Raw genomic sequence first — 115,343 nt, 5'->3', positions numbered from 1 at the left:
ATGGCCCGACGGTATTGGTAGGCCACTCTTATGGTGGTACGGTAATTACCGAAGCCGGGAATAATTCAAAAGTAGTAGCGTTGGTTTATATAGCCGCTTTTATGCCCGATAAAGGGGAAAATACGATAAAATGGGTACAGTCGGCTCCTCCGGCTCCCGAAAACGGTATTTTGCCGCCGGATGATAAAGGTTTTGTTTACTATGATAAAGCCAAATTTCATGGCGGTTTTGCCGGCGACCTAAGTAAAGCCGAAGCCGACTTCATGTTTGCATCGCAGGGGCCAACTTCGGTTCAATGTTTTGTTACGCCTGTTGCCGAAGCGGCATGGAAAACCAAACCAAGCTATGCTATAGTGGCCACCGAAGATAAAAGCATTGTGCCCGATGTTGAGCGTACCATGTACAAACGTGCCGGTGCAAAAGTAACAGAGGTAAAAGGCAGCCACGTGATCTTCATTTCGCAGCCTGAGGCCGTTGCCAAAGTCATCATGGACGCGGCAAATGGCGTTAAATAATCAGATAGTTTTTGTTACAGTTTTAAGCGGAATTGGTCGTGATTGACTGTTCCGCTTTTTTATTGGTTTGCCGGAAAAGTGTTGTCACAAGGGCAAAGATGTTATTTGATTTTCCCAGTGCGCCGGATTCATTTTTAGTAACGGCAACGCTATATACTGTATGAGTAAATTAAACGTTTTACCACCCCAAAACAGCCAATCCGTTTTGTAAAGCTTATTTTATATTGTTAAAAGAACACTAATTATTGCCGGGCTGAATAGACGTACCGGCGATTTTTTCGACAGGTACTTGAACTATGTAATGACTTTTTTACAGGCCAAAAGGTTCCTTTAAGTAAATAATGCATTTTATCTGAATAAAATTTTAAATAAAATTTTTCTTTGTCAAAAATTAAGTGTTATTTCGACAATAATTATAAATCTTTATATGAGCAATAACCAATTAGTGATCGGGGTTGATTACGGGTCTGACTCCGTGCGCTCCGTGATAGTAAACGCGGCCAACGGAGAAGAAATAGCATCATCAGTATTTAATTACCCCCGTTGGCGCGATGGCAAGTATTGTGTACCTGCCGAAAACCAGTTCCGCCAGCATCCGCAGGATTATATCGACGGACTTAAAGCCACTATTAAAGATTGTATTGCACAGGCCGGCGGTGAAGCCATCGCAAAAAATATAAAAGGCATTTCTGTTGATACCACCGGCTCAACCCCCGTTGCGGTTGATGCTGCCGGTACTCCGCTTGCCTTAACCCCCGGTTTTGAAACTAACCCCAATGCCATGTTTGTATTGTGGAAAGATCATACTTCGGTTAAAGAAGCAGCGCAGATCAATGAACATGCTGCAAAATTTGATACCAATTATTTGAAATATGTTGGCGGTATCTACTCGTCAGAGTGGTTTTGGGCTAAACTGCTGCATGTACTAAGGGTTGATAAAAGTGTACGTGATGCTGCTGCCTCATGGGTCGAGCATTGCGACTGGGTCCCCTTCCTGTTAACCGGTGGTACCGATGTTAAGGCCATTAAACGCGGCCGTTGCTCTGCTGGTCACAAAGCCCTTTGGGCCGAAGAATTTAATGGCCTGCCTCCTGAAGAATTTTTTGTTTCTCTTGATCCGGTGCTGGCTGGTTTCAGGGATAAATTATATGAAGATACATACACGGCCGATGAAGCAGCCGGAAACCTTAGCGCGGAGTGGGCGGAGATATTGGGACTCTCAACCGATGTGATTGTAGGTACCGGCGCTTTTGACGCGCACATGGGCGCTGTTGGCGGCCAGATTGAGCCTTATCACCTGAGCAAGGTAATGGGCACATCAACCTGCGATATCCTGGTTGCCCCAACATCAGAGATGGAAGGCAAACTGGTACGCGGTATCTGCGGACAGGTGAATGGCTCGGTTATTCCGGGAATGGCAGGTTTAGAGGCTGGTCAATCGGCTTTTGGTGATACTTATGCCTGGTTCAAAAACATCCTGGCCTGGCCATTAAATAACCTGCTTTCACAATCGCAGGTAATTGACGCGGCCACTGCCGAAGCGTTGAAAGAGGAGATTTCAGAAATGATCATCCCTGAGCTAAGCAGGCAGGCAGCTTTATTACCAATTGAAGAAAGCAATGAGCTGGCTATCGACTGGTTTAACGGCCGTCGCACACCGGATGCTAACCAGGAATTGAAGGGCGCTATTACCGGTTTAGGTTTGGGCAGTGATGCACCACGGGTATTCCGTGCGTTGGCCGAGGCTACCTGCTTTGGTGCCAAGAGCATTGTTGATCGTTTTATCAGCGAGGGTATCCCGGTTAAAGGAATCATCGGTATCGGCGGCGTAGCAAAAAAATCACCTTTCGTGATGCAAATGATGGCCGATGTTTTGGGCATGCCTATCCGTATTCACCAGTTTAAACATACCTGTGCTTTGGGCGCTGCGATGTTTGCTGCGGTGGTTGCCGGTATCTACCCAACTATCGAAGAGGCTATGACAGCCATGGGCCGCGGCTTTGACGTGGTTTATGAGCCAAACATCGCGTTGAAGGAAGTTTATCAGCAACGCTATAACCAATACAGCATATTGGGCAAGTTTGTAGCTGCCGAAGTTGCTTTGAAAAATAATCCTGAACTGCAAAACGCTTAATAAAGACATGAGTAAATATGATCATATAAGGCTTAGTGCCTATAATGCCAATATGCAGCTGCCCAAATTGGGCCTGGTGCTGTTCACTTTTGGTAACGTAAGCGCCGCCGACAGGGAATTAGGTGTATTTGCGATAAAACCAAGCGGCGTGCCTTATGAAGACTTGTCACCGGAAAAAATGGTAATCGTTGATTTTGATGGCAACACCGTTGAAGGTGACCTTCGCCCGTCAAGTGACACCAAAACACACGCCGTACTTTATAAACACTGGGAAGGCATCAACGGTATTGTGCATACGCACTCTACCTACGGAACAGCCTGGGCACAGTCGCAACGTGATATCCCGATCTTCGGTACTACCCATGCAGATCATTTAACGGTTGATATCCCTTGCGCCCCACCCATGAATGACGAAATGATTAAAGGTAACTACGAGTATCAAACCGGTTTCCAGATCATGGAATGCTTTGAAGAAAAAGGCCTGGATTATAAAGAGGTTGAAATGGTGCTGGTGGGCAACCATGCCCCGTTTACCTGGGGTAAAACTGCCGAAAAAGCGGTTTACAACAGCGCTGTGCTGGAAGCTGTAGCCCAAATGGCCTACCTTACCGAACAAATTGATAAAAGTGCCCCCCGCTTAAAGGATGCACTAATTAAAAAGCATTACGAACGTAAACACGGACCCGATTCATATTACGGACAATAAGCATGAAAAGAATATCAATACTTCCAACTCCCCTCTTGAGAGGGGGCGCGATGGATAAGAGCGGGAGCAGGGGTGTGTTATGCGCCCGGAATAACAAAAGCGATGAACACACCCCTACCCCCCTCTCAAGAGGGGAATCGCACGGTCCCCGTTTTTTAAAATTTGCTTTTTTTATGCTGATTTGCCTGTTTTTGGGCACCCGTTTATCGGCTCAGGTAGCAGCTACACCGCCAATGGGCTGGAACAGTTATAACTGTTTTGGTTCGGCAGTACATGAAGATGAAGTTAAGGCCAATGCCGATTACATGGCAGAGCATCTGAAACAGCATGGCTGGGAGTATGTGGTAGTCGACTTTTTATGGTCGTACGATAACCCTCCGGGCAGCAATATTGGCAACCCCTTCCAATTGCGTTTACAGGATGGTTCATATGTTCCATGGTTAACTATGGATAAATGGGGAAGGTTAACTCCGCAACCCACTAAATTTCCATCAGCGTTTGGCGGTAACGGTTTTAAACCGCTGGGCGATTATATCCACAGCAAAGGCTTAAAATTCGGCATCCACGTTATGCGCGGGATCCCGAGACAAGCTGTTTGGTCAAAATCGCCGGTTAAAGGCACCAATGGCATTACTGCCGATATGGTGGCCGATACAAACTCAAAATGCCCTTGGATGAACCATATGTATGGTTTGGATATGAAAAAGCCCGGTGCACAGGAATACCTGAATTCGCTGCTGGAGCTTTACGCTTCATGGGGAGTTGATTTTATTAAGGTAGATGACCTTTCACGCCCATATAGTAATGTCGAGGTTGAAGGTTATCAGAAAGCCATCCAACAATGCGGAAGGCCGGTTGTATTAAGCTTATCGCCCGGCGAAACGCCGGTTGCACAGGCTGCTCATGCTACTAAATATGCCAATATGTGGCGTATGGCTGATGACTTTTGGGATAACTGGAAAGAGATCCTGCACATGTTTGAATATGCCAAAAGCTGGGAAGGCATTGGCGGCCCCGGCCACTGGCCCGATTGTGATATGATCCAGATTGGCAAGCTGAGTAAACGTGGACCTGTAGGCCAGGAGCGCTTTAGCCGTTTTACTGAAGATGAGGAATATACCCATATGACGTTTTGGAGTATCTTCCGTTCACCACTGATGATAGGAGGCAACCTGCCCGAGAACCGCGATTTTGAGTTGAAGCTTTTTACCAATGATGAGGTAATTGCGGTAAACCAAAAAGGATCGAACCCCAAGCAGTTATACAAAAAAGATGGCGCCATGATCTGGTATTCGCAGATCCCTGGCAACAGGGATATTTATGCCGCCTTTTTCAATATCGGCGATGATGATAAATCCGTATCCCTGAACTTCAAAGACCTGGGCCTGAAAGGCAAGGTAACCGTACGTGACCTGTGGAAAAAACAGGATGTTGGCCAGTACAAAACAAGCTATCAGCAAAAAATAAACAAACACGGCGCAGCATTATTCAGGCTGTCGCCAAAAAACTAAACCAATTCACTAAATCACTCATTCGCTAAATCAATAATTAATTATAATGATCGATCTGAAAACATTTGAAGTATGGTTCATTACCGGGAGCCAGAATTTATACGGAGAAGAAACACTGAAAAAAGTTGCCGAGCACTCGCAGGAAATTGCTAAAGGTATTGATGGCGCTGCCAATATTCCTGTGCGGGTAGTGTACAAACCAGTTGTTAAATCAACCGAAGAAATCTATAACACTTTACAGCAGGCTAACGTTGCCGAAAACTGTATCGGTGTTATTGCCTGGATGCATACTTTTTCGCCTGCCAAAATGTGGATCAGGGGCTTAAGTATCCTTAAAAAACCGATGCTGCACCTGCATACCCAATATAACCGCGATATTCCATGGAGCTCAATTGATATGGACTTCATGAACCTGAACCAAAGCGCCCATGGCGACAGGGAATTCGGTTTCATGGTATCACGCATGCGCATGAACCGTAAAGTGGTTGTTGGCCACTGGCAGGATGGCGAAGTGTTGAAAGACATTGAAAGCTGGAGCCGCGCGGCTGCCGGCTGGTACGATTGGCAAGGCGCTAAGTTTGTTCGCTTTGGCGATAACATGCGCTTTGTAGCTGTTACCGATGGTGATAAAGTTGAGGCCGAATTGAAATTTGGTTTCGCTGTAAATACTTATGGTATTGGTGATTTAGTAGCCGTAGTTGACAGTATCAATGATGCTGAGGTTAAATCCCTTACAGATGAGTACGAAGCTACTTACACTATGGCCGATGACCTTAAGCAAGGCGGCGCAAGGTATCAGTCGGTTTATGACGCTGCTAAAATTGAACTTGGCTTACGTAAATTTTTACAAGATGGCGGCTTCAAAGGTTTCAGCGATACGTTTGAAGACCTGCATGGCATGATCCAGTTACCGGGTATTGCCTCACAGCGCTTAATGGCCGATGGCTACGGTTTTGCCGGCGAAGGCGACTGGAAAACCGCTGCCCTGGTACGTGCATTCAAAATAATGGGTGCTGGTTTACCAGGCGGTAACGCTTTCATGGAAGATTATACTTATCACTTCGATCCGAACAATGCTTTGGTTTTAGGCTCACACATGCTTGAAGTTGATAGCAGCTTAGCCAACGGTAAAGCAGCATTAGAAGTACATGCCTTAGGTATTGGTGGCAAGGCGGATCCTGCACGTTTGGTATTTAATGTAGCCGGTGGTGCTGCGCTCAATGCTTCAATTGTGGATATGGGCAACCGTTTCCGTTTAATTGTTAACGAGGTTGAAGCCATCGAGCCGGTTGAAGATCTACCGAAATTGCCAGTTGCAAGGGTGCTTTGGAAACCACTGCCCGATATGAAAACCGGTTGCGCAGCCTGGATCTACGCCGGTGGTGCACACCATACCGCATACAGCCAAAACCTGTCGGCCGAGTTGATCAATGATTTCGCTGATATGGCTGGTATTGAGTTTTTGCGTATAGGCAAAGACACCAAGCTTGATCAGTTCAGGAACGAGATCAGGTGGAATGACGCGGCGTATAAATAGCCCCAGCCCCCTCTAAATCTCCCCCAGAAGGGGAGACTTGGAAAAAAATATAAGATAGCCGCCGCTCGGCTCTGGCCGAGTGGCAACTATTAAGCGGCCTCTGGCCGCTGGGATTGGAGTAGCAGGCCAGCGGCCTGGGGATAATAGCCACTCGGCTGGAGCCGAGCGGCGGCGTTTTTTTTAAAGACTTACGAAGTTTTTAAAACTTCGTAAGTCTTAAGTTCTGCGCTGTTTCGCGTTAGGGATAGAAGCGGATACCGGCCACGTGGCTAAGGCCTTGTGCAGTATGAGCGGATAGCCCGGCCGCAGGCAACGCCATTGCGAATTTTCGATTTCGGAATTGTCTGAACTCGAATTCATGGAATTAAGGAATTTATTTAGTATGATATTAATTTCTTTATTCCACAGGTTTCGGTTCAAAAAAAATGAGAAGAGTATAAACTTAACCAATGCTTTAAAAAGCCCTCACCCTTAGGGGAGGGTTGGGAGGGGCAACTAATTTAAACCAAATAATGAACAAATTTTCCACTATCGATTACGTGATCTTCGTAATCTATTTTATTGTAGTTACGAGCTACGGGTACTGGGTATACAGCCGTAAAAAGATCAAAGGCGTATCTGATAGTCACGACTTTTTCCTGGCCGAGGGGTCGCTTACATGGTGGGCCATTGGTGCTTCGCTAATCGCGTCGAATATATCTGCCGAGCAATTTATAGGCACCAGCGGACAGGGTTTTGCCGTGGGTTTGGCCGTTGCAGCTTACGAATGGGTTGCTGCCATAGCGCTGATTATTGTGGCTGTATGGTTTATACCGGTATACCTCAAAAATAAGATTTTCACCATGCCGCAATTTCTGCATACGCGGTATAATGAAACGGTAAGTTTTATCATGGCCATTTTCTGGCTATTGTTGTATGTGTTAGTTAACCTAACTTCTATACTTTACCTGGGTGCATTGGCCATTAACAACTTAATGGGTGGCGGATACCTGCACGAGATCATTATCGCGCTGTCTATTTTTGCCTTGTTCATTACCCTTGGCGGTATGAAGGTGATCGGTTTTACCGATGTTATACAGGTATTGGTGCTGGTTGTTGGCGGTTTGGCTACCACTTATATAGCGCTTACTTTGGTAAGCGAGCATTTTGGTTTGGGCAAAGACGCTATGGCAGGCTTAAATAAAATGATGAGCGATGCACCAGATCACTTTAAAATGATGATGGCTAAACCTAAGCCGGGCGCTCCGCAGGCAGAGATCAACAAATACCTTGCGCTGCCTGGTATTGCTATGTATTTTGCCGGTCAGTGGATCGTGAACCTGAACTACTGGGGCTGTAACCAATACATCACACAAAGGGCTTTGGGTGCTAATCTGAAAACTGCCCGTACAGGGATCCTTTTTGCAGGTTTAATGAAACTGGCTATGCCTGTTATAGTGGTATTACCGGGTATTGCTGCTTACGTATTGTACAAAAACGGTGGCTTGCAACAAGAAATGGCATCGGGTGGGCACTTCAACTCAGATAATGCTTACTCGGCTATATTGGGCTTTTTACCAACCGGCTTAAAAGGTCTTTCGGTTGCAGCTTTAACTGCTGCTATAGTGGCTTCATTAGCAGGTAAGGCAAATAGTATCAGTACCATCTTTACGCTTGATATCTACAAAAAACATATCAGCAAAGAAGCCAGTGAAAAGAGTATGGTTAATGTAGGCAGGCTTACTATTTTGGCTGCATTAGTGTTCTCTATCATGCTTACCTGGAAAGATCTTTTAGGCATAGGCGGCGAAGGCGGCTTTACCTTTATCCAGAAATACACCGGCTTTATCAGTCCGGGGATCTTCGCCATTTTTATTTTAGGTTTCTTTTGGAAACGTACCACAGGCGCAGCCGCTATTGCGGGCATCTTGACAGGTTTTGGCATGTCGGTATTGTTCAATAACTATGCACCAAAATTGTTTGGTAACGAAACCCTGCTTTATACAGCTTTCCCTAATGGAAAAGGCGGCTATGAAATTCCGTTCCTGATTTGTATGGGGCTGTCATTCATGTTCACCATTATTGTGATGGTGGCCATCAGCCTTGCCGGACCGAAAGTTAATCCGAAAGCATTTGAAATTCCGCGTAGTATGTTCAAGGTTGAGAAATCAACCATGGCATTAATTGTAGTTACACTTATCCTGCTTACCATGCTTTATGCTAAATTCTGGTAAGTACAATAATTTATAAAATGAAGTTTTTTATTGACACAGCCAACCTGGCACAAATTAAAGAAGCCCACGACCTGGGCGTATTAGACGGCGTTACCACCAACCCATCTTTGATGGCTAAAGAAGGTATTACCGGCCATGAAAATATCATTAACCACTACAAAGCCATTTGCGAAATTACCGATGGCGATGTGAGCGCCGAAGTAATATCAACCACCTTTGATGAGATGGTTGCCGAAGGCGAAGCGCTGGCAGCTCTTCACGAGCGCATTGTGGTAAAGCTGCCCATGATAAAAGATGGCGTAAAAGCTTTAAAGTATTTTAAGCAAAAAGGAATTAAAACCAATTGTACGCTGGTGTTTTCGGCAGGCCAAGCCCTGTTGGCGGCTAAGGCTGGTGCTACTTACGTATCGCCGTTTATTGGTCGTTTAGATGATATCTCAACTGATGGTTTGCAACTGATTGAAGATATCAGGCTGATTTATGATAACTACGGTTATGAAACACAGATCCTGGCAGCTTCGGTACGCCACGCTATGCACATTGTTAACTGTGCTAAGCTTGGGGCCGATGTGATAACCGGTCCGCTGAGTGCTATTACCGCTTTGCTAAAACATCCGCTTACAGATAACGGACTTGCGCAGTTCCTGGCCGACCATGCCAAGGCTGCAGGTGTTTAGTTGAAATATTTGATTTTTGAATAAGAAAGTCCCGCGCGAGGCGGGCTTTTTTAAATTAAATATTTTAAGTGTTTTTTTAACAATTATAAATTAATTTTTATACATTGGTCTCACTGATTCCCAAACCATTAGTTAAACCAATTTATTTGTTCCGGAAATTATAATAGTTAAACGGCAAATGCTTTAAAAAGCAAGCTAACAACCTCAAATTATGAAGAATAACAAGAATTTATTAATGATGTTAAGCTGTTCGGCAGCGCTTTTTGCGGCTTGTAACGGTAATCCAAAAGCAACTGATTCAACCGTGAAAGATTCAACCTCGGTAACTACCCAGTCAATACCCGATTCGGCCAATTTTGAGGCCGATGTACAGGGGCAAAAAGTTAAACTCTTTACCCTGAAAAATAACAGCGGCGCAACAGTGGCCGTTACCAATTATGGCGGCAGGCTGGTAAGCTTACTGGTACCTGATAAAGACGGTAAAGCTACCGATGTTATTTTAGGTTACGATTCATTGAAAAGCTATCAAAAACCAAAGGAGCCGTATTTCGGCGCCATTATAGGCCGCTATGGTAACCGCATTGCCAAAGGTAAATTTACTCTTGATGGCAAAGCTTACCAATTGGATATTAACGATGGTGTAAACACCCTGCATGGCGGCTTCAACGGCTTTTACGGAAAAGTGTTTGCTGCTAAACAACTGAGCGCATCACAACTGGAACTTACCTATGTTTCAAAAGACGACGAAGGCGGTTATCCGGGCAATTTAACTGCAACGGTGGTTTATACCCTGGGCGATGATAACGCGCTTAAGATTGAATACAAAGCTACTACCGATAAAACTACCATCGTTAATTTAACCAATCACGCATACTTTAACCTGAATGGCGCGGGCAACCCAACTATTACCGACAATGTACTGCAGATAAATGCGGATGCATTTTTGCCGGTAGATACCACGTTGATCCCGACAGGCAAGCTGCAGCCGGTTAAAGGTACCCCATTTGATTTTACCACTTCAAAAACCATTGGTAAAGACATTAGCATTGCCGATGAGCAACTGAAAAACGGTAAAGGTTATGATCATAACTTTGTGTTGAACAAGCATGACCTTAGCACCCCAATCGCTACTGTTAAGAGTACAGTTACCGGCATTACTATGGAGGTATTCACCGAAGAGCCCGGCTTGCAATTTTACTCAGGCAATTTTTTAACCGGCGAAACCAAAGATGGCAAAGGCGACAAAGCTTATCCTTACCGTTCGGCGTTTTGTTTGGAAACCCAGCATTTTCCTGATGCGCCAAATCAGCCGGCGTTTGCTTCAACCGTGTTAAAGCCTGGTCAAACTTACCATACGGTCACCATTTACAAATTCTCCAAATAAATAAGTGATGCTAAAAAGAGCTTTTTTAATGCTGTGTGCTGCCGGTACTTTTACCGCGCTGCATGCGCAAACACAATATACCATAACGGTTGATAAGGTAAAGGCACACATTCAGCCTACCATGTATGGGATATTTTTTGAGGATATTAACCTTGCTGCCGATGGCGGTGTTTATGCCGAGTTGGTAAAAAACCGTTCGTTTGAGTTTAACATGCCTTTGATGGGATGGAAAGAGCAAAAAAAGGATGGAGGTGATGGCCGCACTGAAGTGATCAACCGTGCTGTTGAACGTCCGGAGAATGCGCACTTTATAAAAAGCTACATCACAAGTGATGCGGGTTTCTATGGTTTCTCTAACGAGGGTTTCCGCGGGATGGGTGTTAAGGAAGGCGAGGAATACAGCTTTTCGGTAATGGCAAAACAAGACGGCGATACCAACGTAAAGCTGAACATTGAACTGCACGGCGACAATGATGCCATTATAGGTAAGGCAGAGCTTACACCAACTGATAAAGAATGGAACCGTTATAGCGTGAAATTTAAATCGGACGCTACAACGCAGAAAGCACAGTTGTATGTTTGGATGAGCGGTAAGGGCGTAATCGACCTGGATATGATCTCCCTATTCCCCGAGCACACCTGGAAAAACCGCCCGGGTGGCCTGCGTGCCGACCTCGTACAGCGATTGGCTGATCTTAAGCCTGGCTTTTTACGTTTCCCCGGTGGATGTATTGTTGAAGGCCGCGAGTTGAGCAACCGCTATCAGTGGAAAAAAACTATCGGCGCGGTTGATAAACGCGAGAATATCATTAACCGCTGGAATACCGAGTTTAAACACCGTCCAACGCCTGATTATTACCAAACTTTCGGTCTGGGCTTTATGGAGTATTTCATGACTGCCGAGGATATTGGCGCTTCGCCTCTGCCTATCCTGAATTGCGGTATGGCCTGCGAATTCAACACCGGTGAGCTGGTGCCTTTGGATAAACTTGATCCTTACGTACAGGACGCGCTCGACCTGATTGAGTTTGCTAATGGCGATGCCAGCACCAAATGGGGTAAGCTGCGTACCGATCTCGGTCACCCGGCACCGTTTAATTTAAAAATGATCGGTGTAGGTAACGAGCAATGGGGCCCGCAATATATCGACCGTTGGAAAATCTTTACCAAAGCCATCAAAACTAAATACCCGGATATCAAGATCGTATCGGCTTTAGGCCCATCACCTGATGGTAAAGAGTTTGAACTGTTAAATAAAACCTTCCGCGGTTTAGGTGCCGATATTTTGGATGAGCATTATTATGCGCCTGCAAAATGGTTTAGGGATAATGCCCGCCGTTATGATAACTACGACCGTAAAGGCCCTAAGATCTTCGCCGGTGAATATGCTGCGCAAAGCAAATCAACCGTAAACCCCGATAACAAAAACAATTGGGAATGTGCATTGTCTGAAGCGGCCTTCATGACCGGTTTGGAGCGTAATGCCGATGTAGTGAACATGGCTTCATACGCCCCTCTTTTCGCACACGTAGAAGGCTGGCAGTGGACACCAAACCTGATCTGGTTTGATAACCTGAAAAGTTATGCTACGCCGAATTATTATGTGCAGCAACTGTTTTCCATTAATAAAGGAACAGATGTAGTGCCGCTTACGTTAAACAACGAAGCCGTAGCCGGCCAAAATGATAGCTATGCTACTGCCAGTTTAGATAAGAATACCAATGAACTGGTGATCAAATTTGTGAATACCAGCACTTCGGCACAAAATGTAAGCTTTAAGATTACCGGCTCAAAAGGTTATCAAAAACAGGCCACGGTTACTACACTGAAAGCCGATGACAAGGATGCCGAAAATTCATTAGCCACGCCCACAGCAGTTAGCCCTGTTGAAAGCACTATTGACATTTCAGGCAATACCTTAAAGCTGGCAGTTGAGCCGTACTCATTCAAAGTAGTAAGGCTTAAAAACAAATAATCGTTGAAAAAGATCCTTCTGATCATATCCTTATTGTTCCCGGGCATTTTCTGCAATGCCCAGGAATTAAGGACTGATATATCGGTACACGACCCGGTAATGATCCGGCAGGATAGCACTTACTACATCTTCTGTACAGGTAATGGCATTGCTATGTGGTCGTCAGGCGATAGGGTATATTGGAAGGCTGAGAAACCTGTATTTGCAACGCCCCCGCAATGGGCAGTTGATGCTATCCCCGGTTTTAAAGGGCATATTTGGGCACCGGATATTTCGCTTTACAACGGGCTGTACTACTTGTTTTATTCTGTATCGGCCTTTGGCAAAAATACTTCGGCCATAGGTGTGGCGACCAATGCCACGTTGCATACCAATGATCCAAACTATAAATGGATTGATCATGGCAAGGTAACTCAATCTATCCCCGGTAAAACCAACTGGAACGCCATCGACCCTAATTTAATTACCGATAAAGACGGTACACCATATTTGGTTTTCGGCTCGTTTTGGGATGGATTAAAATTGGTGAAGCTGAATAAAGACAGGTTAAGCGTTGCGGAAAATATTGATAACATTCCAACCATTGCAACACGCCGAAAAATAGCAACGGAAAATCTACCCGCTGTTGACGGTAATCCTGTTGATGCAGGAGGCAATGCCATTGAAGCGCCCTTTATATTTAAGCACGATAAATATTTCTACCTATTTGCCTCGATAGATTATTGCTGTAAAGGGCCGAAGAGCACTTACAAAATGATTATCGGTCGTTCAAAAAAATTGAAGGGACCATACCTGGATAAAGAGGGCGTGTCAATGAACAAAGGCGGTGGCAGTATCCTGTTGGCAGGTGACACTAACTGGTATGGCGTGGGCCATAATGGCGTAAGTACTTTTGACGGGGTAGATTATATCATCTTCCATGGCTATGATGCGGCGGATAGGGGGATCTCGAAACTGAGGGTAGAGAAGCTGGATTGGGTTGATGGATGGCCGGTGATAGGGAAATAACTTCTGGATGATGTTACCTGTGAGGACACGGGACGGGGGAAGAATAGAAATAAGAGGGCCGGGAAGTGCGATTCCCTCCCTTGGGAGGGTGTAGGGAGGGGTTTCTTCGCCGCGCAAATTCCATGGTAAAGCGTACAAACCCCTCCCAACTACCACACTCACCAATCGCACCCCTCCCGAGGGAGGGAATTGAAAAGACTCGTAGGCTTAATGCCCATGATTTAAAATTGACTAATATGAAAATATCACAATACCTGATCGCATTAGGCCTGGCATTTGGCAGCCTGACATACGCCAATGCCACAACCCGCGATACCACTTTCCATTCGGATGGTAATCCCGTCATCAGGCACAAGTATACCGCCGATCCGGCGGCTATGGTTTATAAGGATAAGGTATACCTGTACACCGGCCATGATGAAGCTGCTACCGGCCATAACGGCTATACTATGCACGACTGGACCTGCTTCACTACAACCGATATGGTGAACTGGACAGAGCATCCTTCGCCTATGAATGTTAAGGAGTTTAAATGGGCTAAGGATGATGCATGGGCTTCGCAGGTGATTGAACGGAACGGCAAGTTTTACTGGTATGTGGCTGTTGAACATGGCACTATTCATGGCAAAGCTATTGGCGTGGCGGTATCTGACAGTCCGTTGGGGCCGTTTAAGGATGCGCGCGGCAGTGCTTTGGTTACCAATGATATGACCAAAGCCGTTAAGCATTCCTGGGATGATATTGACCCAACAGTTATTATTGATAAAGACGGGCAGGCCTACCTGTTTTGGGGAAATGGCATTTGCTATTATGCTAAGCTAAAAAGCAACATGACCGAACTTGACGGCGAGATTAAAACCATCACCCTGCCGCATTACACCGAAGCGCCGTGGATCCACGAGCGTAACGGCTGGTATTATTTATCTTATGCTTATGAGTTTCCCGAAAAAATAGCGTATGTTATGAGCCGGAATATCAATGGCCCGTGGGAATATAAGGGGATCATTAACGAAATAGCTGGAAATTCTAATACCAATCACCAGGCTATTATTGAGTTTAAAGGCAAATGGTATTTTATATATCATAACGGGGCGTTAGTGCCTGACGCTGGCAGTTTCCACCGTTCCGTTTGCATCGATTATTTGTATTACAATAAAGATGGGAGCATAAAGCGGGTGATAATGACCAGCGAAGGGGTTAAGCCAGCCAAATAATTAGTCCCACTCAAGCCTTCCCCGGGTAGGTAGGGCTTTAAGGTTGTCCTGACATGATAGTCCAAAGGGCGAATTATTCCGGTTGATAAATACATAATTTGATGAAAAGTAATTTTACCAATTATTTTACTGATATTGCATTGCTGAAGCAATATGGCCTGTAACCAGTTGGCTATGATTGCTTTGGTAAGAAACCAATTATAACAAAATATGATCATTAAAAATGTTTACTTATTACTTGCCGGACTTTTATTGGCCGGTTTTACTTCATGCAAAAAGAAAGAAGTTTTGCCGGGTAATTCCGGGAACGTTCCCGGAATTACGGTGGTAAACACCGGAAAGGCGTTGCCGGCGGGTGCAAAAGACGGGGTTACCTTTATCAATTCGGGTAAATCGGTAATTTTTAACCTGTATGCGCCGGGCAAAAAATCCGTATCAGTAACAGGTGATTTTAACGGTTGGGATGTAAATGACACCAAGGCCGTGATGAACAACACACCCGATGGCAAACGCTGGTGGGTACAAATAGATAACATCGATCCCGCTGCTGAATATGGTTATCAGTTTTATATTGATAAATCATTGAAGGTAGCTGATCCATATACCGAAAAGGTGCTTGACCCTGATAACGATTCATACATTTCTTCAGATACCTATCCCAACTTAAAAAAGTATCCAACCGGGAAAACTACCGGTAATGTAAGCGTTTTTCAGGCCAATCAGCCTGCGTATAGCTGGAAAAACACCAGCTTTACCCGCCCCGATAAAAAGAACCTGGTTATTTATGAATTATTATTACGAGATTTTATTGATGCCCATAACTATCAAACCCTTACAGATACTTTGAAGTATCTCTCAAACCTGGGAGTTAATGCTATTGAACTGATGCCTTTTAATGAGTTTGAAGGTAATCTTTCATGGGGGTATAATCCGTCTTTTTATTTTGCGCCTGATAAATACTACGGTACCAAAAACGCCTTGAAAGCTTTTATTGATGAGTGCCACTCGCGGGGTATAGCGGTGATCCAGGATATGGTGCTTAATCATTCCTTTGGCCAATCACCAATGGTACAGATGTATTTTAATACAACAGCAGGTAAACCTGCGGCCAACAACCCCTGGTATAATGTGGATCCAACGCATCCTTACAATGTCGGCTACCAGTTTAACCATGAAAGCGCCGACACTAAATATTTTGTAAAAAACGTGCTCAAATTCTGGATGACGGAGTATAAGATAGATGGTTTCCGCTTTGACCTTTCAAAAGGTTTTACCCAGGTTAACTATGGCACGTCTGATGCAGCCGTGAACGCATGGAGCCAATATGATGCCAGTCGTGTAGCCATCTGGAAAGATTATAACAACTACATCAAAAGCATCGATAATAATAATTTCTACGTAATACTGGAACATTTTGCGGCTAACCAGGAAGAAAAAGAACTGGCCGGCGAAGGCATGATGCTTTGGAACAACCTGAACTATAATGCCAACGAAGCTACTATGGGCTGGCTAACCAACTCCAATTTTCAGGGTTTGTTTTATGATCAGCATACGTTTACGCAGCCGTATAACCTGGTAGGCTATTTTGAAAGCCATGATGAGGAACGCCTGCAGTTTAAAAATGAAAGTTATGGCAATGCGGTTGGCAGCTACAATGTAAAAGATAAAAACACAGGTTTGGCGCGCGAAGAAATGGCAGCCGCGTTCCTGTTTTCGGTTCCGGGACCTAAGATGCTGTGGCAGTTTGGCGAGCTTGGTTACGATGTAAGTATTAACCAGGGAGACCGCACCAGCAATAAACCTATCTACTGGAACTATAACACTGATCCTAACAGGAGGCATTTATATGGTGTTTATGCAAAGATGATTAAGATGAAGGAAAAGAACGCTGTATTTGCCTCAACCAATTATACTTATGATCTTGCCGGTCCCATTAAAACAATCCAACTAAAAGATGCCGGCGCGAATGTTGAGGTGGTAGGCAATTTTGACGTGGTGCCGCAAACCGGCAATATCAGCTTCCCGGCTACCGGAATCTGGTACGATAACATTACCAAAACCAGTATAAGTGTAACATCATTGCAATATTCCATGACGCTGAAACCCGGCGAATATCATGTTTACAGCAGTGTTCCTTTACAGCAATAACGAGGTTAAAACACTAAGTGTTAAGGCTTCAGGGAGTTGATAAATGCTGTTTTTACGACGTAGTTTTCAACAGGGAATTACACTTCCGAAAACTTTAAACGTGTAATGGCCTTATTTTTAATTGATTGTTAATAATTAATGTTACCTTTGTAGTAATTAAATAAAAATATAATGCAAGGAACAGTAAAATTCTTTAATGAAACCAAAGGTTTCGGATTTATTACGCCAACTAATGGTGGTGCCGAAGTTTTTGTACACGTATCAGGCCTGATCGACACTATCCGTGAAAACGATAGCGTTACCTACGATGTAGAGCAAGGCAAAAAAGGCTTAAATGCGGTAAATGTAAAAGTAGGTTAAACTATCAATTATATAAAAATCGTACAGCATTTGTTTAGCAATGGGCAGATGCTTTTTTTATACAATAAAAAAAGCCTAACGTATGCTATAAAACAGCTCCGTTAGGCAATAATTATATTCAACAGGGGAGTTTTCCTAAAAAGGCTTTACCATCTGCACTAAGGCATCAATAAATTTAGGTGCATCATTCAAACTCTCAACCAGTTGCACATGCTCACCGCCGAGGGCTTTAAATTCGTCACCATATTCGGTAGTTACTTCATATACGGTTTCAAGGCAGTCGGCTACAAAGGCGGGACAAAATACCAGGAGACGTTTTTTACCTTCGCCGGCCAGTTTGGCTACAATTTCGCTGGTGTAAGGCTGCACCCATGGGTCGTTGCCCAGGCGCGATTGAAAGCAGATGGTATATTTCTCTTTCGGAATGCCCATTTTTTCAGCTATCAGTTTCGCGGTATGGTGCGATTGTGCCGAATAGCAAAACCTGTTGGCATCAGTAAGCGTTTCACAGCAGCCTGCAGATTTAAGGCAGGTATTATGAGTATGATCGGCTTTAATCAGTTGCCTTTGCGGCAGTCCGTGAAAGCTAAATAAAACATGATCGTACGTTTCAGGATTATATTTTTGAGCGTTATCAGCAAAAGTTTCAATCATCAGCTCATTATCATGGAAAGAGTTGATGAACGTAATATTTGGCGATGTTGGCCATTTGCCAACAATGTCCATCACCTTTTCATAAACAGACCCGGTACTGGCCGAGGCATATTGCGGAAACAAAGGGATTACCTGGATACTTTCAACGAGGGCTGCCTTCAGTTTCTCCAAAGCCGATTCGATAGAAGGGTTTTGGTAACGCATAGCCAGCTCAACCATATAGTCATCGCCAAGGCGCTGTTGCAAGGCCCGCTGTTGTAAAATGCTGTAGTGTAACAGCGGTGAGCCTGTTTTAGGATCCCAGATGGCCTGGTACAATTTGGCCGATTTAGGCGCCCTGAACGGAACAATAAGGCCTTTAACTAAAAGGGTACGTGAAATGGCCCCGATATCAATAACCCGCGGATCCATCAAAAATTCATTTAAATAACGCTTTACATCTGCTGTGCTGGGGCTATCCGGGGTGCCCAGGTTAATCAGTAAAATTCCTTTTTTAGCCATAACTGTAGGCGCAAAAATAGCAAAAAATGCCCCGTAAGTTATGACGGTGGTCACAATTTACAAATAAATGAGGTGTAAGGTTTATTTATTCCCTGTCACAGTATACTCCCGTTATTATAGGGGACGAAGCAATTTCCAGCTTTGCAGGGAGATTTGCACGATTACCTGTCTGTTTGTGGGGATTGTTTCGTTTTTTTATTATGATGTGATTGTAATGTGTTGATTATTAAGGCTTTTTTGAATGGGTTTCATGATATGGGCGTTGCCTGCGGCCCGGGCTTTACGCTGCAAATCCTCGCCTTGTCTGTACGCACTGAGGCTTGCACAAGGCTGTGGGTTTTCCGCTGCAATCCCTAACGCTGCCCCGCGCAACATCCCTAAATATATTTTATGTGTCATTACGATTTTTTCCGAGCTTAATAGTGGATACGATGACGAGCAGCGGATTATGGATTGGTTAATCTCTGCTTTTCGGCAACGGAGCTTTCCACAATCTCCACCACGGTACACCAGGCGATTCATGGTGCTCATAATGATAACCAAAAAAATAGCAGCTAAAAAATGCAGCCAAATGATTACGGCGTTGGCTCCGGGCAAAGTGCCGGTTATCGTGTTCGCCTTTATGCGGTTGGTACGTACCAAAGTAAAATAACTGTAATGTGCTCAGTAATGATGGTACAACCCAAAACACGATCAGGTTTGGCTGTGGTATCCAAACCTTCAGGATATTGAATACAACAGCCATCACCACAATTTGCCATATGGACAGGTAATTGCGGATAAATTGTACATACCACGCAAAAAAGCTGCCCTGATGATAGTCCGGATCTTCATGTGTATGTACATGGTTGTGGTGCCTGTGGTGTTTGGTGTACAATTGCGGGTACCAGAACGAGGCATATAGGAACGTGCTGAGGTAACCCACAAAGTTATTTAAGCCCTTATCAGGCGAAACTGTACCATGCATAGCATCATGTGCGGTGATGAACAGCCCGGTATAAAGGTGCATTTGCACCAGCATCAGTACATAAACAAGAGGATTGCCGAAGCTGAAATGCCATTGCATCAGCAATGTAATGCTTGTTGCCCAGCAGCCAATTACCAGCGCGGCCACAAATAAACCAATATTTGACGGACTTTTTTGCATGTTACCTATTACAGCAAAAAGCGTGCTGTTAAAAGCTTTCTATAGCGGCTTTTACTTTCTGCATCAGCCACATGGGGGTTGACGTTGCACCGGCAATACCAATGGTATCATTTGGCGCAAACATGTTTTTATCCAGTTCGTCGGTTGAGGATATGAAGTAAGTATTGCGGTTGTGCTTGCGGCATACTTCATACAATACCTTACCGTTTGAAGATTTCTTGCCCGATACAAAAACAATCTTATCAAAGCGCGTTGCAAATTTGGGCAGGTCTTTATCCCGGTTACTTACCTGGCGGCAAATAGTATCATTAGCCTTAAGGGCGTAGCCGCGTGAAATAAGCTCATCTTTAACCGAGTAGAATTTATCCATACTCTTGGTGGTTTGGCTATACAACGTAATGTTGTGCGGCAGTTCTACATTGTCAAGCTCGGCAATATCCTGGAAAACTATCGCTTCATCATTGGTTTGTCCCTGCAGGCCAACCACTTCTGCGTGACCGTGCTTGCCAAAAATCAGGATCTTCTCGTTCGAGTCATATGAGGTTTTGATGCGGTTTTGTAGTTTAAGCACTACCGGACATGAGGCATCAATAAGGGTGATGTTATTCTCTAAAGCCGTACGGTAGGTGTCGGGAGCTTCACCATGGGCACGGATGAGCACCTTTTCATTACGGAGATCTTTAAGCTGGTCGTGTTCAATGATACGCAGGCCTTTTGCTTTAAGGCGTTCAACTTCCTCGTCATTATGCACAATATCGCCAAGGCAGTACAGGTAGCCATCTTCTTCTAAAATCTCCTCAGCCATATCAATGGCATAAACCACCCCAAAGCAAAAGCCCGAATCCTGGTCAATAGTAACCTTTAACTGATAATCTCCCATGGTGCTGCTAATTTACGGCAAAAATAACCGTTGATTGTAATGATTGCGTTGATTTTGATGATTATTATATCACTAAATAGTTGATCCCTTAGCTCAATACATCAAATTCAAGACAGCAAAAAATACAAATTGTGCAATCAGTAATGCCGGACCAACAATAGCTTGCCGCTTAAATTTAAACTGCTCAAATATAAAAAGCAGCAATGCACTCAGCGCAAACCAGCAAACATAGTTTTTAAACGGAACGCCGGCATCCAGCCAATGCCAGTAATCAAAATGTATGGCAATAGGCTCAATCAGTACATCGAGCAAGGTAAGGACCATAGATCCCGTAAATATCCTTACCCAGGTATTTTGAAGCCTGCTTCGCTGCAGGATACCCCCCGCGGCATAGATCAGCAGGAACCAATTTACCCCGATCATTAGGGGGATTTCAAATAGTTTGATGCCAAGTGTGCTGCCATACTGATAATGCCCGAAGAGCCAACCGGTATGTACACCGATGTATTCGGCCAGGAAGCCGATGCCGAAGGTGGTCAATGCAAACAGCAGAAACCTGCTGTCAAAATTGTCATAACTATAAACGATAATCCCAAGCATCAATAGTAAATGCCATGGTACCAGGGTTATAAATAATACGGTTAATGAGGGGATAATAAAGCCTGTCAACCCTACCAAATGAAACAGGAAAATAACTATGATACAGATCCTGTTTTTTGCCGGGGCAGAATTATCGGATGCTATGGGCTTCAAATTTTTCGCCCTTTCCACATCGTGGTTTTGGTAAGATACCTTTGGATGGATAAAACAGCCACAATCAGCAGGCTAAACATTTGAGCAGGATGTAAAAGGATGTTATACTCCGTTTTTTGACCGGCCGAAAGGGAGATCATGATCCGCGTAAGAAAAATAAGGCCTGCGGTAAAAAGTATCAGCGGCATGTTCAGGGTTGTCAGGATAATCAGCGGACCGGCAATAGTGATGGTAATGTACACCAAAAAACCAATGATGCTGTAGTTAAACGCCGCCAGGAAATTTTTACTGAACCCGTTTATAGCTTCGCCATAGCCCCGGTACATGCGGCAGCTGATCATGCCGTTGGCCAGCAGTGCCTCACCATTATAACGCTCTGCTTTTATGAGGCGCATGATCTCCACGTCTTCCACCACCTTGTTTTTTACCGCTTTGTGCCATTGGTGTTTATGATAAATGGCAGCATCAAACAACATAAACTGCCCGCTGGCGGCTGCTACTGAGGCGTTTTTTAATATATATACCAGGCGTAAAGGCAGCAGGTTTAGCAATATGAAATGCATGAGAGGTACTACCAGGTTCTCGCCAAAGGTAAGCATGGTTTGATTGCTGAACAGGCTTAGTAAACCCAGCTGGTGCAAATGCATACGGTGTACCGCGCTGTTGATAAGGCGGTTACTAACTTGTTCGTCAGCATCCAAAAACAGCAGGTATTTACCATCGGCCTGTTTAGCCATTTGATGGCAGGCGTAATTTTTTCCCATCCAGCCATCCGGTAATTTACCTCCCTTTAACACCCTGAAATGAGGGTGACCGGCGGCAAATTCAGTACAAACCTGATAAGTATCATCGCTTGAATCATCGTCATAAATAATAACCTCGTAGTTGTTATAATCTTGCTGATGAATGGAATTTAACAGGGTTAATATGTTTTCGGCCTCGTTACGTGCAGGGATCAGGATAGAAACTTTATCCGAATAATACCGCCCTATATGGGGCAGCTTAGGGTTGGAGATATAATTGAATAGCGTTACCGCAAACCTGAGTATGATAAAAAAGAGGGTTATTAATATAGCTATGGTCACTTTTTATATATCAAATTCGGTTTGCAGCGCTTTAGAGGCTTCATAATGCCTTTGGTAAGCCTCTTGTAATTTACTTATGCTTTTACCGGTGTAATTTTCTGGTTCGTTTTTTAAATAAACGGTTGCCGTTGCCTTTTTATGTTTAAAGTATTGAATAAAAGTTGAAGCAAAAACGAGCTGGAAATTCCCGTTTGCTTTTTCAATGATCCTCATAACCCCCTTTTCAAAGTGTATGCCGGTAACAAAGTTAGCATACAGTTTGCCCTGCGGAAACATCAAAACCAAATTTACCGGATCGGTAAGCAATCCGGCAGCATAGTCAAGTGATTGGATGATACTTTTTGAATCTTTTTTTACCGAAAAAGCACCTACATATTTCAGGAAGCGCTCGTTACGGGCAGTCTCTTCCAGGATCATGACATGTAACTTTTTCTTCAGCAATTTATCGTTTACGCAATATAATATCAACCCATCCCAAAAACTAAAATGGTTGCCTATCAGCAGCACCGATTTGTTTTTATCAATCACAATATCGTTAAACAATAGTTCATGAAACGTTTTGCCAACTATCCATTTAATATAATAATGGACAATACGGTTCATGAAAAAGTTTTCTTTATTGCGGATCATATTTTACACGAATGTATTGCATGTCGGCTACAATTTTATCGAATTACACGAAATTTGCTGATGGCTTATCAAATGGAATTAGCACCAATTCGAAACAATTCAGGAAATTAGTGTCAATTAATTAGTGCTCCATATTGATCTGGTTCTTCAACGCTTGCTGATGCGCGTTATTAATGTTCTCCTTCAACTGCTCAAAACTAAGTTCGCCGGCAACACCTAAATCAAACAAATGAACATAGGCACGGGGCTTCAGGCTTTCAAAGTAATCGATCAGGGTACAATGATAAACCACCTGACAGGGGCCTTTTATCTGTCGCATCAGTTTATAAACACCGGTTTCAACACGGATATGCGTTTCATGGTTTGAATAGAGCTCGCCCTGTGGAAATATCACGATGAGGTTATCAGGATCATTTAATATCCCGGCCGAGTAACTGAGCGAGTCGAGTATTGCCCTTGACCCTTTTTGAATAGAGTAAGCACCAATGTATCGAAAATAACGATGCTGATCGAACTGGTCCTGCTGCATCATGATGTAGAATTGCTTTTTAAGATCATAAACAGCTGTCCGGTTAGCAATGAAACCATCCCACCAGCTAAAATGATTGGTCAAAAGCAATATTGAATGGCCGGAGCGTGGCTCAAAGGGCTGTACATTAACCTCTTTAAAATTACGACCGATCCACCATTTTACGCAACGGATGAATAGTTTACTCCAAAATTTCTTTTTACGCGAAGGTACCATGTTTATTTAACTAAATACTCGTCAAGTGCCTTTGTAACCAACCAGTGCCCAAGTTCAATTTCATGCACTTCGGCATTATGGAGCATTCCTAAAAATGGCATTGCCGCCGATTTAGGGAAAAGCTTATCGTGCCTGCCAAATATCAGCAAACATTTAATTTTATGCTGATTGATTAGTTGTGCTACTTTCTGCACATCAGGCTTTAACTGCCTGATCAAATTTAGGGTATAATAGGTGTCAAGCCGTTTTTGTTCGGTATCAATTTCATTATAAGCTATGCGGTAAAGGCTTTCGTCAATAGCGCCAACGGTTTTCATGCTTTTAACTAAAAAAGGCGCCAGCCATTTGCTTTTTGTGGCCGTACGGAAAATTGCGCGTCCAAGCTTATTATGCAATATAAAATGAAAGCCTTTAAATACAGCCAGGCCATCAGGAGCCATTAAAATGATGTCATCGATCATATCGGCATATTCCTCAACCAATATCAGGGCCAGGTTGGCGCCTATAGAATAACCCATTACCGAAAAACGTTGCCGGCCGTGAAGCTTAAACCATTCTTCCATGTAGCTGCGTACCATGGTTTTGGGCATCCCGGCCACGATCTGTTGTTCTGTCCAGCCATCCAGCCTGCTTTCGCCGTGAAAAAAGTGATCAAAACCATAGATGTGATATTGGGGTAGGATAGATTGATCAAGTACATGAAACTGTTTCCCGGTCATGCCATAGCCATGAAAGGCCAGCAGCGGCTTTTGACCGGTACCATATTCGTGAAAATGTGCTTTGCCCAGGCCGGGCAGATGTAAAAAACCCATTAAGGCAATATTAAGAATTTATGGCTTTTGTACAGTAAACAACCATGTTTTGTTTTGAATGATGGAATAGTCTTTTTATAAATTGTCATTTCGATGAACGGCGGAGGTGGCGAAGCGGGGCGCGAAGAGAAGTCTTCTGCTTCCTGCAAATCCACCATACATGGTTTACTTACCGGGTGTACAAGATTTCTCACCCGTTCCTCATATGATAAATGACATTTTTTTATTTATCGATATACTTCATGATCATGTCCGTAGCCCCTACGTTTTCTTTCACATAATTAAATACCTTTTTACGGGTAATATTATAAAACGCCTCGTCATTAACCAGTGTGCCAACAATATCTTTTAATTCTGTTTCATTGCTGATGCTAAAACCAGCTTTAATGGCTATAAGTTCCTTGGCTTCGTTAAATTTCTGATAATTAGGGCCAAAAATAACCGGCAGACCGAACGCGGCTGCCTCCAGGGTATTATGAATTCCCACACCAAAACCTCCGCCTATATAAGCAATATCGGCGTAGGCATAAAGCGACGAAAGCATGCCGATATTATCTATCACCAGCGATTGAAGATTGTTAGATGTAAGCGATTGGTTAATAAAATCTCCCGACTTCAGACCTTCGGCTTCGGTTTTTAGCTGTGAAAACGTGATGGCTTTTCCTTCCGGAAGCAACTCTATCAAGTTATTGATCTTTTCTTCCGGTATTTCATGCGGAGCGAAGATGAATTTCCAGTTGGGATATTGGATTACCAGTTTAGCCAGGAAGGCTTCATCTTGCGGCCAGGTGCTGCCCGCGATAAACAGTTTGTGCCCGTTTTTAAATTCTTCAATCAGGGGCAATTGTTTAGGATTTTGTGCATTGGCCCAAACGCGGTCAAAACGGGTATCACCACTCACCGATGTATTGGTAATGCCTATGTTTTCCAATAGCTGCTTAGAGCTGTTATCCTGTAAAAAAAAGTGGCTTACCAGGCTTAATATTTTGCGGTTAAAACCGCCATACCATTTAAAAAACACCTGTTCGGGTCTGAAGATGCCCGATACGATATACAGAGGGATGTTACGCTTGTTTGTTTCATTAAAGAAATGGAACCAGTACTCGTATTTAGTAAAAATGACAATTTCGGGGTTAATGGCATCAATAAACCTGCGGGCGTTTCGGGCGGTATCCAAAGGCAGGTAATAAACATAGTCGGCAAGCGGTGTGTTTTTCCTGATCTCATATCCCGAAGGAGAAAAAAAAGTGACTACTATTTTCTTTTTGGGGTGTAAATTTCTCATTGCTTCCAGTATAGGCCTTCCTTGCTCAAATTCGCCAAGTGAAGCAAAATGAAACCAAATACTGCTTTCTATACGTACAAAGACAGGATTTTTACGCCCTGCAACCCAAAGTTTTGCCTTGTTGTTAAACAATGCGGCAAAACGGATAAAAAGGGAATATAATTTGATACCTATATTATATAATAACATCAATTTTAATGCTGAATGATTATCTTAGCCGGGCATAAAAGTAATAACAATAATTACAATATTAGTTTATGGCCCGCCCGGTGCTATAATAAGTCGGTTATATGATTGATCATACAAATATTGCTTACTTAAAATTAAAACACATTTAACACTATGAAAATTGCAGTAATTGGTACTGGCTATGTAGGCTTGGTAACGGGAACTTGTTTAGCCGAAACGGGAAATGAAGTAACCTGTGTGGATATCGTGGAAGAAAAAGTAAACAAGATGCGGAATGGCGAGATGCCGATCTATGAACCGGGTCTTGATATTTTATTTCTGCGTAACATTAAACAGGAAAGACTAACCTTTACCACTAATCTTGCCGAAGCAATAGCCCCGGCCAAAGTGATCTTTTTGGCGTTACCAACGCCTCCGGGCGCCGATGGGGCAGCCGATTTGAGCTATGTACTTGGCGCGGCAAAAGATATAGCCAAACTGATCACCGAATATAAAGTGATCGTAACCAAATCAACGGTACCGGTAGGGACGGCGGATAAGGTAACCGCAGTGATGAAAGCCAATACCGATGTTCCGTTTGCGGTGGTATCCAACCCAGAGTTTTTACGCGAAGGTGTAGCCGTAGAAGACTTCATGAAACCGGATAGAGTAGTGATCGGTACAACGGATGAAAAAGCCCGCCAGGTAATGGGCGATTTATATGCACCCTATGTGCGCCAGGGCAACCCGATATTATACATGGACGAACGCTCATCCGAGCTAACCAAATATGCAGCCAACTCATTTTTAGCCACCAAGATCACGTTCATGAACGAGATTGCCAACATGTGCGAGCTGGTAGGGGCGGATGTAGATATGGTACGCAAGGGGGTAGGGGCAGATGGCCGCATTGGCAAACGCTTCCTGTTCCCGGGTGTTGGTTATGGGGGCAGCTGTTTTCCTAAAGATGTGCAGGCTTTGTCCAAAGCAGCCGAAGAAAATAAATACGACTTCAAGATCCTGAACTCGGTGATGGAAGTGAACGAAACTCAGAAGAAACGGCTGGTAGTTAAAATGCGTGAATATTATGGTGAAGGCGGACTGAAAGGAAAACATTTTGCCCTGTGGGGACTGGCTTTTAAACCGGAGACCGACGATATCCGCGAAGCACCGGCACTGTACATTATCGATGAGCTATTAGCAGCCGGGGCAACAGTAACCGCCTACGACCCGGAAGGCATGCCAAACGTTAAGAAACTACTTGGCGATAAGATAAGCTATGCCACCAATCGGTACAATGCCCTTGATGATGCAGATGCTCTGTTGATTGTGACCGAATGGCCGGTATTCCGTACGCCAGACTTTGACTTTATGAAGGAAAAGCTGAAGTCGCCGGTGATCTTTGACGGGCGTAACCTGTATGACCTGGACAGGATGAAGGAATATGGGTTTTATTATAACAGTATAGGCCGTAAAATAGTAGCAATATGACAGCAAGAAAAAGGATCCTGATTACAGGAGCGGCCGGTTTTTTAGGCTCGCACCTGTGCGATAGGTTTATTAAGGAAGATTATCATGTGATCGGGATGGATAACCTGATCACCGGCGATTTGAGGAATATAGAACATTTGTTCAAACTGGAGAACTTTGAGTTTTATAACCATGACGTATCCAAGTTTGTTTATGTACCGGGCGAACTACATTATATCCTGCATTTTGCCTCACCGGCCAGCCCGATAGATTATCTGAAAATTCCGATCCAGACATTGAAAGTAGGCTCACTGGGAACCCATAACCTGCTGGGACTGGCCCGGAACAAGAAGGCACGGATGCTGATCGCCTCCACCTCGGAAGTATACGGCGATCCGAACATCAACCCTCAGCCAGAGGAATATTGGGGTAATGTAAACCCGGTAGGCCCGAGAGGGGTGTATGATGAAGCCAAAAGATTCCAGGAAGCTATTACCATGGCTTACCATACCTTCCACGGGTTGGAAACCAGGATCGTTAGGATTTTCAATACTTATGGTCCAAGAATGCGACTGAACGACGGAAGGGTATTACCGGCTTTTATAGGGCAGGCACTGCGGGGCGAACCGCTGACGATGTTTGGCGACGGCTCACAAACGCGGTCGTTTTGCTATGTAGATGACCTGATAGAAGGGATCTACAGGTTGCTGCACAGCGATTACGCCCAGCCGGTGAACATCGGCAACCCGGACGAAATCACGATAAAACAATTTGGCGAGGAGATCATTAAGCTGACGGGCACCAACCAGGAGCTGATCAGCCTGCCTTTGCCAACGGACGATCCGAAGCAACGCCGCCCGGATATTACCAAGGCCAAAGCTATATTAGGCTGGGAGCCAAAAGTATCCAGGAGTGAAGGTTTGAAGATCACTTTAGAATACTTCAAGTCGTTGCCCGAACATGAAATAAACCATAAAGACTTTACCTATTACAATAAGTAAGGGTAACCAGGCCGGAAATTAATTTTTTTGGCCTTTTTTATAATATAAAAGCGGATGAATTGTCACAATCTGCTTACTTTGCCGAACATTCAAACATACTCTCTATTTAAACCATGAAAATATTAGTAACAGGCGGTTTGGGTTTTATTGGTTCGCACACCGTTGTTGAGCTGGTTAACGCGGGGTATGACCCCATTATCGTTGACGACCTGTCGAACTCGGATCCTAAAATATTAGATCAGCTTACAAAGATCTTAGGCTTTACCCCGGTATTTCATAAGCTTGATCTTTGCGATGAAGCCGCCGTTAGATCACTTGCACTCGCCGAACCCGAAATAAGTGGTATCATCCACTTTGCAGCCTTTAAAGCAGTGGGCGAATCGGTAAAAAAACCGATGAAATACTATCGGAATAATTTCTATTCGCTTATCAATCTGCTCGAAGCTTATTACGGTAAGGCTATCAATTTTGTATTTTCATCAAGCTGCACAGTTTACGGACAGCCCGAAAAATTACCCGTTACTGAGAATGCCCCGGTGCAGCCTGCACAATCTCCATATGGTAATACCAAGCAAATAGCCGAAGAAATTTTGGTTGATATGGTAAATTCCGGCAGCGATTATAAAGTGATTTCGTTGCGTTATTTTAACCCTGTGGGTGCCCATGAGTCTGCTTTGATTGGAGAGTTGCCAATAGGAGTGCCACAAAACCTGGTGCCTTTTATTACACAAACTGCCATCGGCAAACGCGAAAAAATAACCGTTTTTGGCAATGATTATAACACGCCTGATGGTAGCTGCATCCGCGATTATATTCACGTAGTTGATTTAGCTAAAGCCCACGTTGCCGCGTTAAGACTTGCCGAAAAAGACGAATTTAAAGGTTATGATGTATTTAACCTGGGCACAGGCAACGGCACTTCAGTGTTGGAAGTAATTCATGCTTTTGAAAGCACAACAGGCGAAAAACTGAACTATGAAATTGGTCCGCGCCGCGAAGGTGACGTAGAGCAGGTTTGGGGCGATGTTACTAAATCATCAACCAAACTTGGCTGGACGGCCGAACTGGGTATTGGCGAAATGATGTCATCGGCCTGGGAGTGGGAAAAATATATTGCTCAAAATCCTTTCAATTAATATCAACAGCAGGGAATGAAAAAGATCATTATAACAGGGGGCGCTGGTTTTATTGGTTCGCATGTAGTGCGCAGGTTTGTGAAAAACTATCCTGATTACAGCATTGTTAATTTAGATAAGCTTACTTATGCGGGTAACCTGGCCAATTTAAAGGATATTGAAAATGAACCTAATTATAAGTTCGTAAAGGGAGATATTGTTGATATTGCTTTTATTAATGAGCTTTTTGCGGCTGAAAATCCAGATGCGGTGATCCATCTTGCTGCCGAATCGCACGTAGACCGGTCGATCACTAACCCCCTTGATTTTGTGATGACCAATGTGGTAGGCACCGTAAATTTATTGAATACCGCCCGCGAGCATTGGAAAGGCAAATATGATCAAACCCGTTTTTATCATGTTTCTACCGACGAGGTATACGGTACGCTTGGTGAAGACGGCATGTTTACCGAAGAAACCGCCTATGATCCGCATTCACCATATTCGGCTTCAAAGGCAGGTTCTGATCATTTTGTGCGGGCCTACCAGGATACTTATGGCATGGATACCGTTATATCAAATTGCTCAAACAATTACGGATCATTCCATTTTCCGGAAAAACTTATTCCGCTGGCAATTAATAATATTAAGCAAAGTAAACCTGTACCGGTATACGGTAAGGGCGAAAATATCCGCGACTGGCTTTGGGTTGAAGACCATGCGCGGGCAATTGACGTAATTTTCCATAATGCCAAATCGGGCTCAACCTATAATATAGGTGGGCATAACGAATGGAAAAATATCGACCTGATCAAATTGCTTTGCAGTATATTGGACAAAAAATTAGGCAGGGTTGAGGGAGAATCGGCTAAGTTGATCACTTTTGTGACAGACAGGGCCGGGCATGACCTGAGATATGCTATCGATGCAACCAAATTAAAAAATGATTTAGGTTGGGTGCCGGGTATAACTTTTGAGGAAGGTTTGGAAAAAACAGTTGATTGGTACCTGGCTAATGAAGATTGGCTTAATGATGTAACGTCAGGACATTACCAGCAATATTACAGCAGTCAGTATAACGATAGATAAAAAATGTTCGGGCTTTTTAAGAAGAAGAAGGCAATAAGGGAATCGAAACTCAACTATGAAGGAATCATGGTTGATATGCACTCGCATGTGTTACCGGGGATTGATGATGGTGCTAAAACACCCGAAGATTCGGTAGAGTTGATAAAAAAGATGATGGAATTGGGGATAAAAAAAGTTATCGCCACGCCACATATCATGATAGATTTTTATCGCAACACCCCCGAAACCATAGGAAATGCGCTTACTATATTAAAAGCCGAGTTGGTTAAACAAGGGATTGATATACCTGTTGAAGCCGCTGCCGAACACTATTTTGATGAAACGTTTGAAGCACGTGTAGAGAACGGCCCGATCATGACCATGGGCGACAACCACGTATTATTTGAATTTTCATTTATAAATCAACCGCCAAATACCTACAGTGTAATTCAAAAACTTCATGATAAAGGGTATAAACCTATTTTGGCCCACCCCGAGCGCTACCAGTACCTTGACTTAGACATGTTGAGAAACCTGCATAGTTGGGGCCTGGATTTTCAGCTTAATACCATATCCCTCACAGGGTATTATGGTAAAGAGATAAAAAAAATGGCCGAAGACCTGGTTGATAATAGTTTGATAGACTTTATTTCAAGCGATATGCACCACTTAAGGCATGCCACGGCATTTGGCGATGCGCTGAGAACAACCTATATTGAAAAATTGCTTGTCGACTATCCGCTTAAGAATAAGATGTTGTTTTAAACAGGTATTATCCAACAAGAAAAGCGTCATTGCGAGGAACGAAGCAATCCCCGATTAGCAGGTCCGCCCTGTATGGTTCACGATTGCTTCGTTCCCTATAATGGCGTGATCGTAAGTTATTGATTATTAAGTGTATTTTTCTAATGGATTTTATAACATGGGCGTTGCCTACGGCCCGGGCTTTCCGTTGCAAGTCCTCGCCTTTCCTGCCCGCAACCCCTCTACACGCTCCGGGCTTTACACTGCAATCCCTAACGCGGCCCACGCGCAACACCGCTAAAATATATTTTACATGTCATTACGTTTTTTTTCAGGCTTCCCTGATGGTTACTCGCAATGACATTTTTTGTTTGTAGGCAGCCTCTAAGATTTTGCAATCGTTTTTATTCGTACCTAAGCGCTTCCACCGGATCCAGTTTTGCTGCTTTTTTTGCCGGGTAGTAACCCGATATCAAACCGATAAACGTACACAACACCACTGCAAAGAATAACCATCCCCATGGTACTACAAACGATCCGCTTATTTGTACAGCAATAAGGTTTCCTGCTGCCATGCCCAGTATCATACCTGCTGCACCGCCTATAAGACAGATCACTATAGCCTCTATCAAAAATTGTTTGCGAATAATTGCCGGAGTTGCCCCTATAGCTTTCCGCACACCAATTTCGCGTGTGCGTTCTGTTACTGATACCAGCATGATGTTCATAAGCCCGATGGCGGCACCGATGAGTGTGATGATGCCAACTGCAAAGCCGGCGGCAGTAATACCTGCAAGCTGGCCTGATAGTTCCTTTTGAATGGAATCGCTCCGGCTTATTTCAAAGTTATCCTGGTTAATTACATTAAGCCCCCTTACGTTTCTGAATAAGGAGGTAGCTTCGCCAATGGTAGCGTCAAGGGCGCCGGGACTGGCTACTTTAATAGTTACCGTGAACGACGCATTTTTGGTACTGTCTATCTGTTTAGCTTTCAATACCGGGATCACGCAAAATTTATCGCCCCCGAATGAGCTTGAACCTTTTGATGCAAATACACCAACTATCCTGAACCTATCGGTACCAAGGTATATCGATTTATTTATCGGGTCTTCGGTTTTAAACAGTTTCTTTTTGATCTCATCGCCAATAATGACCACGTTCGATCCATGTTCCAGTTCAGAAGCGGAAAAATTACGCCCGAAAGCCAACTTTTTACCCGCTGTAACCAGGTAATTTTCGTTTGAGCCCGAGATGGATATATTGGGATTTGTTTTTTGATTGCCGTATTTGGCTACCGCGGTACCAATTACCTCTAAATTAATGGCTACAGCTACCGGCAATTTAAAAGTATTTTTAAAACGCACAGCCTGGTCATAAGTAATGGCTGGATACACTTTACGGTGCCCGCCGTTGCCAAAGTTCAACCCCTCGCCGCGGTTTTGCAGGGTGAATGTGTTGGCGCCAAGATCGGCGAAAGCATCGTTGGTGAACTGCCTGATGCCTTCGATGGCCGTTAAAATACCTACAAGCGCCATGATACCTATCGCTATGATTAGCGCGGTTAACGAGGTACGCAGCCTGTTGCCGGCTATAGACTGTAATGCAATGGAAATGTTTTCTTTGTAAGAGGTTTTTACCGGCATGGTATAAATATAAAAAACTTGCTGGTATGACTAAGCATTATACCAGTTTGTTACATGCTGATTTAACTTAATTTTTGTGATTGATGTGGCTAAAGCCCCGATTTGGTAACGTGCTATTTATGTTATAATTTTCCGTTGAATTTAAACCTTAAAATGAAAAATTATTACATCCTGTTTGCTATCTCATCGCTTGTTTTTAGTATTTCAAGCGCATATGGTCAGATTGAAATAACACGGCCGATAGAACAATATGGTTTCAATCAAAAAACGGTAGTTACCAATGCCAAAGGCGAAAAATATACCTATGCTAAATGGCGTGAATTGATGGCAACCGGCTATTATATGTTGAAGCCCGTACAGCATGACAGTGATAGCTCTGCTTTTATATTAACCAAACGTGATTCGCTTGCCGATGGTATTTTGCCGGCTAATGCTATTAAGCCGCCCGAAACCAGGTTTTTTAAAACGGGCAATACCTTTAGCTTTTTCAATATGAGAGATGTTAACGGTAATGTAATTACCGCTGCGGAGCTGAAAGGGAAAATAGTTGTGCTCAATTTTTGGTTTATTGCCTGCCCGCCATGCAGATATGAAATGCCCGAACTGAACCGCCTTGTCGACGCTTATCAGGATAATAAGGATGTTGTATTTATTGCAATTTCTTTAGATAAAACTGAACAGGTAGAGCGATTTCTGAAAGTGTCGCCATTTAAATACCATGTGGTTAGCGATTCGATGCCTTTGTTTTCTTACTATGGGGTTGATGAGTGCCCGGTGAGCCTGGTTATCGACAGGGACGGGGTTATACGGTTTAACAGCCAGGGCTACGGCGATGGAACGGTGCCAGACTGGATCAGGAAAACGATATCTGATATTAAGTAGTGGGTTTAAATATCACTCGTTAACTAAATATATATACCGCTTAATGATTTACAGTATTATTTGTTGCAGCCCTTCAAAAACAAAAGCCGCTTCATGTTTTACAATGAAACGGCTTCCTATATTTTAACCGGGGGTAATTAAACCGAGAACGAAGAACCACAGCCGCAGGTGCTGGCAGCATTAGGGTTGTTGAAAGTGAAACCACGGGCATTTAATCCGTCCTGGTAATCGATTTGCATACCGGCCAGGTATAAACCGTGCGCTTTGTGCATGAAAACTTTAATACCATCAATAATATATTCCTGGTCGCCGTCTTTTTTCATGTCGAAGCCTAAAATATAGTTCATGCCCGAACAGCCACCACCCTCAACACCAACACGTAAACCAAATTCGTCGTTTATTTCTTGCTGGTCTTTTAATTTAAAAAGTTCTTTTACTGCGCCCGGTGTAAAAGAAACCGGAGCAGCTTCAACAGCTATACTCATCTTTATTTTTATTTATTCCACACAAATATAACGTAAAATGCAGATTTTTGTTAGTGTCATAATTTTATGACCCCTGTATAACATTTATAAACATGCCCACTCTACCTTTTTTGTTTGATATTTTAAAATATACTATTTCGGGCTTAGGCGTTGTGTATATCGCTTTTTACCTGTTTAAACCATATCTTGATAAATCAGAAAGTATCCAGTTATTGGAGTTAAAGCGTACCATCAGTAATCAAACCCTGCCATTACGTTTACAGGCCTATGAAAGGGTTGTACTTTTTATTGAAAGGGTTAATCCTGCAAGTTTACTTATCCGCCTAAACGGATCGGCCGATACCGCCGCCGAATTGCAGGCTATTATTGTTAACGAGGTGCGCAACGAGTTTCAGCATAACATTACGCAGCAAATTTATGTAAGCGCCCGGGTTTGGAACGTGGTAAAAAGGGTAAAGGACGATACCATTAATATGATCAATAATGCTGTAAAAGCTTTACCGCCAGATACATCGGCGCTTGAGCTAAGCAAGGTGATCCTGGTGCATTTAAGTAAGCTGGAAGATAACCCTTATGATGTGGCACTTGGGCTCATCAGGCAGGACATGGAAGAATTATACTAAGCTTATGGCCAGGGATAAAAAAATTACCACTACATCGGGTATCGAAATTAAGGAGGTTTATACCGTACCTTCAAATATGAGTGAATTGCCCGGTGAGTTCCCCTTTACCCGCGGTATCCAAAAAGATATGTACCGGGGCAAACCCTGGACCATGCGTCAATACGCCGGTTTTTCAACCGCCGAAGAATCAAACAAGCGCTATCACTATTTATTAAGCCAGGGTACAAACGGTCTTTCGGTAGCCTTCGATCTCCCAACACAAATAGGCTATGACTCCGACCACCCCCTTGCCGAGGGTGAGGTAGGCAAGGTAGGCGTAGCTATTGATTCGTTAAAAGATATGGAGGTTTTATTTGAGGGTATTGAACTTAAGAATATCACCACCTCCATGACCATCAACGCAACCGCTCCTATTTTGCTGGCTATGTACATTGCCCTCGCCAAAAAGCAGGGAGCAGATCTCAGGCAAATCTCCGGCACCATACAAAACGATATATTAAAAGAGTATGCTGCCCGCGGCACCTATATATATCCCCCTGCGCCATCCATGCGGCTCATTACCGATGTATTTGAATACTGCAGTAAAGAGGTGCCCAAATGGAATACTATCTCCATATCAGGTTATCACATCCGCGAAGCAGGCTCAACCGCCGTGCAGGAACTGGCATTTACTTTGGCCAACGGCAAAGCCTATTTAAAGGCCGCGCTGGATAAGGGACTTGATATTAATGTGTTTGCTAAGCGCCTTTCTTTCTTTTTTAACTGCCACAGTAATTTTTTTGAGGAAATAGCCAAGTTCCGTGCCGCCAGGCGCATGTGGGCGCATATTACCAAACAATTGGGGGCTACCGATGCCGGCGCCCAAAAACTTCGCTTTCATACGCAAACGGGCGGCTCAACATTAACAGCACAACAGCCTCTTAATAATATTATAAGGGTAAGCAACCAGGCAATGGCTGCCGTGCTGGGGGGCACACAATCATTACATACCAATGGGTATGACGAAGCCTTGTCGTTACCAACAGAAGCCGCAGCCAAAATAGCCTTGCGCACCCAGCAGATCATCGCGTTTGAAAGTGGTGTTACCGATACGGTTGACCCGCTTGCCGGTTCATACTTTATCGAAGCATTGACAGATGAGATGGAAGCCGCTGCCCAATTGTATATAGATAAGATAGATGCCATGGGTGGCGCGGTAAAAGCCATAGAGCAGGATTATATCCAGCAGGAAATAGCAGCCTCTGCTTACCAGTACCAACAGGAGATTGAAACCGGCGAAAAAGTTATAGTAGGCGTTAACCGGTTTACCCAGCAGGAAGAAGCCCCTGTTAATGTGTTTAGGGTGGATGACGCGATCAGAAAAATGCAGTCGGAAAAAATTGCAGAACTAAAAAGGGAGCGTAATAGTGACGGCGTTGAGAAAAGTTTACACCTTTTGGGAATAGCAGCAGCCGGTACTGAAAACTTAATTCCTTTTATCGTAACTTCGGTAGAAAGCTATGCTACCCTTGGGGAGATCGCCGATGTATTGCGAGGGGTTTTTGGAGAGTATTAGCGTCTTGGTGTGGCTTCCGTGCATGTAGTATAGTGCACCACAAATCAACAAACCTGGTTTTTATTTTTTATAAGGCACTAAACCAGTGCGTTATTTTTTTGTTTGCAATAACCATCAAAAAAGTGCAAACATTACCCATGTTTTGGCGTATAACTAAGGGTTGTAATTGACAGTTTTATTATTCTTTTTTTTGAAATTTCAAAAAAAGAAAAAAACAATTGAGAAATATTCGGATTGTGATTTTTATATCAAAAATTATGTTATCCATACGAAAATTTCATTAAAAAATCGAATTTGTTAGTAAAAAGCCAAATGTTAAAAAAGTGAAAATTTAATTTTTTTATAAGCTTTTTTTGGCAATATTCGATGTTCCGTAGCAAGGCCAAAAGTTGTTTCGCTGGGGGTTGGAAATCAATATTTTACTTTTATTTATATGGAAAAAACTTGTACGAACGTTTGGAATAGCTGCCTTCAGATCATCAAAGACAACATACCGGCCCAGAGTTTTAAAACCTGGTTTGAGCCGATAAAAGCTTTGAGAATGGAGGGAAGCGTATTAACCATACAAGTACCAAGTTTATTCTTTTACGAGTGGCTTGAAGAGCACTATGTAGGGTTACTGCGCAAGACAATAAAAAAACAATTGGGCGACGAAGGACGTTTAGAGTATAATATAGTTGTTGAGCAATCATCAAGTAAACCATACACAACTAACATGCCTTCAAACGGAAATGGCGCTGATTCAAAACATCAGAGTATGCCGATACCTATTTCAATTAACAAGGACATTAAAAACCCCTTTGTTATACCCGGGCTTAAAAAGTTGAATGTAGATCCTCAGCTTAACCGTAACTATACCTTCGAAAACTTTGTTGAAGGTGATTGCAACCGTTTGGCCCGCTCTGCAGGTTATGCAGTTGCCGCTAAACCCGGAGGTACTTCATTTAACCCTTTAATGATTTACGGCGGTGTAGGTTTGGGTAAAACCCACCTGGCACAAGCTATTGGTAACGAAATTAAGCGCACCCTGCCCGATAAACTGGTACTGTATGTATCATGCGAAAAATTTACGCAGCAATTTGTTGATGCTTTAAAGCACAATAATATTAATGATTTTGTGAACTTTTACCAGGCCATTGATGTGCTGATCATGGACGATGTGCACAACTTTGCCGGTAAAGAAAAAACACAGGATTTCTTCTTCCATATATTTAACCACTTGCACCAATCGGGGAAGCAGCTGATAATTACATCAGATAAAGCGCCTAAGGATCTGGCCGGTTTGGAAGAACGTCTGCTTTCGAGGTTTAAATGGGGCTTATCTGCCGATTTGCAGATCCCTGACCTGGAAACCCGTATGGCTATCCTGAAGAATAAAATTTACCAGGATGGCATCGATCTGTCAAACGATGTGATCGAATACGTTGCTCATAACATCGACAATAACGTACGTGAACTGGAAGGCGCTATGGTATCATTACTGGCGCAGTCAACCCTTAACCGTAAGGAGATTGACCTGAACCTGGCTAAGCAAATGTTGAAAAACTTTGTGAAGAACTCATCCAAAGAAATTTCGATGGAGTATATTCAGAGCCTGGTATGCGAATATTTTGAGGTGCCTATCGAAATGGTAAAATCACAAACCCGTAAACGCGAAATTGTACAGGCCCGTCAAATATCGATGTACCTGGCCAAAGCACATACCAAAAGCTCATTGAAATCAATCGGTCATTTCTTTGGCGGTCGTGACCACTCAACCGTGATCTATGCCTGCCAAACTGTAGAAGATTTGATTGACACCGATAAGAAATTTAAAGGGTATGTTGCCGATATTCAGAAGAAATTGAAAATGTCGTAATAAACACGACTTTTAACATACGAAAGCCTTGCATTTGATGCAGGGCTTTTTTGTTTGGCATTAATTTTAAAGCAGGCGATTGTGTTTGGTTTTATAAAAACAACGTGCCCTCCATTACAATCACTGACGAGCCACTTACCAGCACATTTTCGGGCGTTACCCTGATATGGATGTTAGATGGATGATTTACCTGTGCACCCTGCAAAATTGTATAATCCTGGTTGGTGTTTATGTAACTGACCTGCTGCAAAAATCCGGCAAGGGGACCGGCAGCTGTTCCAGTGGCAGGATCTTCATCAATGCCATATGCGGGATTAAAAAAGCGGGTTTCGGTTAGATAGTCACCCTCTGAAACATCGGTTGTGAATAAGTAAAACCCTTCAAAGCCGTAATTTTTTGAAATTTCTTTGAGCTTATCAGGGTTGGGTATAGCCTGATTAAGCAGCGCTCTGTTTTTTACAGGAACCATGGTGTGGGCTACTTCTGTTTTCATGATGGTAGGCTTCCAGTTATTTAATTCCAGATCGCTTGTTTCTAAGCCGAGTGCTGGCGCCACAATTTCCGGGCTAATAGTACCAAGGTTCTTCGCAGCCTGCTGTTTTACTGCTACCAGTATCAGGCCGTTTTCTTCACTGATCACAACGGGCAATTTTTCATTCTTCATAGTTACCCAATGCTCATCACCCTGACCGTTAAAAATATCCCATCCCTTAAGCAAAGCCAGGGATACAGCGCCCAGCAAATTATGACCGCCGCCACCAACCTCATAATTACCCGGAGTAAATGAACGTACCTTCAATAATTTTTCAGCATCAGAGTACCGTACAAAGGATGTTTCGGAATAGCCGAATTCGCGGGCTATGTTGTAGTATTGAGATAATTCCAGCTCGTCGTCACACCACACTACCGACAGCGGGTTGCCTTTATATGATTGGTGGGTGAATACATCAAGTATGTAGTAAGGTAATTTTTTCATTTGATAGATTTTTGCTTGTGCAAAGTAGTGAAGGCTTTCAGGGTAAATGTCAGCCCAGTTTAAAAATGAAGAAGGACTGGATTAGTTTTTTTCTCTTATCAGCAAATGATTAAATCAGCATATCAACTTGATTCCAAATGAGGTATATTTAGTTATGAAAAAACTTATTCTTGCAGTATTTATTTTATTATCGTTCCAATCCTTCGCCCAGCAAACGGAGCCGGATGCTATTAAGCAAACCATCAATACTATGTTTAATGCCATGCGCAAGGGCGATAGCACGATGCTTAGATCCACCTTTGCTAAAGGAATCGTTTTTCATAGCGTAGCCAACAAAAAAGATGGCTCAACAGCTTTGGAAATTGAAAACCCTGATGACTTTGTTAAAATGGTTGGCACGCCACACAAAGGCGTATACGATGAGCGCGTAACTTTTTCGGATATCAAGATCGACGGTCCGCTGGCCAGCGTTTGGGCGCCTTATAAGTTTTATTTAGATGATAAATACAGCCATTGCGGGGTAGATGTTTTCCAGCTGATGAAAACTGCCGATGGCTGGAAGATCATTTATATAGTTGATACCCGGCGAAAGGATAATTGCCCGGAGTGATTTTACATCACTCCCAGCTTCATCATCCCATAAAATAAACCGGCGCAATGCATGGCCTGTTTTATTTCGTTGTTAAGCAATAATTGTTTCACCTCTTCAATGGTGTATTCTTCAACAATCAGGTCTTCCAGTTCGTCAAGATGCTGGCCTTGTACTTTTTTGCCGCCTTTGGTGAAATAGGTAAATGTTTTATTGTTAGCTGTTGACGGGTTGCCGTATACCGTACAGATCAATTCAAATTCATCAAACTGGTAGCCGGTTTCTTCCAGCAATTCCCGGCGTATGGCGTGTACAGGTTCTTCGCCGGCGTCAATTACACCACCCGGAATTTCGAGCGAGATAACACCTGCCGCATGACGGTATTGTTTCACCATCAATACTTTATTGTCTTCGGTTATGGCTACTGCGTTAACCCAGTTTGAATATTCAAGTACATAATAATCTTCAACTATTTTGCCATTTGGCATTTCGCATTTATCAATGCGGAGGGTGGCCCAGGGGCCTTTATGGATGTATGATGATGAAAGTAGTTTCCAGGTGAGATCTTTACTCATAGTTATTTTGCAGAAATTGATAGATAGCGTTACGCTTGTTTATGTTTTCGAATGATGTACGATTGTGATTCTTCTCCAGTCGGTTAAATATAGAAATGATCTTTTGTAAGGCGGCTAAGGTTTCGTCATTAGCTGCAAAAGGTTCATAATACATATATAACAATTGAGCTAAAGCATCCAGCTTTTCGGGCGAATAGTTTCTCTCATTGAGTAAAATGTCAAAATCTTCGATGCTTAGTTTAAGCAGATCGTTCAGTTTTAGATCATACTCATCCCGAAGCATTTGATCAGCATATTGAATAAATGCTTCAGGATTTACGGCGTTTTTGAAACCCGCGAGCTTTGATATTGAATAGATGATTTTTTCAATCTCGCGTAAGATGAAGTCTTTTTGCATAGGTTAAGATGTGCTGCGCTATGAACAATTACCAGCTGCCGCTTGAACCGCCGCCGCCACCGCTTCCGCCGCCAAAACCGCCGAAGCCCCCTCCGTCAGAACCGCCGCCGCCGGAAAAACCTCCCCAGTCGCCACCGCTGCTCCGGCCTCCGCCGCCAAGCATATTGCCAGCAAGGAACCACCAGAACGGGCTTGCACCCCCCCGGCGACCGATGATCTGCCTGCCGCCTCCGCCTCCGCGATTGCGGAATACCAGGATCAGGATAACTACGATTATGACAATAACTATAAAACCCGCCGGACCGCCGTTGCTTTGCTTTTGTTTTTTTGACGCCTTATACTCGCCCTTCATAGCTTTGATGATGCTGTTTGTGCCTGCATCAAGTCCGCCATAGTAGTCGCCTTGTTTAAAATGGGGTTTAAGGTCGTTTTGGATAATATCCTGCGTAACAATATCAGGCAAGGCGCCCTCGGCGCCGTAGCCGGTTTGAATACTCATTCTACGGTCGCCAATAGCAACCAATACCAATACGCCATTATTTTTGTCTTTTTGCCCTATGCCCCATTTCCGCAACAGTTGAACGCCGTAGTCGTTAATGTCATAATTACCTGTAGATTTCAGGATCACCACTGCAATTTGTGTTGAAGTGGAATCATTGAAGGCTACCAATTTAGTTTCCAGTCGCTGTTTATCAGCGGGGTTTAAGGTGTTGGTATAATCTGTAACGAGAGTATTGGAGCGTTCCGGAAAATCCTGAGCAATTGCGGCAATAACGCAAAGTGTAAATCCGAAAAACAGTATAAACTTTTTGAGCATGTTTTTAATTTTTAATCGCCATCCATAAAGGCTATATCATCCGGAAGTTCGTTTTGATCGCCATCTTGATGAGGGAAATATTTTTGGAGCTGTTCGCCGGCAATTTTAAGCCCTGTAACAATTCCTTCAACAATATCGCCATATTTAAAATGCTGCAGCATATCATCGCGGGTGGTATCCCAAAAATCGGGAGGGACAACCTGGTTAATACCGGCATCGCCTATGATGGCAAATTTGCGGTCGACGGTGGCCACATATACAAGCACCCCATGCCTGAGCTTGGTTTTATGCATATTGAGCTGTTGGAAATATTTTGCAGCACGGTCAAGAACATTTTCACTGCACCGCTTTTCGATGCACACCCTGATTTCGCCCGATGAGCGGTGCTCAGCATCTTCAATAGCTTTGCGGATGCGCTGCTGTTCCTCTTCGTTAAATACAGCCATATATTTTGATTTATGATTTCACCGATTTGTTATGATTTCACCGATAACCAGGGATTTCGCCAACCTTCAAAAAATCGGTGAAATCACAGAACAATCAGTGTAATCCCATCAAATTAATTAAACTCTACTTTAGGGGCTTTGTCGGCGCCTGGTTCGGCAGTAAAATAACCCTTTTCGGAGAAACCGAACATTTTGGCAGTTATATTGGCCGGAAACGAACGGATCTTGCTGTTGTATTCCTGAACGGCATCATTAAAATCTTTGCGCGATACATTGATCCTGTTTTCGGTGCCTTCCAGTTGAATCTGAAGGTCATGGAAGTTAGAGTTCGATTTCAGATCGGGATAGTTTTCGGTAATGGAAAGCAATTTGCCCAGGGCCGCGCTTAACTCACCCTGTGAGGCCTGGAAAGCTTTTATTGATTCGGGGGTAAGCTTATTGGGGTCAACCTGTACCGATGTTGCCTTTGAACGGGCTTCAACCACAGCTGTAAGGGTGCTTTTTTCAAAATTTGCTGCGCCTTTTACGGTATTAACTAAATTGGGGATCAAGTCGCTGCGGCGCTGATAATCGCTTTGCACGGCACCCCATTTAGCTTTAACAGTTTCATCTAATTTAACCATACTGTTATAGCTGCATGAACTTAAGGACATAGCTGCAGCTATGATTAATATAACCGAGAATAACTTTTTCATTTGTTTTTCGTGTGTTTTTGTGACGTTTTGGGTTAGAGTGCAAATCACGTACCGTTGTTACAAAGGGAGTGAGTTGCTGACAAGGTGTCAAGTTACGGCTTTTTGGTAAATTATAGAAAGATGGGAGGTGTAAGATGTGCGATATGAGAAATTTTGCACAAATATCTATTCTTTATAAAAGCAGAAAGCCCCATCAGGGGCTGCGTCTTTGTAAATGATTTGTATAAGGTTAATGGCGGGACCGGCTTATCCTGCCAGGCAATGTTCTTCGCGCATGGTTAGTTTGGCTACCATGTCTTTTAACAATGTACGGGCGCGGTGAAGTGTAGTGCGTGATAAAAGTTCGCTCATGCCCAGGGACGAGCCTATTTCCTGGTGCGAGTAACCTTCAATGGCGTACATGTTAAAAACAGACCGATACGTTTTTGGTAGTTTTTGTACCAGTTTCATCAGATCTTTAGCTTCAAGTCCATTATCATTATAGGAGCTGCTGATAGGTATAACGGCAGCTTCTTCCGCTGCAAAATCATCAACCAAAACTATTGGCTTTAACTTGCGGTAGCGTGATATGGCACAATGTACCATGATGCGGCGGATCCATCCTTCCAAACTGCCTTCGCCCCGGTAGTTTTTCATGTTGCGGAACATTTTTATAAAACCTTCCTGTAATATATCCTGGGCTTCGTCTTTATCGGTTGCATAACGCATGCAAACTGCAAGCATACGTGGTGCTAATAACCTGTATAATTGCTCCTGGCTCTTCCTGTCATTGGTCATGCAACCATTCCATATTGTTTGTAAGCGTTCGTCGGCGGTAGTCATTTTTTTATTATTTAAATACATGAGGTGCATGCCAATCCGAGTGCCATTTTGTAATTAATTGATTTTCAGTAAATTATTTTTTAGAGGATTTTAAAACTGTTCGATAGCGTACGGTCATTGTGCAAAGGCGAACGGTTTTGAGGGTTTTGAGCACCATTGGAATGGGGGTAATAATTGAAATTAGCCCATAATATTTATACAAAATGCGGGTTAACACTTTTTTGGACAAAAAACTCACAATTGTTTGATTATTAGTTATATATGTAAATGCTAACCCTGAATTCTGTTAACCCTGTTAACCCCCTTTGTTAGTAGCGTCAATCCAATCCAAAACTATATACCGCCTAAAGTTTAATAGGAAAAAGAGGCTAATCTTGATTATGATACAGCTTCCGGGTGAAAATGAGCTCAGGTAAAAATTGCTGATCAAAGTCTCCCCCTTTGGGGGAGATTTAGAGGGGGTTTCTTAACTTTGCATCATCCGGGATAAAAACCCGGCATCAGTCATGACAAAAGAAACAGAGATAGTTTGTCCTCCCGGACAACAGGAAGATGAAGCAGTTTTAAAGCAACTGGCGTCAGCAGCCCTTAAAATTCCCCTAAAAAATATTACGGCATTAAAAATTTTAAAGCGTTCCATTGACGCGCGTGGCCGCCGGGTGGTTTACCGCATGCAGGTGAGGGTTTTTATAGAGGAGGTCTACCAGTCTGAAATTTTTACTGTTAATTACCCCAACGTGCAATTTGGCCGACCAGTAATCATCGTTGGTGCAGGCCCGGCCGGATTATTTGCCGCGCTGCAATGCATCGAACTTGGATTAAAACCAGTTGTTATTGAACGGGGCAAGGATGTAAAACAACGCCGCCGAGATTTGGCTAATATCAACAAACAAGGCCTCGTTAACCCCGAGTCAAATTATTGCTTTGGGGAAGGCGGGGCAGGTACTTATTCGGATGGTAAGCTGTATACCCGCTCAACCAAGCGGGGAGACGTGAACCAGGTGCTTAAAATGTTTGTGGCCCATGGTGCCGACGAAGATATCTTGATTGATGCGCGACCGCACATCGGCACCAATAAACTGCCACAGATCATTACAGCTATGCGCGAAACCGTACTGAACGTTGGCGGAGAGATCATGTTTGATACCAAGGTAACCCAATTGCTGGTGGATTTTGGAAAAATTAAAGGCGTAAAAATAGCTACCGGCGAAAAGATCGTGGCTGATGCTGTGATCCTGGCTACAGGCCACTCGGCAAGGGATGTGTTTGAAATGCTGCATAGCCAAAATATCCTGATCGAAGCTAAACCTTTTGCTTTGGGTGTAAGGATAGAGCACCCGCAGGAAATAATTGACCGCGCGCAATATCATTGCGAATTGCGAGGCCCTGATCTGCCGCCATCATATTATAGCCTTGTTGAGCAGGTTGACGACCGCGGTGTGTTTTCTTTTTGTATGTGCCCCGGTGGTATCATCGCACCGTGTTCAACCGAGCCCGGCGAGATCGTAGTTAATGGCTGGAGCCCCTCAAAACGGAATAACCCTTTCGCAAATTCGGGCACTGTGGTGCAAATTAATTTAGAGGATGTTGCCGGCGATGATAACGACCCTTTTAAGATGCTTAATTTTCAGAAGCAGGTTGAACAGGCTGCTTTTGTAGCCGGTGGCGGTAATCTTGTAGCGCCCGGCCAGCGCATGGTTGATTTTGTACAGGGTCGTTTATCTGCCGATTTGCCGGTTAACTCATACCTGCCCGGTACAAAAAGTGTTGAACTGAAAGAAGTTTTACCTGATTGGATCAACGAACGTCTACGCAAAGCGCTGCCCGTATTCGGTAAAAAAATGAAAGGCTATTATACCAACGAAGCCATTTTAGTAGGTGTTGAGTCGCGCACATCATCTCCTGTGAAAATTCCGCGGGATAGGGAAACCTTGCAACATCCGCAGGTTACAGGTTTATTTCCGTGTGGTGAAGGAGCCGGCTATGCGGGTGGTATAATTTCTGCTGCTATTGACGGGATTAATTGTGCCACTGCTGCTTTAAAAATATTATCATGACAACATCTCAAAAATTATTCAATCAGCTTCAAAGCGTTTTGTCTGGCGAACCATGGTATGGCCCGTCGGTTTATTCTATTGTAGATGCCATCAGTTTTGAGGCAGCTTATGAAAAGCCTGCCGGATCAATTCATAACATTGCCGGAATCATTTTGCATATGGTGGGTTGGACAGAAGAGGTAATGGACCGCATGAATGGCATGAACGCCCAATTGCCGGTGCGTGGAGATTGGCCCGAACCCGGCCTGCCCGACGAACAAAAATGGAAATGGATTGTTGAAGATTTAAAACTGGTGAACGTAAACCTGGCAGGTTTTATTCAAAATTTTCCAGAGGAGAATTGGAACAAAGCTGTTGGCGGTAAAGAAGCCGAAACCTACGAATATCAGGTGAGCGGTTTGATACAACATCATATTTATCATTCCGCGCAAATTGCGTTATTAAACAGGATGATCAATGGCTGATAAGAAAACGTTAATATTAGGGGCAACGCCCGATACCAGCAGGTATGCCAACTTTGCGGCTACCCGTTTGGTTGAAAGTGGGCATACCATTGTTAATGTTGGCATAAAAACAGGAGAAGTTGCCGGTGTAGCTATTGAAAAGCCCGAAACCATACACCATGATATTGATACTATAACGCTGTACGTTGGCCCGCAGAATCAGCCTCCGCTGTATGATTATATATTGAATACAAACCCAAAACGGATCATATTTAATCCAGGGACTGAAAACAGCGAACTGAGGCGCAAGGCTAATGAGCAAGGCATCGAAACGGAGTATGCCTGTACGCTGGTAATGCTATCGATAGGGGAGTATTAAATTTGGTAACCGTAGTTTTGAATTACCGGCCGCCAATAGTCAAGGTTTTTATCCCAGGCATGGCAGCCAAACGGTAGTTTATTATTGTTTATTTTTATAGCTCGTTCGGGAAATAATTCGATTGAGAAACCCGTGGCTTTTTTATAAGAAGGGATATTAAGTACTTTTCTTTTCCTGTTAACCTCGATGCTCCAAAAAACATCTTCGTTGAAGTAATGATCATGGCTAAGGCTTAAATATCGTTTTGCCTGGTTTTTCATATTGATGCAGAGTTCATGAAATTTATTTACCCTGCGCAAGGAGAAACCACCGTTACCAACCCCGTTTTCAAATTGCATAGGTGATGGCCGGCCATCTTTTTGAACGTCGAACTTTAAATGCAGCCATCGCTGAAGTTTGGACTTTACAGCTTTAACAACATCCGGGTAACCGTACTTATGGATCCATGGCGCACCTATATAATCATAGCCCTGTGTGCACCATTCCATTAATTCATCGCTAAATACAAATGCATCCAGTTGATGTATCAGCATGAAATCGTAAGTTAAAAAGCTTCGGTAAAATTCTTCCGAAAGCATAAGTGCATTATAGCCTTTAATATTTTTAAAATACCTGTCGTCGAAATTAATTACATTAGCTATGGCATCTAATTGGGCTTCATCGGGCAATATAAGGTTATGTGGTTTAATAACTATTATATCATGGGCCGATAATACTTTAGTTGCCTGTACAAGAGCCGTGTGTTCGAGATTGCTCATAACAGGCTTATAAAAAGGGATCACTACTGCTGCTTTCACGGGTAAAAAAAGAAAAAAGTTGATGTTTTGTTTTAAACTTTAGCTGTTTGTGGCAGTTGCTGTGTTTAGAAAAAACTCCACGCACGAATACTGTTGTGATAAAACAGTTGTTCGTTATAATAATACTGCAGTGATATTAGCGCAATAATAACGTCGAACGCTACAGATTGTTATCAAAAAATGTGTAACACTTAAGCTACATAAACAGGCTGCAATCTATATATGTACGAAATATCTTTAGATTTTTTTAGAATATAATAAGGGCAGGAGGTGCACTTTAGTTATAAGTAAGCATACCCTGGGTTTGCAAATCAAAAACCTTTCAGAGCAAATAAGAGCCTACGCCTGGGCATTAAAAGCCTGCATATCTATCAGCTTTTTATATACGCCATTGTTTTGAAGTAATTCTACATGTGATCCCCGTTCAACAATACTGCCGTTTTCAAGCACAATTATAATATCTGCATTTTGAATGGTGCTTAAGCGATGGGCTATGATAAGTGAAGTTCTGTTCTTCATTAGATTGTTTAAAGCTTCTTGAACCAGCTTTTCTGATTCGGTATCTAGGGCTGATGTTGCTTCATCAAGTAACATAATCGGCGGGTTGTTCAGCACCGCCCGGGCAATACAGATACGCTGACGCTGGCCTCCTGATAGTTTGGTGCCGCGGTCGCCAGTGTTGGTTTGATAACCTTTGCCTGTTTCCATAATAAAGTTATGTGCATTAGCTATGCGGGCAGCCGCTTCAACTTCTTCCTGGGTCACATTTGGCTTGCCGAATGCGATATTATTAAATATCGTATCATTAAATAAAATCGACTCCTGGTTCACAATGCCCATTAAAGCCCTTAATGATTCCATAGTAACAGTTTGGATGTTTTTACCGTCGATAGATATCGTACCTGACTGGGGCTCACTGAACCGTGGCAGTAGATCCATTAAAGTAGATTTTCCACCACCTGAGGGCCCAACCAGCGCTACTGTTTTTCCTTTCGGAATTTCGAGGTTGATGTTTTTAAGTACGTATTTCTCAGTTTCAATTAGCTGTTTTTCGGTACCCGAAACCTGGGCAGCATCAGGTTTAATAGTATATGCAAATGATACGTTTTCGAAACTGATCCTATCCTCAAAACCAGTTAGCTCCGTGGCATTGGGTGCATTAACAATTAATGGCTTCTCATCTATGAGTGCCAATACGCGTTCACCCGCTGCTATGCCCGAATGGATATTGCTAAATGAATCGGATATAGCCTTGGCCGGGCGCATGATCTGCGAAAACATAGCAATATAAACTATGAAATTATCGGCAGATAGTGTACCCTGGTGACTGATAATTAACGAGCCGCCATATAGTACTATTCCTGCAACCATTAATACACCCAGAAATTCAGATACCGGCGAGGCCATTTGCTGCCTCTTTGCCATAGAGCGGGTAATTCTTGAATATTCTTTGTTTTCGTGATCAAACCGGTTTTTTATAAACGAAACTGCATTAAATGCTTTGATAATCTTGATGCCTGATAAGGCTTCATCAAGATTACTGATCATGTTGCCGTAAGTTTGCTGTGATTCTGCAGCTTGTTCTTTCAAACGCTTAACTATCCTTGATATGATAAATGCCGAAACAGGGATTATCAACATGGAAAACAACGTCAGTTTAACTGATATTACAAATAAAAATACAAGATAAGTTAAAAGCTGGAAAGGCTCTTTAAACGCAACCTGCAAAGTACCCGTTACCGAAAACTGAACAACCTGCACATCTGCTGAGATCTTTGAAAGGATATCACCCTTGCGTTCATTACTAAAATAACCCAGGTGCAGGTTCATAACGTTATTAAAAACAGTACGGCGCAGGTTAAGCAGAGTGTATATACGCAGGTTTTCCATAATCCGCTGTGAAAAATAACGAAACAGGTTGCTTAGTAATACAGACACAACTATAGCTGCGCAAACAAATTTCAAAGCTCCAAGCGGCCCGTAAGTTAAATTGGCTTCGTGGGCAAAATAGTCGAAATCTTTTAAGGGGTTCCACCAGTTTGTCGGTTTGGTAACCGCTTCGCCGGTTTTGGGGTCAAAAATTGTTTTTAGCAATGGTGCCAGTAAAGCAAGGTTAAGAGTATTAAATATTACCGAAAATAAAGTACATATAAAATAAGGGACCGCGAATTTACCTATGGGACGGGCGAAGGAAAGAAGCCTGAAATAAATCTTCATTAAATTTTATTATAAAATGCAAAGCTAATAGTAATTAGCTAATAACGTGTAACGTGGTCTAAAAGCATATCATCCTACGGGCAAATACTTTTGGGTTGCCTGCCAAACTTGCTCGATATCTATACCTGCAATGCATGGAAAAGATTCGTCACTTTGTACTTTAAATACGCAGTTCCAGTTGCAATAATAGCAATCCATTTTTTCGTAGATAAATGATCCGTTTTTGACGATGTCTTCAGGATAAGGAACAAAACGATCGAAATGACCACCACCAACAATACATACAAAAGGAGTGTCAACGGCCGCGGCTATGTGAACGGCGCTGCTATCATTACAGATTATCATAGCTGAATTTGCAACCAACTCGATAAGTTCGTTTAAATTGGTTTTACCGCTGATGTTGACGACTGATGCTGATTGCGATTGTTCCATTATATAATTGCAGAGCGGTATTTCAGCTTTACCGCCCGCCAGGTAAATGATTTCATTTGTGTTTTGCTCAAGCTTTTTAATTAAAAGAGCAAATTTTTCAGCTTCCCATCCCCGGCTTTTAAGTCCTGCTCCCGGAAAGACAATGATGCCACTTTTTGTTGTTCGGTTAGCACCAATAAATTGTTTTCGAATGGAGATAAGTTGATCAAGTGCCTGTTCAAAAAAATATCGGTTCCTGGCAAATTCAAAATGTATTAAAGGGGGAATTGGTAATAATGTTTTATAAAATTTATCTGTTTTAACTTTGTATTTAGGCTCAATGCCCTCAGTATCGCTTTCAAAACCAATCAGGTTTGATGAACCCGAAAGCGCGGCGAGCCCATCCGTAATAAAGGTACGTGTACTGGTAGGGTTTAAAACTTTCTCATAACTTCTGCCAAATAACTGCAATCCTAATTTAAAAACTGCCCCGGGCGAATAATAAAGATTATTTGCTTTTGTAAAGAAAAATTTTGTTATGTATTGTCCGTCATGCGTTGTAGCAATATCGCGCCATATTTCGTTACCTAATAAATCTATTTCGTAATTACGGTACCTTGTTGATTGCTTTAAGATCTCAATAAAATTTCTGAACAAAACGTAATCACCTATGGCATCGGCCTTAATGATTAGTATTCTTTTTTTGGAGGGTTTGAATAAAGCAAAAAATCGGAATACGTATGGTATTTTTAGTAAGATGAAGCGTGTTAGCCGGAATAGATTCCTGTTTTTTTGCATTTAAAAACAACAGATAAAAGGTAATGTATTTGCCTTTATAATATTTACTTTGTACAATTAAATAATGAGCGAAAATACACAAAATATAACGTCAAAACAGGTAGATGCGTATGCACGGAGGCTCACAGTTATAATTGTTACTTATAATGCTGCCGCCACATTGCAAAAAAGCCTGGATAGCGTTTACATGCAAAGTTACCCTGATATTGAACTCATTGTTATTGATGGGAACAGCAGCGATGGCACAAAAGATATATTGATTGCCAATAACGATAAGATCACTTACTGGAGAAGCGAACCTGATAACGGCATATACGATGCTATGACTAAGGCTTTAAAACAAGCTAAAGGCGATTGGATTTATTTTTTAGGGGCTGATGATGATTTATTGCCTGATTTTTCAAATATGGCTATGGAACTAAATGAGCCTAATACCATTTATTACGGAAGCGTATTGACGAGAGGATTAAAGCCCTTGGGCGAGGTATCTGATTACTATCTTGCCAAGCACGGCATTATTCAACAGTCTATCATTTATCCTAAAATCGTTTTTGAAAAATATAGCTATAACTTTAAGTATCGTTCCTCGGCCGATTTTGCGCTGAATATGCAATGCTTTGGCGATAAAAGTTTGAAGTTTGTGCATTTGAACCATGTAATAGCAAATTTTAGTCATGATGGTGTTTCAGGCCAGTCGCGAGATATGGTATTTGAAAAGGATAAACCTAAACTGATATTAAAGAATTTTGGTTTTAAATTCTGGTTTAGGTTTATGGTCAGAAAAATGCGAGGCAAATCATAATTACCTGCCTTTAAGTACTTCCTGATATAGCTCTAAATACCGCTTAGCTGTTTCATCCCAGTTAAAAGTTTTGGCGTGGGCAATTATCTTATCTGACGGTGAATTTTTATGAAAATCTTCCAAACCTGCATTAAATACATTTTGCATTTCAGCAGGTTCAAAATCGTCAAAATAATAAGCACAATCTCCCGCAATTTCGGGTAGGGAGGTGCGGGTAGATACAAAAACAGGTTTGCCAAAATGCATAGCTTCAATTACTGGTAAACCGAACCCTTCAGCAATGGAAGGAAAAACAAATGCTTCACAATTTTTATAATACCAGGCCCTGTCATCATCTGATATCGGCCCGGTTATTTTAACCCTGTTTTCTACGCCATGTTTTTTTGCCTCTTCAATGATCTTTTCTTCATAGGGCGTTTTGATGCCCGAAATGACGAGTTCAAAATCATTATTTGCAAGTAAGGCAGGTAGTACGTGAAAGTTTTTTTTGGCTGCCACAATCCCAATGGTAAATAAAAAAGGTTTTTGAGGGAAGTAAGCCGGTTGGTGCCCTTGTTTTAATATCAATTTATCAGCACCATTATGAATAACTGTTAACCTGTTTGCAATATGCGGGAAGTAGGTTAAAACATCGTTAGCAGCAAAGTTTGATATTGTTACTATTTTATTACTTGAATTAATTCGCTCCCCCAGCTTTTTAAGGTACAGGTTCAGTTTTTCTTTGCCTACGTTTTCATGCACCTGGTTAATGTCATGTATAGTAAGTATCTTTTTGTATTTGCTCCGCACTTTTTTAGGCTTTAGCCTTGAAAACTGGTCGGTAAAATGGAATAGGTCAATGCCTTTGTTATTGTAGAAAAAAAACTTGTGATGCTTTTGTAAATAAGTTCTGTGTATTGCCGCATCCGCATCAAATTCGGTTACTGATTTATGCAGAAAATATGTCAAATTAAAACCTGTGTTTTCTTTTGCCAGGGCTTTCCCAAGGCTCTTTCCAAAATGATATAGGCCGGTATTCGGGTACCTCATGGAGTCCAACGTTACCAATACACGAGGTTTATTTATAGCCATGTTTTAACTTGTTCTGCCACCATAAACGGCGTAATTGTTTCTAAATTGTTTGTTCCGCTTTCAATATAGCCCGCCTTTTTGCCAACAGGTGCCCATCGGCCAGGGTGTATAGGCCTTAATGAGGGGAATAATCCAAGGGTATTGATCCCGGTTAGAGCGGCCAAATGCAGCGGACCTGTACCTGAAGCAATAAGCCCGCCAGCTTTACTTATGAAGGCTATCAATTGCCCCAGCGACATCTGCCCGGTCATATCCCGTACTGTTGTCGGGAGTGTTTTGATCCAGTTTGCAAGTAATGCTTTTTCGTTTTCAGACCCTGTTATGATAATGTTGAATTTGTCGGGCGGCAAGTTATTGATGAGCTCTGCAAAATTATCCAGGCCCCACTCCATACCACTGCCATGCGATTTTGGATGGATGATCAGGTTAAATTTATCGTTTACAAGTACAGCCCCCAAAGCTGGCGTAAGCTCAACATTATTCTGGAAATTATCATGTGCTATAATTCCAGGTAAGGAAGGTATATGCTCAAGGCCTAATGGCTTTAACAGGACCAGGTTAAGCTGCGACTCATGCAGATCTGATTTTTTACGGCTTAATTTTACCAGCTTGTTACAGGTGTACCAATGAAAAACCCTGTTGGTTGTTCCTATCCGGAGTTTAATACCTGCCTGTTTTGCTATCCTGGCAATATGTTTATTGGGCAGCACGTGTATTACTGCGTCAATGTTTTGCTTTTGCAGATATTCAATTTGGCTGGTATCAGGGAGCGTTTTTAGTTCGTCGTAATTAACAAAAGCATCTATCGAAGCCATAGCGTTAATTACCGGCTGTGTATATGTTCGGCCCAAAAACGAAACTTTAGCGCCTGGGAACAATTGTTTAAGGTAGGATGCCACAGGTAATGTTAGTACAACATCGCCAATAGCATCAACCCTGCTTATTAAGATGTGCGGCGCTTCTGTATCCTGAAATTGGAACATGATTTTTATTGCAGATGTTGATCGGCTATTATATTTAACCAACGGCAATAATAAAGATTTAAATTATACAATAGTTTTATTCTTGTATTTTAATTATATAAATAATTTAATACGATGGATAAAATTAATACGATGGATAAAATAGCAAAGGTGTGCTCGTTATTATTCGATTACACACCTTTGCTACTAATTAATAACCTGGCTCTGTTTCTAATTTGATTGGGATCTCTTAAAATTAATATACAAAATTTACACCCCCGGTGCCTCCAGATGTTGTGTATAATTTGAAAAACGTACCATTATTAGGGCTTACTACTCCCCCAAATGTGCGGGTTGTCGCTAACGTTACTGTTACAGGACCAAATGTTGCCATTCCATCTGCAATAATTGATAAGTCTCCATCATTAGTTAAAACTAACATCGTGTTTCTTGGGTTTTTACTGCCGCATTTATAATAATATGTCTGAGATTCAAATACGGGAGGGCCATTTACCTGATAAAGCACCAAATTCAGATCGTTTTGTGCGTCTAATCTCGTTACTTTGTTATTTGTACCGCTTGCCCATAATACTTTGCCCGTGTTTTTTACATAGACAACAAGGTTTCCGTCATCCTGGTTATTGAATGCGTAGATTCCTGCTTGCCATGATCCTTTAGGAATTATTACAGACGAGGCTCCAGCCACTGGAAAACGTGAAATCACTGTATAGTAGCTTGACGGATACGGTGATGAATATGATTTTGAATAAGCACATGAAACATCACTGTTTATCGCGATTTTTTTAGCATTTTTGACACTATCGTTAATAAGCAGGCTATCGGTACCGGTACTTTTATTAAGATCTTTGGACTTTGTTTGTTTGGGTACAACTGTAAAATTGGTGTTGTTATTTTTGCTACAACCTAAGAAAATAAATAGGCAGGTTGTAATTAGAAAGATTTTTTTCATACAGATAAATTGGGTTATTTGAGCTAAGGTTATTAATCTTGTGAAGATATAAATAATATACATGTTGTAATATGCTTTATATATTATATTAATATTTAATTGAACGGAATACCTGATATCAATCTAAGTGACGATTTTCGTGTAATTGCGCGCGCGTTAACTATCGTTGAGAATGATCTTAATGGCAGCGGCGCATTGCTTAAAAGCCTTAAGTTTGATAAAAGCTGCCCGGTTATTGGTATTACGGGGCCACCGGGCGCAGGTAAAAGCACCCTGGTAAACGGTATTATTGATATACTTTTAAGAGGCGGTAAAAAAATAGCCGTGTTAGCTATCGACCCCACTTCACCATTTAATTTCGGGTCATTACTGGGTGATAGGGTCAGGATGGCATCCCATTTTAATCATCCCGATGTTTTTATCCGGTCATTAGCCACACGGGGCTCTTTAGGAGGTTTGTCGGCAAAAACTATTGAGATGGCCGATGTGCTAAGGGCTGCAGGTTTTGATTATGTGCTGATTGAAACAGTAGGCGTAGGGCAATCTGAAATTGAAATTACCGGGCTTGCCGATATTACGCTGGTTGTATTGGTGCCTGAGGCAGGCGACGAGATCCAGCATATTAAATCGGGCTTGATGGAGATTGCTGATGCTTTTATTATCAATAAAGCAGATCGGGAGGGGGCCGATGTGTTTGCCAATAACTTAAAAAAGATCATTGGACACAGCGTTGACGAGCAGCCGCCAATTTTTAAAACTATAGCCTCTCAAAACCAGGGGCTCGGGGATATAGCCGCCTTTATACAACACACCAATTTAAAGCAAAACAACAGGCGTAAATTGCTGCTGACCGAAAAAGTATACAAACTTATTCAGCAAAAAATGATGACTGGAATCGATAAAAAAAAGCTTCAGCTTGATATAGCTAAAGCTTTGGAGGCCGGAAATTTTAACCTGTATAGTTTTGTGGATACTTATGTATAGTTATTTGATAGCTTAATGTAAAGAAAATACAGATTGAGCTTTTTTGTTTATATAAATTTAATGTGAGTTTTAGCTGTTCATAATTTCTTCAATGTGCTCTGCTTCAACCGGGATGCTACCCATTAAATCTATATTGCCGGCGCCGGTGATGAGGATATTGTTTTCAAGGCGGATACCCAACCCCTCAGCGGCAATGTAAATGCCTGGTTCGCAAGTTAATATATTCCCCGCCTCAAAAGGTTTATACCTGCTGGCATAGTCATGAACATCCAGGCCCAGGTGGTGCGAGGTGCCGTGCATGAAGTATTTTTTATACAGAGGCGCGTTTTTGTCTTGTTTTTCAACATCATGTCTGTCAAGCAAGCCCAGGCCAATAAGCTCTCCCGTCATGATTTTACCAACTTCATCCTGGTATTCATTCCATACTGTGCCTGCCACGATGAGTTTTGTAGCTTCCCGCATCACTTTCAAAACGGCATTATAAACCTGGCGCTGCCGTTCAGTGAAACGGCCGCTAACAGGTATTGACCGGGTCATGTCAGCATTATAATTGCCATATTCGGCACCAAAATCAAGCAGTATTACATCGCCCTTGTTACATACCTGGTTATTATCATTGTAGTGCAGCACAATAGCGTTGGCGCCCGAAGCAATAATTGGATTGTAAGCATGGCCCGTAGCACGCTGCCTGATGAATTCATGAATGATCTCAGCTTCAATCTCATACTCGGTTACACCGGGTTTGGTATATTTTAAAACACGTACAAAAGCATCACGCGTAATGTCGCAGGCTTTTTGCGTGAGCTCTATTTCAATATCTGATTTTATTACCCTAAGATCGCGTAAAATCGGTGCCGAACGGGTGTAATTATGAAGCGGGTACTTTAATTTAAGAGCTTCATACATGCGGTAATCGCGATATGGAACGGTATGAGCGTACCTGTCATTTTCGTTAGTATTGATGTAGATATTTTCGCTGTAGTTAATAATGCCATGGAGTATGGTATCATATTCATTCAGCCAAAAAATACTTTCAATGCCCGATGCTTCGCGTGCTTCCTCTTTAGTGTATTTGTGGCCCTCCCAAATAGCTATATGTTCGTTGGTTTGTCTTAAAAAAAGTACTTCTCTGTATGCTTTATTAGGACAATCGGGGTACAAAACCAGGATGCTTTGTTCCTGATCAATGCCCGTTAGGTAAAAAAAATCCGGGTTTTGTTTAAACATAAATGCCTGATCACCACTGCGCGGGAACTCGTCACTGGCATGAAAAATAGCGATTGAATTGGGTTTTGTTCTTGAAACGAAATTTTTTCTATTATTTGTAAATAAGCTATTTTTTATCGGCAGATATTTCATATTTATCGGTTGAATATTTTATTAAATCATTTTTTTTTAGTTATTTGTGTAACTATTACAATTTTTGGAACAATGTTTGGTCATGGATTCAAACATAATTACTAAATTTGAAAAAAATCACAATTAAAATCGTTTAATCTTAAAAACTATGAATTATTCTACATTAAAGAAAACAGTCGCATTGTCTTTTGCTTCTTTGATGGTTGCAGGTTTGGCGAACGCGCAAACCGATTCAACCAAAACAACGGCAACTACAACGTCATCTGAAACCTCAACCGCTAAGGTATTTGGTGGTTTAGGCCAGTACAGGAAATTTAGCATTGGTGTAAATGGTGGTGTTACCTCACAATCATTAGCAACCGGTGGTTCAAGCGATTTCCAAAAGAAAAAACTTAGCCTTGGTTATGGTATTTCATTGAAAGAGCAATTAGCACATTCTTTTGCTTTACAATTAGACCTGAACGGCGGTAAAATTAAAGGCGAAAATGATGGTACCGGCGGCACTTACCGTAATGGTTATGTTAGCTATGATACCAAATTCTGGCAGGGAAGTTTAAGCGCGGTTGTTAACGTTGCTACTATCGATTTCATCCGTCGTAAAAATGCTGTTAACTTCTACTTCAAAGGTGGTTTTGGTTTAGCAATGTATGATCCAACTATTACAAGGATTAACGGTGGAACCCAAATAACCGGTCATTTCAAAAACAATGGTACTGACGGTACTCATTACGTAAAAGAACTGGTTATCCCGGTAGGTGCAGGTGTTAAATTCCGTTTAAGCGATGCGGTTGCCTTAGATTTGGGTTATACTCAAAACTATATTGACGGCGATAACCTTGACGGTTTCAACAGGGCTTATCCTACTAAAGACCACTACTCATACGGTTACGCTGGTTTAGAATTTACTTTAGGTTCAAAATCGAAACCAGTATTAGAGTGGGTTAACCCGGTTGCTATGATGTATGACGAGCTGTATGATGCAGCTTTACGTCAGGAAGTTGAAGCTTTAAAAGGCCGTGTTGCTAACGTTGAAACTGCAGTTAACGACCTGAAAAAAGACTCTGACGGTGACGGTGTTGCTGATCAGTTTGACAAATGCCCAGGTACTGCTGCAGGTAGCGTAGTTGATGGCTCTGGTTGCGTTATCGTATTCCCTAAAGCTGATTCTACCGTTGCTGCTCCTGCTACTGCTTACTCAAACATCCAGTTTGAATTTGACAGCTCAGTATTACGTACTTCATCTTATCCAGTATTAGATGCTACTTCAGCTGATTTACGTTCATCTGGTTCAGCTGTTGAAGTTGACGGTTTCGCTTCATCTGAAGGTACTGCTGCTCACAACTTATCATTATCTAAAGACCGTGCTAACTCAGTAAAAACTTACTTAGTTAACTCTGGTGTTGATGCTAAGAAAGTGAAAGTAAAAGGTTACGGCGAAACTAACCCAATTGCTGACAACTCAACTGAAGAAGGCCGCGTACTTAACCGTCGTGTTCAATTCAAAAAGAAATAATATCTGATTAAATATTATTTGCGAAGGCTCCGGATAACCCGGAGCCTTCTTTATTTTATAGGTTTGTACCTGATACTTACACCTTATATAATAGGTGCAGGTTTACGGCGACAAAATTTTATATAAATTTGTGTAATGTATTTCTTCAGAAAAAAAGACCCAAACAGGCCCGATAATTTTAATTTGAGGGTAATGCATTTTATCAATGCATTGGCTATAATCATGTTCCTGGCCGGGATTATCTGGAAACTGGTACAGGTATTTATACTTAAAAAATGAAAACAATCATCAATACCAACAATGCACCTGCCCCTATTGGGCCATATAGCCAGGCTACCTTAGCCGGCGGTTTTTTATTTGTTTCGGGTCAGATCCCTATTGATCCGCTAAGTGGCGAACTCATCAGCAGTGACATCAAGGCAGAGGCTACACAGGTAATGGAAAACATCAAAGCTATTTTAACCGAAGCTGGCTTAGGTTTCAATAGCATAGTAAAAACCAGTATCTTCTTAACCGATCTGCAAAATTTTGTACAGGTTAATGAAGTTTACGGAACCTATTTTACTGCCGATTTTCCGGCCCGCGAAACTATCCAGATATCCGCTTTACCAAAAGGGGTAAACGTTGAGATCTCGGTTATTGCGGTTAAGTAGATTTTTCGATTTCGGATTTTGTCTGAACCGGGATTATACGGATTTAGGGGTTCACTGAATTTTTTGAATTCTGCTAATTCCTAAATTCTGTAATTTCTGATTCAGACAATGCGTTAGGGATAGGAGTGGATACCGGCTTGAGCCTAAGGCCTGCAGGCGTATGAGCGGATAGTCCGGCCGCAGGAACGCCCAAAATTAAAGATTGGCGGTTAGAGGTTAGAGATTAGGTTTGCATATGAAACCCGATAAGCAGATTTTAAGAACGCTCCATTTACCTTGCATCCTGGCCCAACCAACGATTGTCTCGTTATATTATAGATTAGTCGATAGGTTATTTATAGCCATCTGTTAATTTAAGAAAACCACATAAACTACATTTACTCTACCGCTATAAAGAAAGGTTAAAACAGTTAATCAATGAATCCTTTTCAAACGCCACTTGTATACTTAAAAGGTGTAGGCCAGTCGAGGGCCGAGGTTTTGAAAAAGGAACTTGAACTGCACACCTTTGAGGATCTGCTGCGCCATTTCCCGTTCAGGTATATTGACCGTACCCGCTTTTATAAGGTAAGGGAGATACGTGAAGAACTGCCTTATGTACAGGTGCTGGCGCGAATTATAAGTAAAGAAATTGTTGGTGAAAAACAAAGCCGCCGCCTGGTGGTAAAGGCTAAGGACGATACTGGTATTATTGAGCTGGTATGGTTTAAAGGCATTAACTGGATAGAGAAAACCATTATTCCCGGTAAGGTTTATATATTGTTCGGAAAGCCCGGCTTTTTTAATATGATGCCACAGATGGCGCATCCCGAAATGGAGTTATATATGCCGGGTGCTCAAAAACAGGGCAACCTATCCTTACAACCTGTTTACAACTCAACAGAAAAGCTCAAACAATTTTCGCTGGATAGCAAAGGAATTCAAAAACTTACTGCGGTATTGCTTGATCTGCATGCTAAGGACATACGCGAAAACTTGCCTTTATATATCATCAATCAGTTTAAGCTGCTCAACCGGGCCGATGCTTATCGTAACATTCATTTCCCGGCTGATGCTACATTTCTTAATGAAGCATTACACCGTTTGAAGTTTGAAGAGTTGTTTCTGCTTCAGCTTAAACTACTTAAAAATAAACTGCTTCATACGCAAAAGTTTAAAGGGAATGTATTTGATAAAGTTGGGCATTATTTTAATGAGTTTTATCATCACAAGCTGCCTTTTACCTTAACCGATCCGCAGAAGCGGGTATTGAAGGAGATTAGGCAGGATACTCAACGGGGCATACAAATGAATCGTCTGCTTCAGGGTGATGTGGGTAGCGGTAAAACCGTAGTAGCGCTGATGAGCATGTTAATAGCTATTGATAACGGTTTTCAAACCTGTATTATGGCGCCTACCGAGATCCTGGCCAACCAGCATTATCAAACCATTAAAAGCCTCGTAGGCGATGATTTTATTGAGGTCGCTTTATTAACGGGTTCAACCAAACAAAAGGAGCGTAAAGTGTTGCATCAAAAGCTTGAAGAAGGTACGCTTAAAATATTGGTTGGTACCCATGCCCTTATTGAAGATAAAGTACAGTTTAAAAACCTGGGCTTTGTGGTAATTGATGAACAGCACCGCTTTGGGGTTGAGCAACGGGCTAAACTTTGGCGAAAAAATGCTGTTCCGCCGCATATATTGGTAATGACGGCTACACCTATTCCCCGTACATTGGCCATGACATTATATGGTGACCTGGATGTGTCAGTGATTGACCAGTTGCCGGCTGGTCGTAAACCTATCCAAACGGTTCATTTTTATGAAAATCAGCGCTTACGGATGTTTGGTTTTATGAAACGGGAGATAGCATTGGGCAGGCAGATCTATGTAGTATATCCGCTGATCCAGGAAAGTGAAAAGCTCGACCTTAAAAACCTACAGGACGGCATCGAAGCCATGTCGCGCGAGTTTCCGCTGCCTGATTACCGGCTTAGCATTGTACACGGCAAAATGAAGCCTGCCGAGAAAGATTTTGAAATGCAGCGTTTTATTAAAGGAGAAACGCAGATCATGGTGGCCACTACCGTAATAGAAGTAGGGGTAAACGTACCGAATGCTTCGGTGATGATCATTGAAAATGCCGAGCGTTTTGGCCTGTCGCAATTGCACCAACTGAGGGGGAGGGTAGGACGCGGGGCCGAGCAATCCTATTGTATTTTGATGAGCAGTCATAAATTGAGTCACGACGGCAAGATTCGTTTGGATACCATGGTAAAAACCAACAATGGCTTTGAAATTTCGGAGATAGACCTGCAGTTGCGGGGCCCGGGCAATATAGAAGGTACCCAGCAAAGCGGCGTGGTAGATTTGAAGCTGGCCAACCTGGCCACCGACCAGGAGCTGCTTTTTAAGGTGCGCAAGTGTGTTGAAGCCATATTTGAAAAAGACCCGCAGCTGGCTCATCCCGAAAACCAGATTTTGCATCATGCCTTTGAAGTAAAGAACGCAGGGTTGAGTTGGGATAAGATATCGTAAGCCAGGAATACTACAGAATAATCCAGCGTCATTGCGAGGAACGAAGCAATCCCCGGTGTGCAGAGTAGCTGTGCAGGTTCGCTGGGTAAAGTTTGGGATTGCTTCGTACCTCGCAATGAGGTCTTTTTTAATTTAGTATAATGCCCGTAACCCTTCCTCCTTTAGCTGTCAAATAGTACATTTGTTAAAACTGATCTTACTATTTATATATGAAGAAATTTACTTTATTATTTTCTGTTGCTGCATTGCTGTGTACACAAGTTGAGGCACAGGACTCTTTAACTATCCGCAAAATGTATGACGAAGCATTGGTTAATGGCCAGTGTTATGAAAATCTCCATTACCTGTGTAAAAATATAGGTCAGCGCCTCAGCGGTTCTGGCAATGCTCAAAAGGCTGTCGACTGGAGTAAAAAACTGATGGATGGTTATGGTTTCGATAAAGTTTACCTGCAGGAAGTAATGGTGCCGCATTGGGTGCGCGGAGCGAAAGAGGAGGCCGCTATAATTGATGGTAAAACCCGCATCCCCGTACCAATTGTTGCCCTGGGTATGTCAATAGCAACGCCTAAAGCGGGTATTACAGCTAATGTTATCGAGGTTAAAAGTATAAAAGAACTTGAAGGCCTTGGCGAGAGTGTAATAAAAGGAAAGATCGTTTTCTTTAACCGCGCGTTCGATCCGCGTTTTATTGAAACAGGTATGGCCTACGGCACAGCAGGCGATCAGCGTTTTATGGGGCCGGCCGTAGCCGCCAAACTTGGTGCAGCCGGTGTAATCGTACGTTCGCTCACTGAAATCATCGATGATTATCCGCATACCGGCGCTACCCTTGCTGCCCCGGGCAGTAAAATGATTCCAGCTGCGGCCATCTCTACAAAAGCAGCCAATAAGTTAAGCGCTATGCTTAAGTTGAGGAAATTCCCGGCGGCAAAATTTTACTTTAAGCAAAATTGCGAGTTACTGCCTGATGTGAAATCATATAACGTTATTGGTGAAATAACCGGCTCTGAAAGTCCTAATAAATTTATTACCGTTGGCGGTCACCTGGATTCATGGGATTTGGCCGAAGGCGCGCATGACGATGGTACCGGAGTCATGCAATCAGTTGAGGTATTGCGTATTTTTAAGGCAGTAGGTTATAAACCTAAAAACTCGGTACGCGCCGTGCTTTTCATGAACGAGGAGAACGGTCATAAAGGCGGCACCAAGTACGCCGAACTGGCCGCTCAGAATAAAGAACAGCACATTGCCGCTATTGAAACCGACGAAGGTGGCTTTACGCCCCGCGGTTTCAGCTTTGCCGATGTATCAAAAGATTTTATCAAAAGAGTTAACGATAACTTCAAATCAATCCTGGAGCCATACGATGTTGACAAGTTAACCATCGGAGGGGCAGGTACGGATATAGAGCCGATGAAAGAAACGGTACCGGGAGTAGTATTAATTGGTTTCCGCCCGGATTCACAACGATATTTCGACTTGCACCATACCGCTAAAGACGTTTTTGAAAACGTGAACAAACGTGAGCTGGAACTTGGCGCGGCTGGCATGGCAGCGTTAATTTATTTGATAGATCAGCACGGATTGTAAGGAACCGAACCATGATTTTTAGGATTAAAGGACGATCGTGATGTGATACTATGCATAAAATTCATGGTAATCTTCTAATCCTAAAAATCAAGGTTCAAAAAAATAGCTACCTTTGCGGCACATCTAAAAATTAATAAATAGTGACCGAAGAAGGCGATAGTAAACCCCGGAAAGTAGACTCCTTTGCAGCATTGCGTTATAAAGATTTCAGATCTTACATAGGCATGCGTTTTTGTTTCACTTTTGCATATTCCATGCAGGCCGTAGTACTCGGCTTTTATATTTACAGTATCACCCATAGTAAAATAGCCCTCGGCCTTATTGGCTTGTGCGAGGCTATTCCGGCTATTGGTATTGCTTTGTACGGCGGCTATATCGCCGATAAATCTGAAAAGCGAAAAATGCTTTTGCTGATCTTTAGTGGAGTGTTACTGACATCCCTGGTGATGTTTACCGTAACACTCAAAAGCATGAGCGGTATTATTCATACTGGTTGGATTGTACCTATTATGTACGCTATGATATTTTGTAATGGTGTGGCGCGTGCCTTTTATGGCCCGGCAACATTCACCATTTACGCTAACAGTATCCCAAAAGAATTGTATCCAAATGGCAGTACCTGGAGCAGTAGCAGCTGGCAAGTTGCATCTATTTTGGGCCCGGCAGCAGGTGGTTTAATATACGGTTATGCGGATAAAGTAATACCGGGCTTAAGTGGTATTACCGCTACGTTTAGCTGTATCCTATTTTTATTATTAGTATCACTGGTATTGGTATACATGCTGCGTCAATATCCGGCGCAATATGTTCCTAAAGAAAGTATCTGGAAAAGCCTTTCGGAAGGGATTCATTTTGTGTTTGGAAACAAAATGATGATCGGCGCTATGAGCCTCGATCTGTTTTCGGTATTTTTTGGTGGTGCGGTGGCTTTGCTGCCTGTTTTTGCCAATGAAATATTAAAAGTAGGTGCTGAGGGACTGGGTATCATGAGGGCGATGTCATCATTGGGGGCGGTGTTAACTATGTTGGTGATGACACGTTTTTCGCCGATGGGCAAGCCGTGGCGTAACCTGCTTATTGCGGTGACCGGTTTTGGTTTGTCAATCATATGTTTTGGTTTATCAACTAATTTTTATTTGTCGCTGTTGTTTATATTTACCGAAGGTGCTTTTGATAGTATCAGTGTGATCATCCGTGGTACCCTGATGCAGCTTTTAACGCCCGATCATATGCGTGGCCGGGTATCGGCAGTGAACCAGATGTTCATTGGTTCATCTAACGAGATAGGCGCTTTTGAATCTGGTACTGCCGCGCAGTTGTTGGGTACTGTTCCGTCGGTGTTATTTGGCGGTAGCATGACTATGATTATTGTGGGTATTACTTATCTGAAAACTAAGAAACTGATCCCTCTATCCCTACAACAGATCCACGCGCCGGGTGAGGAGGGGATAAAGGAAGGATAGATCCCCAACCGTCATGCTGAACTTGTTTCAGCATCCCATAAGCAAGGTCGGCAATTGCTTAGCAAGGCGGCTTAACACGTGGGGTGCTGAAACAAGTTCAGCATGACGATATGTGTTTTAACCTCCTTCTCCCATCATGAATTTTTCGTGTAGATAACATTATTTTTAATCTATCCCCTTGCTTTGCTGCATTATAAATTCACATCTTTACGTTGCCAAAAAACGGCACCATTAAACCAATAAACAATAAAATAAACTCACCCTTACAAACAATGAAAAAGGTAATATTAGTAACAGGAGCATCTTCTGGTATTGGCTTAGCTTGTGCCAGTGCACTGCAGGCGGCAGGCCATACGGTTTACGGGTCATCACGTAACCTCGACCGCATGAAATCTGTATCGTTTAAACCTGTTCAACTTGATGTTACCGACGATGCTTCGGTAAAGGCAGCAATCGACACTATTATTAAGGCCGAAGGCAAAATCGACGTATTGGTGAACAATGCCGGCAATGGTGTAACCGGTCCGGCTTATGCTATGCCGGTTGAAAGCGCCAAGCAGCAGTTTGAAGTTAACTTTTTCGGTGTGATCCGTGTTAGTTCGGCGGTATTACCCGGCATGATCGAAAAAGGTCAGGGACTTATCGTCAATATTAGCTCATTGGCCGGCTTGTTCGGTTTGCCATACCAGGGTATGTATAGCGCTTCAAAATATGCTATTGAAGGCTACTCACAAAGTTTAAGGATGGAACTGCGCAATACAGGCGTTAAAGTAACGCTGCTTAACCCGGGTGACTTTAAATCGGATTTTAGCCAGAACCGCGCTAAGGTTAAATTTCCTATCAAAAATGATAAGCTTGAAACTGAATACAATGCCGCCGTTGCCGCTATGGAAAAAGACGAAAGCATTGCCCCAAGCCCTGAATCATTGGCTAAAAAGCTGGTTTCTATTGTTGCTTCCTCAAGCCCTAAACACCGTTACCTGGTTGGGCAAGTTGGTCAAACTATTGTGCCTACACTGAAAGCGATTTTACCGGGCGGTTTGTTTGAGAAATTGATGAATGATCATTACGGGATAAAGTAAGATTTTATTTCAATAGCTATAAAAAATGCCATCCGGTTAGGATGGCGTTTTTTGTTAAATCCAAAACTACTTCGGGTTACGCTATCTCTAAACCTACGGTAGATTTTGGATTTTATTTTATTCAAACCAATCTTTGCCATTATCCAATTGAATAAGCATATCTAAAAAAGATGTGCCGATTTCAATAAAGTATTTTTCTTCTTCATTAAGAAAATCTGAAAGAATGATACGATGAGTTCCATCTTTTCTAAATTGGATGCCAATGAATTCGCCTCCACCGTTGGTGCCAATACCTAATATACCAGGCCTGTATTCAGGAAATTCATAACCATCATTTGCTTCTGCAAGTTCTTCGCCTGGCCATAGGCGCACAAAGTTTTCGCCAATAAACTCCCCAAACGGTCCGTAATTTTCGAGGTAATATTTATAGTCTTCAGGTAGTTGAAAAGGAAGGGCGTTTAAAATATTCTGTTCCAAAGGTTTTGACCTCCGTTCAAACTCGTATTTATTTAATAGGTATTCGAGCTTTTCCATTTTATTTAGATCGCGTGTTAAAGAACTCAGTTAAACTATAAAAAAAAGGCCGCATCACTTGTTTTTGGATACGGCCTTTATACGGACTTACGCTGTCAACTTCTTATACTTGATCCTTTTCGGAGCAACATCGCCCAAACGTTTCTTCCTGTTCTCTTCATAATCAGAATAGTTTCCTTCAAAAAAGTAAACCTGCGAGTTGCCTTCAAAGGCCAGGATATGGGTACAGATACGATCGAGGAACCAGCGGTCGTGACTGATGACTACGGCACAACCGCCAAAGTTTTCCAGGGCTTCTTCCAATGCACGTAAAGTATTTACGTCAATATCGTTAGTAGGCTCATCCAGCAGTAATACATTCGACCCTTTTTTGAGGGTGATAGATAAGTGCACACGGTTACGCTCGCCACCTGATAGTACACCTACCTTTTTCTGCTGATCGGCACCGTTAAAGTTAAACTTAGATACATATGCTCTTGAATTTAGCGGGCGGTTACCTACCATAATAGTTTCCAAGCCGCCCGTTACGTTTTCCCAAACAGATTTGTTGGGGTCAAGGTCGTCGTGCATCTGGTCTACATAACCTAAAGCTACTGTTTCGCCTACACGGAAGGTACCTGCATCGGGCTGATCCTGTCCGGTGATTAAGCGGAACAGTGTAGTTTTACCGGCGCCGTTAGGGCCAATAATACCAACTATACCTGCCGGAGGCAAGGAGAAGCTCAGGTTATCGAACAATAATTTATCGCCGTATGATTTACTAACACCATTGGCCTCAATTACCACGTTACCCAAACGCGGGCCTGGCGGAATGAACAGCTCCAGTTTTTCTTCGCGCTCTTTTGTCTCTTCGGATGCCAGTTTTTCGTAATTGCCTAAACGGGCTTTTGACTTGGCGTGGCGGCCTTTCGGGCCCATGCGCACCCACTCCAGCTCGCGTTCCAGGGTTTTCTGGCGTTTGCTCTCGCTCTTCTCTTCCTGGGCCAAACGCTTGGCTTTTTGATCCAGCCATGAGGAATAATTTCCTTTCCATGGGATTCCTTCTCCACGGTCGAGTTCGAGGATCCAGCCGGCAACGTTGTCAAGGAAGTATCTGTCGTGCGTTACAGCGATAACTGTTCCTTTATATTGTTGTAAATGTTGCTCTAGCCAATCAATAGATTCGGCATCCAGGTGGTTGGTAGGCTCATCGAGCAACAATACATCCGGCTCCTTTAATAAAAGGCGGCATAAAGCCACACGGCGGCGTTCACCGCCCGATAATACCGAGATTTTGGTATCCGGTTCAGGGCAACGGAGGGCATCCATAGCGCGTTCCAGTTTGCTATCCAGTTCCCAGGCGTTTACTGCATCAATTTTATCCTGTAGTTCGCCCTGGCGGTTCATAAGTTTCTCCATGGCATCGGCATCCTCGTAATATTCAGGAAGACCGAATTTTTCGTTGATCTCTTCGTACTCCTTTAATAAGGCCGTAGTTTCAGAAACACCTTCCTCAACTATTTCGCGTACGGTTTTTTCAGGATCAAGTTCGGGTTCCTGGCTTAAGTAACCTACGGTATAGCCCGGCGAAAACACCACCTCGCCTATATTGGTTTTATCAATACCTGCAATGATCTTGAGCAGTGACGATTTACCGGAACCATTTAAGCCGATAACGCCAATTTTAGCGCCGTAAAAAAACGACAGGTAAATGTTTTTTAATACTGTTTTTTGCGGGGGATAAACTTTGCTCACCCCGGCCATTGAAAAAATTATCTTTTCGTCTGCCATTATAATTGATCGATAAATAGAAATTCAAATATGGCTAAAATAGATGAAAAGGAGGCTTCAGATTAAATGATTAGGATTAGTAATTTTAAACTGATTTTTGAGTTATAATGTTAATTTAAATTTAATTGAACCTTAAGCAAAGAAGCACAACCATCACCGCGGGTTTCCCGTATATAAAGTTATATGACGATATCTTCTGGCTAATGCCTAATTGTCATGTTTATGACGAAATGCCTTAAATGGTGGAAATGTTATTAAATATTTGAAATTTGTTTAAACTTTTTTAAGATATTTATATCAAACAGGTAAGTTTCGTTCGTATATTGTAAAAAAAATGCTTGTTAGCAGGCTTTTCAGATAAAAACTGTTGATTGATGCCAAACTTTGATACATTGCGTATCATTACAATGTCTGTTTCTGCAAAGCATTAAATGTTGGCAATATTGTTGATGAAAGTAAACAGGCGTCGTAATTTGTAAAAACATAATTTATACATTAGGGCGTTCAATAATTAGAAAGGTATATATGGAAGCTAAATTTTCGCCGAGGGTAAAGGATGTTATTCAATATAGCAGGGAAGAGGCATTACGCCTTGGGCATGACTATATTGGTACAGAACATCTTTTGCTTGGGCTTATCCGCGATGGGGATGGTGTAGCAATTAAATTGCTGAAGGGATTGAACGTTGATACCGCAAAACTTCGCCGCGCCGTTGAGGATGCAGTAAAGGGAACTATTGGAACAAACGTACATATCGGCAGCATCCCGTTAACAAAACAGGCCGAGAAGGTATTGAAGATAACTTATCTGGAAGCCAAAATATTTAAGAGCGATGTGATTGGTACAGAGCACCTGCTGCTGTCTATCCTTCGCGATGAGGACAACATCGCCTCACAAATACTGGTACAGTTTAATGTAAACTACGAGGTATTTAAGGGTGAAGTTGAATCGCATAAAAACGATGTTACTGACGAAATGCCGGGATCACCTACAGGCGGTGATGATGATTTTAAAGAAGAAGAATCATTTAGCCAGCCTAAAAAAGTATCTGACATTAAATCAAAAACACCGGTACTTGATAACTTTGGCCGCGATTTAACCCGCGCCGCCGAAGATGGCAAGCTTGACCCTATTGTCGGTCGTGAAAAAGAGATCGAAAGGGTATCACAAATTCTATCGCGCCGTAAAAAGAACAACCCTATATTAATAGGTGAGCCTGGTGTAGGTAAATCGGCCATTGCCGAAGGGCTTGCATTACGCATTGTTCAGCGCAAAGTATCACGTGTATTGTTCAATAAGCGTGTAGTTACACTTGATTTAGCCTCATTGGTGGCAGGTACCAAATACCGTGGTCAGTTTGAAGAGCGTATGAAGGCGGTAATGAACGAACTGGAAAAATCACCTGATGTAATTTTATTTATTGACGAGATCCATACTATTGTAGGTGCTGGTGGTGCTTCAGGTTCGCTTGATGCATCAAATATGTTCAAACCAGCTTTGGCGAGGGGAGAGATACAATGCATTGGCGCAACTACTTTAGATGAATACCGCCAGTACATTGAAAAAGATGGTGCTTTGGACCGTCGTTTCCAAAAAGTAATGGTTGAGCCGGCCACGCCGACAGAAACTATCGAGATTTTGAACCGCATTAAGGATAAATATGAAGAACACCACGGTGTTACTTATACTCCTGAAGCAATCAACGCTTGCGTTAACTTAACTACCCGTTACATCACCGACAGGTTTTTACCGGACAAGGCTATCGACGCGCTTGATGAAGCAGGTTCACGTGTTCACTTAACCAATATCCATGTGCCTCAAAACATTTTAGATATTGAGCAAAAGATAGAACAGATCAAGATTGAGAAAAACAAAGTTGTTCGCAGCCAGAAATACGAGGAAGCTGCCCAGTTACGTGATACCGAAAAGAATTTGTTAGTTGAGCTTGACCAGGCAAAAGCTGTTTGGGAAGCCGAAACAAAATCAAAACGCTATACTGTAACTGAAGACAACGTTGCCGAAGTAGTATCAATGATGACCGGCATCCCTGTACAACGTGTAGGCCAAGCCGACAGTCAAAAGCTGTTGCATATGAGCGATACTGTTGCCAGCAAGATCATTGGTCAGGATGAAGCGATCAAAAAGCTTACCCGCGCTATACAACGTACCCGTGCTGGTTTGAAAGATCCTAAAAAACCTATTGGTTCATTCATCTTCCTGGGCCCTACAGGTGTTGGTAAAACCGAGCTTGCGAAAGAGCTTGCCCGCTTTATGTTTGACACTGAAGATGCCCTGATCCAGATTGACATGAGCGAGTACATGGAGAAATTCGCGGTATCTCGTTTAGTAGGTGCGCCTCCGGGTTATGTAGGTTACGAAGAAGGTGGACAGTTAACTGAAAAAGTACGCCGTAAACCTTATGCCGTAGTGTTATTGGATGAGATCGAAAAAGCTCACCCTGATGTATTCAATATCCTGTTACAGGTGTTGGATGAAGGTCAGTTGACTGATTCATTAGGCCGTAAGGTTGATTTCAGGAATACTATCATCATCATGACATCAAACATCGGTGCCCGTCAGTTGAAAGACTTTGGCCAGGGCGTAGGTTTCAGCACTAATGCTAAAACTTTACAGGCCGAAAGCCATTCACGCGGTGTTATTGAGAATGCATTGAAACGTGCATTTGCCCCTGAGTTCCTGAACCGTATTGATGATGTTATCGTATTTAACTCATTAGGTAAAGAAGAGATCTTCAGGATCATCGATATCGAGCTTGCTTACCTGTTTAGCCGAGTAAATGGCTTAGGTTTCAAAATCGAGCTTACCGAAGCTGCCAAAGAGTTTATTGCCGATAAAGGTTATGACTCGCAGTTTGGTGCGAGGCCGCTTAAGCGTGCCATCCAGAAATACCTGGAAGACCCAATTGCCGAAGAGATCCTTAAAGGTGAATTAGCCGAAGGTGACGTAATGGTAGTTGATTTTGATACCGAAACCAAGGAGATCAAAATTACCGACAGGAAAGGTGAAAGCAAAAAGCCAGAGCAGGAAGAGCAAAAGTAATTTTGCAGTACTGTGAGTAATATTAAAACCCCGTTTCTTTTGGAACGGGGTTTTGTTTGCTGTCTGAACCGGGATTTTAGTGGATTTTTGGGATTAATCGGATTTTTGTCTGAACTCGAATTTTTTGAATTTTAAGAATTTATTTAATTGCCTTTTCATTCTGATAATTCACTCAATTCGTTTAATTCGAGTTCAGACAATATTCTGTAAATCCTTTAATTCTGAAAATTCTGATTCAGACTCACTTCTTTTCCACCACCGGCTCATAATCAACCGGTAACATTTCGGCAACGCGACTTATGCCCCAGTCACCTTCATAGATTACCGAATGAGGGTTAGCTACAATACCATTGTTATCAAAAAAGGCATATGGCTCATCGAAAGAAATAATGGTTGTGGCATTGTTAGGCATATTAAAAGCCTGTACGGTATTATCTGAAGGGGCTTGGCCTTTTTTAGTATACATAACATACAGGCAATCGGTAAATCCTATAGCAAATAAGCCTTCCTGGTCTGTTAGCTTGAAAAAGTCGGCCCTGTCTAAGGGTTTATTGACAAGACTTTGCAGGTATTTATTATTGAGGCCACCGTGGTAATTTGGATTGGGTTTACGGATCAGGCGCATCACAACAAAGTTTTCTTGTGTGAGACTATCTTTTATAGCCGACCGATAGAAATGCATATATGAACCAAGGTACGCTGATTGTCGTTCTTTACGCCATTTACGCTTTTGTTTTTCGGTTCCCTTCAGGTCTTCGAAGTTGGAGATTCCCTCATAATACAACATAGCTTTTGCCGGGTTGTAATTGAAGTTGGTTAGTTTGTACTTTATCCTATAGCCAAGAGCCTTGTTTTCAATCTTTAGGAAATCGTGAGAAGTAGCTTTTAGGATTCGGGTAGCTTCATCATAATCGAAATCAAGCACATCTGAGTTCAGGATTTTACATTTGGCGGCATTGTCCGAATAGCCTAAAAATTGCTGCCTGAAAATAGCATAGTATTTTTCACGGTTAGGATCAGGCCTGATCTTTACTTCATTTAACTGAAAAGTTTTGGGGATAATGCTGATGGTACCCAGGTTGATATTGGTACTGCCCGCCTGCAAACTATAAGTGTAGGTTTCATAACCTACTATAGATATAATGAAATCATACTTGCCGGGCTTTACGTTGCTGAGGGTGAAAGTACCGTCATCAGCCGTTTTGTTGCCTACCTGGGCATTGTTTAAAAACACACTGGCATTGGGCACGGGCCTGGTATCGGTCATGTTAATTACTTTGCCGGTAATTTTTACCTGGGCCATACAGTACGCAGGTATCAGTAACAATAAAAGCAATAAGGACTTACGCATAGTTAAAGTTAAACTAAAACATTAGTTAATCGATATAGCCGCATAAAAAATCTTCAGAAACGATGATCCGAAATAAAATAATTTAAAAAACGTTTAAACCTTTGAACAATTTTTTGTTCAAACAGTTATATAACTAACGCAATACTTTATGAAAAAAATCTTGACTTTAATTTGCTGCACTATAGTACTTGCTGCAACATCGTGTAAAAAGGAATATGTAACTACCAGCCCGAGCGCTACCACTATTTTTGATACCCTACCAGCTTTTGTTGCTAATAGTGACGTTGGTGGATATACATCAACTTTAAATGTTCCTGAAATTACAGATTATTATGATAAGCATGGCGCTGTTTTGGTATACCTGGATAACAATGGGACGTATGAGCAATTGCCTAATGTGTATGGAGGTGTAACATTTAGAGCTGAGTACGGCAATGGTGTGTTATACATAGATGCTCAAAATGCTGATGGTACAGTGCCAGCTAAACCAGATCCCCGAAAAGTGAAAATAGTATTGGTGCCGTAATCCAATCTAACTCAAAACAAAAAGGAGCCTTGCAAACGCAACGCTCCTTTTTGTTTAAGAACATTTGAAATTATTTCCCCATCTGGTCAATAACCGCCTGGGTTACGCCAGTGTAAGAAAAACCACCGTCATGGAAAAGGTTTTGCATGGTAACCATTTTGGTTAAATCGCTAAACATAGTAACGCAGTAATCAGCGCACTGATCAGCATCAGCATTACCCAGCGGGCTCATTTTTTCGGCAAACTCAATAAAGCCGTCGAAGCCTTTTACGCCCGAACCTGCGGTTGTACGGGTTGGCGACTGAGAGATGGTATTAACACGTACTTTTTTAGCCATGCCGTACTCATAACCAAAGTTACGGGCAATGCTTTCTAATACTGCTTTGTTATCGGCCATGTCATTGTAGCCAGGGAAATAACGCTGAGCGGCGATATAGCTTAAAGCCAATACCGATCCCCATTCATTAATGGCATCATGTTTCATGGCAGCCTGCAAAATGCGGTGAAGGCTTAATGCAGATATATCAAACCCTTTATGGGTAAAATCGTAATTGTTTTCAAAGTAAGGGATGTTTTTGCGTACGTTAACGCTCATGCCTATTGAGTGCAGGATGAAGTCAACCTTGCCGCCAAAATGCTCCATGGTTTTGGTGAACAGGTTATTGATATCATCGCCATTGGTAACATCGGCACCAATAACCGGCGCGTTACATTCTTCGGCCAGTTTATTGAGTTCGCCCATGCGTAAAGCAATAGGGGCGTTTGATAATACAATTTCAGCACCTTCCTGTACGGCACGCTGTGCTACCTTCCAGGCTATTGATTGCTCATTTAGTGCACCGAAAATGATGCCTTTTTTACCTTTTAATAAATTATAAGCCATTTGTTAAGTTTTTATAATTGAAGCAAAGTTATAATTATTTATCAGTTAGTTTAAATTCAACCGAAACAGTTTGAGGCACCGCCACCGGTCTCCCATTTTCAATCGCCGGTCGCCAGTGGGGGAGGGATTTGATAATGTTGATCAGCACTTCCTCGCAGCCGTAACCTATACCTTTCAATACTTTAAATTTAACAGGGAAGCCGTCTCTTTCAACCTGGAAAGCTACGGTTACAGTACCCTCAATATTATTGTCAATAGCTTTGGGTGGGTAATGTAGCTGCTGTTTTATCAGTTCAGTAAAGTGCCCGTTTCCGCCTTCAAATTTTGGGGGTGCTTGAAAGCTAAATTTATCAATATTAGCTGTACTGTAAGTTACGTTAAATATCGGTGTCACTTTTTTGTGTTTACGAACAGCGGTAATAGCTATAGGGTTTTGAGCAGTTATATCTATCGGAGGTAACGAAGCCAGGTAAATGATCATATACCTGCTACCTTTATTATAAACCGGGACGGCATTATATAACACACTTTCTTCAAAAGTTAGAGTATCATTAAACTTTGCCCCTTTTAATTCAAAATAACCGGTAGTATCGGTCATAGTGCCCACGTGCCATGAAGGTGCTTCCATCCAGGTGTTTGTTGATTGTATACCGATGTGCCTGATGGGTTTACCCATGCTGTCGTAAATATACCCACGCAGGTTAATAGTGTCACGCTTAATAACCGTATCGGGTTTGCTTTTTTGAGCCGATAAATTGATCGAAACCAGCAGCAGTATCGCGCATAAAAATGTTCTCATCACGGTTTAGGTTATATGTAATCACTTGACTAAACGCTCAACAGTTCCCTCGCATTTTGCAAAGCACTCTCACCCGGCTTATCCCCGCTTAGCATTTTGGCAATTTCCAATACCCGTTCATCATTATTCAGCTGTTTAATGCGGGTAAAAGTAGCCGCCTCGCTGTCATCCTTATAAACAAAATAATGGCTTTGGCCCTTGCTGGCAATTTGCGGCAAATGGGTAATGGTAATTACCTGCAGGTTTTGGGCTAAGCGCTCCATGATCTGCCCAACCTTGTTGGCAACTTCGCCCGATACGCCTGTATCTATCTCATCAAAAATAATGGTAGGCAGGGCTGTGTATTGCGCTACGATAGATTTAATGCTCAGCATCAGTCTCGAAAGCTCACCACCCGAGGCGACTTTGCTCATCTCGGCCAAAGCATGTCCCTTATTAGCCGAAAACAAAAATTTAATGTTGTCGATCCCCGTAGCAGTAAGTAAGGGAGCTTGCTCGGTAGCTCCCCCTTTAGGGGGCGGGGGGGGCGTCTGCTCAATCTTCAAACTCGAGTTTCCCATCCCCATTTCGGCCAGCGTTGCCAACACCTGCTTCTCAATATCCGGGATAGCTTTTTTGCGGTTGACTGATAACTGCGTCGCCAGCTTTTCAAGTTCGGCTTTATCGGCGGCAATTTGTTTTTGCAGTTTTTCGATAGCTTCGTCACCAAAAAGGGCTTGCTGCACTTTGTCTGATAATTCTTCCTGAATCTGCAATAGCTCGGCGATGGTATTTACCCGATGCTTTTTTTGCAGATTGTAGATCATGCTTAACCGGTTGTTCACCTCTTCGGCACGGGCTTCGTCAATAAAAGTATGCTGCTCGATGCCTTCAATTTCGGCGGCGATATCTTTAAGTTCAATAATAATGCTATTGATACGCTGATGTAATTCGGCAACAGCAGGATTGTATTTTTCTATCGAACCTAAAGCCTGTCCAGCTTCTTTTAACTGGATCAATGCGGCAGCCTCGCCGTCCTGTAAAAGATAATTAGCGCCTAAAAGGCTGCGTTTAATTTCTTCTGCATTATTAAGGGTGTTGAGCTCCTGTTCCAGATGTTCCTGTTCATCGGCAACCAATGCACCTTTTTCCAGCTCATCAAACTGAAACTGGAAATAATCCAGATCGGCTTTTGCCTTGTCGCTTTCGGCAATCAATTGGTTAAGCTTACTCAATGATTTTTTATAGGTTCGGAATTTTGTTTGATAATCAAACAGTAAATCTGAATGACGGGCAACCGAATCAACTACTAACAATTGAAAATCCGGGTCATTAATTTCCAATGTAGCGTGCTGCGAGTGGATATCTATCAGTTTTTCGCCCAACTGTTTCAGCGCTGTGAGGTTAACCGGGGTATCGTTCACAAAAGCACGAGATTTGCCATCGGCCGAGATCTCCCGGCGCAGCACGGTCTCCGTTTCGTAATCGAGATCGTTTTCTTCAAAGAAATCGGCCAAATGAAAGCCGCTGATTTTGAAAGTGCCCTCAATAACGCATTTTTTCTGCTGGTTGAAAAAGTATTTACTTTCGGCCCGCTGTCCTAAAATAAGTGAAAGGGCACCCAATATGATCGATTTACCTGCGCCGGTTTCGCCGGTTAATATGTTCAGACCGCTATCAAAACCTATCTCCAGGTTGTCGATAAGCGCATAGTTATTAATGGTTAGCTTTTGAAGCATAAAAAAAGTGTCCTCATTTTATTGAGGACACTAAATTACAAATTAAGGCTCTTTAAAAAATATTTTTAATGCTTTTTGCTAATTTATTTAGTCAGCTGTATCGGCTTTGATCTCCTCTTTATCGTCGTTGTCAAACTTATAATCAAAGTCTTTATCCATTTTATCGCGGTACAGTTTCATTTTTTGCTTAAAGGCCGGGCTTTTCATATAGTCCCGCAGTTTTTTGCTGGCTTCTTTAAGCCGTTGTTGTGCCGCTCTAATTTCAGGGCTATCCTGGAAGCCGCGCATTTGCCGGCCAATGTCCCTCATATCCTCCTGTAGTTTTTTCATGTCGGGATTGTTGTAGGCCATCCTGATGCTATCGCCCATGGCCTGCATACGGTTTCTTTTTGCAATAAATTCCGGCGAGTCATAGCGGCTGCGGATTTTTTGGCCCAGGTTTTTCAACTGCCCTGTTTGCGCCTTCACATCAGCCGGGATCTTGCTTTGCAGCTCGTCCTGGTACTTTTTGTAATTAGGATCTCTGTCGTCATTATAGCTATTATAGCCGCGGTTATGCGGAATGCCATACTTTTTCTCCAGCTCTTCGTTCATTTTTTTAAACTCAGGACTGCTGTAATAAGCACCGATCTTGCGGCCTATCTCACCCATCTGTTCACTGGTTTTTTTAGATTCGGAAGTTTCGCCATATTCCTTTTGAAAATCTTCGCCCATTTTTTGCATTTCCAGCTTCATTTTTTCCATGCCTTCAGTATTATAATAGGCCTGCAGGGCTTTGCTTTTAGCTTCAAGCATTTCCTGTTGCTTTTTGAAATCATTGCTGTTGTAGTATTTACCAATCAGCTCGCCTTGTTTGTTTACTTCGGCGCTGAGTTTTTCAAGCTCAGCATCGTTAAAACCGTCGTAGTTAAAAGAATCATGGCGTTGTTTGGCTCTAACTATTTCGGCCTGGGTTTTCTTTTTATAGGTTACAGGTTTTTTAGTTTTAGGAGCCACCTTGCGTATGGTATCTTCCACAAATAGAGCATGTAAGGCGGCAGGCGCAGCAACTTTTTTAACTGTGAGCTTGCCATCTTTTATGGTGGGGTTTAGCCAGGCAATGCTGCTAACGCCGGCAGCCATTATGGCAATGGCCACAAGCAGGTGGCGGATATTGCCTATAGGTTTCTTTGTTTTCATGATGCGTTCAATTCTGTTTAATAAATGATATTTTTTGCCATTAGCAGCCAGGGCCAGCTGTAAATGCTGCTGCCTGGTTTGCTCAAGCTTCAAAAGCGCGTGTGCATAGATCAAGGGTTGCTGTGTTGTTTGCACAACAAGGTCATCGCAGCTGTTTTCGCGCTCCTGGTTAATGATTCGATTAATTAATTGGGCAAAGGGATTAAAGAATAACAGTATGGAAATAAATTGCTGCATCAGGTTCAGCAGGTAATCATTACGTTTAATGTGCGATAGCTCGTGCAGTAAAATGGCTTCAACCTCGGTAGCCGATAAGTATGTAGTAAGGGTTATCGGCAACAAAATAATGGGGCTTAAAAAGCCTATCATACAAGGGGCATCAACCATACGGCTAAAGTTTACCCACACATTTTTAGTAATGCCCAGCTTTTGGCAAAGCTCATCGGCAAAGTCCTGCAGCCTGTCGGCGGGTACCATGGTACGTTTTATCAGGCTGATCCTTTGCCAGCTTAAGCTAACTTTAAGCAGGTTAAATACCAAACCAGCAAAGTAAAGGGCTGATATATAAGGCAGATAGCCTTTTATAACGTATTCGTAATAATTGCTTTGCGGTTTGAATGCTACTTCATGCAGCGGAAGGTAGAAACGTGGTAATAAAGATGGTGCATTGGCGGATGTATAATTGATCCACTCGTGCAGCCTGAACTGATGGATAAACGTGTATATAAACCAGGCGCTTATGGCAAGGATGGCGCCCATGGCCAAATTGTGCTTTTTAATGGCCGATAACTGCGGCCTGCAAATAAACACTAACCTTAAGGCAAACCATACTAACAAACCCTGCCATAACGATTGCAGAATAGTTACGCCCAACACCTGGCTTATATTATAGAATAAATTTTCCATCACGTTTATTTTTTATCCTGATCAAATTGATTCAAAAAATTTTTAATAGCGTCAATCTCGTCTTTTGATGCGCGGTGCTGGCCAAGCGCCTGGATCACCAAATCAGAAGTGGAGCCTTTAAATACAGTAGACAAGATTTTATCCAGAGCGTTGCTTTGGGCCTGCTCCATTGTGAATAAAGCCTTGTAAACATGGGTTTTTGAAGTGGTGTCGCGCTCAACCATTCCTTTATCATGCATGATCTGCATCAATTTTAAAGTAGTGGTGTAGCCGGCATCCTTGTTTTTAGCAAGCTCTTCATGAACTTCACGTACGGTGCACCGGCCCTTTTTCCAGATCACCTGTAAAATTTCAAGTTCGCTTTCTGTTGGTTTAATTTCCATCTGTCTCTCTTATTACGAATTCCTTCGTACAAATATCTACGATGAATTTCGTATTTGCAAGTGGTTTTGAAAATATTTAACAAATTTTAACGGTTGAGGGGAAGTGAGTGGTTGTCTGAATCAGAATTTTCAGGATTTAAGAATTTACAGGAGATGGTCTGAAACTCGAATTAAACGAATTATCAGAATGAAAGGCAATTCGAAAAATTCTCAAAATTCGTTTAAGTCAGTTCAGACCAAATCCTCTAAAATCCCGGTTAAGACAATAATTTACTTTTAATTACTTTTACGCCGAATAGATTCGGAAAAAGAAAAATCCGAAATCGAACATCCCAAATCCGAAATCAAAATACCATGCTGCAAATACAGGAAAACGTATCCCTCAAAAATTTTAACACCTTCGGTATTGATACCCGCGCCCGCTACTTTGTAGAAATAGCTCATGAAGATGAGCTAACAGAACTGTTTGCCGACCCACAATGGCTGCAAACCGAACGACTGGTACTTGGCGGCGGCAGCAATATGCTCCTGGTTAATGATTTTGACGGCCTGGTGATCCGTATGAATATCCGCGGAATAGAACATCGCATTAGCCATAATGACGTTTATGTTGAGGCAGGCGGCGGCGAGGTATGGAACGATCTGGTAAATTACTGTGTTGATCACGGCTATGCCGATATCGAAAATCTGAGCCTGATTCCCGGCTCGGTAGGGGCATCGCCTATACAAAACATAGGCGCTTACGGTGTGGAACTTAAGGATGTGTTTCATACCTGCCGGGCTTTTGAAATAGCCACCGGTACATTTAAAGTGTTTAGTAAGGAAGATTGCAAATTTGGCTATCGCGAGAGTGTTTTCAAAGCCGAACTGAGGGAACAGTATATTATAGTATCGGTAAAGTTCCATTTATCACTCATTCCCAATATAAATATTCAGTATGGTGCAATAGGCCAGGAGCTGCAAAACAGGGGAATCGTTAATCCCACCATTAAAGATGTATCGCAGGTGGTGGCGCATATCCGGGTATCCAAATTACCCGATCCGTCAACTATAGGAAACGCGGGCAGCTTCTTTAAAAATCCGGTGATCAGTGCCGAAGAATTTGCTGTGGTGCAAGCTAAATTTCCTGATGTGGTAAACTATCCTGCTGCTGATGGCGGCGTAAAACTGGCTGCCGGATGGCTTATAGAACAATGTGGATGGAAAGGAAAAACCGTGGGGCACACAGGAACATGGAAGAACCAGGCCCTGGTTTTGGTGAACCACGGAGGCGCTACGGGGCAGGAAGTGTATAACTTTTCGTCGCAAATCATAGACAGTGTGTACACTAAATTTGGCGTTACACTACAACGTGAGGTTAATATTATTAGTTAAATAAGTTTATTTAAAGTGAATTTTCATTTTTAATAAAATTTCTTCTGAATAACATTCCTGTTACAAATGTTCCCTGAATAAGTTTGATTCTCGAATGTTGAAATTCATAACGTCCTGTTTTTCAGTATGGTATTTGTTATCAATGTGTGAATGTTACACAATGGGTAAGTTTCAATACCGATGTTTAAATGTGGACTTTTTACTACACACTTTGGCTTAATGGCATCATGCTTGTCTAATTGTTAACACAAAACTTTAACAAAATGACAAAGATTGAGTTTAACACCCTTGTACTACGTCAGGCGACTTCTTTAAGATCATACGCTTTACATTTCACGCACGACGCAGACGATGCTAACGACCTTGTCCAGGATACAATGTTGAAGGCCATAACTTACTACAACAAGTTTAAGGAAGGCACCAATTTAAAAGGATGGTTATATACCATCATGAAAAACACATTCATCAACAACTATCGCCGTTTTGTTAAAATGAGCACTTTTGTTACCAAGAGTGATGAAATTTCATCACCAAACCTGGTATTCAGTTCAACCAAAAACCAGGGCGAAGCCAAATTTGTTATGGATGATATTAAAAAAGCTTTAGACAGGCTGCCCGAAGATTATTATGTACCCTTCACCATGTACTTTGAAGGCCATAAATATCATGAAATTGCCGATCACCTGGATATCCCGATCGGTACGGTAAAAACCCGCATACACGTAGCACGCAAACTGCTCAAGAAAAACCTTAAGGCATATGATAACGGCATCGCCAAACCCGTTTACGCAGAGAATTAATGTTCAATTAAACTCCATCATATATATAGGAAACCCGCCCATGAGGCGGGTTTCTTGTTTTAGCCCAGGCTATTAATGGGGTTGTGTTATCTTAAAAAAGGTACAGCTGGCTGATAAAATATTTGCCGGGTGTTATATATCAATACGCTGTTGAAAACAATATAAATAAAGTTTATAGCATAAAACAACGGCATACTCAATAATATAAGTTCGCCCGCGCCAAGGTTCAATATAGATGAGGGAATATGAAAAAAATCGTGGTTAAAAAGAACAATAGCTGTTAAAACGATAGCTAAACACCATGATATTTGAAAATTGATAAGCCGTTTACAAGGTTTATCTATATCCTTTATTTTTTTCCTGTTGGATAACCACAAGGCCAGTGGCAATGCTATTCCTAACATCGGGAATATAATGAAGCTTAAGGCTGATAAATTGAATTGTAGTAAGAAGTTTCTGCTATCATAATTCAAAATTCCTGCCGGCTCGAAAGGTAATTCTGTTAAATCTTCAGGGGTAATATTTAGCGCGGTTGCCAGTCTTTTAAGTGTATCGCCCCTTGCATCTGTTTCATCGTTTTCTATTCGTTGTACGGTTCTTAAACTTAGTTGGGCTTGTTCAGCCAATTCTTCCTGGCTTAATCCTTTACGGTTGCGCAATTCCTTAATCTTTTTTCCGGGGTTATAGGTTTTCATATTGATATATTTTGCTGAACAAAAGTATAACAGACTAAAGATATTAATTGCCGACTTGTTTACGTCATGTTTACGACATCGCTGTTATTGCTACTACACCAGCTTCTTCATAGCTTCCTTCGCTACTACCTGTCCCGAAATAATAGCAGGCGGCACACCCGGCCCAGGTACGGTAAGCTGCCCGGTATACAGCAGATTTTTGACATGTTTTGCCCGCATGGCGGGTTTAAAAAAAGCAGTTTGGGCAAGTGTATTTGCCAACCCGTAAGCATTGCCTTTAAATGAATGATAATCTACCTTGAAATCATTAAGCGCATAGCTTCGTTTCACCACAATCGAATCCCTTATGTCATGCCCGGTAATCTGAGCAAACCTGTCCATCATCAGGGTGAAATATTTTTCGCGGATGGTTTCGTCATCATTTAAGCCCGGCGCTATCGGCATCAGGAAAAACAGGTTCTCGCCGCCTTCTGGGGCAACCGTGTTATCCGTTTTTGAACTGCAGCAAACATAAAACAGCGGATTGGTAGGCCATTGGGGCACAGCATAGATCTCTTTGGCATGCAATTCAAAATCTTCGTCAAAAAATAGATTATGATGCTGTATGCCCGGCATTTTTTTGTTGGTGCCGATATAGAACAATAAACTCGATGGCGACATCGTCCGGTTATCCCAGTATTTAGGAGTATAGTTACGATGGGGTTTCTCGATTAAATGCTGGTCAACATATTCATAATCTGCCCCTGCAATTACCATATCGGCAGTGAATACGCCGTTGTTGGTTTGGATTTTATCAACCTGTTTATCCTCTATGTTGATTTTTGTAACCTCTGTATTGAGCCTGATCTCAACTCCCAGTTCGGTAGCCAGGCTTACCATAGCTTTTACTATTTCGTTCATACCACCCATGGGATACCAGGTGCCCAGGGCAAGGTCGGCATAGTTCATCATGCTATACATGGCCGGGGTATTTTGCGGACTGGCTCCTAAAAATAACACGGGGAACTCCAGTAATTTAATTAGTTTGGGGTTTTTAAAATATTTGCTTACATGGCTGCTCATACTGGTAAGCAGCTGCATGCTGAAGCTTTTGTTGATCAGGTTAAAGTCGATAAATTCGGTGATGGAATGGGAGGGGCGGAAAACGTACTCACCCATGCCTACTTTATATTTATATGCCGCCTGGTTTAAGAAATCCTGTAATGCTTTACTACTGCCAGGTTCGGCTTGTTCAAACAGGGCTTCAAGCTCAACCAAGTCCGCGGGGACATCAAATATTTCATTTTTGCTGTAATAAATACGGTAGCCGGGATCCAATCTTTTTAACTGGTAATAATCGGAAGTTTTTTTGCCGAACAGTGCAAAAAAGTTTTCAAATACGTCGGGCATCCAGTACCAGCTTGGCCCCATATCAAACCTGAAACCATCCTGCTCCCAGACCCTGGCACGGCCGCCGGGCTGGTCGTTTTTTTCCAATATGGTAACTTTATAGCCTTCTTTAGCCAAAACACAGGCCGCCGATAAACCAGCAAAGCCCGAACCAATAACAATAATATGCTTGCTGCTCATGTTTAATGTGAAGCCCAAGATAAGCAAAATGTTTTAGGCCTATAAAAAACAATACCGCTTTGAATTTGTACTTTTGAAAAAATGACCACGCGAGTGCCGATGATGAGCCTGTACGATGAAACTTGTTTTGAATGCAGTAAACTGATAACTAAAAAATATAGCACTTCCTTTAGCCTGGGCATTAAAACTTTCGATAAAAATTTTCGTTATCCCATTTATGCTATCTACGGCTTTGTACGTTACGCCGATGAAATTGTAGATACCTTTCATGGGTATAACCAGCAGCAACTGATCAGCAGGTTTGAGGAAGAGACTTTCAAGGCTATCAGAGAAAGGATCAGCACTAATCCCGTAATTCATTCTTTTCAACAGGTAGTTAACAGGTTTAAGATCGATCATGAATTGATCAGGGCTTTTCTGAGATCAATGGAAATGGACCTGGATAACAAGGCCTATGATAAGGGCAGCTACCAAACTTATATTTATGGTTCGGCAGAAGTTATCGGCATGATGTGCCTGCGTGTTTTTACCAATGATGATAGTCTTTACGAGGCTCTTGTACCCAAGGCCCGAAGCCTGGGGGCCGCTTTCCAAAAGATCAATTTTTTGCGGGATGTTAAGGCAGATTATACAGAACGCGGGCGTACATACTTTCCGGGGATCGACTTCAATAATTTTACCGAGCATGATAAGCTTGCCATTGAAGCGGAAATTAAACACGATTTTGACGAAGCATTTGAGGGAATAAAATGCCTGCCTGCTGGTACGCGGCTTGGGGTTTATATTGCCTATATTTACTACCTGCAGTTGTTTAAAAAAATAAGTTACACGCCTGCCAACGTAATACTGCAAAAACGTATCAGGGTTTCTGATGCGCGTAAAATGAGTTTGTACATCAAAGCTGTTCTGCAGCAAAAGTTAAATGTTATTTAATGTTAAGGAAGATCTTTTTTGTAGCCAGTATATTGGCAGTTGTATTCAAGTTGCAAACCGCTAATGCCGAAGAGCCTAATCTGAAAGTACTGCGTAAGCAAATGCTTATTGCTATTGATAAAAGCAAAACCACCGATTCGTTGTATAATAATCTTAATAGTATCAAAGAAAAGAGTGGTATAGTGAATGGTTTCATAGGCGGCCTGCTTGCCTTAAAAGCCAAGCATGCCTGGAACCCATATTTGAAATTGAAATATCTTAACAGATCGGAAAAGGTATTTAAGCAGGCATTAATTGACGATCCGCATAATATCGAGATCAGGTTCATGCGCTTTTCTGTTGAACATAACGTGCCTTCCATTTTAGGTTTTAATAAAGACCTTGCTGCGGATACTGACGATATCATAGCCCAACTGGGTAAAAAGAATTATGGCTCGGCCGATAAGGAATTGACCATCCAGATTATCAAATTCCTTCTTCATTCAAAAAGATGTACTCCTGCCCAAAGCCAGGCGCTCAATAAACACTTAACCGAACTTACGTGAGATACACCTATTTACTGATCAACCTGCTAACGGTATTTTTTCCCGTTGTGCTTTCGTTTGATAAAAGGGTGCGGTTTTACAAAAGCTGGAAATTTATATGGCCCGGCATGGCCGTTACTGGTTTGTTTTTTTTGTTTTGGGATGTACTTTTTACCGTCAGGGGTGTTTGGTCGTTCAATTCGGCATACATCATTGGCGTTAAGTTTTTTGGTTTGCCTTTAGAGGAAATACTATTCTTTTTAACGGTACCGTTTGCCTGTATATTTATTTACGCCTGTCTTAATCACTATGTTAAATGGCTGATGCCTTTCAGGCTTACCGGTATTATAAGCAGTATGGTAATATTACTGAGTATCCTGATGCTGATATTTTATCACGACCGGCTTTATACCGCGGTTACGTTTGGCTTATTGCTACTGCTTGTGGTGTTGATTCAATACGTTTTTAAGGCCGATTGGGTTAATCGTTATTACCTGGCTTATATTGTAGCACTTTTACCATTTTATATAGTAAACGGCATATTAACCTCTGTCCCAATAGTGTTGTACAACAATGCCGAAAACCTGGGAAAGCGGGTTGGCACTATCCCATTTGAGGATCATTTTTACCTGATGGCTTTACTGCTCATGAACATCGGGTTCTTTGAATATTTTAAACAACAGAGGTTAAGCCGATGAGTGAGTTGCCGACATATACCAAATCACAACTGGCCTTACGCAACGGTCAGGATAAGCCCCGGATCTGGGTTGCCTATAAAGGTGATATTTATGATGTAACTGAAAGCCGGCTGTGGCGAAACGGGAAACATTATGAGCACTGGGCCGGACAGGATTTGACAGATGAACTTGCCGACGCACCACATACCGAAACCGTATTTGAGAGATTTGTAAAGGTAGGACGCCTCATCACCCCCGCCCTCTCCATCGGGGAAGAAGAGAAGGATTGATATGCTTTTTAAACAAAATGTTCTAAACCATTTTTTGAAGTGTGACGCCCTTTTTCTGTCATTCCTGAGTCATTTAGTGCTGTGATTGATGAGCTATATTATGTATTAAATCATGTAAATATATTGTTACGTGGCCATTTATCGCCGAAAAGTATGAAAAAAATAAGGTTTTTCCTTCCTGCCATGCCTTTTTCAACAGGCTATGCATGATACAATTTATCGTTGTAAAAAGGGAGTTTAAGAACCGGAAAGTTGTAATTTTTCTTTTAGATTTCTCGCGACAGTTAATTTTATTGCGTTGTGATTTACAAGAGCTTATAAAGCAAGTTAGGAAAATGCCTCGCGCATTTTCCTAACTTATAATTAACAATATTAACTGACTTATTACCGGCCGGATCTAACGGCCATATGGTATTAACGACAGCAAAGGTAATTTCTTGTTGATAATTTCCTAAAACCTTCACTGTGGTTAAAAAAATTCATGTAAAAGAAATATTACATTTATTATTTGTTTTATTTTATCATTGGCTATTAAGTTTGCTTCCTTAACTATTAGCTAAATTTTTTCTATGAAAAAACGACTACTACTAATTTTGTGCAGTTTCGTATTTGCTGTAACACAGCTTTTTGCGCAAAATCACACTGTTACCGGTACGGTAACAGCCAAGGAGGACGGCCTTCCCCTGCCGGGTGTATCCGTGAAGATAAAAGGGACAACTACCGGTACCCAAACTACCGTCGACGGTAAATTTTCACTCAGCGTTCCAAACAACGCGGTTCTATCATTTAGTTTTATCGGTTATGCTACCCAAGATGTACCTGTAGGCGCTTCAGCAAACCTAAAAGTGGTTTTGGAAGCATCAGCCCGCGGCCTTAACGAGGTAATCGTAACCGCGTTAGGTATCTCAAGGCAGCAAAAATCACTGGGCTACGCTGCTCAGCAGGTAAAAGGCGACGACCTTACAGTAACCAAGCAATCTGACCTTAACACCGCCCTTGCAGGTAAAATTGCAGGCGTACAGGTTTTAGGCGGTTCGGGTGCAAAGTTTGGTACGTCAACTATCCGCATCCGTGGTGTTAATTCATTATCGGGTGGTAACCCTATTTATGTTGTAAATGGTGTTGTTACCGATCCTAATGCGATAAATAATGATGATATCGAATCTCTTTCAGTATTGAAAGGTCCGGCTGCAACTGCCCTTTACGGCCAGCGTGCCTCTGAAGGAGCTGTTGTTATCACACTTAAAAAAGGCTCAAACAAGGGTATCGGCGTATCATTAAATCAATCAACAACCTTTGAAAAAGTTTACCAGTTACCTGAGTATCAAAATGAATACGGTGGTGGTACCAGTACCACATGGAAAACATATACTTATGACCCGGCCAATGGTTCACCTGCATCATTTGCAAAATTTAATGGTGTTAAATATTACGATTATGGTGTTGATGAAAGTTGGGGCCCCAAATTTGACGGTACAATGTATGCGCCATGGTATTTCTGGGATCCGTCAAATCCCGATTTTGGCAAGCTAAAACCGTTTGTTGCGCAGCCAAACAACGTACGCGATTTTTACCGCACAGGTGTTACCTATAACACAAATGCTGCGTTTTCAAAAGCAGGCGACGATTATAACTTCAGGGTGTCGTATACCAATATTGATCGTACTGGTATTACGCCAAACAGTGATCAAAAACGTAACAACGTTGGTTTAAATGGCGAGTTGAAATTAACTAAGAAGTTAACTGTAAGCGCTAATTTTAACTTTTCGCAAATTAATTCAAATAACATCCCGGCCGAAGGCTATGGCACGCAAACTGCCGGTTCGTTTAGCCAATGGTTTCACAGGGATATTGAAATTGATAAGCTGAAAAACTATAAAAGAGCTGATGGTACATATACTTCATGGAATATTATAAGCCCTGATAACCTTGCGCCGCACTATTGGGATAATCCTTACACCGAGGCTTACGTAAATACTAATAAATCAAACAGTAACCGTGTTTACGGTAACATCACTGCATCTTATCAGTTTACAAAAGATCTGTCGTTATCATTAATAGCAAGGGAAGACCTTCTGAACCGTGACGATAACTCACGTATAGGTTCAGGCACTATCAATATTGATTCATATTCTCAAAGCCAGTATACCTATAAAGAAAATAACTATGTAGCCAATCTTGCTTATAGTCATAATTTCAAAGACCTTTCGGTAAAAGCAGGTTTATATGCTGAAACCCGCCAGGATAGGTATCTTTTCACCAGCGGCAATACCAACGGTGGTTTGGCAACGCCCGATCTTTATATATTGAGCAACTCTATCGATGCACCTACCGCTTTCAGCTATAATGCATTATCGCGCGTAAACAGCTACTACGGTTATACATCATTTGGTTATAAAGATTTCCTTTATTTAGATTTCAACGCGCGTAACGATATTTCATCAACGCTGCCTGTTAATAATAACTCATACTGGTACGGTGGCTTATCGGGTTCGTTTGTATTTACCGAACTGTTGGAGAAAAATGACTGGCTTACTTTTGGTAAGTTGAGGTTATCTGCCGCCAAAATAGGTTCAGATACACAGCCTTACCAAGTTTATACCACCTACAACCTGAGTACTACACCTTATGGTAGTCACCCGGTTCAAACAGTGCCTAATACACTTACAAACCCAACCTTAAAACCTACACTATCAACAGCATATGAGGTGGGTACCGAACTCCATTTCTTAAAAGATAGGGTGAAATTTGACTTTAACTATTATACCCGTACAGCCAAAGACCAAATTTTGCCTTTGCCTGTAAACGGTACCTCTGGTTATTCAACTGCGATAGTTAATGCCGGCGAAATTAAAAACCACGGTATTGAGTTAAGCCTTGGCGGTACACCGATCAAGAGCAAAGACTTTACCTGGAATGTTGATTTCAACGTATCATTCAACCGCAACAAAGTAATCTCTATATATCCGGGCATTAACAGCTTGCAGGTATCTCCTGATGGTTTGGGCGGATATGGTCTTTCTGGTGGTAACCAGGCGGCCGGTGCAAAAAGTTTCGGCTTCGTGGGTTCACCAAGCTTCGGCGTTAATGGTGTTGTTGGAAGTTCCTATGGTCAGATCATCGGATCGGGCTTTACCCGTGATACTAAAGGGAATATTGTAGTTGATGAAGATGGGTTACCTATTGTAAATAATACCGTTAATTTAGGCAGTATGCTGCCAAGCTACACCGGTGGTTTTACCAACTCGTTCAACTACAAAAACTTTGTACTTGCTTTCTCGCTTGATTTTCAAAAGGGAGGTAAATTTGTTTCTGTTACCCAGCAAAATCTTAACGGATCGGGTCTTGGTATAGCAACTGTCGGCCTTAATGCCAAAGGCAATCCAAAACGTAATGCAGTATCAGCGGGTGGTGGTACATTGTTTCCTGGTGTGCATGAAGATGGTACACCAAACACTACTTATGTAAGTACCCGTTTACTTTACGAATCTGCCTTGAGCCAGATCTGGGAAAACTACACCTTCGATGCAACATACGTTAAACTGCGCGAGGTTAGCTTAGGTTATTCTTTCCCTAAAAAAATGCTGGGAAGGTTGCCGTTCCAAACAGCTTACTTTGGTATCACAACTCAAAACCCATGGATGATTTACTCTAAACTTAAAGGTGTAGATCCGTCACAATTACAGACATCTTTTTATGAAGGTGGTCAGTTGCCAAACACCCGCAATATTGGCTTTAACCTAAAGGTAACGTTCTAAATATAAGCTCTTACAAATCATGAAAAAATCATATATAAAATATATAGCAGGGGCATTTATCCTTATCGCGGCATCATGTAAAACCGGGGGCGATGTAAATGTAAACCCCAACCAATCTCCAAATGCGCAAACCGGTTTCATGTTAACCGGCGCTATTCAGTTTTTAGGCGGTGTAAACGGCGCGGGTGCTACTACCAATATCAATTCGTTTGCCGGCGAACTGTATTCACAATACTTGTCTGAAACTTATTACACCAATGAATCATTATTTTCATTAAAGCAATATGATTATCAAACCTATTATACAGGGCCGTTGCAGGATTTGAAAACCATTATCGATGTAAATAATGATCCGGCTAAAAAAGATCTGCCGGCAGTAACAAGGTTTGGTACTAATAATGACCAGATAGCTTCAGCACGTATCCTTACAGCCTTTATTTATTTAACGATAACTGATAGATGGGGGGATATTCCTTATACACAGGCCTTAAAAAGCTCTGCGAATTTTTCACCGGTTTTTGACGCGCAGAAGGACATATACACAGCGTTAATGAAAGAACTTGATGAAGCACAGGCGCAATTGGGTACTACCAATTCGCTAACCGGAGATATATTATTTAATGGTGATAACCTGCGTTGGAAACATTGGGCAAACTCGTTACACGCCATTATGGCTTTACGCTTATCAAAAGTTGACCCTGCCACAGGCAAAACCGAATTTGCCAAAGCTGTTGCGGGTGGTTTAATGACATCAAACGATGACAACGCTGTTTATAAGTACAGCATCGCGCAAACTAACACGAACCCTTACTTTACTAACTATCGTAACAGCCGGTACGATTATGCGGTAAGCTCGTTAGTAGTAAATACTTTAACAAATCTTAATGACCCAAGGCTTGCAGTTTACGCGGCACCAACCGCGGCGGGTACTTATGTTGGCTTACCCTACGGCACCAATGGCGATGCATTAGGCGATTATAATGCCGGGACCACCGATGCACCTGGCAATATTTCGCTGATAGGTAACGCATTGTCTAAAGCAGATGCACCGTCGGTATGGACATCATACGCACAGGTATTGTTTACACAAGCGGAAGCTGCGCATCTTAACTGGATACCCGGAGGTGATGGAGCAGCTGCCGATTTCTATAATAAAGGTGTAAGTGCGTCTTTAGAACAAAATGGTATCAGCACAGGTGATGCTGCAACTTACCTTGCTCAGACATCTGTTAAGTTTAATGTGAGCACTGCTTTAAACCAGATCCTGACACAAAAGTGGATAGCTAATTTTCTTGGTGACGGATGGGAATCATGGGCCGACTATCGACGTACCGGTTTACCTAAATTGCTTGATCCTGTACCTGATGCTTTAAGTCCGGGTGGAAGAATCCCGCGCAGGCAACAGTATCCTCAAACCGAGCATGACCTTAACCTAACCAATTATAATGCTGTAATAGCCCGTCAAGGCCCTGATGCGTTAAATACAAGGGTTTATTGGGATAAACAATAATTATTGCTTATAGGTTATGAGAACAACAAAGGCTGCCATTGGCGGCCTTTGTTGTTTATAGTAATTATTATAAGTGTGTAATCATCCAAAATGAAATAAAACAGATTTAGGACTATTTAACATATAGTATTAATTAAACGGGCTATCTTAGTTTAAATTGATCTTGGCCTGTCATGTACATTAAACCCATGTTGTTTTTGTTTATTCTTTTTTTATTCCTCGATCGGGTTGCAGGTCAAGAAAAGCATCAGGCGGAAATTATCGTGGGGAAGCCTGCCGGGAGAAGCAGTGATTTATATCTAAAGCGATCCTTTATAATACATAATCAAATAGGTACTCGCACAGATACAAATTATGCGAACGCGAAATTGATCCGCACGGGATGGGATGATGGGATATTTAAAACAAATCCGGGCTTTTACCGGCATGATCTCGTAAGTAGGGTCCCTATAGGATTTGCAGCGCTTTCGGAAACTGACAGGAGGATGTTTATAATAACTATTAATCAAGATTCCGTTAGGCAAATGAAAGATACCGTATGCTATAGCGATGGTAAGTTACACAGATGTCTTTATGCGGTAATTCCGGTAACTTTGAGCAATCAATCTCCTGATACATTAAAGTATATCAATATGTCATGCGCGTGGCTTGATGTTTTTAAAACAGATGCCGGAAACGTAAAATTTTTACCCACCCCCCTGATGGAAGAATGCTGGAAAAATAACCCCGCTGTTTATACGGTTGCGCCCCATCAACAAAAGGTATTTCATATACCTACGGCTTTTTTAACGGATACGGGCAAAGGAGGATTGTTTGAATCAAAAGTTTTTAAGATAGGAATGTGTTTATACAAATATATTGAGGGTTCGCAGCTCCCTGTTGATATACGCGGGTTAACCCTTAGGCAGGAAACAGATAATATTATTTGGAGCAATGAGATTGCCGTGAGATAGTCAGCTGGTTTTAAATTAAAAATAATTCCTGCTCTCTATTTGATATTCAAAACATTGTGGTTATCTTTGCCCTCCCTTGAAAGGAGGTATTTTAGGAATTATGATCATTATTAACGTAAAAGACGGCGAATCATTAGACAAAGCATTGAAACGCTTCAAAAAGAAATTCGAAAAAACAGGCGTTTTAAGAGAACTACGCAGTCGTCAGGCTTTTGAAAAAAAATCTGTAACCCGTCGTCATGTTGTTAAACATGCTATCTACAAACAGACTTTAAACCAGGAAACTGTTTAATTCTTTTTTGTTGAAAAGAATTAATTAATTTCTTGACACTATATTAAAACTATTTGTACATTCATAATCCCGGATGTATAAATAGTTTTTTATGTTTTTAGAGCGTTTTATCCAGTACATCAAGTATGAGAAGCGGTATTCAGTCCATACTGTTTCCGCATATCAGTCTGATCTGGATCAGTTTATGCGCTTTTTAAACAATCCCGGCGGTGCTGATCCCGCACCTGAGCCGGTTATTACCCATCCATCGCAGGTAAGCTACCATGACATCCGTAACTGGATGGTTGAGCTTATTGATCAAAAACTTACCGGCCGTTCGGTTAACCGTAAAATGGCCACGCTACGCAAATACTTCAAATTTTTATTGCAGGAAGGTATTGTTGAAACCAACCCGGTATCAAGGGTACGGTCGCAAAAGGTTGCTAAAACGTTGCCTGTAGTGGTTGAAGATACGCGCCTCACAAAAATGTTAGATAGTGATGACATTTTTACAAATGATTTTCCGGGCCTGCGCGATAAGCTTGTTATTGAGCTGTTGTTTGGCACCGGCATACGACTTGCCGAACTGTTAGGTATTAAGCAACAGGATATTAGCTTTGAGGGGGGAGTGGTAAAGGTACTGGGTAAGCGTAACAAAGAGCGCATTATCCCTATTAATAATGAGCTGAAGGCCCTGCTGCCCGAATATCTGGAGGTAAAGAAAAATCAAAATTTTGATAACAATTCCTTCACATTAATCGTTACAAATAAAGGAGCCGATGCTTATCCGAAATTGATTTATTTAATAGTGCAAAAATATCTGTCTAACATATCAACCCAAAATAAACGGAGCCCACATGTGCTCAGGCACACCTTTGCAACCACTATGCTAAATAACGGGGCCGATTTAAATTCAATTAAGGAGCTTTTGGGACACGCCAACCTGAGCGCAACCCAAATTTACACGCACAATTCAGTTGAAAGACTAAAATCTATTTATAAACTCGCCCATCCAAAGGCTTAAAAAGGAGGAAACATGAAAATTACAGTGCAGTCAATTCATTTCACCGCAGACAGGAAACTTTTAGATTTTATTCAGAAAAAAGCTGATAAGCTTGATACGTTTTATGACCATATTATTAGCGGTGAAGTTTACTTAAAGCTTGAGAATGTGGAAGATGAATGTAATAAGATAACGGAGATCAAATTATTGCTACCCGGAAATCAAATATTTGCAAAAGAGAAGTGTAAGAGTTTTGAGGAAGCTACCGACCTGGCGGTTGAAAGCCTGAGGAAGCAAATTGAAAAGCATAAACAAAAGAAAGCCCTTGCTGATGCTACAGCAAAAAAAGCTGTTTTAACGGCAGTTGAGGAGGGTTTTTAATATTATAAAAAGGCTTGTTTTAAGCGTAAATCGGCAGGTTTTTAGCCTGCCGATTTTTTTTGATAAAAAATTTTGACGTGGCGTTATTTTTTGTAGATTTGCAGTCCCTTTCGGGGAGGTATTTAACGCCTCGAAAAAAAGTTAAAATAGTTCTTTAAAATATCAAAAAGCTTATTACTTTTGCGCTCCGTTATCGAAAGCAACACAGCGTTTAGATAATGTAAAGGCAAAATAAATATAAGCCTCCTTAGCTCAGCTGGTAGAGCAACTGACTTGTAATCAGTAGGTCATTGGTTCGATCCCGATAGGAGGCTCAGTTTTTTTCGGATTGAGGTATTTAGCTTCAATTTTGGATATCGCAAATCCGGAAACAACTACCGGGGGGATACCAGAGCGGTCAAATGGGACGGACTGTAAATCCGTTGCTTCGGCTACGAAGGTTCGAATCCTTCTCCCCCCACTTATTAAGTAAGCAGTTTGTAGTTCGCAGTTAGCAGCTTTGTTAACCGAACTATAAACTGCTAACTTGATTAAAAGGGTTTGAGGAATGGGTGTCATTGAGCGGTTAAGCTGCTAATTGAAAACTGCAAACCGAAAGCTGAATAAGCGGAAGTAGCTCAGTTGGTAGAGCGATAGCCTTCCAAGCTATAGGTCGCGAGTTCGAACCTCGTCTTCCGCTCGGTTGGTTCATTAGTCGGTTAGTTCACTTGTTCATTGGTGGCAGCTGCAAAGATCAATGAACTAATAAATGAGTGAACCAATGAACAAAAAATAAGCCGACGTAGCTCAGTGGTAGAGCACTTCCTTGGTAAGGAAGAGGTCACGGGTTCAAATCCCGTTGTTGGCTCGGTATTATAAAACATACATTAAAGTTAAAATTAACCTACAAAAATAATTTATAGATCATGGCAAAAGAAAAGTTTGACCGCAGTAAGCCGCACTTAAACATCGGTACAATCGGTCACGTTGACCACGGTAAAACAACCCTTACCGCAGCTATTACTAAAGTTTTGGCTGATGCAGGTTTATCAGAAGCTCGTTCATTTGATTCAATTGACTCGGCTCCTGAAGAAAAAGAACGTGGTATTACCATCAACACTGCCCACGTTGAATATTCAACAGCTAACCGTCACTATGCACACGTTGACTGTCCAGGTCACGCGGATTATGTGAAAAACATGGTTACTGGTGCTGCGCAAATGGACGGTGCAATCATCGTAGTTGCTGCAACTGATGGTCCGATGCCACAAACTCGTGAGCACATCCTGTTAGCTCGTCAGGTAGGTGTACCTGCACTTGTTGTTTTCATGAACAAAGTTGACATGGTTGATGATCCGGAATTATTAGAGTTAGTAGAAATGGAAGTTCGTGAATTATTATCGTTCTACGAATTCCCAGGTGATGATATTCCAGTTATCCAAGGTTCTGCATTAGGTGGCCTTAACGGCGATCCTACCTGGGTTGGTAAAATCATGGAGTTGATGGATGCTGTAGATAGCTACATCCCAATCCCTCCACGTTTGACAGATCTTCCTTTCTTGATGCCTGTTGAAGACGTGTTCTCAATCACTGGTCGTGGTACTGTTGCCACCGGTCGTATTGAGCGTGGTGTAATCAACTCTGGTGAGCCTGTTGATATCCTGGGTATGGGTGCTGAGAACTTGAAATCAACCGTAACTGGTGTTGAGATGTTCCGCAAAATCCTTGACCGTGGTGAAGCTGGTGACAACGTAGGTTTATTGTTACGTGGTATTGAGAAAACTGATATCCGTCGTGGTATGGTTATCTGCAAACCAGGTTCAGTAACTCCTCACACCGATTTCAAAGCAGAAGTTTACGTATTATCAAAAGCAGAAGGTGGCCGTCACACTCCATTCTTCAACAAATACCGCCCGCAATTCTATTTCCGTACCACTGACGTTACTGGTGAGATTTCATTAGAACCAGGTGTAGAAATGGTTATGCCAGGTGATAACGTTACAATCACTGTAAAACTGATCAACGCTATCGCAATGGAAAAAGGCTTACGTTTCGCTATCCGTGAAGGTGGTCGTACCGTAGGTGCTGGTCAGGTAACTGAAATCTTGAAATAATAATATTTCAATAAAAAGGTTAATTTGAAAACATAAGTTTAGCCTTTAACGGCAAACTTATGTTTTCTTATTATAAATAACACACGGGAATAGTTCAACGGTAGAATAGAGGTCTCCAAAACCTTTGATCAGGGTTCGAATCCTTGTTCCCGTGCTTAAGCACAATATAAAAATGGCAGGCGTAGCTGAATATATTAAAGAGTCATACATCGAGTTAACCGAAAAGGTTACCTGGCCTACATGGCGCGAGCTTCAGAGCAGCGCTGTTTTGGTATTGGTTGCCGCTATAATTATTGCGCTGGTTATCTTAGGTATGGACCAGATCATTAATTATTTGCTTAAACTGTTTTACACATCACTAACATAATATCAGGGGAGACGGAGATGAGTGATCAATTGAAATGGTATGTAGTTAGGGCTATTAGTGGTAAGGAAAAGAAAGTTAAACAATACATAGATGCCGAAATTAGCCGTTTGGGCATTAGTCATTTGGTACCACAGGTATTAATACCTACCGAGAAGTATTACCAGATGCGTGATGGAAAGAAGATCGCGAAAGAGCGTAACTACTTTCCGGGCTATGTGCTTATGGAAGCCGTTTTAGATGGCGAAACTGAACACATCATTAAAAATATAAACAGTGTTATAGGTTTTCTGGGCGATAAAGCCGGAAACGCTATACCGCTTCGCCAGTCAGAAGTTAACCGGATTTTAGGTAAGGTTGACGAGATGAGCACACAGGGCGAAACCATGAATGTACCTTATTATGTTGGTGAGGCCGTTAAAGTTATGGACGGACCTTTCAACGGTTTCAGCGGCGTTATTGAAGAGGTTAACGAAGAGAAAAAGAAACTGAAAGTAATGGTAAAGATATTCGGGCGCCGTACGCCGCTTGAATTGAATTACATGCAGGTAGAGAAAGAATAGTTTTCAAATAATTTCGGATGTAGGATTTTTCGATTTCGAAATTATTGAATTTAAAATATAAGATGAAAGAAGCGGGAGTTAAATCCGAAATGGAAATTCCCAAATCCGAAATCGACACAATCTTAAATGTTACTTAGCTTCCACTTACTAACATTGAGTTTATAATTAAAGTAAATTAAAATGGCAAAAGAGATCGGTGCAATGGTTAAGCTGCAAGTTAAAGGCGGCGCCGCAAACCCATCACCACCAATTGGCCCTGCATTGGGTGCAAAAGGTGTGAACATCATGGAGTTTTGCAAACAATTTAATGCACGCACCCAGGACAAAGCTGGAAAAGTATTGCCTGTTTTGATTACTGTTTATGTTGACAAATCATTCGAATTTATCATCAAAACCCCTCCCGTTGCTATCCAGTTATTGGAAGCTACCGGTTTAAAGAGTGGTTCTGCTGAGCCTAACCGTAAAAAAGTTGCCAGTGTTAACTGGGAGCAGGTTGAGACTATAGCAAAAGATAAAATGGTTGACTTGAATGCATTCACAGTTGAATCGGCCATGAAAATGGTGGCAGGTACTGCCCGCAGCATGGGAATTACCGTATCAGGTACAGCTCCCTGGAATTAATTAATTTATACAAATCAGTTTAAAGACAGTGGCAAGATTAACAAAAAATCAAAAAGTGGCACTCTCCAAAATTGAGGCAAACAAATCGTACACATTACAGGATGCATCTGCATTGGTAAAGGAATTAACCCTTACTAAATTTGATTCATCAGTTGATATAGACGTTCGTTTAGGTGTTGATCCACGTAAAGCCAATCAAATGGTACGTGGTATTGCAACATTACCTCATGGAACCGGTAAAACTGTACGTGTATTAGTGCTTTGTACTCCTGATAAGGAACAAGAAGCTAAGGACGCAGGTGCAGATTACGTAGGTTTGGATGATTATATTGCCAAGATTGAAGGCGGATGGACTGATGTTGATATTATCATTACTATGCCAAGTGTTATGGCGAAGGTAGGTCGTTTAGGTCGTATTTTAGGCCCGCGTAACCTTATGCCAAACCCTAAATCAGGTACAGTTACCCCAGAAGTTGGTAAAGCTGTAACTGAGGTAAAAGGTGGTAAAATCGATTTCAAGGTTGACAAAACCGGTATCATCCACACTTCAATAGGAAAAGCATCTTTCTCTGCAGATAAGATTTATGAGAATGCATTAGAAGTATTGCAAACAATCTCTAAATTAAAACCTTCTGCAGCAAAAGGAACATATTTCAAGAGCATTCATATCTCTTCAACTATGTCGCCTGGAATTACAGTTGAAACTAAATCAGTAGCGGGGATCTAATCATGAATAAAGAAGAAAAATACGACCTTGTTGTAGCCCTAACTGAGCAAATCAAAGAGTATGGTAATTTTTATATCACTGATACCTCTGATTTAACTGTAGCCAAGATCAACAACATCCGCCGTAAATGTTTCGAAAACGACATTACGATGCAGGTAACCAAAAATAGCTTGATCAAAAAAGCTATGGAAGCTGCAGGCGGCGATTTCAGCCCTATATATGATGTATTAAAAGGTTCATCATCAATCCTTTTCTCAAAGTCAGCAACTGCTCCGGCAAAGTTGATCAAACAATTAAGGAAAACAGGTGAAAAACCAATTTTAAAAGCAGCTTATATTGATTCGGCAGTATTTATAGGTGATAACCAGTTAGATACTTTAACCAAACTGAAATCAAAAGAACAACTGATCGGCGAGATAGTTGGCTTACTACAATCACCTGCCAAAAACGTACTTTCTGCACTACAATCAGGCGGAACTACAATTGCAGGCCTTGTAAAAACATTACAGGAAAGAGGTTAACGAACGCCTCACGAAAGTTCGACAATAACAAACAAAAAGCATTAAAAGTAAAAATTTAAATAAAATGGCGGATTTAAAAGCGTTTGCTGAACAGTTGGTAAACTTAACAGTAAAAGAAGTAAACGAATTAGCTCAAATATTAAAAGATGAGTATGGTATTGAGCCTGCTGCTGCTGCTGTAGCAGTTGCTGCTCCTGCTGCTGACGGTGGCGATGCTGCTCCAGCTGCTGCTGAGCAAACTGCATTTGACGTTATCCTGAAAGAAGCAGGTGGCGCTAAATTAGCAGTTGTTAAATTAGTAAAAGACTTAACTGGCCTTGGTTTGAAAGAAGCTAAAGATCTTGTTGACGGTGCACCAAAAGAACTTAAAACTGGTGTAACTAAAGAAGAAGCTGAATCTTTGAAAAAACAATTAGAAGAAGCCGGAGCAGTAGTTGAGGTTAAGTAATTTAACCTACTGAAATATAGCATCAAGACTCCGACCATAAACGGTCGGGGTCTATTGCTGTTTATAAAGGTTTTGAATTAGATGTGAGATATTAGATATGAGATTTGAGATTTTTCAAATCGCTATTTCATATCTCAGATCTCATGTCTCAAGTCTCACATCTACAAAAATTAATAACTAAAATTTAAATACCTTGGCAAACAATAATAATCAAAGAGTAAACTTTGCAACCAGTAGAAAGGTACTTGATTACCCTGATTTTCTGGATGTTCAGTTACAATCTTTCCAGGAATTTTTTCAATTGGAAACCACTTCCGACAACCGTTATAAAGAAGGGCTGTTTAAAGTGTTTGCCGAAAACTTTCCTATTTCAGATTCAAGAAACATCTTTGTCCTGGAGTTTCTTGACTACTTTATTGATCCGCCCCGTTATGATATACAAGAGTGTATCGAACGCGGATTAACTTACAGCGTACCATTAAAAGCAAAGCTTCGCCTGTCATGTAATGATGAGGAGCACGAAGATTTTGAAACAATTGTACAGGACGTGTACCTGGGTACTATCCCGTATATGACGCCAAAAGGTACATTTGTTATTAATGGTGCCGAGCGTGTAATTGTATCACAGTTACACCGTTCGCCAGGTGTGTTCTTTGGTCAGAGCCGCCATACCAACGGTACAAAATTATACTCGGCCCGTGTTATTCCTTTCAAAGGTTCATGGATTGAGTTTGCTACAGACGTTAACAACGTGATGTATGCTTACATTGACCGTAAAAAGAAATTCCCGGTTACTACGTTGCTTCGCGCCATTGGTTATGACTCTGATAAAGATATATTAGAGCTGTTTGAACTGGCCGACGAGGTTAAAGTAAGCAAATCAGGCCTTAAGAAATATATTGGCCGTAAGCTTGCTGCAAGGGTACTTAAAACATGGATCGAAGACTTTGTGGATGAAGATACCGGTGAGGTAGTTTCTATCCCTCGTAATGAGATTATCCTTGAGCGTGAAACCTTACTGGAAGACGACCATATTGATATGATCATTGACTCGGGTGTTAAAACCATTATCCTTAACAAGGAAGACGCTTCAACCAGCGGTGATTATACTATTATATACAATACCTTACAGAAAGATACTTCCAACTCTGAGAAGGAAGCGGTTGAACATATCTACCGCCAGTTACGTAACGCTGAACCACCTGATGAAGAAACAGCTCGTGGTATCATCGATCGTTTATTCTTTTCAGATAAAAGATATGACTTGGGTGATGTGGGCCGGTACCGCATCAACCGTAAATTGAAACTGAGCACTTCGGAAGAAACTAAAGTTTTAACCAAGCAGGATATCATCGCGATTGTTAAATATCTGATCAAATTAATCAACTCAAAAGCTGAGGTGGATGATATCGATCACTTGTCAAACCGTCGTGTGCGTACCGTTGGTGAGCAGCTTTATGCTCAGTTTGGCGTAGGTTTGGCACGTATGGCCCGTACCATTCGTGAGCGTATGAACATCCGTGACAACGAGGTGTTCACACCAACCGACCTGATCAACGCACGTACATTATCATCTGTGATCAACTCGTTCTTCGGAACAAACCAGTTATCACAGTTCATGGACCAAACCAATCCACTGGCAGAGATCACGCACAAGCGTCGTCTGTCAGCCTTAGGCCCCGGCGGTCTGTCGCGTGAGCGTGCAGGCTTCGAGGTTCGTGACGTTCACTATACCCACTACGGTAGGTTGTGTACTATCGAAACTCCCGAAGGTCCGAACATTGGTTTGATTTCATCACTTTGCGTACACGCTAAGATCAACAACTTAGGCTTTATCGAAACTCCGTACAAACGTGTAGTTGACGGTAAAGTTATGGTTGATGAGCCGGTTATCTATTTATCTGCTGAAGATGAAGACGGTAAAACCATTGGCCAGGCAAACGCGGTATATGATGACAAAGGTGAGTTTGAATTGCCACGTGTAAAAGCACGTTTCGAAGGTGACTTCCCGGTTATCGAGCCAGAGCGTCTGGATTTGATGGACATCGCTCCAAACCAGATTACTTCAATTGCGGCTTCGCTGATTCCGTTCTTAGAGCATGATGACGCCAACCGTGCATTGATGGGTTCAAACATGCAACGCCAGGCCGTACCATTGTTGCGCCCTGAAGCGCCAATTGTTGGTACTGGTTTGGAAGGTCGTGTTGCAAAAGACTCCCGTACCCTGATCAACGCCGAAGGCGATGGTGTGGTTGAGTACGTTGATGCTAACGAAATCCGTATTAAATATGACCGTAACGAACTTGATCGTTTGATCTCGTTTGAAGGAGATAGCAAAAGCTACCGATTAACCAAGTTTAAGAAAACCAACCAAAGCACCACCATGAACCTTAAGCCTATTGTTAAAAAAGGCCAGAGGGTTGAAAAAGGTGAAGTACTTTGCGAAGGTTACGCTACCCAGAATGGCGAGCTTGCATTGGGCCGTAACCTTAAAGTAGCGTTCATGCCTTGGCAGGGATATAACTTTGAGGATGCGATTGTAATCTCTGAGCGTGTTGTTTCACAAGATATCTTTACTTCAATCCACGTTGAAGAGTTCGAGCTTGAAGTTCGTGATACTAAACGTGGTGAGGAAGAGTTAACACCAGATATCCCTAACGTATCAGAAGAAGCTACTAAAGACCTTGACGAAGACGGTATCATCCGTGTAGGCGCCGAGGTTAAAGAAGGCGACATCCTGATTGGTAAGATCACCCCTAAAGGTGAATCAGACCCATCACCGGAAGAAAAACTGTTACGCGCTATCTTCGGTGATAAAGCCGGCGACGTTAAAGATGCTTCATTGAAAACCCCGCCGTCAATTGCCGGTGTTGTTATCGATACCAAATTATTCTCCCGTGCTAAAAAGACTTCAAAAGCTGAAGAAAAAGCACAGTTAGAGAAATTGGATAACAAGCATGATAAAGCTGTAAAAGATCTGAAAAATACCTTGATCGACAAGTTATTTGAGATTGTTAACGGTAAAACTTCGCAAGGTGTTTATAACGTTTATAAAGAGTTACAGGTTCCTAAAGGTGTTAAATTCACCCAAAAAATATTAGTTGAGCTTAATTATGATAACATTAACCCAACTAAATGGACTACTGATGACGATAAAAACGATCAGATCAAGATCCTTCTTCATAACTTCAACATTAAGTACAATGAAGAATTGGGTGCTTACCGTCGTGATAAATTCGCTATCAGTGTGGGTGATGAGCTTCCATCAGGCATCGTGCAAATGGCTAAAGTTTACATCGCTAAAAAGCGTAAGCTTAAAGTAGGTGATAAAATGGCGGGCCGTCACGGTAACAAAGGTATCGTTGCACGTATTGTACGTGACGAAGACATGCCTTTCCTTGAAGACGGAACACCGGTTGATATTGTGTTGAACCCACTGGGTGTACCTTCACGTATGAACTTGGGCCAGATCTATGAAACCGTATTAGGCTGGGCCGGTAAAGAGCTTGGTGTTAAATTTGCTACTCCAATCTTCGACGGTGCAAGCCACGAAGAAGTGGAAGAGTGGATTAAGAAAGCCAACTTGCCAGAATCAGGCCGTACTTATTTATACAATGGTTTAACAGGTGATCGTTTTGATCAGCAAACTACTGTAGGTATTATCTACATGCTGAAATTAGGTCACATGGTTGATGATAAGATGCACGCCCGTTCAATCGGTCCGTACTCATTGATCACTCAGCAACCATTGGGCGGTAAAGCACAATTCGGTGGTCAGCGTTTTGGTGAGATGGAGGTTTGGGCACTGGAAGCATTTGGTGCATCAAACATTCTGCAGGAGATATTAACCGTTAAATCGGATGATGTTATCGGCCGTGCCAAAACATATGAGGCTATTGTTAAAGGTGAAAACCTGCCAACGCCATCAGTTCCTGAATCATTCAACGTATTGGTTCACGAGTTACGCGGCTTAGGTTTGGATATCACCTTAGAATAAGGTAAAAGGATAAAGGTGAAAGGTAAAAGGTTATGTCCCTTACCTTTCACCCTTTAAAAGTCATTAGATAACAGGAGAAGGAATCGGCAGAAAAGGAAAACCTTTCGCCCTTCGCCTTTCACCTTTAACCTACAAAAAAAGAGATATGTCTTACAAAAAGGATAATAAAATCAAAAGTAACTTTACCACCATTACCATCAGTTTAGCCTCTCCAGAGTCTATCCTTGAGCGTTCAAGCGGTGAAGTTTTAAAGCCGGAAACCATTAACTACCGTACTTACAAACCCGAGCGTGATGGTTTGTTCTGCGAGCGTATTTTTGGTCCGGTTAAGGATTATGAGTGCCATTGCGGTAAATACAAACGTATCCGTTACAAAGGTATCGTGTGCGACCGTTGCGGTGTTGAAGTAACCGAAAAGAAAGTACGTCGTGAGCGTATGGGCCACATCAACCTGGTGGTGCCTGTTGCACACATCTGGTACTTCCGCTCATTGCCAAACAAAATTGGTTATTTATTAGGCTTGCCTACAAAAAGGCTCGACCTTATTATATACTACGAGCGTTACGTAGTTATCCAACCGGGTATTAAAGAAGCAGACGGAATCAATAAAATGGATTTCCTTACTGAAGAAGAATACCTTGACGTATTGGATACCCTTCCAAAGGAAAATCAATACCTTGACGACAAAGATCCTCAGAAATTTGTTGCCAAAATGGGTGCCGAGGCTTTGGAAGAGTTATTAAAACGCCTCGACCTTGACGAATTATCATTCAGCTTGCGTCACCAGGCAGCAAACGAAACTTCTCAGCAACGTAAAAACGAAGCCTTAAAACGCTTACAGGTTGTTGAAGCTTTCCGTGATGCAAAAACCAGGATCGAGAATAACCCTGAGTGGATGATCGTTAAGATCGTTCCGGTTATCCCGCCTGAGCTGCGTCCGTTGGTACCACTGGAAGGTGGCCGTTTCGCTACTTCAGATTTGAACGACCTTTACCGTCGTGTTATTATCCGTAACAACCGTTTAAAACGTTTGATCGAGATTAAAGCACCAGAGGTGATTTTACGTAACGAAAAACGTATGTTGCAGGAAGCTGTGGATTCGTTATTCGATAACTCACGTAAAGTTAACGCGGTAAAAACTGAAGGTAACCGTGCCTTGAAATCGCTTTCAGACATCCTGAAAGGTAAGCAAGGCCGTTTCCGTCAGAACTTATTAGGTAAACGTGTGGATTACTCTGCCCGTTCGGTAATTGTTGTAGGTCCTAACCTTAAATTACACGAGTGCGGTTTACCAAAAGATATGGCTGCCGAGCTGTTTAAACCATTTATCATCCGTAAAATGATTGAGCGTGGTGTGGTTAAAACAGTAAAATCTGCCAAAAAAATCGTTGACCGTAAAGACCCATTAGTTTGGGATATTTTGGAAAACGTATTGAAGGGACACCCTGTATTACTAAACCGTGCGCCTACGTTGCACAGGTTAGGTATCCAGTCGTTCCAGCCAAAACTGGTTGAAGGTAAAGCGATCCAATTGCACCCATTAACCTGTACAGCATTCAACGCGGATTTTGACGGTGACCAGATGGCCGTTCACGTACCACTTGGTAACGCGGCAATTTTGGAAGCCCAAATCCTGATGCTTGCTTCGCACAACATCCTTAACCCTGCTAATGGTACGCCTATTACTGTACCATCTCAGGACATGGTGCTTGGTTTGTACTACATAACCAAAGGCCGTAAAACTGATGAAACACGTGTGGTTAAAGGACAAGGTTTAACTTTTTACTCTGCAGAAGAAGTAATTATCGCTTATAACGAGAAAAAACTTGATCTGCATGCGTTCATTAAAGTTAAAGCTTTAGTTAAAGAGCGCGATGGCAAAATCGTAAACAAAATTATTGATACCACTGTAGGTCGTGTGTTGTTTAACCAGCATGTACCAACCGAGGTAGGTTATATCAATGAACTGCTTACCAAAAAATCACTTCGTGATATCATTGGTGAAGTAGTAAAAATCACCGGTATGGCGCGTGCTGCCCAGTTCCTTGACGATATTAAGGAATTAGGATTTAAAATGGCGTTCCAGGGTGGTTTATCATTTAACCTGAAGGATATCAATATCCCTGCAGAAAAAGTAACCCTGATTGATACTGCTTCTAAACAGGTTGATGAGGTGATGAACAACTATAACATGGGTTTCATTACCAACAACGAGCGCTACAACCAGATCATCGATATCTGGACACGTATCAACAACCGCTTAACTGCTAACGTGATGGACATCCTGAGCAACGATAACCAGGGCTTCAACTCTGTTTACATGATGCTTGACTCAGGTGCCCGTGGTTCTAAAGAGCAGATCCGTCAGCTTGCAGGTATGCGTGGTTTGATGGCTAAGCCTCAAAAATCAGGTTCAGGTGGTGAGATCATCGAAAACCCGATCCTTTCAAACTTTAAAGAAGGTTTGTCGGTATTGGAGTACTTCATCTCTACCCACGGTGCCCGTAAAGGTTTGGCGGATACGGCGTTGAAAACAGCGGATGCTGGTTACTTAACACGTAGGTTGCATGACGTTGCCCAGGATATGATTGTTGGTGAGGTTGATTGCGGTACTTTAAGAGGTATCTACACAACTGCACTGAAAGATAACGAGGACATTGTTGAGCCATTATATGATCGTATTTTAGGTCGTACCACTTTGCATGATGTTCATGACCCTATCACTAACGAACTGTTAGCAGTAGCTGGCCAGGACATTACCGAAGAGGTAGCTAAAAAGATCGAGAATTCTCCGTTAGAAGGTATCGAGATCCGTTCGGTATTAACCTGCGAAAGTAAACGTGGTGTATGCGCATTGTGCTACGGCCGTAACCTTGCAAGCGGTAAACGCGTGCAAAAAGGCGAGGCTGTTGGTGTAATTGCTGCACAGTCAATCGGTGAGCCGGGTACACAGTTAACACTTCGTACATTCCACGTGGGTGGTACCGCGTCAAACATCGCTGCTGAATCTCAGATCAACGCTAAGTTTGATGGTATCATTGAGTTTGAGAACGTACGTACCGTTACTTATGAAACTGCCGAAGACGGCGCTGTTGATGTGGTATTAGGCCGTTCGGGCGAGTTCCGTATTATCGAAGCCGGAAGCAATAAAGTAATTGTTACTAATAATATTCCATACGGTTCATACCTGTATGTAAAAGATGGCAGCAAGATCACCAAAGGCGACCGTATCTGTTCATGGGATCCGTACAACGCAGTAATTATCTCTGAATTTGCGGGTATTGCTCAGTTTGACGCTGTATTGGAAGGCATCACTTTCCGGGAAGAAAGTGACGAACAAACCGGTCACCGCGAAAAAGTGATCATCGATACCAGGGATAAAACAAAAAACCCTGCTATCCAGATCACAGATAATAAAGGTAACATCATTAAAGGATACAACATTCCGGTAGGTGCACACATCGCTGTTGATGAAGGCGATAGGTTACAAACTGGTCAGGTTATTGCTAAAATCCCACGTTCAACCGGTAAAACACGAGATATTACAGGTGGTTTACCACGTGTAACCGAGTTATTTGAAGCACGTAACCCTTCAAACCCTGCTGTAGTGACTGAAATTGATGGTGTGGTAACTTTAGGTGGTGTTAAACGTGGTAATCGCGAAATCACCATCGAGTCGAAGGACGGCCAGGTTAAAAAATACCTTGTACCGCTTTCAAAACACATCCTTGTACAGGATAATGACTTTGTTAAAGCCGGTATGCCATTGTCTGACGGTTCAATTTCACCTTCAGATATCCTTGCTATCAAAGGCCCTGCCGCAGTACAAGAGTACCTTGTTAACGGTATCCAGGAAGTTTACCGCTTACAGGGTGTGAAGATCAATGATAAGCACTTTGAGGTTATCGTTCACCAGATGATGCAGAAGGTTCAGATCGAAGATGCAGGCGATACCCGTTTCTTAGAGCGTGAAGCTGTTGACGGATGGGATTTTATGAACGAGAACGATGAGATTTATGACAAGAAAGTTGTAGTTGATCCAGGCGATTCAACTACATTGAAAGCTGGTCAGATAGTTTCATTACGCCGCTTACGCGATGAAAACTCGGTATTGAAACGCCGCGACCTTAAATTGGTTGAGGTACGTGACGCAATCCCTGCAACGTCAAGTCCGATACTGCAAGGTATCACAAGGGCATCGTTAGGTACGAAGTCGTTTATCTCGGCAGCGTCATTCCAGGAAACTACCAAAGTACTGAACGAAGCAGCTATCGCAGGTAAAAAAGATAATATGCTTGGCCTGAAAGAAAACGTTATTGTAGGTCACTTAATACCTTCAGGTACCGGTTTACGCGAGTATGAAAATATCCGTGTAGGCTCACAGGAAGAATTTGACCGCCTGATGGCTTCGAAAGCAGAAGAGTTGGAAGCTTAATTTTCAACTGTTTAAATATTTTATTGAGCCTCCCGGTTTCCGGGAGGCTTTTTTTATAACTTTTTTTAAAATTGTTAAAACAAAGGTAAAACATCTCTGTTCTACGTTCGACCTTGCGCAAGGTCACAATGGGGTTGATCCATGTTATCGAAAGTAAAACAAGGCTCAATAATCACCTCAAAAAAAGGCTGTTTATGGAGAACGTCTTTTTGTTATTTTAGTAGCATGGAAGAACAAAATGAAAATCAGCTCAACATTGAGCTTTCAGAAGAAATTGCAGAAGGTATCTACTCAAACCTGGCTATCATTACTCATTCAAACTCTGAGTTTGTATTGGATTTTATCCGGGTAATGCCAGGCGTACCCAAAGCCAGGGTAAAATCGCGGATCATATTAACCCCCGAGCATGCCAAACGCCTTCTTTCGGCCCTGGAAGATAACATTGAAAAGTATGAAGCCATTAACGGCCGCATCAAAGTACAGCCTGATCATCCAGGTTTCCCTATGAATTTTGGCGGTACAATGGGGCAAGCATAATTGATAATATTATATTAAAATGCCATTTTGGTTAAGGAAAAGTTATGCTTATGCCTTGTTTGTGAAAAATTTAATAATAATGTGTTGTTTTTGAGAAAAAAGTGTATATATTGCAACGTTTTACAACTTACACCTATAAAGACATGAATTCCTAAGTTCTATGAGAAAATCCCATATTGTAAATTCATTTTTAGTTCTGTTCATTTTATTCATTTCTGCAGGGCTGCTTTCTTGCAATTCGGCCAAAAAGGTAAAATATTTTCAAGATCTTGCTGACTCCGGTCAGATGAAAACGATCTCTAAAGCAGATTATCAACCTCCGGTAATTCAACCCGATGATATCCTAACAATTGTTGTGCAGACTATCGATCCTCAAAATACTGCAGCTATTAATGTTGGCAATCTTCCGTTTCCAAGTACAGGCACCTCATTAAATCCTACAAGTTTGTCGAGTGTTAGTCAGCAACCATCGTTAGGTATTTTAGTTGATAAAGATGGTTTTATTACCATTCCAATACTCGGAAAAATCAAAGTTGCCGGCTATACTACATCTGAAGCTACTGAAGTAATAAAGGCGGAGGCCATAAAATATTACAAAGAGCCAACAGTAATAGTGCGTTATGCAAATTTCAAAGTAAGTGTAACTGGGGAAGTACTCAAACCAGGAATGTATGTTTTACCAAATGAAAAGGTAAGTGTGCTCGACGCTATCGCTTTGGCAGGTGATTTAACAATTTTCGCAAAAAGGGATAACGTATTATTAATACGTGAAAATAAAGATGGTACTAAAACTCCATATCGTTTTAATCTGAAAAAAAGCGACATAATGAGTTCTCCTTACTTTTATCTGCATCAAAATGACATAATTTATGTAGAACCCGGACCAGGTAAAGTTTCAACAACCGATGCTTCACAAGCAAGATATTACACCTTAGTTGGGTCCTTACTGTCAGTACTAATCGTTTTATTTACAAGAAAATAATATTCAGGAATGAATTTAAATAACCAAAGTCTTGAAAAATCTCAGGAAGAAGTAGGTATTGATTATAAGAAATACATTGCAAGGGTTATCACAAACTGGCCGCTGTTTTTGATTTGTATAGTGGTGTTTGGAGCTGTGGGATTAGTTTACAAAAGATATGCCACTCCTAATTATAAAGTTAATGCTTTAATGATAGTTGAGCCTGAAGATAAAACAGGGGGAGGCAGTTCTGCCGCAGGTGGCTTAAGTAATTTAACTGATATATCATCTTTATTCGGTATCCCTAATAACGCAGAAAATGAAGTTCAGATATTGAACTCAAGGCACATCGTAAGCAACGTAGTAAAGGCGTTGAATTTAAACGTTGTAATTAGATTAAATGGGAGAATTAAGAAAACCGAGCTTTTTGACGAAGCTCCTTTCACGATTGATGTTACCAATAAACGCGATTCTATTGATCTCAGAAGGTATAATGTAACAGTTAAAAATGATTTGATACATATACACAACAGCGTTGAAGATATTGATATAAATGCTAAGTATGGTCAGAAAGTAAGTTTACCGCAATATGATATTGTTTTCAATCCGACAGGAAACCCGGTAGACAAGATCGGTTACGTTGTGGATATTGCGTCTGTCGAATCTTCTGTTGAAGCTCTATCTAAAGGTGTACAGGTAAGTTTGTCCAGTAAAACGACCACTACGATCAATCTATCTTTAGATTATCCCAATTCAAAAAAGGGTGAGGCCATCTTGAATAAGATGATGGAGATTTATCTGAAAGCCAACAGGGATAATAAAGTTCAGATTGCTGATAGTACCCTTACATTTATTGACGAACGGTTAGAATTGGTAGGCAAGCAATTGCAAGGAGTAGAACAGAGTTTTGAGCAATTCCGGAAAACAAATAAGATTGCCGATGTTGATGAACAATCAAAAGCTTTGATAGGATCTGCAAGCGATTTCCAAAAACAGATCAGTGCACTTGATGTACAAATTTCGGTAGTTCAGGATTTGTTGAAGTTTCTGAATAATCCAAATAACAAAAAGGTTATCCCTGTTACAGCGTTAGGATCTGATAATCAAACTATCTCTGATGTTGTAGGGCGCTATAATGAATTATTGCTTGACCGCGAGCGGCAAAGTTTGGCAAGCACCGAAAAAAACCCTTATATACAAGCTCTTGATAGTCAAATTGAGAGCCTACGCCTTATCGTACTGAAAAATATCAATTCGTACTTAAAAGGGTTAACCGTAAGCAGAGCCAATCTCCAAAATCAAAGCAATAGTTCTTTAAATAAGATAGAAAATGTGCCCGCACAGGCAAGAATATTTTTAGATTATACCAGACAGCAAACGGTTAAGCAGGACCTGTATGTTTACTTATTGCAAAAACGGGAAGAAACAGCAATATCTAAAACATCAACCATTTCAACAGCAAGGGTGGTAGACCCGGCTAAAAGCAGCTATGAGCCTGACAAATCAAAAATATCACTGGTTTTTGTATTATGTTTAATAATGGGCTTTGTTTGTCCGTTGGTTTTCCTGGGTATAAAGGAAATGTTGAACGTCAAAATTATTTCCAAATATGACGTTGAGGAACATACTAAAATACCGGTTGTTGGAGAAATTAGCCACAATGACGAAGAGCAATCATTAGTGGTTACCAATAAGTCAAGATCTATCATTTCCGAACAATTTAGAGGATTAAGAACAAATTCTCAGTTTTTATTAAATGCTGACAAACCACAGGTAATAATGGTAACGTCAAGCATGAGTGGTGAAGGGAAATCATTTATATCATTGAACCTGGGTAGTGTATTGGCTCTGAGCGGCAAAAAGGTTGTTTTTATAGAGTTGGATTTACGGAAACCAAAGCTGTCTCAAAACATAGGGATTGATAATAGCTACGGGTTTACGAATTACGCTATATCAAACACAGTTGAAGTTGACGCAATTATTAAACCTACATGGTTTAGCGAAGATTGTTTCATCATTAGTTCAGGCGCCATTCCTCCAAATCCATCCGAATTACTACTCAGCGCCAAGCTTGGTACTATGATTGAAGAATTAAAGAAAAAATTTGATTATATAATTATAGATAGCGCCCCTGTAGGCTTGGTTTCTGATGCATTGTTAATTGAGAAATATGCCGACCTCACTTTGTATATAGTACGGCAACGCTATACTTTAAAAGCCCAATTAGGTCTTATAAATGATCTTGTTGTATCAAATAAAATGAAAAAAGCTTATTTGGTCATTAATGATATCGAGACTAAGAAAGGCGGGTACTATGGCTACGGGTACGGCTACGGGTACGGCTATGGTTACGGTTATGGCTATGGTGATTATATCGATCAGGGAAACTCAAAAAAGGGCTTTTTTGACTTCATCAAGAAGAAGAAATAGTATTATGAGATCGACTATTTAGTTGATCTCATAATACTATCGAACAATAATCAGCATCGAATATTGATCACTAAAAATTTATTTTTATGGCAGGGAATAGGTATGAGCAGCTTGATTCATTAAGAGGGATTGCGAGTTCTCAGGTTTTTTTGATGCATTTGCTATCGATCTCATCGGTATTCTTTGCGGCTACTTACTGGGGAGTACCCGATGCGGGCACCATGTATAGCACCTCAAAGTGGGCATATATCCTTACCTATACTCCGTTAGCGTTCTTTAAAGCTGGTAATGAAGCCGTTGTTTTTTTTTTCATACTAAGCGGGTTTGTTTTATCAGGAACACTATTTAACAGAGTTAATTATCTGCTATTTAAGCAATATTTAGTAAAGAGATTTTTTAGATTATGGGTGCCTTTTATTATCGTTATTGTACTCTCAATAATTTTAAGAAAGCTTTTTTACACCCCGGGTATTAGCAGCCACCCTGAAATTAGCTTTTGGTTTAAAAAAATGTGGGAGCACCCCGTTTCTGTAATCAATTTTATTAAATTTCTTTTTTTACAAGGCGGTACGCACAATGTTGATACTACATTGTGGAGTTTAATAATTGAAATAAAGATATCTATATTATTGCCGCTTTTTATTTTATTGATGGACCGGCTCAATAATGGATATAAAAACGCGGTGTTTTTAATAGTAGTAATCTTAGTATCGCATTTTTCTTTTTCTTTATTAAGCGATAACCCCAAGATTATCTATGATGCAAAAGTTTTACATTATGTGTCTCCTTTTATTTTGGGCGCTTACTTAAATAAGTATCTGAAATTTTGGGTTAATAAAATAAATAACTACTCAAATTTATCTGCCTGTGTTTTGTTCTTTATTATGGTTATTCTTTATTGTATTGATGGGCTAAAGCATTTTATTGAACCGGTGCCTGCCCTGTATTACATAGTTGATAGCATAAGTTATGAGGTGCAAATGTTTGCAAGTTTGGCCTTTATCATCTTGTCATTTCATAGTTTGTTTCAACGGAGGTTATTACATTCTATTTGGCTTCGATTAGGCCAGATATCATATAGCCTTTACCTGATTCATCCCTTACTATTATTAAGTGTTACTTATTTGCTGTTGCAAAAATGGCAACTGTTTGAAATATGGGTGTTGCTTATACCATTAACACTGGGCTTGTCATATGTGTTTTATAGATATGTGGAAACCCCAATAAATGATTACGGTAGAGAATTAGCCAAAAAGTTAAAGGGAAAGAAAGCAGAAGTGGATAATAAAAAAAAAACTGAGGAACAAGTTAAAATTAAAGCCATATAAACAATTTATAATATTAAATAATTAAGCATGAAAGTAGTAATATTAGCTGGTGGATTAGGAACCCGATTATCAGAAGAAACGATACTTAAGCCAAAACCAATGGTTGAAATCGGGGGTATGCCAATATTATGGCATATAATGAAAATTTATTCTCACTACGGGTTTACAGACTTTGTTGTTTGCCTCGGTTATAAAGGCTACTTGATAAAGGAATATTTTGCCAATTATTACCTGCATAAATCCAACGTAACAATCAACCTGGCAAATAACGATGTAAAGGTTCACGATACCCAAGCTGAGCCATGGAATATTACATTGGTTGATACCGGTTTAGAAACAATGACAGGTGGCCGTTTAAAACGTGTAAAAGAATACCTGAACGGCGAACCATTTATGCTAACCTATGGTGACGGTGTTGCCGACATCGATGTAAACGAACTGGTAGCTTTTCATGAATCTCACGGCAAATTAATAACGCTCACTTCTGTACAACCCGAAGGCCGTTTTGGGTTGATAAACTTTGATGACAGCCAAAAGATTTTGTCGTTCCAGGAGAAACCGAAAGGCGATGGAGGATGGAGTAATGGTGGTTTCTTTGTTTGTCAGCCTGAAGTTATCGATTATCTTGAAGATGATACTACAATATTTGAACGGGCACCACTCGAGAATCTTGCGAAAGACGGCCAATTGTTCGCCTACAAACATCACGGTTTCTGGAAACCTATGGATACCGTGAGAGATAAAGCGCAACTCGAAGAAATGATTGCTTCAGGTACCGCCTCATGGATTAAATGGTAGTTTTTTCTATAATAGAATAAGTACTTATACTAAAAATACACTATGGAAAATTTGTTTAACGGCTTTTATAAAAACAGAAGAGTGCTTGTAACCGGGCACACTGGTTTTAAAGGTTCGTGGTTATGCTTAGTACTTAATAGGTTAGGTGCCAAAGTTTACGGTTATTCGCTGCCTTCTCCAACAACTCCGAGTTTGTTTTCTATCGCTCGTGTGAACGAACTTGTAACTTCTGAAATAAATGACATCAGGAATTATAACGCCCTTGCGAAATTTATGGATGAGGTGAAACCTGAAGTTGTTATACATATGGCTGCTCAACCCCTGGTAAGAGAATCATATAAAAACCCTGTAGAAACTTACGAGGTTAACGTGATGGGCACCGTAAATCTTTTACAAGCTATAAGGAACACAAAAAGTGTAAAAGCGGTAGTAAATGTAACCACTGATAAATGCTATGAAAATAAAGAATGGGTTTGGGGATACAGAGAAGATGAACCGATGGGCGGCTATGATCCATATTCAAATAGCAAAGGTTGCTCGGAATTAGTGACATCATCTTTTAGAAATTCTTTTTTCAATCCGGAGGCATATAGTCAACATGGAGTTGGCCTGGCATCTGGCAGGGCTGGGAATGTGATTGGCGGTGGCGATTGGGCAGTTGATCGTTTAATACCTGATTTTATTCGTGCTATCACTAATAACGAAAAAGTTGTAATAAGAAACCCTAATGCCATTAGGCCATGGCAACACGTTCTTGAGCCGCTTTCAGGTTATTTAACGTTAGCCGAAAAATTGTATCAGGATGGTGTTAAGTATGCTGAAGGATGGAATTTTGGCCCTGATGACTCTGACGCGAAGAACGTAGGCTGGATAATTGATAAGATATGTTCGCTATGGGGTGATGGTGCTCAGTTTGGATTGGACACCGGCAATAACCCACACGAAGCCAATTATTTAAAACTGGATTGCTCAAAAGCCAAAACTTTGCTCGGATGGTATCCTAAATGGGGAATAGAAACCGCGTTAGGAAATATCGTTGAGTGGACCAAGGCTTATCGCGATAATTTGGATATGAAAGAGGTTAGCTATAAACAAATTGAGCGCTATTTTTTAGGTTAAGTGTATAATAGTTTTATATAATAATAGAAAAATGATATTTACCGAAACAAAATTAAAAGGAGCTTACATAATTGACCTTTCTTTAAGGCAGGATGACCGTGGTTTTTTTGCCCGCGCATTTTGTGCTGATGAGTTTAAAAAGATGGGATTGAAATATAACATGGTTCAAAGCAACCTTTCTAAATCAATACACAAAAACACACTCAGGGGGATGCATTTCCAAATTGACGGCGCTGAGGAAGCCAAACTTATACGTTGTATAAGAGGCGCCATAACTGATGTTATTATTGATATCCGCCCTGAATCAGCTACTTATTGCGAGCATATATCGGTTGAATTAACCGGAGACAATTACAAGATGATATATGTACCTGAAGGATTTGCGCACGGATATCTTACGAATGAGGATAATTCTGAGATCTTTTACCAGGTTTCAAACTTCTATACTCCTGGCAGCGAAAGGGGCATAAGGTGGAATGATCCGTTATTTGGTATTAACTGGGGCATAACCAATCCGATAATTTCTGAAAAAGATAATTCTCATCCTGATTTTATAAAAAAATAATCAAGCATACCTATGAAAGTACTTATAAGCGGAGGCGGAGGCTATATCGGATCAAATTTATTAAATAAAATAATTGACAAAAGCGAAGCGGTAGGGGTATTGGGTAGAAAAAACAA

Annotated in this window: 101 protein-coding genes and 5 tRNA genes (2 of these 106 only partly in view); 71 read left to right on the top strand and 35 right to left on the bottom strand. The window is 41.8% G+C overall.

What is annotated here, in order from left to right:
* The 13 genes from BLP33_RS13110 to BLP33_RS13050 all read left to right on the top strand — a co-directional run.
* Window positions 1–515 carry the 3' portion of an alpha/beta hydrolase gene (locus BLP33_RS13110; RefSeq protein WP_090528903.1) on the top strand. The gene continues 277 nt to the left of window position 1, outside the view, so 515 of the gene's 792 nt are visible here — the last part of the coding sequence; its start codon lies beyond the left edge, outside the window; its stop codon occupies window positions 513–515.
* A 427-nt stretch (window positions 516–942) separates the two neighbouring features.
* Window positions 943–2,649 (top strand): ribulokinase, encoded by a 1,707-nt coding sequence (locus BLP33_RS13105; protein WP_090528900.1) that lies wholly within the window; start codon window positions 943–945, stop codon window positions 2,647–2,649.
* 7 nt (window positions 2,650–2,656) lie between these two features.
* Entirely contained in the window at window positions 2,657–3,355 is a 699-nt protein-coding gene (locus BLP33_RS13100) for an L-ribulose-5-phosphate 4-epimerase (protein ID WP_090528897.1), read from the top strand.
* Between the two features lie 2 nt (window positions 3,356–3,357).
* Window positions 3,358–4,866: a glycoside hydrolase family 27 protein gene (locus BLP33_RS13095; protein ID WP_217633158.1), complete on the top strand. Its 1,509-nt coding sequence runs from the start codon at window positions 3,358–3,360 to the stop codon at window positions 4,864–4,866.
* Between the two features lie 46 nt (window positions 4,867–4,912).
* Entirely contained in the window at window positions 4,913–6,403 is a 1,491-nt protein-coding gene (gene araA, locus BLP33_RS13090; protein ID WP_090528894.1) for an L-arabinose isomerase, read from the top strand.
* Window positions 6,404–6,915: 512 nt separating this feature from the next.
* Window positions 6,916–8,616: a sodium:solute symporter family transporter gene (locus tag BLP33_RS13085; RefSeq protein ID WP_090528891.1), complete on the top strand. Its 1,701-nt coding sequence runs from the start codon at window positions 6,916–6,918 to the stop codon at window positions 8,614–8,616.
* Between the two features lie 17 nt (window positions 8,617–8,633).
* Window positions 8,634–9,293, top strand: a complete 660-nt coding sequence (gene fsa, locus BLP33_RS13080; RefSeq protein ID WP_090528887.1) for a fructose-6-phosphate aldolase — start codon at window positions 8,634–8,636, stop codon at window positions 9,291–9,293.
* 211 nt (window positions 9,294–9,504) lie between these two features.
* Window positions 9,505–10,677 (top strand): aldose epimerase family protein, encoded by a 1,173-nt coding sequence (locus BLP33_RS13075; protein WP_254780127.1) that lies wholly within the window; start codon window positions 9,505–9,507, stop codon window positions 10,675–10,677.
* Window positions 10,678–10,684: 7 nt separating this feature from the next.
* On the top strand, window positions 10,685–12,652 hold the full coding sequence (locus BLP33_RS13070; RefSeq protein ID WP_090528884.1) for an alpha-L-arabinofuranosidase C-terminal domain-containing protein: 1,968 nt from the start codon (window positions 10,685–10,687) through the stop codon (window positions 12,650–12,652).
* A 3-nt stretch (window positions 12,653–12,655) separates the two neighbouring features.
* Window positions 12,656–13,660 carry a family 43 glycosylhydrolase gene (locus tag BLP33_RS13065; protein ID WP_254780125.1) on the top strand — a complete coding sequence of 335 codons (1,005 nt, stop codon included), beginning with the start codon at window positions 12,656–12,658 and terminating at the stop codon, window positions 13,658–13,660.
* Window positions 13,661–13,896: 236 nt separating this feature from the next.
* Entirely contained in the window at window positions 13,897–14,874 is a 978-nt protein-coding gene (locus BLP33_RS13060; protein WP_090528881.1) for a glycoside hydrolase family 43 protein, read from the top strand.
* A gap of 210 nt (window positions 14,875–15,084) precedes the next feature.
* Window positions 15,085–17,022 carry an alpha-amylase family glycosyl hydrolase gene (locus BLP33_RS13055; RefSeq protein WP_090528878.1) on the top strand — a complete coding sequence of 646 codons (1,938 nt, stop codon included), beginning with the start codon at window positions 15,085–15,087 and terminating at the stop codon, window positions 17,020–17,022.
* A 168-nt stretch (window positions 17,023–17,190) separates the two neighbouring features.
* A complete protein-coding gene (locus BLP33_RS13050) occupies window positions 17,191–17,382 on the top strand; it encodes a cold-shock protein (protein WP_090528875.1) in 192 nt (63 codons plus the stop codon).
* A 135-nt stretch (window positions 17,383–17,517) separates the two neighbouring features.
* On the opposite strand, the gene hemH is transcribed toward BLP33_RS13050, so the two are convergent.
* The 9 genes from hemH to BLP33_RS13005 form a co-directional block, all read right to left on the bottom strand.
* Window positions 17,518–18,537, bottom strand: coding sequence for a ferrochelatase (gene hemH, locus BLP33_RS13045; RefSeq protein WP_090529663.1), 1,020 nt, complete (start codon window positions 18,535–18,537; stop codon window positions 17,518–17,520).
* A 457-nt stretch (window positions 18,538–18,994) separates the two neighbouring features.
* The gene (locus BLP33_RS13040) at window positions 18,995–19,684 is read right to left on the bottom strand and encodes a fatty acid desaturase (RefSeq protein ID WP_090528872.1); all 690 of its coding nucleotides are present in this window, start codon (window positions 19,682–19,684) and stop codon (window positions 18,995–18,997) included.
* A 28-nt stretch (window positions 19,685–19,712) separates the two neighbouring features.
* The gene (locus BLP33_RS13035) at window positions 19,713–20,564 is read right to left on the bottom strand and encodes a 4-hydroxy-3-methylbut-2-enyl diphosphate reductase (protein WP_090528870.1); all 852 of its coding nucleotides are present in this window, start codon (window positions 20,562–20,564) and stop codon (window positions 19,713–19,715) included.
* Between the two features lie 93 nt (window positions 20,565–20,657).
* The gene (locus BLP33_RS13030) at window positions 20,658–21,335 is read right to left on the bottom strand and encodes a carotenoid biosynthesis protein (protein ID WP_090528867.1); all 678 of its coding nucleotides are present in this window, start codon (window positions 21,333–21,335) and stop codon (window positions 20,658–20,660) included.
* Complete coding sequence (locus BLP33_RS13025) at window positions 21,314–22,402, bottom strand: glycosyltransferase family 2 protein (RefSeq protein WP_090528865.1); 1,089 nt, start codon at window positions 22,400–22,402, stop codon at window positions 21,314–21,316. Before BLP33_RS13025 ends, BLP33_RS13030 begins: the two co-directional genes overlap by 22 nt.
* 3 nt (window positions 22,403–22,405) lie before the next feature.
* Window positions 22,406–23,032, bottom strand: coding sequence for a 1-acyl-sn-glycerol-3-phosphate acyltransferase (locus BLP33_RS13020; protein ID WP_090528862.1), 627 nt, complete (start codon window positions 23,030–23,032; stop codon window positions 22,406–22,408).
* A gap of 121 nt (window positions 23,033–23,153) precedes the next feature.
* Window positions 23,154–23,777 carry a lysophospholipid acyltransferase family protein gene (locus BLP33_RS13015; protein ID WP_090528860.1) on the bottom strand — a complete coding sequence of 208 codons (624 nt, stop codon included), beginning with the start codon at window positions 23,775–23,777 and terminating at the stop codon, window positions 23,154–23,156.
* A gap of 2 nt (window positions 23,778–23,779) precedes the next feature.
* On the bottom strand, window positions 23,780–24,589 hold the full coding sequence (locus BLP33_RS13010) for an alpha/beta fold hydrolase (protein ID WP_090528857.1): 810 nt from the start codon (window positions 24,587–24,589) through the stop codon (window positions 23,780–23,782).
* A 223-nt stretch (window positions 24,590–24,812) separates the two neighbouring features.
* Window positions 24,813–26,063, bottom strand: a complete 1,251-nt coding sequence (locus BLP33_RS13005) for a 3-deoxy-D-manno-octulosonic acid transferase (protein ID WP_371328323.1) — start codon at window positions 26,061–26,063, stop codon at window positions 24,813–24,815.
* Between the two features lie 153 nt (window positions 26,064–26,216).
* Here BLP33_RS13005 and BLP33_RS13000 point away from each other — a divergent pair, with 153 nt between their 5' ends.
* From BLP33_RS13000 to BLP33_RS12980, 5 genes are all read left to right on the top strand, one after another.
* Window positions 26,217–27,533, top strand: a complete 1,317-nt coding sequence (locus BLP33_RS13000) for a UDP-glucose dehydrogenase family protein (RefSeq protein WP_090528852.1) — start codon at window positions 26,217–26,219, stop codon at window positions 27,531–27,533.
* Window positions 27,530–28,513, top strand: coding sequence for a UDP-glucuronic acid decarboxylase family protein (locus BLP33_RS12995; RefSeq protein ID WP_090528849.1), 984 nt, complete (start codon window positions 27,530–27,532; stop codon window positions 28,511–28,513). Before BLP33_RS13000 ends, BLP33_RS12995 begins: the two co-directional genes overlap by 4 nt.
* A gap of 113 nt (window positions 28,514–28,626) precedes the next feature.
* Complete coding sequence (gene galE / locus BLP33_RS12990) at window positions 28,627–29,649, top strand: UDP-glucose 4-epimerase GalE (RefSeq protein WP_090528847.1); 1,023 nt, start codon at window positions 28,627–28,629, stop codon at window positions 29,647–29,649.
* A 15-nt stretch (window positions 29,650–29,664) separates the two neighbouring features.
* A complete protein-coding gene (rfbB, locus tag BLP33_RS12985) occupies window positions 29,665–30,717 on the top strand; it encodes a dTDP-glucose 4,6-dehydratase (protein ID WP_090528844.1) in 1,053 nt (350 codons plus the stop codon).
* 3 nt (window positions 30,718–30,720) lie between these two features.
* Window positions 30,721–31,461: a tyrosine-protein phosphatase gene (locus BLP33_RS12980; RefSeq protein ID WP_090528842.1), complete on the top strand. Its 741-nt coding sequence runs from the start codon at window positions 30,721–30,723 to the stop codon at window positions 31,459–31,461.
* Window positions 31,462–31,844: 383 nt separating this feature from the next.
* Here BLP33_RS12980 and BLP33_RS12975 read toward each other — a convergent pair whose 3' ends face one another.
* Window positions 31,845–33,083, bottom strand: coding sequence for an ABC transporter permease (locus BLP33_RS12975; RefSeq protein ID WP_090528841.1), 1,239 nt, complete (start codon window positions 33,081–33,083; stop codon window positions 31,845–31,847).
* Between the two features lie 153 nt (window positions 33,084–33,236).
* Between BLP33_RS12975 and BLP33_RS12970 the strand changes: the two genes are divergently transcribed.
* Window positions 33,237–33,965, top strand: coding sequence for a TlpA family protein disulfide reductase (locus tag BLP33_RS12970; protein ID WP_090528838.1), 729 nt, complete (start codon window positions 33,237–33,239; stop codon window positions 33,963–33,965).
* Between the two features lie 137 nt (window positions 33,966–34,102).
* Here the strand turns inward: BLP33_RS12970 and BLP33_RS12965 are convergent, their stop codons facing one another.
* On the bottom strand, window positions 34,103–34,450 hold the full coding sequence (locus tag BLP33_RS12965; protein ID WP_090528835.1) for a HesB/IscA family protein: 348 nt from the start codon (window positions 34,448–34,450) through the stop codon (window positions 34,103–34,105).
* A gap of 92 nt (window positions 34,451–34,542) precedes the next feature.
* On the opposite strand from BLP33_RS12965, the gene BLP33_RS12960 reads away from it, so the two are divergent.
* The 3 genes from BLP33_RS12960 to dnaA all read left to right on the top strand — a co-directional run bounded on the left by BLP33_RS12960 (window position 34,543) and on the right by dnaA (window position 38,486).
* A complete protein-coding gene (locus tag BLP33_RS12960) occupies window positions 34,543–35,073 on the top strand; it encodes a DUF7935 family protein (protein WP_090528832.1) in 531 nt (176 codons plus the stop codon).
* Window positions 35,074–35,077: 4 nt separating this feature from the next.
* A complete protein-coding gene (locus tag BLP33_RS12955) occupies window positions 35,078–36,628 on the top strand; it encodes an acyl-CoA mutase large subunit family protein (protein ID WP_090528830.1) in 1,551 nt (516 codons plus the stop codon).
* A gap of 433 nt (window positions 36,629–37,061) precedes the next feature.
* Window positions 37,062–38,486 carry a chromosomal replication initiator protein DnaA gene (dnaA, locus tag BLP33_RS12950; RefSeq protein WP_090528828.1) on the top strand — a complete coding sequence of 475 codons (1,425 nt, stop codon included), beginning with the start codon at window positions 37,062–37,064 and terminating at the stop codon, window positions 38,484–38,486.
* Between the two features lie 91 nt (window positions 38,487–38,577).
* Here the strand turns inward: dnaA and BLP33_RS12945 are convergent, their stop codons facing one another.
* Window positions 38,578–39,462: a PhzF family phenazine biosynthesis protein gene (locus BLP33_RS12945; protein WP_217633157.1), complete on the bottom strand. Its 885-nt coding sequence runs from the start codon at window positions 39,460–39,462 to the stop codon at window positions 38,578–38,580.
* A 154-nt stretch (window positions 39,463–39,616) separates the two neighbouring features.
* Here BLP33_RS12945 and BLP33_RS12940 point away from each other — a divergent pair, with 154 nt between their 5' ends.
* Window positions 39,617–40,072 carry a nuclear transport factor 2 family protein gene (locus BLP33_RS12940; RefSeq protein WP_090528822.1) on the top strand — a complete coding sequence of 152 codons (456 nt, stop codon included), beginning with the start codon at window positions 39,617–39,619 and terminating at the stop codon, window positions 40,070–40,072.
* 2 nt (window positions 40,073–40,074) lie between these two features.
* Here BLP33_RS12940 and BLP33_RS12935 read toward each other — a convergent pair whose 3' ends face one another.
* The 6 genes from BLP33_RS12935 to BLP33_RS12910 form a co-directional block, all read right to left on the bottom strand.
* On the bottom strand, window positions 40,075–40,626 hold the full coding sequence (locus BLP33_RS12935; RefSeq protein WP_090528819.1) for an NUDIX hydrolase: 552 nt from the start codon (window positions 40,624–40,626) through the stop codon (window positions 40,075–40,077).
* Window positions 40,619–41,023: a hypothetical protein gene (locus tag BLP33_RS12930; protein ID WP_090528816.1), complete on the bottom strand. Its 405-nt coding sequence runs from the start codon at window positions 41,021–41,023 to the stop codon at window positions 40,619–40,621. Before BLP33_RS12930 ends, BLP33_RS12935 begins: the two co-directional genes overlap by 8 nt.
* A 28-nt stretch (window positions 41,024–41,051) precedes the next feature.
* Complete coding sequence (locus BLP33_RS12925; RefSeq protein WP_090528813.1) at window positions 41,052–41,840, bottom strand: TPM domain-containing protein; 789 nt, start codon at window positions 41,838–41,840, stop codon at window positions 41,052–41,054.
* Window positions 41,841–41,851: 11 nt separating this feature from the next.
* A complete protein-coding gene (locus tag BLP33_RS12920) occupies window positions 41,852–42,286 on the bottom strand; it encodes a TPM domain-containing protein (RefSeq protein ID WP_090528810.1) in 435 nt (144 codons plus the stop codon).
* A gap of 113 nt (window positions 42,287–42,399) precedes the next feature.
* Complete coding sequence (locus tag BLP33_RS12915) at window positions 42,400–42,981, bottom strand: LemA family protein (RefSeq protein ID WP_090528807.1); 582 nt, start codon at window positions 42,979–42,981, stop codon at window positions 42,400–42,402.
* Between the two features lie 246 nt (window positions 42,982–43,227).
* On the bottom strand, window positions 43,228–43,803 hold the full coding sequence (locus tag BLP33_RS12910; protein WP_254780124.1) for an RNA polymerase sigma factor: 576 nt from the start codon (window positions 43,801–43,803) through the stop codon (window positions 43,228–43,230).
* Between the two features lie 506 nt (window positions 43,804–44,309).
* Here BLP33_RS12910 and BLP33_RS12905 point away from each other — a divergent pair.
* The 3 genes from BLP33_RS12905 to BLP33_RS12895 are packed head-to-tail and all read left to right on the top strand — an operon-like array spanning window position 44,310 to window position 46,682.
* On the top strand, window positions 44,310–45,860 hold the full coding sequence (locus BLP33_RS12905) for an NAD(P)/FAD-dependent oxidoreductase (RefSeq protein WP_090528801.1): 1,551 nt from the start codon (window positions 44,310–44,312) through the stop codon (window positions 45,858–45,860).
* Window positions 45,857–46,324: a DinB family protein gene (locus tag BLP33_RS12900; protein ID WP_090528797.1), complete on the top strand. Its 468-nt coding sequence runs from the start codon at window positions 45,857–45,859 to the stop codon at window positions 46,322–46,324. The genes BLP33_RS12905 and BLP33_RS12900 overlap by 4 nt, the downstream gene beginning before the upstream one ends.
* Window positions 46,317–46,682 carry a CoA-binding protein gene (locus tag BLP33_RS12895; protein ID WP_090528794.1) on the top strand — a complete coding sequence of 122 codons (366 nt, stop codon included), beginning with the start codon at window positions 46,317–46,319 and terminating at the stop codon, window positions 46,680–46,682. Before BLP33_RS12900 ends, BLP33_RS12895 begins: the two co-directional genes overlap by 8 nt.
* On the opposite strand, the gene BLP33_RS12890 is transcribed toward BLP33_RS12895, so the two are convergent.
* The 3 genes from BLP33_RS12890 to BLP33_RS12880 form a co-directional block, all read right to left on the bottom strand.
* The gene (locus BLP33_RS12890; RefSeq protein ID WP_090528791.1) at window positions 46,679–47,479 is read right to left on the bottom strand and encodes a DUF5672 family protein; all 801 of its coding nucleotides are present in this window, start codon (window positions 47,477–47,479) and stop codon (window positions 46,679–46,681) included. The genes BLP33_RS12895 and BLP33_RS12890 overlap by 4 nt on opposite strands.
* Window positions 47,480–47,818: 339 nt before the next feature.
* A complete protein-coding gene (locus tag BLP33_RS12885; protein WP_090528788.1) occupies window positions 47,819–49,696 on the bottom strand; it encodes an ABC transporter ATP-binding protein in 1,878 nt (625 codons plus the stop codon).
* A gap of 69 nt (window positions 49,697–49,765) precedes the next feature.
* Entirely contained in the window at window positions 49,766–50,764 is a 999-nt protein-coding gene (locus BLP33_RS12880) for a glycosyltransferase family 9 protein (RefSeq protein WP_175490005.1), read from the bottom strand.
* A 205-nt stretch (window positions 50,765–50,969) separates the two neighbouring features.
* On the opposite strand from BLP33_RS12880, the gene BLP33_RS12875 reads away from it, so the two are divergent.
* A complete protein-coding gene (locus BLP33_RS12875; RefSeq protein WP_090528783.1) occupies window positions 50,970–51,707 on the top strand; it encodes a glycosyltransferase family 2 protein in 738 nt (245 codons plus the stop codon).
* Here BLP33_RS12875 and BLP33_RS12870 read toward each other — a convergent pair whose 3' ends face one another.
* The 3 genes from BLP33_RS12870 to BLP33_RS12860 all read right to left on the bottom strand — a co-directional run bounded on the left by BLP33_RS12870 (window position 51,708) and on the right by BLP33_RS12860 (window position 54,710).
* Window positions 51,708–52,778, bottom strand: coding sequence for a glycosyltransferase family 4 protein (locus BLP33_RS12870; protein ID WP_090528780.1), 1,071 nt, complete (start codon window positions 52,776–52,778; stop codon window positions 51,708–51,710). It abuts the gene before it with no gap.
* Window positions 52,769–53,761, bottom strand: a complete 993-nt coding sequence (locus BLP33_RS12865) for a glycosyltransferase family 9 protein (RefSeq protein WP_090529660.1) — start codon at window positions 53,759–53,761, stop codon at window positions 52,769–52,771. The genes BLP33_RS12870 and BLP33_RS12865 overlap by 10 nt, the downstream gene beginning before the upstream one ends.
* A gap of 235 nt (window positions 53,762–53,996) precedes the next feature.
* Window positions 53,997–54,710 carry a hypothetical protein gene (locus BLP33_RS12860; protein WP_090528777.1) on the bottom strand — a complete coding sequence of 238 codons (714 nt, stop codon included), beginning with the start codon at window positions 54,708–54,710 and terminating at the stop codon, window positions 53,997–53,999.
* Window positions 54,711–54,809: 99 nt separating this feature from the next.
* Between BLP33_RS12860 and meaB the strand changes: the two genes are divergently transcribed.
* On the top strand, window positions 54,810–55,694 hold the full coding sequence (gene meaB / locus BLP33_RS12855) for a methylmalonyl Co-A mutase-associated GTPase MeaB (RefSeq protein ID WP_090528775.1): 885 nt from the start codon (window positions 54,810–54,812) through the stop codon (window positions 55,692–55,694).
* A gap of 69 nt (window positions 55,695–55,763) precedes the next feature.
* Here meaB and BLP33_RS12850 read toward each other — a convergent pair whose 3' ends face one another.
* Window positions 55,764–57,053, bottom strand: coding sequence for an aminopeptidase P N-terminal domain-containing protein (locus tag BLP33_RS12850; RefSeq protein ID WP_090528772.1), 1,290 nt, complete (start codon window positions 57,051–57,053; stop codon window positions 55,764–55,766).
* A gap of 148 nt (window positions 57,054–57,201) precedes the next feature.
* Here BLP33_RS12850 and BLP33_RS12845 point away from each other — a divergent pair, with 148 nt between their 5' ends.
* The 7 genes from BLP33_RS12845 (at window position 57,202) to BLP33_RS12820 (ending at window position 65,873) form a co-directional block, all read left to right on the top strand.
* Window positions 57,202–58,566, top strand: a complete 1,365-nt coding sequence (locus tag BLP33_RS12845) for an OmpA family protein (protein WP_090528769.1) — start codon at window positions 57,202–57,204, stop codon at window positions 58,564–58,566.
* A gap of 135 nt (window positions 58,567–58,701) precedes the next feature.
* Window positions 58,702–58,845, top strand: a complete 144-nt coding sequence (locus BLP33_RS27455) for a DUF6728 family protein (RefSeq protein WP_162997005.1) — start codon at window positions 58,702–58,704, stop codon at window positions 58,843–58,845.
* Entirely contained in the window at window positions 58,842–59,219 is a 378-nt protein-coding gene (locus BLP33_RS12840) for a RidA family protein (protein WP_090528766.1), read from the top strand. The genes BLP33_RS27455 and BLP33_RS12840 overlap by 4 nt, the downstream gene beginning before the upstream one ends.
* Window positions 59,220–59,636: 417 nt before the next feature.
* Window positions 59,637–61,736 carry an ATP-dependent DNA helicase RecG gene (recG, locus tag BLP33_RS12835; protein WP_090528762.1) on the top strand — a complete coding sequence of 700 codons (2,100 nt, stop codon included), beginning with the start codon at window positions 59,637–59,639 and terminating at the stop codon, window positions 61,734–61,736.
* A gap of 209 nt (window positions 61,737–61,945) precedes the next feature.
* Window positions 61,946–63,328, top strand: coding sequence for a M20/M25/M40 family metallo-hydrolase (locus tag BLP33_RS12830; RefSeq protein WP_090528759.1), 1,383 nt, complete (start codon window positions 61,946–61,948; stop codon window positions 63,326–63,328).
* A 140-nt stretch (window positions 63,329–63,468) separates the two neighbouring features.
* Window positions 63,469–64,791: an MFS transporter gene (locus BLP33_RS12825; RefSeq protein ID WP_254780122.1), complete on the top strand. Its 1,323-nt coding sequence runs from the start codon at window positions 63,469–63,471 to the stop codon at window positions 64,789–64,791.
* Window positions 64,792–65,063: 272 nt separating this feature from the next.
* Window positions 65,064–65,873 carry an SDR family oxidoreductase gene (locus tag BLP33_RS12820; protein ID WP_139159984.1) on the top strand — a complete coding sequence of 270 codons (810 nt, stop codon included), beginning with the start codon at window positions 65,064–65,066 and terminating at the stop codon, window positions 65,871–65,873.
* A 117-nt stretch (window positions 65,874–65,990) separates the two neighbouring features.
* Here BLP33_RS12820 and BLP33_RS12815 read toward each other — a convergent pair whose 3' ends face one another.
* The gene (locus BLP33_RS12815; protein ID WP_090528753.1) at window positions 65,991–66,407 is read right to left on the bottom strand and encodes an SMI1/KNR4 family protein; all 417 of its coding nucleotides are present in this window, start codon (window positions 66,405–66,407) and stop codon (window positions 65,991–65,993) included.
* Window positions 66,408–66,494: 87 nt separating this feature from the next.
* Window positions 66,495–68,177 (bottom strand): energy-dependent translational throttle protein EttA, encoded by a 1,683-nt coding sequence (ettA, locus tag BLP33_RS12810; RefSeq protein ID WP_090528750.1) that lies wholly within the window; start codon window positions 68,175–68,177, stop codon window positions 66,495–66,497.
* A 525-nt stretch (window positions 68,178–68,702) separates the two neighbouring features.
* On the opposite strand from ettA, the gene BLP33_RS12805 reads away from it, so the two are divergent.
* Window positions 68,703–71,237 (top strand): ATP-dependent Clp protease ATP-binding subunit, encoded by a 2,535-nt coding sequence (locus tag BLP33_RS12805; RefSeq protein ID WP_090528747.1) that lies wholly within the window; start codon window positions 68,703–68,705, stop codon window positions 71,235–71,237.
* Window positions 71,238–71,478: 241 nt separating this feature from the next.
* Here BLP33_RS12805 and BLP33_RS12800 read toward each other — a convergent pair whose 3' ends face one another.
* A complete protein-coding gene (locus tag BLP33_RS12800; RefSeq protein WP_175490004.1) occupies window positions 71,479–72,540 on the bottom strand; it encodes a carboxypeptidase-like regulatory domain-containing protein in 1,062 nt (353 codons plus the stop codon).
* 196 nt (window positions 72,541–72,736) lie between these two features.
* Between BLP33_RS12800 and BLP33_RS12795 the strand changes: the two genes are divergently transcribed.
* The gene (locus tag BLP33_RS12795) at window positions 72,737–73,114 is read left to right on the top strand and encodes a hypothetical protein (RefSeq protein ID WP_090528741.1); all 378 of its coding nucleotides are present in this window, start codon (window positions 72,737–72,739) and stop codon (window positions 73,112–73,114) included.
* 70 nt (window positions 73,115–73,184) lie between these two features.
* Here BLP33_RS12795 and BLP33_RS12790 read toward each other — a convergent pair whose 3' ends face one another.
* The 5 genes from BLP33_RS12790 to BLP33_RS12770 form a co-directional block, all read right to left on the bottom strand.
* A complete protein-coding gene (locus tag BLP33_RS12790; RefSeq protein WP_090528737.1) occupies window positions 73,185–73,997 on the bottom strand; it encodes an enoyl-ACP reductase FabI in 813 nt (270 codons plus the stop codon).
* A 34-nt stretch (window positions 73,998–74,031) separates the two neighbouring features.
* Window positions 74,032–74,796 carry an energy transducer TonB gene (locus BLP33_RS12785; protein WP_090528735.1) on the bottom strand — a complete coding sequence of 255 codons (765 nt, stop codon included), beginning with the start codon at window positions 74,794–74,796 and terminating at the stop codon, window positions 74,032–74,034.
* 29 nt (window positions 74,797–74,825) lie between these two features.
* The gene (gene recN, locus BLP33_RS12780; protein WP_090528732.1) at window positions 74,826–76,514 is read right to left on the bottom strand and encodes a DNA repair protein RecN; all 1,689 of its coding nucleotides are present in this window, start codon (window positions 76,512–76,514) and stop codon (window positions 74,826–74,828) included.
* Between the two features lie 87 nt (window positions 76,515–76,601).
* Window positions 76,602–78,599 carry a M56 family metallopeptidase gene (locus BLP33_RS12775; protein WP_090528730.1) on the bottom strand — a complete coding sequence of 666 codons (1,998 nt, stop codon included), beginning with the start codon at window positions 78,597–78,599 and terminating at the stop codon, window positions 76,602–76,604.
* 5 nt (window positions 78,600–78,604) lie between these two features.
* Window positions 78,605–78,982, bottom strand: a complete 378-nt coding sequence (locus tag BLP33_RS12770) for a BlaI/MecI/CopY family transcriptional regulator (RefSeq protein WP_090528727.1) — start codon at window positions 78,980–78,982, stop codon at window positions 78,605–78,607.
* 336 nt (window positions 78,983–79,318) lie between these two features.
* Between BLP33_RS12770 and murB the strand changes: the two genes are divergently transcribed.
* Both murB and BLP33_RS12760 read left to right on the top strand, forming a co-directional pair.
* Window positions 79,319–80,356: a UDP-N-acetylmuramate dehydrogenase gene (murB, locus tag BLP33_RS12765; RefSeq protein ID WP_256382334.1), complete on the top strand. Its 1,038-nt coding sequence runs from the start codon at window positions 79,319–79,321 to the stop codon at window positions 80,354–80,356.
* 263 nt (window positions 80,357–80,619) lie between these two features.
* Entirely contained in the window at window positions 80,620–81,156 is a 537-nt protein-coding gene (locus BLP33_RS12760) for an RNA polymerase sigma factor (RefSeq protein ID WP_090528721.1), read from the top strand.
* 86 nt (window positions 81,157–81,242) lie between these two features.
* Here the strand turns inward: BLP33_RS12760 and BLP33_RS12755 are convergent, their stop codons facing one another.
* Complete coding sequence (locus BLP33_RS12755; protein WP_090528718.1) at window positions 81,243–81,851, bottom strand: helix-turn-helix domain-containing protein; 609 nt, start codon at window positions 81,849–81,851, stop codon at window positions 81,243–81,245.
* A 93-nt stretch (window positions 81,852–81,944) separates the two neighbouring features.
* Window positions 81,945–83,420: a phytoene desaturase family protein gene (locus tag BLP33_RS12750; RefSeq protein WP_090528715.1), complete on the bottom strand. Its 1,476-nt coding sequence runs from the start codon at window positions 83,418–83,420 to the stop codon at window positions 81,945–81,947.
* Between the two features lie 81 nt (window positions 83,421–83,501).
* On the opposite strand from BLP33_RS12750, the gene BLP33_RS12745 reads away from it, so the two are divergent.
* From BLP33_RS12745 to BLP33_RS12590, 32 genes are all read left to right on the top strand, one after another.
* Window positions 83,502–84,353, top strand: a complete 852-nt coding sequence (locus BLP33_RS12745) for a phytoene/squalene synthase family protein (RefSeq protein WP_254780120.1) — start codon at window positions 83,502–83,504, stop codon at window positions 84,351–84,353.
* A complete protein-coding gene (locus BLP33_RS12740) occupies window positions 84,353–84,898 on the top strand; it encodes a hypothetical protein (protein WP_090528709.1) in 546 nt (181 codons plus the stop codon). Before BLP33_RS12745 ends, BLP33_RS12740 begins: the two co-directional genes overlap by 1 nt.
* Window positions 84,895–85,575 (top strand): lycopene cyclase domain-containing protein, encoded by a 681-nt coding sequence (locus tag BLP33_RS12735; protein ID WP_090528706.1) that lies wholly within the window; start codon window positions 84,895–84,897, stop codon window positions 85,573–85,575. The genes BLP33_RS12740 and BLP33_RS12735 overlap by 4 nt, the downstream gene beginning before the upstream one ends.
* Window positions 85,572–85,844, top strand: coding sequence for a cytochrome b5 domain-containing protein (locus BLP33_RS12730; RefSeq protein ID WP_090528703.1), 273 nt, complete (start codon window positions 85,572–85,574; stop codon window positions 85,842–85,844). The genes BLP33_RS12735 and BLP33_RS12730 overlap by 4 nt, the downstream gene beginning before the upstream one ends.
* 569 nt (window positions 85,845–86,413) lie before the next feature.
* Window positions 86,414–89,602 (top strand): SusC/RagA family TonB-linked outer membrane protein, encoded by a 3,189-nt coding sequence (locus BLP33_RS12725; protein ID WP_090528700.1) that lies wholly within the window; start codon window positions 86,414–86,416, stop codon window positions 89,600–89,602.
* 19 nt (window positions 89,603–89,621) lie between these two features.
* Window positions 89,622–91,112 (top strand): SusD/RagB family nutrient-binding outer membrane lipoprotein, encoded by a 1,491-nt coding sequence (locus tag BLP33_RS12720; RefSeq protein WP_090528697.1) that lies wholly within the window; start codon window positions 89,622–89,624, stop codon window positions 91,110–91,112.
* A 173-nt stretch (window positions 91,113–91,285) separates the two neighbouring features.
* The gene (locus BLP33_RS12715) at window positions 91,286–92,065 is read left to right on the top strand and encodes a hypothetical protein (protein WP_090528694.1); all 780 of its coding nucleotides are present in this window, start codon (window positions 91,286–91,288) and stop codon (window positions 92,063–92,065) included.
* A 100-nt stretch (window positions 92,066–92,165) separates the two neighbouring features.
* Entirely contained in the window at window positions 92,166–92,357 is a 192-nt protein-coding gene (rpsU, locus tag BLP33_RS12710) for a 30S ribosomal protein S21 (protein ID WP_090528691.1), read from the top strand.
* Window positions 92,358–92,448: 91 nt separating this feature from the next.
* A complete protein-coding gene (locus BLP33_RS12705) occupies window positions 92,449–93,360 on the top strand; it encodes a tyrosine-type recombinase/integrase (protein ID WP_090528688.1) in 912 nt (303 codons plus the stop codon).
* A 12-nt stretch (window positions 93,361–93,372) separates the two neighbouring features.
* A complete protein-coding gene (gene hpf / locus BLP33_RS12700; RefSeq protein ID WP_090528685.1) occupies window positions 93,373–93,720 on the top strand; it encodes a ribosome hibernation-promoting factor, HPF/YfiA family in 348 nt (115 codons plus the stop codon).
* A gap of 241 nt (window positions 93,721–93,961) precedes the next feature.
* A tRNA-Thr gene (locus BLP33_RS12695) sits at window positions 93,962–94,034 on the top strand.
* A gap of 65 nt (window positions 94,035–94,099) precedes the next feature.
* A tRNA-Tyr gene (locus BLP33_RS12690) sits at window positions 94,100–94,180 on the top strand.
* A 146-nt stretch (window positions 94,181–94,326) separates the two neighbouring features.
* Window positions 94,327–94,399 (top strand) — tRNA-Gly (locus BLP33_RS12685).
* Between the two features lie 96 nt (window positions 94,400–94,495).
* Window positions 94,496–94,567: transfer RNA gene (locus tag BLP33_RS12680), tRNA-Thr, on the top strand.
* Window positions 94,568–94,625: 58 nt separating this feature from the next.
* Window positions 94,626–95,813 (top strand): elongation factor Tu, encoded by a 1,188-nt coding sequence (tuf, locus tag BLP33_RS12675; RefSeq protein ID WP_090528682.1) that lies wholly within the window; start codon window positions 94,626–94,628, stop codon window positions 95,811–95,813.
* A gap of 83 nt (window positions 95,814–95,896) precedes the next feature.
* Window positions 95,897–95,967: transfer RNA gene (locus tag BLP33_RS12670), tRNA-Trp, on the top strand.
* A gap of 18 nt (window positions 95,968–95,985) precedes the next feature.
* The gene (secE, locus tag BLP33_RS12665; RefSeq protein ID WP_090529653.1) at window positions 95,986–96,180 is read left to right on the top strand and encodes a preprotein translocase subunit SecE; all 195 of its coding nucleotides are present in this window, start codon (window positions 95,986–95,988) and stop codon (window positions 96,178–96,180) included.
* Window positions 96,181–96,197: 17 nt separating this feature from the next.
* Window positions 96,198–96,740 carry a transcription termination/antitermination protein NusG gene (gene nusG / locus BLP33_RS12660; protein WP_090528679.1) on the top strand — a complete coding sequence of 181 codons (543 nt, stop codon included), beginning with the start codon at window positions 96,198–96,200 and terminating at the stop codon, window positions 96,738–96,740.
* Between the two features lie 180 nt (window positions 96,741–96,920).
* Window positions 96,921–97,361 carry a 50S ribosomal protein L11 gene (rplK, locus tag BLP33_RS12655; RefSeq protein WP_090528676.1) on the top strand — a complete coding sequence of 147 codons (441 nt, stop codon included), beginning with the start codon at window positions 96,921–96,923 and terminating at the stop codon, window positions 97,359–97,361.
* Between the two features lie 28 nt (window positions 97,362–97,389).
* Window positions 97,390–98,088, top strand: a complete 699-nt coding sequence (gene rplA, locus BLP33_RS12650) for a 50S ribosomal protein L1 (RefSeq protein ID WP_090528673.1) — start codon at window positions 97,390–97,392, stop codon at window positions 98,086–98,088.
* Between the two features lie 2 nt (window positions 98,089–98,090).
* Entirely contained in the window at window positions 98,091–98,609 is a 519-nt protein-coding gene (gene rplJ, locus BLP33_RS12645; protein WP_090528670.1) for a 50S ribosomal protein L10, read from the top strand.
* Window positions 98,610–98,673: 64 nt separating this feature from the next.
* Window positions 98,674–99,057, top strand: a complete 384-nt coding sequence (gene rplL / locus BLP33_RS12640) for a 50S ribosomal protein L7/L12 (protein ID WP_022833154.1) — start codon at window positions 98,674–98,676, stop codon at window positions 99,055–99,057.
* A 193-nt stretch (window positions 99,058–99,250) separates the two neighbouring features.
* Window positions 99,251–103,054, top strand: a complete 3,804-nt coding sequence (rpoB, locus tag BLP33_RS12635; protein WP_090528667.1) for a DNA-directed RNA polymerase subunit beta — start codon at window positions 99,251–99,253, stop codon at window positions 103,052–103,054.
* A gap of 145 nt (window positions 103,055–103,199) precedes the next feature.
* A complete protein-coding gene (gene rpoC / locus BLP33_RS12630) occupies window positions 103,200–107,489 on the top strand; it encodes a DNA-directed RNA polymerase subunit beta' (RefSeq protein ID WP_090528664.1) in 4,290 nt (1,429 codons plus the stop codon).
* A gap of 225 nt (window positions 107,490–107,714) precedes the next feature.
* Entirely contained in the window at window positions 107,715–108,026 is a 312-nt protein-coding gene (locus BLP33_RS12625) for a DUF3467 domain-containing protein (protein WP_090528662.1), read from the top strand.
* Window positions 108,027–108,186: 160 nt separating this feature from the next.
* Window positions 108,187–109,008: a polysaccharide biosynthesis/export family protein gene (locus BLP33_RS12620; RefSeq protein WP_090528659.1), complete on the top strand. Its 822-nt coding sequence runs from the start codon at window positions 108,187–108,189 to the stop codon at window positions 109,006–109,008.
* A 9-nt stretch (window positions 109,009–109,017) separates the two neighbouring features.
* Entirely contained in the window at window positions 109,018–111,417 is a 2,400-nt protein-coding gene (locus BLP33_RS12615; protein WP_090528656.1) for a GumC family protein, read from the top strand.
* Window positions 111,418–111,503: 86 nt separating this feature from the next.
* A complete protein-coding gene (locus BLP33_RS12610) occupies window positions 111,504–112,745 on the top strand; it encodes an acyltransferase family protein (RefSeq protein ID WP_090528652.1) in 1,242 nt (413 codons plus the stop codon).
* A 27-nt stretch (window positions 112,746–112,772) separates the two neighbouring features.
* The gene (gene rfbF / locus BLP33_RS12605; RefSeq protein ID WP_090528649.1) at window positions 112,773–113,543 is read left to right on the top strand and encodes a glucose-1-phosphate cytidylyltransferase; all 771 of its coding nucleotides are present in this window, start codon (window positions 112,773–112,775) and stop codon (window positions 113,541–113,543) included.
* A gap of 42 nt (window positions 113,544–113,585) precedes the next feature.
* Window positions 113,586–114,662 (top strand): CDP-glucose 4,6-dehydratase, encoded by a 1,077-nt coding sequence (gene rfbG / locus BLP33_RS12600; protein WP_090528646.1) that lies wholly within the window; start codon window positions 113,586–113,588, stop codon window positions 114,660–114,662.
* A 31-nt stretch (window positions 114,663–114,693) separates the two neighbouring features.
* On the top strand, window positions 114,694–115,227 hold the full coding sequence (rfbC, locus tag BLP33_RS12595; protein ID WP_090528643.1) for a dTDP-4-dehydrorhamnose 3,5-epimerase: 534 nt from the start codon (window positions 114,694–114,696) through the stop codon (window positions 115,225–115,227).
* A gap of 12 nt (window positions 115,228–115,239) precedes the next feature.
* Window positions 115,240–115,343, top strand: the beginning of a protein-coding gene (locus BLP33_RS12590; protein WP_090528640.1) for an NAD-dependent epimerase/dehydratase family protein. Its footprint extends 814 nt past the window's final position; the window shows 104 of its 918 coding nt (coding positions 1–104); it begins with the start codon at window positions 115,240–115,242; its stop codon lies off the right edge, out of view.

Source organism: Mucilaginibacter sp. NFR10, from assembly GCF_900100445.1.
GTDB classification, from domain to species: Bacteria; Bacteroidota; Bacteroidia; order Sphingobacteriales; family Sphingobacteriaceae; genus Mucilaginibacter; species Mucilaginibacter rubeus.
The sequence above is the reverse complement of the archived record's forward strand: the minus strand, read 5'-3'. Positions and strand labels throughout refer to the sequence as shown.

Bases quoted from the DNA above. Each gene is read 5' to 3' on its own strand.
- BLP33_RS13105 (WP_090528900.1), top strand. From the start codon at position 943: ATGAGCAATAACCAATTAGTGATCGGGGTTGATTACGGGTCTGACTCC.
- BLP33_RS13100 (WP_090528897.1), top strand. From the start codon at position 2,657: ATGAGTAAATATGATCATATAAGGCTTAGTGCCTATAATGCCAATATG.
- BLP33_RS13095 (WP_217633158.1), top strand. From the start codon at position 3,358: ATGAAAAGAATATCAATACTTCCAACTCCCCTCTTGAGAGGGGGCGCG.
- araA (WP_090528894.1), top strand. From the start codon at position 4,913: ATGATCGATCTGAAAACATTTGAAGTATGGTTCATTACCGGGAGCCAG.
- BLP33_RS13085 (WP_090528891.1), top strand. From the start codon at position 6,916: ATGAACAAATTTTCCACTATCGATTACGTGATCTTCGTAATCTATTTT.
- fsa (WP_090528887.1), top strand. From the start codon at position 8,634: ATGAAGTTTTTTATTGACACAGCCAACCTGGCACAAATTAAAGAAGCC.
- BLP33_RS13075 (WP_254780127.1), top strand. From the start codon at position 9,505: ATGAAGAATAACAAGAATTTATTAATGATGTTAAGCTGTTCGGCAGCG.
- BLP33_RS13070 (WP_090528884.1), top strand. From the start codon at position 10,685: ATGCTAAAAAGAGCTTTTTTAATGCTGTGTGCTGCCGGTACTTTTACC.
- BLP33_RS13060 (WP_090528881.1), top strand. From the start codon at position 13,897: ATGAAAATATCACAATACCTGATCGCATTAGGCCTGGCATTTGGCAGC.
- BLP33_RS13055 (WP_090528878.1), top strand. From the start codon at position 15,085: ATGATCATTAAAAATGTTTACTTATTACTTGCCGGACTTTTATTGGCC.
- hemH (WP_090529663.1), bottom strand. From the start codon at position 18,537: ATGGCTAAAAAAGGAATTTTACTGATTAACCTGGGCACCCCGGATAGC.
- BLP33_RS13040 (WP_090528872.1), bottom strand. From the start codon at position 19,684: ATGCAAAAAAGTCCGTCAAATATTGGTTTATTTGTGGCCGCGCTGGTA.
- BLP33_RS13035 (WP_090528870.1), bottom strand. From the start codon at position 20,564: ATGGGAGATTATCAGTTAAAGGTTACTATTGACCAGGATTCGGGCTTT.
- BLP33_RS13020 (WP_090528862.1), bottom strand. From the start codon at position 23,032: ATGATCCGCAATAAAGAAAACTTTTTCATGAACCGTATTGTCCATTAT.
- BLP33_RS13015 (WP_090528860.1), bottom strand. From the start codon at position 23,777: ATGGTACCTTCGCGTAAAAAGAAATTTTGGAGTAAACTATTCATCCGT.
- BLP33_RS13010 (WP_090528857.1), bottom strand. From the start codon at position 24,589: ATGGGTTTTTTACATCTGCCCGGCCTGGGCAAAGCACATTTTCACGAA.
- BLP33_RS13005 (WP_371328323.1), bottom strand. From the start codon at position 26,063: ATGTTATTATATAATATAGGTATCAAATTATATTCCCTTTTTATCCGT.
- BLP33_RS13000 (WP_090528852.1), top strand. From the start codon at position 26,217: ATGAAAATTGCAGTAATTGGTACTGGCTATGTAGGCTTGGTAACGGGA.
- BLP33_RS12995 (WP_090528849.1), top strand. From the start codon at position 27,530: ATGACAGCAAGAAAAAGGATCCTGATTACAGGAGCGGCCGGTTTTTTA.
- galE (WP_090528847.1), top strand. From the start codon at position 28,627: ATGAAAATATTAGTAACAGGCGGTTTGGGTTTTATTGGTTCGCACACC.
- rfbB (WP_090528844.1), top strand. From the start codon at position 29,665: ATGAAAAAGATCATTATAACAGGGGGCGCTGGTTTTATTGGTTCGCAT.
- BLP33_RS12980 (WP_090528842.1), top strand. From the start codon at position 30,721: ATGTTCGGGCTTTTTAAGAAGAAGAAGGCAATAAGGGAATCGAAACTC.
- BLP33_RS12975 (WP_090528841.1), bottom strand. From the start codon at position 33,083: ATGCCGGTAAAAACCTCTTACAAAGAAAACATTTCCATTGCATTACAG.
- BLP33_RS12970 (WP_090528838.1), top strand. From the start codon at position 33,237: ATGAAAAATTATTACATCCTGTTTGCTATCTCATCGCTTGTTTTTAGT.
- BLP33_RS12965 (WP_090528835.1), bottom strand. From the start codon at position 34,450: ATGAGTATAGCTGTTGAAGCTGCTCCGGTTTCTTTTACACCGGGCGCA.
- BLP33_RS12960 (WP_090528832.1), top strand. From the start codon at position 34,543: ATGCCCACTCTACCTTTTTTGTTTGATATTTTAAAATATACTATTTCG.
- BLP33_RS12955 (WP_090528830.1), top strand. From the start codon at position 35,078: ATGGCCAGGGATAAAAAAATTACCACTACATCGGGTATCGAAATTAAG.
- dnaA (WP_090528828.1), top strand. From the start codon at position 37,062: ATGGAAAAAACTTGTACGAACGTTTGGAATAGCTGCCTTCAGATCATC.
- BLP33_RS12945 (WP_217633157.1), bottom strand. From the start codon at position 39,462: ATGAAAAAATTACCTTACTACATACTTGATGTATTCACCCACCAATCA.
- BLP33_RS12940 (WP_090528822.1), top strand. From the start codon at position 39,617: ATGAAAAAACTTATTCTTGCAGTATTTATTTTATTATCGTTCCAATCC.
- BLP33_RS12935 (WP_090528819.1), bottom strand. From the start codon at position 40,626: ATGAGTAAAGATCTCACCTGGAAACTACTTTCATCATCATACATCCAT.
- BLP33_RS12930 (WP_090528816.1), bottom strand. From the start codon at position 41,023: ATGCAAAAAGACTTCATCTTACGCGAGATTGAAAAAATCATCTATTCA.
- BLP33_RS12925 (WP_090528813.1), bottom strand. From the start codon at position 41,840: ATGCTCAAAAAGTTTATACTGTTTTTCGGATTTACACTTTGCGTTATT.
- BLP33_RS12920 (WP_090528810.1), bottom strand. From the start codon at position 42,286: ATGGCTGTATTTAACGAAGAGGAACAGCAGCGCATCCGCAAAGCTATT.
- BLP33_RS12915 (WP_090528807.1), bottom strand. From the start codon at position 42,981: ATGAAAAAGTTATTCTCGGTTATATTAATCATAGCTGCAGCTATGTCC.
- BLP33_RS12910 (WP_254780124.1), bottom strand. From the start codon at position 43,803: ATGACTACCGCCGACGAACGCTTACAAACAATATGGAATGGTTGCATG.
- BLP33_RS12905 (WP_090528801.1), top strand. From the start codon at position 44,310: ATGACAAAAGAAACAGAGATAGTTTGTCCTCCCGGACAACAGGAAGAT.
- BLP33_RS12900 (WP_090528797.1), top strand. From the start codon at position 45,857: ATGACAACATCTCAAAAATTATTCAATCAGCTTCAAAGCGTTTTGTCT.
- BLP33_RS12895 (WP_090528794.1), top strand. From the start codon at position 46,317: ATGGCTGATAAGAAAACGTTAATATTAGGGGCAACGCCCGATACCAGC.
- BLP33_RS12885 (WP_090528788.1), bottom strand. From the start codon at position 49,696: ATGAAGATTTATTTCAGGCTTCTTTCCTTCGCCCGTCCCATAGGTAAA.
- BLP33_RS12875 (WP_090528783.1), top strand. From the start codon at position 50,970: ATGAGCGAAAATACACAAAATATAACGTCAAAACAGGTAGATGCGTAT.
- BLP33_RS12870 (WP_090528780.1), bottom strand. From the start codon at position 52,778: ATGGCTATAAATAAACCTCGTGTATTGGTAACGTTGGACTCCATGAGG.
- BLP33_RS12865 (WP_090529660.1), bottom strand. From the start codon at position 53,761: ATGTTCCAATTTCAGGATACAGAAGCGCCGCACATCTTAATAAGCAGG.
- BLP33_RS12860 (WP_090528777.1), bottom strand. From the start codon at position 54,710: ATGAAAAAAATCTTTCTAATTACAACCTGCCTATTTATTTTCTTAGGT.
- BLP33_RS12850 (WP_090528772.1), bottom strand. From the start codon at position 57,053: ATGAAATATCTGCCGATAAAAAATAGCTTATTTACAAATAATAGAAAA.
- BLP33_RS12845 (WP_090528769.1), top strand. From the start codon at position 57,202: ATGAATTATTCTACATTAAAGAAAACAGTCGCATTGTCTTTTGCTTCT.
- BLP33_RS27455 (WP_162997005.1), top strand. From the start codon at position 58,702: ATGTATTTCTTCAGAAAAAAAGACCCAAACAGGCCCGATAATTTTAAT.
- BLP33_RS12840 (WP_090528766.1), top strand. From the start codon at position 58,842: ATGAAAACAATCATCAATACCAACAATGCACCTGCCCCTATTGGGCCA.
- recG (WP_090528762.1), top strand. From the start codon at position 59,637: ATGAATCCTTTTCAAACGCCACTTGTATACTTAAAAGGTGTAGGCCAG.
- BLP33_RS12830 (WP_090528759.1), top strand. From the start codon at position 61,946: ATGAAGAAATTTACTTTATTATTTTCTGTTGCTGCATTGCTGTGTACA.
- BLP33_RS12820 (WP_139159984.1), top strand. From the start codon at position 65,064: ATGAAAAAGGTAATATTAGTAACAGGAGCATCTTCTGGTATTGGCTTA.
- BLP33_RS12815 (WP_090528753.1), bottom strand. From the start codon at position 66,407: ATGGAAAAGCTCGAATACCTATTAAATAAATACGAGTTTGAACGGAGG.
- ettA (WP_090528750.1), bottom strand. From the start codon at position 68,177: ATGGCAGACGAAAAGATAATTTTTTCAATGGCCGGGGTGAGCAAAGTT.
- BLP33_RS12805 (WP_090528747.1), top strand. From the start codon at position 68,703: ATGGAAGCTAAATTTTCGCCGAGGGTAAAGGATGTTATTCAATATAGC.
- BLP33_RS12800 (WP_175490004.1), bottom strand. From the start codon at position 72,540: ATGGCCCAGGTAAAAATTACCGGCAAAGTAATTAACATGACCGATACC.
- BLP33_RS12795 (WP_090528741.1), top strand. From the start codon at position 72,737: ATGAAAAAAATCTTGACTTTAATTTGCTGCACTATAGTACTTGCTGCA.
- BLP33_RS12790 (WP_090528737.1), bottom strand. From the start codon at position 73,997: ATGGCTTATAATTTATTAAAAGGTAAAAAAGGCATCATTTTCGGTGCA.
- BLP33_RS12785 (WP_090528735.1), bottom strand. From the start codon at position 74,796: ATGAGAACATTTTTATGCGCGATACTGCTGCTGGTTTCGATCAATTTA.
- recN (WP_090528732.1), bottom strand. From the start codon at position 76,514: ATGCTTCAAAAGCTAACCATTAATAACTATGCGCTTATCGACAACCTG.
- BLP33_RS12775 (WP_090528730.1), bottom strand. From the start codon at position 78,599: ATGGAAAATTTATTCTATAATATAAGCCAGGTGTTGGGCGTAACTATT.
- BLP33_RS12770 (WP_090528727.1), bottom strand. From the start codon at position 78,982: ATGGAAATTAAACCAACAGAAAGCGAACTTGAAATTTTACAGGTGATC.
- BLP33_RS12760 (WP_090528721.1), top strand. From the start codon at position 80,620: ATGACAAAGATTGAGTTTAACACCCTTGTACTACGTCAGGCGACTTCT.
- BLP33_RS12755 (WP_090528718.1), bottom strand. From the start codon at position 81,851: ATGAAAACCTATAACCCCGGAAAAAAGATTAAGGAATTGCGCAACCGT.
- BLP33_RS12750 (WP_090528715.1), bottom strand. From the start codon at position 83,420: ATGAGCAGCAAGCATATTATTGTTATTGGTTCGGGCTTTGCTGGTTTA.
- BLP33_RS12745 (WP_254780120.1), top strand. From the start codon at position 83,502: ATGACCACGCGAGTGCCGATGATGAGCCTGTACGATGAAACTTGTTTT.
- BLP33_RS12740 (WP_090528709.1), top strand. From the start codon at position 84,353: ATGTTAAGGAAGATCTTTTTTGTAGCCAGTATATTGGCAGTTGTATTC.
- BLP33_RS12730 (WP_090528703.1), top strand. From the start codon at position 85,572: ATGAGTGAGTTGCCGACATATACCAAATCACAACTGGCCTTACGCAAC.
- BLP33_RS12725 (WP_090528700.1), top strand. From the start codon at position 86,414: ATGAAAAAACGACTACTACTAATTTTGTGCAGTTTCGTATTTGCTGTA.
- BLP33_RS12720 (WP_090528697.1), top strand. From the start codon at position 89,622: ATGAAAAAATCATATATAAAATATATAGCAGGGGCATTTATCCTTATC.
- BLP33_RS12715 (WP_090528694.1), top strand. From the start codon at position 91,286: ATGTACATTAAACCCATGTTGTTTTTGTTTATTCTTTTTTTATTCCTC.
- rpsU (WP_090528691.1), top strand. From the start codon at position 92,166: ATGATCATTATTAACGTAAAAGACGGCGAATCATTAGACAAAGCATTG.
- BLP33_RS12705 (WP_090528688.1), top strand. From the start codon at position 92,449: ATGTTTTTAGAGCGTTTTATCCAGTACATCAAGTATGAGAAGCGGTAT.
- hpf (WP_090528685.1), top strand. From the start codon at position 93,373: ATGAAAATTACAGTGCAGTCAATTCATTTCACCGCAGACAGGAAACTT.
- tuf (WP_090528682.1), top strand. From the start codon at position 94,626: ATGGCAAAAGAAAAGTTTGACCGCAGTAAGCCGCACTTAAACATCGGT.
- secE (WP_090529653.1), top strand. From the start codon at position 95,986: ATGGCAGGCGTAGCTGAATATATTAAAGAGTCATACATCGAGTTAACC.
- nusG (WP_090528679.1), top strand. From the start codon at position 96,198: ATGAGTGATCAATTGAAATGGTATGTAGTTAGGGCTATTAGTGGTAAG.
- rplK (WP_090528676.1), top strand. From the start codon at position 96,921: ATGGCAAAAGAGATCGGTGCAATGGTTAAGCTGCAAGTTAAAGGCGGC.
- rplJ (WP_090528670.1), top strand. From the start codon at position 98,091: ATGAATAAAGAAGAAAAATACGACCTTGTTGTAGCCCTAACTGAGCAA.
- rplL (WP_022833154.1), top strand. From the start codon at position 98,674: ATGGCGGATTTAAAAGCGTTTGCTGAACAGTTGGTAAACTTAACAGTA.
- rpoC (WP_090528664.1), top strand. From the start codon at position 103,200: ATGTCTTACAAAAAGGATAATAAAATCAAAAGTAACTTTACCACCATT.
- BLP33_RS12625 (WP_090528662.1), top strand. From the start codon at position 107,715: ATGGAAGAACAAAATGAAAATCAGCTCAACATTGAGCTTTCAGAAGAA.
- BLP33_RS12620 (WP_090528659.1), top strand. From the start codon at position 108,187: ATGAGAAAATCCCATATTGTAAATTCATTTTTAGTTCTGTTCATTTTA.
- BLP33_RS12615 (WP_090528656.1), top strand. From the start codon at position 109,018: ATGAATTTAAATAACCAAAGTCTTGAAAAATCTCAGGAAGAAGTAGGT.
- BLP33_RS12610 (WP_090528652.1), top strand. From the start codon at position 111,504: ATGGCAGGGAATAGGTATGAGCAGCTTGATTCATTAAGAGGGATTGCG.
- rfbF (WP_090528649.1), top strand. From the start codon at position 112,773: ATGAAAGTAGTAATATTAGCTGGTGGATTAGGAACCCGATTATCAGAA.
- rfbG (WP_090528646.1), top strand. From the start codon at position 113,586: ATGGAAAATTTGTTTAACGGCTTTTATAAAAACAGAAGAGTGCTTGTA.
- rfbC (WP_090528643.1), top strand. From the start codon at position 114,694: ATGATATTTACCGAAACAAAATTAAAAGGAGCTTACATAATTGACCTT.